Source organism: Tumebacillus permanentifrigoris, assembly GCF_003148565.1.
GTDB lineage: Bacteria > Bacillota > Bacilli > Tumebacillales > Tumebacillaceae > Tumebacillus > Tumebacillus permanentifrigoris.
This window is the reverse complement of the sequence record NZ_QGGL01000018.1, coordinates 1-96,211: the sequence shown is the minus strand read 5'-3', so window position 1 is coordinate 96,211 and position 96,211 is coordinate 1. Positions and strand designations below refer to the sequence as shown.

Below are 96,211 nucleotides of genomic sequence, written 5' to 3'. Positions count from 1 at the left end.
TGTGGAACTTCATCAGCAACACATTCGTGAAGGCGGAGTCGCACATTACTGTAATGCCTAGAGGGTGGGAGTTTGGGGAGCATGTCACAGAGTCCCTGTACTTGAAGGCCTTGAATGGGGTGTGTAGCAAGATCCGCTTGTACGTCGATCCACAGAGCAACCGTGTCGTGGCGATTTCAGGTTTACGATAAGAACATCTAAGGGAATTATATATGGGCTGAGAAGGCGGTGAACCCACAAACTTTGGGAACCGTCTCGTTTTCTTGGGACAATAGGAGGAGACAGCGGGGAAGGGGGCTCTAGGAAGCCGTAGGAGACGCTTGTGCAGGTGGGTAAGGGCTAGCTACCCCCTAGACGGTGTCGCGCAGAGGGCTGTATTTCGTGGCCATAATAGGCGCTATGAGGCGTTTTTGCAGGCGGGCAGGGGGTAGAGGTCCCCCTTTTTTGCGAACGCTGACAGAGTGGAGAGCTTGGCGACCCGGAAGGTGAGTTCGCCGACGACGCCCAATAACGCGAAAAGACCCTTGTATGCCTTGATAAAAACGGCGCAAGGGTCTTTCTACGTATTCGTATCGTTTTCATTCAGGAGAGCTTCAACGTCGTGCATCATCTGTGTTCCGCTGACGTTCAGCCTTTTGGCGAGGGAAAGCATCGTAATCAAGGACGGCTGGTTCAATCATGGAAATGTACGTCTTGTTAAGCGCCCTTTGTGAGGAAATGTGCGTAACGGTGAAACCGAGGCCGCTAGGAGGGCTTTAGGAGGCGTTTGAAGGTGGTGGAGGTATGAAAGCCTCCCTGAGTATTCGTCGCTCTCATGACGCTGAACGGGTAAAATCCGTTCTTCGACAAAAAGCCTTGAATGATCCGTATCCTTCGGATTAACTCAAGGTGTGTATCTTTGTGAGTCTTGTCTTCTCTCGATCACCCATACTTCTTCACCTTTTATCGAATATCTTGTTACATCACCTTTAAATGATCTACGCCAAAACGGTGTAGAAGCTGATGTGAACAGAGAACATTCGACCCCTGCAAAGTGGGTCGTCGAGGTAGTTGGTCTTTCTAGTGTACTAACCATTTCTGATGCACTTGCGTATCGCAAGGAGTATGGCAGTTTTGAGGCTGGTCTTCAGATTTGGTTAAACGAGCAATTTACTGGTTGGTTCGCGGAAACTGTAGAGTATTATTCTTAGGCACCCTTCGGGGTGCTTTCATTTTACCCAGAGGTGAGGTGATGACAGATGGACTGCGGGGCGGTCCGTTGGAAGTATTACGAGCATGTGGCGTACAAGTAGGAACATTGGCGATAAAACTGGCACAGCATTCTGACGTGACCGCCGGAAGTAGACTTCCGCTGGCTGAACGCAGTATCAAGGGTTCGAGGCATCTACCACCGGAAGTCTAGCGCTATTGGCAGAAAATTTGCTGAGTACGCTGAACTTCCGGTGGCTGATGCGTAATAACGGCTACTACCAGATGTATATTTCGAATGGTTGGCCAAGATCGGTAGCTGACCGAACGATACTGTATAGATATACTATGTAACGCTGCGGGTCGGGCGAAATTGCGTGCCGCGACCTCAACAGCATGTTTTTCTCGACGAATTTTGCTCTCTCACTCGTATTTCTCACTTTCTGCAAGAGGGAATAGAAGATAGTATATATGGTGTTACATCTGGTGGCATACTACAATACTCATGAGCTATGCTGCTTACGGCGGGGAGGACGTTTATACAGACGTTCCATGAGTTTGTATGATTGGACGTACATTTCGCCGACAGTTGAGCCTTCATTTGGGATCGTTGTGGACTGTGGATGGTTTTCAACGAGGCGTGGCATGAAGTATTCCGTCGCCATGTGCTCGGTGTATCTGTACTCGCTGGTTTTTCTCAACACGTCATTCTCAATCAACTCTGCGAGGTGACGCCCAACCGCACGACGTTGCAAACCCGTCATGCTCGCGATGGAGTTCATATCAGCGGCGAAGTAACCGTCTTTTTGGTACATCCGACCGATCATTAGAACGGCCCAGAGGACACGGCGAAGGTTTTTCTTTTGGAATCCTGCGTATCGCATCTTCACTAGTCATCTCAGGAGGGCGGCCACGATTGTCGTACAAGCCGACATACGCTGTATTATCGTAGACGAGAGTTACGTGACGCTTTACCTCTGAGAGTAGATAGTCAAGGCCATCTTCATTTGTCATGCCCCGATCTCGTTGGCTCTCCATCCAGTCGGAGACCTCGTTTATCGCAGATTCGAGAGGGAAGCCCAGGCCCTTGAAATGCAACGCCAACAGGAACTGCGAGTCATGGCGTGTCCCTATTTCTTGCAGACCGTCACGAAGCAGTTTCTCAGCCTTCTCACGCAACCCGGAGCTCTGACCTGTTGGTATAGGCATGTCGGCAAACTCCCGTTTAGCACGTTCTAGGCGCGTGTTGGTGGACTCCAGTGGTTGCGGTTCGGCCCGGTTCAATTTCTCCTCTTCCAGAGTGAGATTAATAGCCGCTCTCATCTGCTCCGTTGGCATCGGTTGAATGTTAAGGAAGTAATCTTCACTGTCCTCGACCATCTCCAACATGTAGGGATCAACGTAGGTTGCGAACGCTCCTGTCGCTTGGTGCAAAGCGAGCGGTAGCTTTACGCCGCGTCCTTTGGTGGACTCAGGTCGAAGTTCTACACCTGACCGATAATGGTTCAGCTTGTCGATGATGACTCGTCCGAATGCGGCAACGCTGTTGATCGGAAGCAAGTTATCAAAGAACAACTGTACATGGTAGCCTTTGTTCCCGCTGAACATGACATGAATATTCTCTTGTAGGATACCGGCTTTTAGGAGAGCGGTCATGATGCCCTTGACTCGCACCTCTTGGCCGACTGGATCGCCCTTTGCGTCAACGTCAAAGAACAGGAACGGAGTTCCACCTCGTGCGTAGAATATCCCCAAGGTTCGCTTGGCTTCGAAGTGGTCACGGAGTGCGTTGTCTGTTATGCTGGCATCCCTTTGATGCCACTTGACGTTCTGATTCTGGTCAACATACTGCTCGATGTACGGGCTTCGCTGCCGAATCATAAGCTCGTTCATTTTCTTTATAAGGAGATCAGTCTTTTTCATCGTTCATCCCCTTCCTGATTGAGATCTATACCGTCATAAGGCTAGCTGACGCGTAGCTACTCAGCATTCAGTATACTTGCTGAGCGATTCCTTGTGTTATGTAAACTAGTGGATGTCAAAAACTTCTTTCGGAAAATCTGTATTACAGTGAGATCCACAGGTCGTTAGACGGGGTTGACCGCGTTCGCGGTGGTTTACTATTTCTTAGCACTCCACTGGTAACGTTGCAGGTCTGTGGAGCGAGCAAGTTCATAACTCAGAAGGTCAACTATCTGAAGTACACTTCGCTGGTACATGTAGAGGCCCGAAGTTCTAGAGAACTCGCAAAAAATTTTATGAGACTTTGCGAACTGCGACAGGGTGTTATTCAAGCGAGGGAGTCCGGCCTACTCGTCGAAGTACCGAAAATCCTGCAAACACGCGTCTATCATCGGGCGGGGTGCGTGGAGAACACAGGGGGTCATTCTTGCAGGGGAGTGGCAGGGGTCGTCTTAGGAAAAAAACTCAGTTGCTCGCCAAGGGGTTTTACTGATAAATGCTGCTATTGATTCTTAAGGATAGTCTCCCAGATCTGAGCGTCACTCTGCGGAGCATCGACTAAATAAATCTATGCAACCCACACGTCTTCGTCCGGTTCATCAATGTGAATAACCTGAACTGCTTCATAGTTGTACCCCTAATGCTTGGAGTGAATGAGTTCGCACATGAACGGTATGCTTGCATATTTTGCGAGGTGGTAAGGGTAAGGTGCCTCTTTTTTGTCTGTAGAACACGGCTACAGGAAGAAATTTGTTCATATCAATCTTCCTTTCCATTGCATCTAAATTTATCATATACCACTTTGTTCATTAAGCTGGCGTCAACTCAACGGATCATGGTCAAAGTATTTACACCGCTGAACGAAAAGTTCTGGAAGGAAATTGATGTAAAATCGCGTACTTGTTACTCATACTAGTGTTCTTCATGAAAGTAGAGGTACTACAAATGCGAATCGGTCCGAGCTGGGGACAGGCAAAACGCTATGCAATGCGGCAAGCACGAAGGGAATGGTCACGAGAAATCAACAGGGGTAAGAAAAGCGGTGGTTCGGGCGATCCGAAATTGGGGTGTGGGTGCCTAATGTTAATTATCGTCCTTGCGGTTCTCTCCTTAATCATGTCTTAGAGCGATCTCCTAAGTTGTGGAGGTTAAGTAGTGTTTTAATGAGACCATATTCGTCAATGATAATTCATCGTAGAACTGATTTTCTACGACGAATATACCGGAAATACGTTGACAATACATCGCAGAACACGTTAGAATCACCTCATAAGTTCGTCGCAGAACACATTCGAACATGGGGTGCAGAGCATGAATCACTATCTACAGCAATTTGCAGCATGGTTGAAAGACGAGGACAAGGCGGACAAGACGATTAGTACATACGTCACCGGGCTCAACAAGTTCGTCACTTGGTACGAGCAGAGTGTAGGGGCTGCGTTTGAGCCGGAGGGCGTCACGACGATCATGATTCAGGACTATCGTTCCTACATGTTGAATACCCTCGACCAAAAGCCAGCTACGATCAACAAGGCGTTGGCGACGCTCAAGACGTTCTTTAGCTGGGCCGTCGACAAGAATCACATTCCTACCGATCCAGCCAGCAAGGTACGCATGAAACGTGTTCAACAGGTCACGGGCCCAAAATGGATGACCGACCAAGAAATCAACCGACTCACATACGCGCTGGACACGGAGAAGAACGAGTTCAAGGCGGCTAGAGATCGGGCGATCTTCTACACGATGTTTCGGGCAGGGCTGCGGGTCGAGGAGGTCAGCGACTTGAAGCTGACGCACGTAGACTTCCGGCGCGAAACCGTGACCGTCATGAATGGCAAGGGTGGGAAGTTCCGTGTCATACCGATGCACCAGGATTTGAAGAAGGCGTTAAAGACGTGGTTGCCGTTTAGGAACGCCAGCGAAAAGCCGGTTCACCAAGCAAGTGAATACGTCCTTGTCACGGAACGATCCGGCAAGATGACAGCGCGGGCCATAGAACACATGCTGGATACGTACCTCGAACGCTGTGGCCTATTGGAGCGGTCAGCTGACGGTATGAAGTTGGATGGTCAACACTCGTGTCACTCGTTGCGTCATACATTCGGTAAACGGTTGGTGGATGCGGGTCGCCAGCTCAACGAGGTGAAGGAGCTAATGGGCCATGACAACGTTCAAACGACGATGAGGTATGTAGAGCCGTCTCATCACGATTTAAGAAGGGCGATTGAGTCTTTGAGGTAAAATGTCCGGGTAATGTCTTTTCTACGAGGTATTAAACGCCTTGAGGCATTGTCATTACTAGGTTTTTCTAAGTACGATCAATTGGAAAATCGGACATTACATGACATGAGACATGCCGATTACTTGGCATGTTTTTTCTTATTAGTATTGATTGCTATGAGTATATTGAGGCTTATATTAAAATCATATACACGCTTGTAATCATTAGGTATAATAGTTGTTGGAATTACTGATCAATTGGGACGGGTGGTAAGGACATGTTAATTGATTCATCGCTAACCATTGGGCAGCGTTTCAAGCAGATACGAGCTGAAAAAGGTTTCTCTCAATCAGACGTTGCGGAAGGAATTTGCTCAAAGACAGTTGTTAGTCATTTGGAGAACGATCGCCAATATCCCTCGGCAATAATGCTTGGCAAACTGGCCGACAAGCTCGGCGTCCCGCTACGCGAGATCATGGGGATGCAAGAACAACAGTTTGAGGCGGGTTTCCGCATTGATATGATAAGTGTATATATTGAAAAGTCAGATTATGAACACGCATTGAAACACATAGAAGATCTCAGTGGTAATGAAAATCTCCTGGAGCATCAGAAAACTGAACTATTTGTTTACCATGTTGACTGTCTTAACAAGACTGGAAGGTACCATGAAGCGGTAGACAAGGTGCTGCCGTTTTTAGAAGAACAGGAAGCCAACAAGTCTGTGAGCGAAGAAACGCTGTGCATCTTATATAATAAGCTGGGTCGCGCCTATTTCAACCTCAATGATTTCGAGCGTGCTTTTTCTACTTTTCAACAGGGGTATCGAATAAGCCTAAAGTTCAGAACTTTCGATATTGTCGCAGCAAGGGTGACAAAGAATTTAGGTCTAGTCTGTAATCAGTTGGGATATAAACAGGATGCTCGAAAATATCTGGAAAAAGCCTATCAGTTTTATGAGTCCTCGGCTGATCTTACAGGTATCGCCGATACATTGTTTGCTCTTGCGATTGCATCGGGGGATGGTTCGTATCTAGCGAAGGCTAAGGCCATCTACGAAAGCCAGAACTTGATCCATGAGGCAAACGTTGTGAAACAGCATTTTGCCTTCCATGTCGAATCAAAGCTGAATTATAAAGATGCAGTCGATAAGTTACAATCTTCTGCAAAGGAATTTGAACGTTTAGGGGATTATGGGATGGGGATGTATACTCTCTCCAGAGCAGTGGTATTGTGTGTAAAAAACGAAGACGCGACAAGTGCCCAAGAAATTCTCCTTAAAGCCGAAGCATATAGGGAACAAATGGGGAAAGAAGATCCCTTCATGTTGGGCTTGTATTACATTGCTAGATCGAAACTTAGTTTACTCATCAGAGAATTCGACGACTGCATCCACCATGCAAATATTGCTAGTGAGATGTGTGCTATAATGGGAATGAATGCAGATTCGGCAGATGCGCTACAAATGATTGCAAATGCTTACCGCTTGCAAGGGAACGTGGATAAGGCATATGAGGTCATGGTCAAAGTTGCGCACTTGCTACGTGAATCTCAAAGGAGGAACAGCGTATGAAAAAATTACTTGCTTTGACATTTGTGGTTGTGCTTCTATCGCCTATCCTTATTGGAGTCACAACCGAAAAAACTGTTCTCGCTTACGATGTTGGGCCAAAACCAGATGGGATAATCGCCGTAAAGTAATAAAAACCGCCTTTTGTAGGCGGTTTTTTTTAGGGGGTTCATCTCGAATCCGCCATTAAAATGTTTATCCGTAGTATGGATGTGGTGGTGTGTGGTTACATGACTACTATTTAGTTGCAAATGTATTTGTTTTAATAACTTCATAATACTTTTAAAATCATTGGTAGGAGATTACTCCGAATCGGTGATTTTTTTATTTTGTAGAAAAAGGGAGTGTCGAGCGATGTCATGTCAGACCGTTGTTCCACTTACACTTGGGCAACGCATCCAAGTTCTTCGTAAACAAAAAGGGTTCACCCAAGCGCAGTTGGCGCAAGGACTCTGCGATCCGCTCATGATCGAGCAAACAGAGACGGATATCGGCAGACCTTCGTTCACGGTGTTAAACGGAATTGCAGAACGTCTGGAAGTACCTTTTGATTCCTTCATGGTTGACTCGCAGCACAACAAAGAGTGTGTGAAGCTGTTCCATCAAGGGATGAAGCACCAGCAAGACAGAGACTATCTGTCAGCACTAGAGTGTTTCGAAGAGCTGGTGAAGCGACCCTTTATTGGTAGCATCCCCAAAAACGATCTGCTGGTGAATCTTGCGGTGTGCTATCTCTGTTCGGGTCAACCGATGGAGGCAACGGATTGGTTCTACACCGCCCTCGAATCGGCTTATGCAACACAGGACTTGGAAACGGTTGTCGCGGTCTACAAGTTTCTGGGTCACATTGAGTTCCAAGAGCAACGTTTTGAGCACGCTCGCCGGCACTTTGACCGAGCACTTGCGTTGTGTGGTCGTCTACCAGAGGTTGCGGAGTACGAAACTACCACCCTGCTTATTCTGATTGGACTGTGTCATTTCTATATGGAGAACTCCAAGGACGCCATGCAAATCTACCGCCATGCTGAAGACATTTGCCAGAGCGACCCAGAGCGGACAACCTTGTGTTTCCTTCAGCTCATGTTAAGCCGGGTCTATGCAAAAATGTCGAAGAGTTGGGAAGCACAACTCTATCTCGAAAAATCAGTTACCCTGTTGCACGAAATTGGCGTGATTGACGATGAGCGTGGAATACGAACTGCTTGGGCGAACTTCCTTGATACCTGCTCCGCTCCGATCGCAAATGCCTGCCTGCGATCCATAGCCGAGTTTTTGGATCAAAACGGGTATCAGGTCGAGGCCGGACTCTGCTATGTCGAGTTGGCGAATTCGTACCTGATAAGTGACCAAGTATTCCCGCCATTCCACAATTCTGAGCATCGGGGGCATGTGGAACTGGCGATGGACGCATGTCGTGAAGCAGAACTCCGGCTTGCTGAATCTGTGTTGTATCTGCCATTTGTGCAGGAGATCCGGGGAAGGGTACTCGTTACTTTCCCAGACCTTGACCAAGCAGCAATGGCCATCCGCAAGGCTGCGGATGGCTTCAAGCAACAGAAATTGTCCAAGCATTGGGAACGGATGATGAACGCCCTGTCCACGATCTACTGCGCACAAGAAGGAAATGGGGATACCCAAGAAAGTATCGGCCTGACGATCCGGGCCAAGCCGGAACTTGTGAATGTTCGGGTACTGGCAGGGTTCTCTCAGCGAGACCTTGCGAGAAAAACGGGTCTTAGCAGCCCGTTTTTGTCCCAGTTGGAAAAGGGAATTCGCAATGCCGGTCCACATAGCGCTAAAAAAATCTGCGACACCTTGGAAGTTGATTTTGAAGACGTATTCGAGCTGGTGAAACCTTGAATAAGGGAGAGAGAGGAATGGGAATTTTCGACCAACGCATTCAAGAGGTATGTGTTATAGGGAGAGAACTCGTCACGATAAGTTGGACGGAGCAGGATCTTGATGAAGAGAAAGTGTTTAAACTGTCCGGATTGCTCTTGACGAACGATACAGCCCTTGTCATATGCGACGGAAACGTCGAGTTCCATATTGTAGAGCAGAAGGCGGATGGCGAATTTCTTCCGATCCGATGCTGTGACCCGATTTTCCACATTGGGGAGGAAGACGCGAAATACCTACAGGTGTTGGATGACTTGTCGAAACTTTCAGTCGTGGAATTCGCCAAAAAGTACCCTCACCCCGAATATCTCGAACAGATCAATCACGAACAACAATAGTAGAAATGGGGCGGACGACGATCCGCTCTGTTTCCGCTCGGAAAGGACAGGTATGATATTGCAATGAGGGTCATTCGTGAATTGTGCGTTGGTACGGAAGTAAATCAATCAAAAAACATGATCATTGAAGGCGAAAACCTAAGAGTCATGGCGGAGTTGGAACAGCATCGTGGACGCGTCGATCTCATCGTCACTGACCCGCCGTATAATACTGGGCGGACATTTCGCTATCGTGATAGTTGGGGCGGGGAGTGGGTGAGCATGATGAAGCCCCGTCTGCTACGGATGCAGGAGCTGCTCAAGCCCGGCGGAGTCCTCGCGATCTGCATCGACGACAACGAACTATTTCGGTTGGGTCTGCTTCTGGACGAGGTGTTTGGCGAACAGAACCGTATCGCGATCATCAACTGGCAGAAGTCATACGGCCCCAGGAACGACAACAAGCACGTCTCCAGAGACACGGAATACGTGCTCGTCTACGCCAAGAACAAGGAGCAAGCCAGCACGAATCTTCTTCCCCGCAACGATGTCATGAACGCTAAGTACAAAAATCCGGACAACGACCCTGCCGGCCCTTGGAAGATCGGAGGAGACGCTACCGTCGCCACGCCTGCGGAGCGGGATCGGTACGCAATCCAATCGCCTTTTACCGGGGCGTTGCACTATCCGGGTGCTCGTGCATGGTCGCATCCTAAGAAAAAAATGAAGGAGTGGCTGGAGCAGTGGGGCAGCCACTATGAAGAACGCGAGCTTGGAGACGGGCGTGCGAAAGCCTTGGTGCTGAAAAACGCTCCAACACCGACACTAGCGGACTGTAAGTTGGATACCTGCCCAGTTGCGTATGATGACAGAGTTTTCGAACACCCCCTTCTCCAATCCGCAAGGCAAAAAGCGGAGGAACTTCGCGATCACGGTGTATGGCCGATGCTCTACTTCACTGCAAACGGAACTGGACGTCCTGCGTTAAAGCGCTACCTCCAATACGTCAAGCAAGGTAAGATCCCTACCACGTTTTGGGCCGAAGATGATTACGACGAACCGTTTGTCCTCGGCACTGAGTCGTGGAGCCACAAAGAATCCGGCCACACCCAAGCGGGTATAAGCGAATTGAACACGATCATTGGGAAGGGACACAACTTTCAAACGGTCAAACCTCTACAACTGATCAAGAAACTAATCCACATCTGGTGCCCGCCGGATGGAATCGTTTTAGACCCATTCGCAGGATCAGGCACAACAGCACACGCTGTTTTGGACTTGAATCATGAATCGGGTGCAGATCGGCAATTCATTTTGATCGAACAGGGGAACTCGGAGGCCTGGGACCAGTTCGCTCGTACTCTTACGCGGGAACGTGTTCGAAGAGTAGCAGAGCCTCTTAGTGGAGGCTTTGAATTTATAGCATTTGTGTAGACAATTACAAGCAATTTTTTGAGAGTTGCACTTTTTATGTTGCTTTCATAAAACCTGATTCTGAGTAGAAGGGATTTGTATGGGTCACATGAATGAACGTAGTGAGACAAGCAAAAAGATGACCCTTTTGGATCATTATTGTAGAGAAATAGAGAGTTTGTCTAGGTACCGTCGGTAGGAGATCCCGGCTTCCGACATACCCGCAGAGCAATGAGGGGTATGACAATGTATTAGTTGAAGCAGGATGTCAATGGAATTTCTATTCCTTCTAACGTCTTGTCAATTGATCAGTGCGAAATCTATTAAAACATGATAATCTATTTGGAGATAATAGTCTGTGAGGTGTTAGAAATGAGCCAAGAAAACTCGAAACTAAAACATTTGTCAACCGAACAAGTAGAAGATTTAATGGCAAGATACTACGATGGCGAGAAAATAAGCGAACTTTTGAAGGAATTTAGCATAAAATGCTCCCCTTCAGTTATACATGCTTACTTTCCGCAAATCGTTGAAGAATATCTTTGTCCTTATTGTTCTGTCAATTTATTGACGAAAAGAGTCTCGAGGAATAATAAAGGTTTTCAAAAAGCTGAACTCCCTAAGTGCCCTGTCTGTAAACACACTGAAGGTGCAAATTATTGTTCTTGTGTAAATTGTCGAGAGTTATCTGCGAGGTTAGAAGAAGAAAGACTGAAAAAAAAGAAAGAGAAAATTAAGGAAACCTATGATCTGTCCAAACGGAAGCCAATTGATGTGTCACAATTAACAAGAACCGATAGGTTGTATTTATCTGCTTTACTAAGATCTGGTTTTGATGAAAATTTCCAAGTCATAAATCCAGTACAAAATTATATTGATAAACTATCTCCTACAGAGAAGTTTTGTGAGGAAATAGTAAAAACTCTTACAAGTAAAGCGATACTTGTAGTTCATCCTATGTCTGAAGTTGCATCTTTTCCGGATAATGAAGAGTTTCCAAATAGTTGGTACACTTATCTTGTATATTACCATGTTAACGTTTCGGCAGAAGGGGTTACTAGGAGTAACTTGCTTCAGGAGCTGATGAACCCGCCATCAGAACTATATACTTCGAATCCATACTATTGTTTTGAAATATGGCGAAAAATTGCTATAGAGGAATGTTGTCAATATTTGCTACATCATTTAAGTAAACTTGATTTTCAATACAAAGTAGGAGAAAAAACTATAGCAATATTTCAAGAATTGCTCGAAACTTTCTCTGTATCACAGATATATAACATTGTTAATAGGCAAATCGCAAACGCTTCTAGGTATTATCAAGAGAAAAGAGTTTCAAAAATGGAAGCTGCAAATACCGTTATAGGTTCATGCCTCAGATTTGGTGAAAGAGCACGTGCAGAAAAGTGGGATATTTACAAATACGGTCGTGATTACTCCCTACCTCAAACAGTCATCAGTGAATTAGTTTACAATAGAATTTTACAACTCGGGGTAAAAGGATTTGATCTTCCTCCTGACCTTTCAGAGTTTATAGAGCCTGTTGCTTTTGAGGACCAAGTAGAAAAAGATAATTGGAACCCAAATAGTCAAGCAAAATTCACTTGTGAATATAATGGTTTTAAAAAGGGGGATATTGCTCTTTATGTTGGTCGTCATGACGATAACTATTCTGTAGTATGTGACCGATATGGAGATCAATATTTGGTCCCGCATTATGTGATACAAGTGAAAATTACAAACAATTATAGGTAACGCTACTTAGATAAGCTTGGGTCCACCCCTTGCCTAGACCGCATGACCGATGTATACTGTACGCTAAGAGTTCGTTGGAGCCCAACACATCCAACCAATACTTCGATAAACGCAATGTACTACAAAGCCTATAACAGCGGGCCTTCGAAGCCTTTCCTCACGGAGAGGTACCGAAGTGGTCATAACGGGGCGGTCTTGAAAACCGTTAGGGGGCAACCCCACGCAGGTTCGAATCCTGTCCTCTCCGCCAAACTTATATGTTCTATACAAAACGCCAAGGATAGGTCCTTGGCGTTTTGTTGTTTACGTAAGCATGAATGGTGCTCCGTGTGCTAAAATATATAGAAGAGAGGGGCTGATCGAAAATGGAACGGTATAATGCAGAAGGCATGAATAAGCTGTTGAAAATGAATACGGAGCGAGCCAGGATTATGGCAAAGACAAACGACACGTATATTGTGTATTCTTCCGAGGATGGTATCGTTCGTGAATATCCCAACGGTGAAAAGGTAGTCGTTAATGTCAAAAAATAAGCATAAGCCAAAACTCTTCGTCTTCGCAGGAGCTAATGGATCGGGAAAAAGCTCGACAAGGGAGTCGTTATCTTTAGGGATGGGTTTTGGTGTCATTATTGACACAGACGCCATTGCACGGACAATTAACCCAGAGGTACCAGAGTCGGCCAACGTAGAGGCGGGAAGGGAAGCTATTAAAGTTGCCCGTGATTGCATCAGCAGTGGCGTCAGTTTTTGCATCGAGAATCACATCCGATCTGCAAAGGCTGCCGGTTATGAGCTCCATATGTTTTTCCTTGGGGTTGACCGTGTAGAAGTAAATATTGAACGCGTTGAAGTTCGTGTCAAGAATGGCGGGCACGATATCCCTGAAGAGACGATTCGAAAACGGTATGTAACATCCATTGAGAATCTTATCAAGATCTTGAATTTGATCGATGAACTTGTGATCATTGACAACAGTGAAAGCAGTCGCTCAATCCTTGTGGCCAAACAGGGTAAAGTTGTCTCAGTAGATGAGGTTTTGCCGGATTGGGCACAAACGATTCGCACTTATCTAGTATAAACTTAGGAGAGGTACCGAAGTGGTCATAACGGGGCGGTCTTGAAAACCGTTAGGGGGCAACCCCACGCAGGTTCGAATCCTGTCCTCTCCGCCAAACCAATAACACCAACGCTTTGTAGCACTTTTCCACTGCCTGTGGATAGACCGAGCAGCCGACAAGACCGCATGGTAGTTCGTTGGAGTCACGGTCTAGGTGCGGTCGCATAGTTCGTTAGGGGAAACCAGTGGCTCAGGTCATTGGTTTTTTGTTTTTCTCCACGTTCTCCATAAACCATTTTGGAGGATTATCATCTTGGAAACGACACGACCGAAACGCAAAACAACACGCACCCACCGGGCATTGGAGCTTGAAACGCAAGAGATGCTGGATGCAGCGGAGACCATCTCCCTTGGACAAGCGATGAAAGATTTCATCACAGCCAAGACGGCAGAGCGTGCGGCCCCGAGAACGATTAAAGACTATGAGTCTCATTTCAGATACCTTCGCAACTGGCTGACGGATCATCACCCAGAGATCACGTTGCAGAAAATCACGGCGACAGTTCTCCGAGAATATGTGACGTGGATGACGAACGACAAAGAGAAGTTCGCCGATCACCACATCAAACGCTCGAAGCCTGGGGTAACGGGACTGTCCCCGATGACGGTAAATATTCGCATCCGAACCATGAGAGCGTTCTTTAACTGGTGTCAGAGTGAAGGGTAATCCCAACGTCGCCAGCTGCTGACATCAAGCTTCAAAAGGTGGACGAAGACAAAATTAGATCTTTCACCGCCGACCAACTGCGGAGATACCTTGCGGCCCCAGATCAGCAGGCTTTTAACGGTTTCCGGGATTACGTGATCATGATGACGTTATCTGATACGGCCCTCCGCATAAGCGAATTGCTTTCCTTGACAAAAGACGACGTGGACTTTGATCAACTTACCTTGACCGTCCCTTGGGAGAAGGCCAAAACAAGAAAGACCCGAACCGTCCCGATCTCGAAAAAAGTAGCCAAACTACGCGCGGAGCTTATCCGCGAAAATGAGGACTTTGGCCCGAACGCTAATTTCCTGTTTTACTCGACTTACGGTCGAAAGTTATCAGCGGATGCATTTGATGAGCGATTGAAGCTAAATGGGGAACAGGCTGGAATTGACGAGGACAAGCGTTCAGCCCACCCTTTCCGTCACACATTTGCTCTCCATTGGATTAAGTCAGGCGGCGATCCGTTCACGTTGCAACGTATTCTCGGACACACCGACATGTCGATGGTTAGACGGTACGTTCGTTTATGTGCTGGAGATATCAACGAAAAACATCAACAATTCTCCCCAATTCACACGCTAATTGGTTGAATTTTGTATAATGGCCTCCTTCGTTGATGGAAGGAGGGCTTTTGTTTTTATAAAATTGCCGGATTACGAATGCAGTAATTTTCATTCGTGTTGCAAACCAGTTGATAGGAAAACATTACTAGACCACAAAACAGATAATACTGATTGTTTATTCTAATGGCATTTTGATAGAATAATCTGGGTAGAATAATATTTTTCGATCACTCAAGGAGGGAAAACCAATGAATGAGGAGTTAAAGGATATCACGAAAATAATTGTAAATGAGTTCTCTGTTAGATTGATGCAAAATTATGACAATACGGCATTGTTGATAAATGCTTGTTATGTGTCAGCTAATTCGTATGCAGAGCTAAGGGGAGAAAAAAATATTAGTACTACGGGTGGCATCCCAGTTAAATATCGTTTGTCACAAAAAATTGAAGACGACTTGGAAACAATATTTTCTCGGATTGATATGGTCCATGCATACAAGACGACAGCAATCGATAAGGTCATTAAAGATTATTTCATAACCACAATTTCCATAGTAGACGCATTTTTGGAGGAATTGTATAAATTATTAATTAAATTTAAAGATAATCAGGCAGATGAAGACAAGATAGTCAGAAGAATAAATAGCATGTGGACAAATGATAATTTTAGAATATACGTGTTGAATTCAGGGTTGTTAAAACAGGACAGAGGAATGTTGGCAAAAAACTATCCTATTTCTATATGGTTTGATACCTATGACGAATTTAGGATTATCCGAAACTGTGTTGTCCATAGTGGTGGTCAATTAACCGAAAAGCAAAGATCTAAGTTAGCAGAAATAGTAGAGCGGGTACCTCATCGTGTTTCTGTTTGTAATCTGGCTATCGATTGGAATGAGGTAATATTACACCCGGATTTTATGTATTTTATAAGGATGTTTACATTTGATTTTTTACACTATTTAGGGAGTTGTGTTGTGGGGAATATTGAATAAATAGTTCGTATACTCTTAATGGCCTCGAAATAAGGGGTGTGGGGTTTGTAGCGTGATGCTCGCAACATAGGAAAATCTTCTTTTTGTAATGTGATACACCACTAATACAAGATAAAAAATCCCCCGCATCGTCAAGATGGCGGGGGATTTTTGTTCTTAGGTTTTGTACTTTCGTTGATTAACAAAAAACGAGAACAAAACGAAGTTGGAAGCGTACTGTCAATCGATTTTATTTTTCGTTGTTGACTTTATCCATACACAGATCAATTAACGCTACCATTCGATAGAACAGGTAATCGATCTGTTTCATGGTAGTGATTTTGATTTTGCCTGTTTCAAAATGGCGTATTTGAAAATTGTTACCTATATTGGTGAGTGCAATGAACTCAGTATCCAGCAGTGTATCGAATTGACTGGTTCCCGCAGCTATGTTTGTTACTAAAGTTGTTGCGGAAGCCTTCTTATTACTTGGGTTATAGAATGTCTTTATTCGCTCGAAAGCGTCCCATAACTTCTCAAGAGCAATTTGCCTGTCAAACTCCTTCGGTTTGCGAATATTTTCGATCGCAGCATTTACCAATTCGTTCAAATCTTTGTCGTTTGATTTAACATTAAGATTTTGAAGAACCTCGTCTAATTGTGTCGGTAAGTAACGTTTAACCATACCGTCTGTATCGAGATAAAAGACGATCCCATTTCGCGAAAAGATTTGGTTTACTTCGGTACGGAATTTTTCTCTTTCATAGTGAGTGTCTAAAAATTCAAGATGATAGTGATTGAAAAATCTGTGGTAATCACCCTGCTCAATGTCAACAATTCTTGAATAACAGAACTCTACAAAATCAAGCAGTGCGTACTTATCGACATCATCATCTTTTTCGTAACGATCAATCCAGATAGGCGTTTCCATATTTGGGATTTGAGCTTGAATAGCGGATTCAAGAAGATTGATGTTCGTCCCAAAAACCCTACCATTAGGATCATCGCAGTAGTTAGGATGTTCGGCAGAAAAATTTTTTTCGTATTTTTTATATAGACCAACTATCCCTTTATATACTGCTAGGGATAGTGTTTCGGATCTTAAATCCCGCCTCCCAAGCTCTCTGTCGCTAAAATATTCGTGAACCATGACTGTTCATCTCCTTAGACTATTGATTATTTTTCAAATTCCTCTTCCATTTTAATAGTATTTAGGAAAAATGCCAATATCTAATGTGAAATACAAATCTATGCAATTTTAGCATCGAGGTAAGGGTGTTTTGACATTGTACCAGTAGCAAATGGAGAGCTGGACGATGGGTTTGTCTATGAGGCCATTTTCCGCCAGAGAGTTACCAATGCGTAATTATGAGAAACTGATGGGTAAAATCGGACCATCCCATGTGTAAAATGAGGGCAGCCCTATGGGTACACGTCTACCCATAAACAAGAACCACTGAACAAGATCCAATTAACAAGAACATTAGAGGCCAACGGACATGACCAAGGGGCGACCGTTGGTCTTTTCTATGCCTATAACTTCCTACTCAAAATCCTTGTAAATCACCGTCACAGCCCCCTATTAGTATGAGTGAAGGGAAACCTCTTCAGGGGTGTTGTGGTCCCTCCCTTCCTACGGAACCCCCTTCGGATCGGTCGGGCCAGCTCCCCCTCCTGCGTCCCGATCCTTCCAACCAAGTCAGCCTTCGGGCTGGTTTTTTTATTTGGAATCATTGTCCATGAATTCTACAGAAAGGGATGATCACATGTTGCACGGTCGAACGATCCGCTTGGTTCGAGTTGCAAAGGGCATGAGCCAGGATGAACTGGCCGACCACATCGGCATCACCAAAGTCTACGTCTCCAAGATCGAAAAGGGAGAGCGTCGAGTTACAGAACGTTTTGAACGTCGATTCCGTGAACTGTTTGCTGACGATGCGGAACAAATCGACGCTCTAACATCTATTCTCCAAAATATGATGAAACGTGACGGTAGCAAATGAAGGAACTTACGCCTGAACAAATGATGGCAGCGGAACTTTACATGGCCCGGAAGTCAAACGGTATGTTCGTTGACGACGTGGCCGCTCGGATCGGGGTGAGCCGTCGAACGATCTACCGCTGGTTGCAGCTGCCTGAATTCAAACGGTACTGCCGTGAGAAGGCGGTCGAGGTGGCCGAGGAATCGCTGGGCCGGGTGCTCGACGTTTTAACTCAAAAGGCTCTTGAAGCGAAGAACGCCAAATTCCTTGAGCTGTATCTGAAAGTTTGCGGCGTATTGAATGGAGAAATGGTCAAGGTGGACGTGAACGCCGTGACCGATGACGATCCTCGTTCCAACGAAGCTATCGAGGACGAGATCGTAGAACTGAAATGCCAGCTGGGGCTGGCTGAGGAACATTAAGGAAAGAGGGGATACGATGAGCTTCAAGGATGTTCAAAATCGCTTCGAAAAAGAGGCTGAACGTCTCCGATCCCGCGAGCAGGGCTTGAAGGAAAAAATCTACGCAAAGAAAGTCGAACTGACCGACTTGCAGCGGAGGTACCAAGACGCCGTTCTCGACGGATCGGATATGGCAATGAAAAAGATGAAAGCTCAATTGGCCGAGGCCGATCTTCAAAGGATGGAAGAGCATCACTCGTTGATCGTGGCCGGGAAGAACAAACGCCTCCAATCATATCTGCCGGAAGCTAGATCGGCAGCAGAACTTGAGATCAAGGCGGGGAAGGATCGACTTGGGGAGTTGATCGGGGAACTCCGCAAATACAAGGCTGAGTACCTGGGCCACGTACTTCGACTTAACGCAGCGTTTCGATCCGTCGATCAGATCGCCGAAGCCTATGGTAACATGTCAGCGAAGGCTGGGAAGGAAGAGCGGAAGTTGGTGCATATGCCGACCTTGAACATGACCTCTACGTTTGCTGGTCTTGACGCACCGATCGGCGTATTGGAACGGGAAATTCTCGATGCGTTCCGGGCCGGTACGGTTCAGCCGTGGGTTCGTTTGTACCTTGAACACGGGATTCTTGTTGATTCAAACCAAGAGACAGAAGCCAAGTTCCGCGAACTGAAAGGGGGAAATTGATGATGGAAGGGAAGCAGCTGGCTCCCCGCGATCTATTCCGTAAGGGATACGAGCCAACGGATCAAAAGCCGGATGGGAGCACGACGACCGTCTTTGACGAAATTCTAAAGAAAGAGCGAACTGAACGGGCAGCACCCTTACATTCTTCTTCGTCGTGGCTACGCTAACAAAGCATAGAACGGGGCTGTTAGCCTTCAGAAAACGTCACAAGCACGGTCAGGACGTTGCCCCACGTCTGATGATTTCGTCCATGTGGGACGTTGTAGGGGGGCAAAACAATAGCAGTTTTGGGTGGAGAGGCTTCGGCTTCCTCACTTCTTTTTTTCTTCGTCGGGGTTGTCACAAACGAAAGGGGACGGGCAGATGTATAGGTGAGGAGGGGAAACATCATGGATCAAAAACTTAGCTACGACGAGAGAATCCGTATGTTTAATTTTATGGCGGTTCACAGCGAGATGTATGCCGAATTAGGGAAAGAACGAGTATTTCTACTAATGGCGATCCTTCAGTTTGGAATAAGTGAGGGCGAGTAAATGACAACCACCAAAGAATTGGCACAACTGTTAGGGATCACTGAACGGATGGTGAGAAAAAATGTTCGTTCACTCTTGGGCTTCCGCTGGAAAGGTAAAGCGATGATTTCGCTTCACAAATCTTTTGATGAGTTTGGGGATTACGAGGAATACGACTTTTTCACATTACATCTGCCGAACTTCGACTTCTAAAAGTAGTCGGCGAAAGCCCAGATGTCGTTCAACTTTTGCTCGACAAGCTGTCTCAACCAAATGGCAGCATCCCGTTCATCGGCACGGATCGGGAAGAAACCTGGGAATTGTTCACCGGCTTTTGATTGGAATTCTTCGTGTCACAGATCGGTCTAAATGTGCGTTATTTGAGAGCCGGTGTGACAGGGCCAGAGAACGGATCGGCAGGGAGAAGGGCCGTGCTGGATCGTGAGTTGTACGATAAACGACTCGGGGAAATCGAAGGACTGAACCTAGTTACTATTGGTTGGTCGGGCGAACATGAGGACTATAAAATCTCGGGTCTGCTCATCACAGATCGTGCAGCGGTGGCCGTGCTCGCGGGGAACGTGGAGGTCTGCTTTGTAGAGCAGCTGACGAACGGGGAGTACGAACTTGTTCAATGTGTCACCCAGCTGTTTCATGTGGGTGTTGATGTTGGGATGTACCCGCAGGTATTCAAGGACATCAAAAATCTTTCGTTGTTTGAGTTTGCACAAAAGTACCCGCGTTTCGATCTAATGGGAGACGAAGTTGGTATAGAGAAAGGAAGTGAAGCAGTATGCAAAAAATTGAGGCCATGACGTCCGGGGGGAAAGTCGAATTGGTCTTGGTAGGTAATTTGTTGAGTATCAACCTGAACGGCAAACTCTACAAAACGGTGTCGTTTGATGGCCCGGATACCGTCACCAACACGAACTACCCCAACAAAGAGGGGAAATAGTACCCCAAAGGGGATTCCGTCAGTCTCCTGCCGTGTTCGGGGGAAGCAGCGGGAGACATATATTAATGAGAGAATGAAACGGGTGAAATGAACTGCCTCGGGTCTAAGTGATCGAGGCTTTTTGTGTTGCATGACATTTATATATATTACAAAAATATGGTTGTCGATTTATGTAACTTTATTTTACTTGTTATATTATATATGATGTGATATTTTTTGAATGTGAAGTAAGAAAAACAAGGAGTGATTTCTATGAACAAGAAGTTATTTATCATCCCGACGGCAATGCTTCTAGTATCTCTCGGTTCCACGGGTGCTCATGCGAGTGAAGCATCTCTAGGGATTTTGAAAGCAAAGGACATGTACGTCACCGAAGCGAAGGGACTTGACACTTCCTACCTACCTCTGCCGGAGGATCAAGGAAAGCAAGTCAAGAATCTTAATGTTGTGGTGGACAACACCTTCAAAGATAAGGCTCACACGCTGAATGGTCGTGTCACAGAGTCAAGCGGAGATACCCACAGTACGTTAATCCCAGATCCTGATCCTACGAGTTCTCCATACTTAAACACGAACGTAACGTGGAGTGGAGGTCACCAACTTGAGTGGACTGTCTCAAATGGGAAATTCCTATTTTTCCAACGCCCTGACACTTACTACTACACCCAAAATGCTACAACCACTGGCTTTGACGCATACACAGGCAAGGTCATGTCCACCGCTGCAAATGCAACTGGCACTTATCTGACGATGCGATTAGCAACCGTTTCAAAAATGGCTCGTTGGTTTGACTGGGCTAATGGTTTGGGGAAACCATACAACTTCGGAGATTGGATCGTGGCAGGTGCAAGTTGGGAGATCCAACAAAACGTACCTTTGCTTGGGAAGATTTGTACGGCTTCTGTACCGTTTTCCGGCACTCAGAGCGTTATCGTCTATGAAAGTAACGATGATTCTTACGGTAGCTATCATGATCGCTTCCGCTTCGATATTGACCCGTCTGGCAAAGTAAGCATTACAACTTGGCAGGTTTCCTAAAAACAAAAAGACCTAATCAGTTGATAATTGATTAGGTCTTTTCTGATTTTCTTAATTCTTCACAAAAAACTCTAGCAACAGAATAATAAGAGTTGTCATTGCGGCATCCAGAATAAGCCCAATCTGTAGAATAGGCTGTCTGGAGAACCACCGCCTAGCGATGAAAACCAAAAGGATACAGACGAATATGGTTATTATTTGTCCAATACTCACTGGCTAGAACTCCTCCCCTGACATAATATGATGTTTAGCGGGATGATTTCACTACTTCCACATTTATGTATTAATTCCTGTCTTTATTTTATTCTCTATGTTTTCTTTTAAGAATTCCTTACCCCACCTTGCCTTCGTATTTCTACGAGACGTTTTGTTCCTCTCCAACGGTTTCCCGCTTGCTGAGACCGTTGCAACAGAGGTATACTTTGAGCACGGAGTTCGTTGGAGGCCAACATGCCTTAACGACACTATGAGGAAAGCAGAGTGCTACAAAGCCAATAACGACGGGGCCTGAACGGGTCCTGCAACGGAGAGGTACCGAAGTGGTCATAACGGGGCGGTCTTGAAAACCGTTAGGGGGCAACCCCACGCAGGTTCGAATCCTGTCCTCTCCGCCAAACTAGGATACGTAAGGCTTCAAAGGACTCATCCACAACTGTGGATAGACCGCAGGAAACGGCTCTTTTTTGTTGAGTTCGTTAGAGCACTCATCGGCTACTGCCGATGGGTGTTTTTTTTTATGTACACTCCTGCGGGCTAACCATGGAGTCTGTTTCTCTAGAACAGGCTATGTACGATTTCATCACGGCATTGCGAATTTTACCCATAGAAAAATCCCCTCCAAAGTAAACGGTAAGGGGCTTGCTTCTTACTGTCTACTAGAAGGGGATCCTATCAGAAATCAGCAGTCATCTTCTGACCGCATAGCAACCGTGGTTCTTTTTTTATCGTCCACCTGTATTGGTAGCCCAGACAGGCATCCAGTTGCCCCCACTGTGAACTGTGTCATAAAGAACACAATTCCCATCGCTTTGCATGATCAGTGTGTCACCAACGAGGCCGGTTGGCTTGATCATCGGCGGAGGATACGCGTTATTCAACCATGTATTGGTATCTGCCATCCAAAACGAACGTGTATTTCCCGCATCTGAGATATAAAGATGCCCGTTGTAGTCGAGTCTTAATACTTGAGCCCATACGGTATATTGTGCTGAGTACCAGTTATTTGGATCATAGGTATAAGGGGAATAAAAAGGGTTGGGGTTATACCAAGCGCCATTCGTGTGTGAAGACCAAAGACCATTACCGGAATTATAAAGAACCAGATTCCCATCCGACTGCATGTCGAAAGCAAATCTACCATCAGCGGATACCAACATTCCGTTATTAGAAAGAGTTTGGCCAGGGTGGAGCGTGTCCGCTGCAAAGGCTGAAGTGGCAGCTGGGATCTGAAGCATGGATGTCGCAAGCAACGTAAAACATGCCAGTTTAACAGACGTTTTCACAGAAAATTTCCCCTCTCGAAAAAACAATTTTTGTTTTCTAACTAAAACAGTAACATGTTATATTTTTCCTGTCAAATATTTTTTTGAATAATCGAATACTGCGAATATATTTAATGGAGAGGGTTTCGAAATGCACGTGTACCAAGCATGTGGGAATCGAATCTCGACGAATGGTCGGATACAATGAACGACATCTCGCGTTTGAAAGTGGAACAAAGCAAGTTTCAAGAAGCCTATCAGATCATCGAAGAAGTGCAGATTCGACGACCCGGACGAGTACGATCTTGTTCGTGCATCAAATCCCATGTTTTTGTGGGTCATGATGTTGAAACGGTTATGCAGGATGTGAAGACAATGACAATGGTAGAGTTTGCAAGGAAGTATCAGCACGGAGATTTCACGAGGAGTAACATGCGGGGAGTGAAAAAACACCCCGGAAACGGGGTGTTTTTCTTCGATTAATAATTCCCGACGTACGTGCCTTCGTACAATCCTCCAGAGACCTGGCGCACATTGATGAGGAAGCCGTAGAAGCCGTTGTCATCGATGTACGTGCTCGGCGGATAGTGATCGAAGTAGACCACCATAACCGATCCATCACCAGTATCGGGAATTAGGATGGGGTCCGTTGTTGCGTGTGCGGGTGTTACGTAAGCGGATGAGCCGAAAACAGTCAGGGCAGCCATCAGAGTCAAAGCAAATTTTTTCATCGTAATTCAACTCCTTCTGGGTTGAAGGATTGACTTTATAACACATTGTACTTTTTATCAATAAATAATTTTTTGAAATATGGATTATGAATTTCTCTTTCAAAACAGCTACGTCGATCCACAGAGTAATCATGTAATTGCAATTTCGGGCGTACTTTAATGGTTTATTTGAGAAGGCGGTGTACCCACATGTGGTTTTACAAGCGGGCATTTTTGGATATTCTGACACGCCACTTTTTGGCGTGTTTTTCTATGTAGGTCGTCTGCCCGTGAATGAATATCTGTTTAGATTAAAAAGATGTACATGTTTTTATCGGAATGATATTATTTATTTAGAATACATAGATCATTCTGGGGTAGGTGTGAAGATTTGTTACTGGATGCAAATTTTACGATCGGGCAACGCTTTAAACATATACGTACGGAACAAGGCTTCTCCCAATCGGAACTTGCGGATGGAGTTTGTTCAAAATCAGTCGTCAGTCACTTGGAGAATGACCGTCAATATCCCTCAGCAGAAATGTTCGGTAAACTTGCGGATAAACTGGGTGTCCCTCTTCGTGAGATCATGGGGATGCAGGAGAAGCAGATGGAGGCTGGCTTTCAGATCGAAATGACTCGTGTGTACGTTGAAATGGCCGACTACAATCACGCACTAGAACTCATTGACGAACTGGATCGACGTGAGGATTTATTGGATCATCAACGGATCGAATTGTTGGTACAACGTACAGAATGTTTGATCCAAACTAAAAAATACGAGGTAGCGAATGGACTTTTAGTCCATATGTTGAACAAACAACTAGCACAACAAACAATAGATGACCAGACTTTTTGTGATTTATTTAATAAGTTGGGAACTGCCCATTTCTTTCTCCGAGATTTTGAGAAAGCTTTCTCAGCTTACGAACAAGCATATCGAATTAGTCAAAAACTTCATGAATATGGGCTTATTTCTGCCAAGGTTTCATACAATCTCGGCATCACCTGTAATCAACTTGGTTATAAGGATGATGCGACACGCTATCTTGAAAAGGCTTATCTGTTTTTCGATTCCATATCTGATATGAATCGCGTGGCACAAACTTTGTTTGAACTTGCGATTGCATCTGGGAATCCTTCACAATTGGTCCAAGCTCGTTCTCTGTTCGAAAGTCTTAATATGGTGCATCAAGCGAATAGAGTAAAGCAGCACTATGCGTTTCATATTCAGTCGAGACAGGATTACAAGAAAGCCGTTGACGAATTATACATGGTTGCAACCGAGTTTGAGCAGATTGGCGATGTCGGGATGAGCGTATACACATATTCCAGGGCCACGATGGTCTGTCTTGAATATGATGACCTAGAACAAGCAAGTGAGTGCCTGAACGAGGCCACGTTACGAGAACAGAAAATGGCTAACAAAGAGAACTACCCTCTTGCCTACTATTTCAGAGCAAGATCAAAGTATTTTCTTTGTAATGAGCAGTACGAGAATTGCATACTTGATTCACGAAAGTCTGCTGAAATATATGGTATAATGGGAATGGATTATGAAAGTGCCGATTCTCTACAGCTGGCAGCGGAGGCATTTCGGAGAAAAGGGGATTATCAGGAAGCTTTTGAAGTATCTCAAAAATCATACGATCGAATCAAAAAGCTTAGTAGGGGGAATCAGGTTTGAGAAGGTTGATCGTGGTCACGGTATTCTTGGCCAGTTTTTTCGTTGCAACTGCTCAAATTAACCATTTAGCAAATGACGTGGGATCAGACCCGATGACATCACCACATATATTACTTGCACATGATGTAGGTGGAGACCCCATGACTGTGAAATCAACGATAAAAGGATAAGTATTATAAACACCGCCTGCATTTGTGGGGCGGTTTTTTTGCGAAAAAAGGACGAAACGAACCCCGTTAAACGTGCATGTCTTTACAGGCGATTGCAGCTATTTTTAGCGGGAGGCAATTCTACTAAATTGATCGAACAAAAAATCATTTCTTGTAGGTGGCCATCGTTGGCCCATCTGCTATTCCAGCACCGGGGTTCATTTCGTTTCGCCCACGTAAGGCGAGAGTGAGGGGATTTTCCCTCTAAACCGAATCCTACTCTCGTTGAAAAAGTATATCAACGGTGTATTTTGAATTTTATGTGGTTACAAGGAGTATATACAGTAGCCGAAATACACATTTTTAATACTTGAAGTACCTCGTTATAATCACCAGTGTAAGGATTTTCCTTATGCTGGTGATTTTTTCATACATAGGTGTGAGGAGGCTTATCACAATGTCCCCTAATGAGGGCAACGAAAAAAACAGAGGCAAACAGGCGTTGATCACGTTAGGTCAACGCGTCAAGGAGCTACGACTAGAGAAAAACATGACGCAGGGTGAACTCGCGGAAGGGATCGTAACCCCTTCGATGATTTCGCAGATCGAGAACGGTGTCAGTCTCCCGAGTTACCGTACCGTCGCCCATATCGCGACACGGTTAGGGACGACGGTGGACGATCTTTATCAAGGCTTGACGTTCAGTAAAATGCAGATGTCCGGCTACAAACACGCGCTTTCGCAAATGGCTGTCGGACATTACAATCCCGCGCTGATCGTACTGGAATCCTTTCACAACGAGGAACTGCTTCACTACGAAATCCCGCCGGATGAACTCAAACTAAACCTCGCCGTCTGTTACAGAGAGACGCAACGTTTCGACGATGCAGTCGGCTTGTTAGAGGGCTTGGTGCAGGACCTGTCGAGCGACAATGGGAGGCGTGAGAACATTCACCTACTCGTAAATGCGAATCTGAATCTCAGCGAAACGTATGAAGATATGGGCCGTTACTTTGAGGCGTTGTGTTCCGCCATGAGTGCTAGAGATGTGTACGCCAAACACCAAAGCCCCGATCCCTTCCTTCAGGGCAAGCTATTGGTGCATGTAGCTGACCTCAATTCGAGGCTGCACCGGTTCGAAGAGGCGCAGGCTTGCTATCAACAGGCATTGCGAGTGTATGACCAACTTAGCGATAATCTCGAACATGTCGGTGAGATCTACCAACGGTTGTCGGAAGTCTATCACCATCAAAACAACTTTGAGATGACGATTGAGTTCGCAAATAAGGCGATACTGGCCTTGCAATCTGCTGGATTGGTGGCAGACTATCGGGAAGCGAAAAGAGTCCTCGTTAAACAACAAGTAAATGCAGGGAATTGGCAGGATTCGATCAGAGTCCTGTTGGGTCTCGCCGCGATCTATACCCAAAGTGATGCCCAACGGGAAGCGACACTCTATTTGGACGTAGCGGAAATCTACCTGAGTTTTGATGAAACAGACGAGAGCCTCAATACTTGCTTGAAGGCGCTGTCTCTATTGACCAAGCGGAGGCAAGAGAGCGAGTTGCTAGGGCGGGCCAATTTTGTATTGGCGGGGGTACACCATCAAAAAGGGGAATACGACAGGGCGATTCATGCGTTGGAAACGGCGGTGACTCTTTTTAAGAGACATCATCAACTACATGATCTCGACCTTGCAACAAGACAGCTCTGTGTGTTGTTGAAGCACGTAGGAAAGCCAGAAACAGCGTGGGAATATTTCGACGAGACCCATCACTTCATCGTGGAGCAGTTACGACAACGAGGCGTTGTATTGTGACAGTCATTTTTTCGACGGATCAAAAGTGGTATGAAATCTACGTGAATGGTTAACGTAGGTAATGGATAGGGAAAAAGCTCGACAAGGGAGTCGTTATCTTTAGGGATGGGCTTTGGTGTCATTATTGACACAGACGCCATTGCACGGACAATGAACCCGAAGTGATCATAACGGGGCGGTCTTGAAAACCGTTGGGCGGCAACGACACGCAGGTTCGAATCCTGTCCTCTCCGCCAAAGCAGGTGAAGAGACCGAGATCGCGGACAGACCGGCAGGGAGTCCGTTCGAGTTGCGGTCTGGTGCGGTTTCGAAGTTCGTTGGAGTAAACCAGTGGCTCTTGGGCCACTGTTTTTTTTGTTTTTGGGCTTTTCGATGACAGATGAAAAACCCCTAAAAGTAGATTCGACGGGAAAGAGCTTTTCCCAAGGATCTGCTTTTAGAGGTTCTGTTCAAAGACGTTACCTCAAGCTATGCTTAACGACCGCCGGTATTGGTAGCCCAGACAGGCATCCAGTTACTGTTGCTGTGGGTGTCATAGAGGACCACATTTCCATCATCTTGCATGATCAGTTTGTCTCCATACGTCGGGAAAATCATCGGAATTCTGTAATTGTTCGCAATCCAAGATTGCGTATCGGCTTGCCAGAAAACACTTTGCCCCGGGAGATCGGTTACTTTAAGAGCCCCGTTGGTGTAGAGCATTACTTTTTCAGGATGTCTGATAGTTTCACGACCAAGGAAACTATCATAATAGTAAGCCTTCATACCATTCGTGCTGGAGGACCAGAGAGAGGTGCCGGCATTATAAAGCACCAGATTCTCATCAGTCTGCATGAGGAAAGCAAATCTGCCATCGTTCGAGTAGAGCCCTTGGCCTTTCGCAAGCGATTGGCCAGCTGTGAGCGTGTTCGACGCAAAGGCAGCAGAGGAAACGGAGAGTGAAAGCACGGATACTGCAAGTAACGTGAAAATAGTCTTTTTCATTGAAACATCTCCTTTTCAAAAGTAATTTCAGTTATTTCTATGTGAATATATCAAAATCTTTTATATAAATCAATAGACAATTCAAAATCGGAATATTCTTTGAAAATGTTTGCAAAGATCTTTTTTACGATTATATTTAGAAGACTATCTATCATCACGATGCAAGATGTCAGCTATTGCAAAGGGGTGTTCCGATCATGTTGATGGATTCATGAGGCGAGCTGATCGATCGGGCAGCTCGGCATAGATGAGATCATCGGAAGGGGATCAACATGGTACAAAAAATCACAGTGATCGGTTCCGGCGTCATGGGGCATGGAATCGCCCAGTTGTACGCCGTCGCCGGGTACACCGTAACGGTTCACGACATCCGGCCGGAACTTCTCGAGCAGGCTTCGATCTTGATGGAAAACAACCTTGACTTACTGGTCCAAGAGGGGGTTCTAACCCAACAAGCTACGCGAGAGGCACGTCGTCGCATCCAGTTCACAACGGATTTGGAAGCAGCGGTGCACGACGCGGATTTCATCACGGAGGTCATTCCCGAGGTGCTTGAATTGAAATGGGAGCTCTATGCGAAGCTGGAACTTCTGGCGAAACCAGACGCAATCATCGCGTCCAACACCTCGACCTTCCCAATCGCACAGCTTATTGAAAAAGCAACAACGTCCCACCGCATGATCATCACCCATTTTTTCAATCCGGCGCAGCTCGTTCCGCTCGTGGAGGTTGTGAAGCATGACGTGACGTCAGACGAAGTCGTCGCGACCACGCTGGACCTCATGCGAGCGATTGGCAAGGAACCCGTGTTGTTGAAAAAGGACGTACCCGGTTTCATCGCGAATCGTCTGCAGGCTGCCCTTGTCAGAGAAGCTTTCCATCTATTGAAGGAAGGTGTCGCAAGCGCAAGGGATATTGATACGGCGGTCACAGCGGGTCCAGGGTTTCGCTGGGCGTTTGTCGGGCCGATCGAAACGGTGGACTATGGCGGCTTGGATACGTGGAAGCGCGTGCTGGACAATTTAGCTCCCGTGTTGGACAAGCAAGAATCAGCTCCGGCGCTCCTCAATGAACTTGTCCAAGCCGGCAAGTTAGGCACAAAATCCGGTGAGGGCGTCTATTCTTACGCGGACACTGCGGAGACCTCAGACGTAGCCGCCAAGATCAAAGAGCGGGACACGCGATACATCCGACTCGCAAAAATCAAGAAACCGTAGCAACGGGTTTCTGCTAAGGCGGAACCACACACAGCTCACAGCTCGCGGGCTATCTACCTGCGCCATCACGGTTCACCATCCAGTCAGTCAATGGAGTACACCATTGGCTTTTTCACCGGTGGTGTATAGGAGGTACGGAAATGGGTCATCCTGTACATGTAGCAACTAGCCACGAAGCCGTTCTCGCCGGGAGATCAAAGTTTCAACGACGAGGAATAAACGCCCACGGGTTGGTGTATACTACAAGTAGCGTCAGGTTAATCATTCAGCTTCTACGTGTTCGAAAATCTGGAGATACAAAATTTCACCAGATCGCTTGCTATTCGATTCCAGACATGGTAAGCTAAGAGCAGTAAGAGACATGAACGCCTCAACATTCAAGTGTTGCAAAGGGTGCTCATTTCTAGCGAATGAACCTTTCGCAATGTGTGAATTTTATTTATTCAAGTGAATAAAAAGAGCATGTTAATAATCTACTTTCTGGGGGTATTTTTCAATGCAAAACGGTACAGTTAAATGGTTCAACGCAGACAAAGGTTTCGGTTTCATCGAGGTTGAAGGCGGCAGCGACGTCTTCGTTCACTTCTCCGCTATCACCGGCGACGGCTTCAAAACCTTGGATGAAGGCCAACGCGTTCAATTCAACGTTGTTGAAGGCAACCGTGGTCCGCAAGCTGAGAACGTTGTAAAACTGTAGTTCTCACACAACAAAAAACTGCCCTTAACACATGTGTTAGGGGCAGTTTTTCATTTTGTGATCTCAACTACTAAAGGGGGTACACTACATTATGTACTATCGCGCGAAGCAGGTCGAAGTCCAAGAAGACATCACAACCATCTGGTCGTGTACCAATGAAGGCTGCAAAGGCTGGATGCGGGACAATTTTGCATTTGAACAGGCGCCCACGTGCCGGTTGTGCAAGCACGAGATGGCGAGCAGCACGAAGATGTTGCCGATGCTGGCCAATTCGAATGGCGATCTGAAAGCGATCAAGAAGGGCGTGCAGATCGAGCAATCGCTGATCTAACGCAACGCAACCTCTTTTCCCAAGGAGAGGTACCGAAGTGGTCACAACGGGGCGGTCTTGAAAACCGTTAGGGGGCAACCCCACGCAGGTTCGAATCCTGTCCTCTCCGCCAAACTAGATAGGCAACGTCATCGACACACATGTCGATGACGTTTTTTGTGGGGGAATCAGCACCAAGGGATTGCGATTTTTGATCAGGTTGTTGTAAGGAATTGGTTATTTGCACGGAATTGGGGCAAATTAAAAAAAAGATGCCCCAAAAAGAATGATTTTCGACTTCGATGGAGAAGATGGAAGGGTGATCCATAATTCGCCTTTGGGAGGTTCTACTACATGCAAATCAATCACAGGATTTTCGATCTGGAAATCCGAGACCATAAGCTCAATGAAACTGGAGAATCCTACATTGACTTCACGATCGGTGGCAGCTCCGGGTTTGAAGGGTACAACAAAAATTACCGCCTGCTGTTCTCCACGGAGGGCACTTCCCACCGTCTGAATAAAGTCTTGCACTCCAGTTCCTTGCCTTGCTTCATGTGCGCTGGCGGCTACTCGTGCCCGCCGATGACGAAGCGCAAAACGGAGGTCTTCGCTGAATTGTATCCGCAATTGGACACGCTGCGCGACCTCGTGGCCTCGGGCAACATCGTCGAGTAGTACACTTGTTAAAAAGACGTACATGAAGTTTCGTGTACGTCTTTTCACATGTCAGAAAGTCGCCCGTCGTGAGGTGTCAGGGAGGAAACGTACAGATGGAAATCGTAGCAAAGGTTCGGGAGCTCTGCTTGGCACTGCCAGAAGTGACAGAAGGTTTGGATTCATTTGGACATATCTCGTTTCGCGTGCGTGACAAGCCCTTTGTGATGATGGGGGAGAAGGACGCCAGCAGTACACTCGCCATCAAGACGCTTCCGCTGACACAGGAACTCCTGTTGCAACGAGAAGGATTCACGAAAACGCCGTACATCGGGCAACACGGCTGGGTCTCGCTGCGCACCACGGGTGACCTGGACTGGAACGAGATCCAAGACTTGCTCCTCGAAGGCTATCTGCGCACCGCGCCGAAGCGTTTGGCGAAGCTGGTTTTGAAATAATCTTGCAAGACAAACAAAATTCAATCGAAGAGGGTGGACAACCTGCAAGAATTTGTGTATCTGTTCAAACCGAAGCGTGACAACTTTTTTGAAAGCATGACGCCAGAGGAAATGGCTGCGATGGGGCAACATGTCGAATACTCGAACCGCCTGTTCTCCGAAGGCAAGATCGTGCTGGGCGGCGCCTGCACCAACGGGGCCTTTGGCATCATCGTATTCCGCGCAGAGTCGCCGGAAGCAGCACAGGAGATTTTTGACAATGACCCGGCGGTCGTGGCTGGCGTGGTCGATGCGGAGTTGCATCCGTACCGCGTCGCTTTGTTGCAGGGCCGATAAGCAGGGAACAGGCAGTCACACGCGTGACTGCCTTTTTGCTTGAAGCGTCCTCGCTCGCTATACTCCTGCCAGCCGCGACGAGGTAAAAAAAGACCGTGAAGCCCTGTGGCTCACGGTCTTTTTGTTATTTTTTGCACCAGCTCAGCAGCGCCCACTTGCGCTCGGAGCGTTTCTTGTACTTCGGTAGGCTGCGGTACAGGTCTACGGCTTCACGGAATGCACGCTTGGCCTCCGCTTGCCGACCGAGTTGTTGATCGAGCAAACCCAATCGGTAGTACGCCTCGCAGGAGGAGGAGTTGACCTCTTGGAACGCTTCCAGTTCCCGGAGCGCTTGGTCGCGGTCGATGCTGGACAGCGCTTCTGCCAAGCGCAGATAGGGCTCCCCGTAGTGGACGCGCGGATTGATCGCCAACGCCTCGCGAATCCGGGCAACGCCAGCCTCTAGGTGTCCACGTTTCAACTGCGCGTAGCCGGATTCATACAGCACATCCGCCGAATCGGGCATCACCCGATGGACTTCCTCGAGCAAGGAGTTCGCTTCCTCGTATTGCTTTTTCTCCACGAGCAAGCGCGCCAATTCCAGCTTGGCCTGCGTGTTGTGCGGGTTCATCCGCAAGTCGTTGCGCAACTGGGAACGCTTGCGTGAACGGCGGAAGGGTGTCAACAGATTCGGCATGATCCCGATAAAGCGCCGATCTGCCAGATAGAGGATGACCAACACGACCAAAATGGCCACGATCGGATTCCCTGTCAGCGAGAACAAGATGTAAAAGAGAAAGAATTTGCTCATGGGGCCTCCCTAAAGATGGATGATTCTCTCATTGTAGTGTATAAGTACAGACAATTCAATCGAAATAAGTACGCAAGCGAGGATGTTTTGGTAAGCGGCTTCTGGGTCACTGTAGAAGGAGAAGCTCCGCAGGTTAAAATAAGCGTATCGACGGTACAAATGTCTCGGCTTCTATGCTATTCTAGGTGGAAGTGATATGTTAGGAACCCTAACATGAATTCGGAAGGGGGTTGAAACGCAGATGATTGAGGAATCCCATTGGATTTTTCTCGCACGGTTAGTGCTCAGCGTGGTTCTCGGCGGCATCATGGGCTGGGAACGCGAACGGAAAAACAAATCGGCCGGTCTGAAGACGCATATCCTCGTCGCAGTTGCTGGCTGTCTGTTGATGTGGTTATCCATGCATGGATTCAGTGAATTTGCCAACGACCCGCGAGTCAGCGTTGACCCAGCACGTCTCGCCGCACAAGTCGGTGGAGGGATCGGGGGCTTTCTGGCTGCGGGGATTTTTCTGCGCAGTGACCGCTTTGCGATCAGCGGGTACTCCACCGCCGGGATGTTGTTGCTGGCTTTGATCATCGGGTTCGCCTGCGGTGGCGGGCAGTACTTTGTCGCCGTCGTGACGGTCATGGTGGTCGTGGCTTGTATGGTCTGGCTGGACCCGATCCAGAGCCGGCTCCACAAGCAGAAACCCAAGCGTTTGACGTACTTGTCGATGGATCGTCCGGCGCTGCTTGCCGAGATCGCTGCGATTCTCGGCAAGCACAGCATCAACATCACCGACGTCTGCATCGAGGAAGAGGAAGGCTCGGTGCAAACGGTCATGGAGATCACCTCACCGCTGACGATCGATTGGGACAAAGTCGTGCGCGAGATCGCCGATGTCGAGAGCGTATTGTCGGTTGGGTTGGAGTGAATGGAAAAAACACCCGTTCTAAGAACGGGTGTTTTTTGTATAGAACAGGCGCGAGATCAGCAACCCTAGCGCCCCGATGGCTATCATCAGGAACGCACGAACCATCATGGAAACGATCGGCAAGTCGACGAGCACGAGTTTTCCAAGCGTCAGGAACAGCATGATCACACCGCCAAGCCGCACATAGCGGCTTTTTTTCAAGAAACCGAATACGATGACGCCCAAGGCGTAGAACATCCACAGGAAGGAGATCGCCATGTGCTGTCCATCGCGATCGAGCCCACGGCTGAGGACATCGGTCACTTGCGTCATGAAGACCAGCAACAAGCCTGCGAGCAGAACGCTGAGGGCGCGATACAGCGTGTAGGAGGCAGTGTTCGGGGCCGACTCGGCGACATCACGGCGCTCCAACCACCCGTACACGGCGAGTCCGACCAGCAACACAATCCAATCGAGCGTAGGCGTCGCGAAGATCTCGCGGATCGGCTCATAGATCGCCATACAGCCACCGATGAACAGGATGAAAACGCCCACCGCTTTTTGCCAGGTGTTGCGGACGGAGTACGCGACCCATAGCGAGCACACTGCCTCAACCATCAGCGCGACCGCAGCATCTCCCGCCTCGGAGAACTGGTTCAGCAGATAGAACATCGTGGAGAGCGCCGCGATGGAGAAGAACAGCGGTGCTCGAACTTGGCGATCCTGACGATAGAGGAGGAAGAGCGCGAAGTAGAGGATCGCAAAACCCAGCAGACCATTGGTGTACAGCGTCTTGGAATCATCGTGTAGCAGCCCAAACCACCACGCCATCGTGAGGGCGGCGGTGCTAAACACGAGGCCGACTTGCAAGAGCTGGGAAAGCGGGCGTCCCGTGAGCAGCAGACTGAGCAGGATCAGGTGGTGTACGCCGATGCCAGCCGCCATGAGCAGTTGGTCTTCGTGGGTGCCCATGAAGAAAATGAACATCGTCACGTGGAAGAGCACGCTCGTGGTGAGATAATGTACGTGGTACGAGCGATAGGTGCTCAACCAGAGGAACGCAGCGGCGAGCAAGACTTCATAGGAAACGAAAAAGGTCGTGTTGGGGTGCGTGTCTTTCACGAGGAAGGGTACGAGATATCCCCCCAGCGAGGCGAGGATTGCCAGCGCCTGTGAACGGTGCCGTTCTGCGAGCAACACACCGCCGGCGATCCAGAGCACTTGCAAGGCAAATGCTGGCGTGGTGGAGATCAAGTCGTAGAGCATGTGCGCGGAGAAGGTCGTGATGACCAGTGCGGAGATGCTGCCGCCGAGCAAGACTTGCCCGAGCGCAGTCCGTCCGGCGCGCAGTTGTCTCTCGCCCAACAGGAGCAGGAGCGCCCCGAGCGCCACCCCGATCAGGCATCGCAACTCTGGGATCAGCAGTCCCGCGTTGGCCGCTGCGATGAAGCCGTATAACAGGCCGATCAGCAAGACGATGATAAAGATCCGTGGCAACCAGACCCGAACCAATAGATGCTCCCAATCGGTCTCTACCGCTTCTGTCTGATGCACAACAGCGACCTTTGGGGACTCTTCGGTCGTTGCATCTGTTGTATCCGTTGCATCTGTTGGTGTGCTCCATTCCATTCTGGTGGACAGGGTCACGATGGGCCATGCTGGGGGGAACTCTCGATCTGAAACTTCCTCTTTGGAATCTTCCTCTTTAATGGAAGGGTGTTGCGGAATCGAGGCTTGCAGGCTTTTCAGTTGCTGGGTCAACTCGTCAAGGGTCTCTGCCTGCTGCTTCACTTGGGCTTCTAATTTTTCAACCCGGTTTTGTAGACTTTCTTCCATCCTGTCACCTCTTCTTGGTTGTGGCGATAGGAAAATAATAACAGGTTAAAGGTCAATTGTCATAATCTATTTTGTTAGCAACTCCCCTATCAATAAATCCCTTTTTGTGTTAAATTTACTGTACTTATTTTGGTCGCGCTGTTATTATATTGTTGGAAATCTATGAATTCATGGGCGGTGGCATGATGCAACTGGAAAAAGAGCTCACGATCGGGCAACGCTTCAAAAAATATCGCAAGGCCCAAGGTTACTCGCAGCAACAACTGTCAGAAGGGATTTGTTCGTACTCGACGGTTAGCCAGATTGAGTGTGACCGCGCCTTGCCATCCGTGAGCACGTTGGAAAAACTGGCGGAGCGCTTGTGCGTGCCGCTGCGTGAGATCTTAGGCGAGCAGGAGCGGGCGTTTGATGTCAACTTCCAGCTCGATGTCGTGCGGGTGTATGTTGCCAAAGGGGACTATGCCGATGCGTTGGAGCTGATCGGCGAACTGCAAGGGCAAGACTTACTGGAGCACCAACGCCATGTGTTGTTGCTCAGCCAGGCCGAAGCGATGAGCAGAGGGGGTCAACCCAAGGAAGCCGAACGGTTGATCCAAGACTTTGTGTTGGCCCAAGAGAAGCAACAGACGGTCAGCGATGAAATGCTGTGTGACGCGTACAACAAACTCGGCAACGCGTTCAACTACCAGCGGGATTTCGAGAAAGCCTTCTCCGCTTTCGAACATGGGTATCATGTCAGTCTTCGTTTTGACATTGTAAACCGTTCGGCGGCAGTGGTGACCATGAACTTGGGGATCCTTTGCATACAATTAGGCTTCCATGACGATGCGAAAAAGTACCTCGAACAGGCGCGCGAATACTTCGCTGAGAAAACAGATTTGCAAAATTTGGCCCGATCGCTGTTTTCGATGGCCGTTGCAACAAAAAATAAAGAATATATTGTGCAAGCGCTAAGCCTCTACGACTCGTTAAACGACCTGCGAAATGCGTACTTAGCGAAACAGCATTATGTCTACTACTTTGCTTCGCAAGACGATTACAAAGCGGCTGTTGAGGAGCTTCAAAACTTGGCATTTAAGTTCGAGAATGACCTCGACGATCCTGAAATGTCCGTATATTTGTACGGACGCGCCTTTATGGTCAGCCGCAATAGCGGTGATCAGGAATTGGCGGAATTTAATCTAAATTACGCAGAAGAGAAATCCCTTAAAGTTAATTATGAAAACTCGCACCGCATCGCTTATCTTCATAGGTGTAAAGCCCTTAACGAAATGTCCAAGAATAATTTTCAAAATTCTATTTCACAGTCGTTAAAATCTAGCGAATTATATGCTAATATGAAGATGTACTCGGAAAGTGCCGAATCACTACAGATCGCTGCAGAGGCTTACTCGCAATTGGGGAAGTTCCAAGAAGCGTACGAGGTGCTTACGCGAGTGAATAAACTTCTTAGAAGAGACGGAAGGGAGTCAGACGAATGAAGAAATTTTTCGCACTTGTTTTGGTTACAGTCTTGTTGGCAGGAGGGGCTTACTCGGCAACGTTGGTAGCTCATGATGAAGTTCCAGGCACAGGTTCTTTTCAATTGATTAAATTGGCGCATGATGAAACTCCGGATACAACGTTCTTCTTCTCCAATACGCAAGCCTAGTGTCCTGATTGCTACTCATAACAGACCGCCTTCGGGCGGTTTTTTTCTTTGTTTCTGGAATGGTAGTAGCGAGTAGTCGTTGTAGTATCAAAACTACAGATTTTTTATAGTTGTAGAATCCAGTACAATCTCTCGTATAAACGATAATGAGAGAGGGGCAGCGTGTATGACTTTTGGCGCCAAGATTCGTGAGTTGCGAGTCGGCAAAGGACTGACACATGAGCAACTGGCCAACGGTTTGTGCTCGCCAGATATGATGGTACAGATTGAGTCGAGGGAGGGACGTCCGTCGACTTTTGTGTTGAGTTCAATTGCTGACCGTTTGGATGTGTCGCTTGACAATCTATCTGGAGAATCGGATCGTCGTGCTGAATCGCTCGCCTTGTATCGCGAGGCTTTGGAGTTGAAGCGCACGATGGACTTCACCGGTGCGCGGGAACGGTTGGAGGAATTGTTGAAGCATCCCTTTTTCGGGGTCCCGGCAGTAGAGCTCATGTGCAACTTGGCGGAGTGCAACCTGCGTGAGGGAGAGCTGTTGGAGGCTTTTCATTGGTATCACTTCGCTCTCGAGGAAGCATGTATGGAACGGAACCACGAAGCGATGATCACGATCTACAAAGACCTCGGGCATATCGAGTTCGCCCAAGAGCGCTATGACTTTGCGTTGCGACAGTTTGACCGTGCGTTGGCGATCTCAGAGCGATTGCCCAACCAAGACGTGGCGCTGACGACGCATCTGTATATCTTGCAAGGCATTTGCCACAACCGGATGCAAAACGGCAAAGTGGCGATGCAATGCTTTCGACTTGCCGTCAAATGTTGTGAAGCGTCTGTGGACCGCCGTTCGGTGGCGTGGTTGATGCTTTTGATCAGCAAGTTTTTCCGCGAGATGTCCTGTGAGTGGGAAGCCAACGCGTACACGGAGCGAGCGGCCGGGATCTTCCGCGAGGTGAACGTGCTCGATCTGTCCGAGCGATTGCCTGAACAGTACGGAATCTTGCTGGGCGTTGGCGGCGTCGTCTCGGAAGTTTGCCATGCGTTGCAAACCTACCTCTGCTTCCTCGATGAAGCCGGCTATGACATGGAGGCTGGCATCGGGTATGTCGAGTTGGCGACCTTGTTAGTAGGCGAGAATCTCGACATGGCCTCTGAAGCCTGTCAGCAGGCGAGCCAGAGGTTGCCAGAAGCTCCTGAGTACCAAACCTGCGTGCTGGAATTGCAAGGGCGCATCGCCTGTGAGCGATTGGAATATCGTGAGGCGGCCGATCTGTATCAACAGGCCGCAGATGGGTACAAGCAGATGAAACAAGCCCAACAGTGGGCGAATGTGATGCGCGTGTTGTCTTGGATTCACCGCGAACTTGAAGGAGCTAGTGTGTCGTAACAAGCGGACGGGCGCGAGGCCTGTCTGCTTTTTTAATTACCAGCAATATGGCTCCTCAGAGCTATTTAGTGTTGCAAAGGAATCGTGTAAACTAGAGGGGTAGTAGTCACTACACGTTAGGAGCGATCGATCATGTGGGAGAAACAGCTCGAATGGTTACAGGCTGTCACCGTATGGGATTGGGTCTGGCACATTGTGGCCGCGATATTATGCGTATATTTCAGCGTACCTCAATTGTGCTGGCCGATGATTTCCAAAGTGATAAAGTGGTACAAGAAAAAGCGCGGCATCACGGTGACCACGAAGGAATCGTAAGTGTCGACAACCAATCAAAACCACGGTGGATACATCGTGGTTTTTTTGTACGCAAAAAAACCCCTCGTACACACGCGTGTGCGAGGGGTTTTTGGCTACCAGTAATACGGGCGCGAGGCGGCGGCGCCAGCTACGAAGCCTAGAGTGAGGCCGGCGAGTGCAACGAACGGGACGAACAAGGCTCCGAAGAAAATCGGCGCGATGTTGACGTCTCCATGTCCGCGGTCGGCCGTGTCGAGTGAGAGGGAAAGATCCACGGCAGAGACCATCCCGTGGTGTCCATGCGGGATCACATACACACCCTCAGGCGTCACGTGACGGACCGTACAGTGGACACGGCGGCCATCTTGGTGGTGCAAGGTCACCTTCTTGTTCACCATCTTGCAACAACGTTTGTACAGGTGATGATGGGCCATAGGGGTTCCTCCTTTTCTGTGGATACCAAATTGTATGTGGACGACTGTCTGCATGTCACGGCGAATCACACGGGTGATGCTTTAATTTACGAAGTTAAAGTGTATGAATAATTCGACAAAAATAGACACAAGTCAACATTTTATTTCATTGACTGCAAGTAAAATAAATACTATTATCATGTTAAGGGTAGGGGGCAACTTGAAGTTAAGCTATCTAGAAAAAGGAGCGATTTGTTATGAAAGAGCTGCTGGAACAAGCCATTGAGACTGGCCGCAATCGACTTCTGTCCGAAAATCCGTACTTCAAGCTACTTCCTGAGCGGAAGAACCCCGCCGATTTCGAAGCCATGTGCATTGACCTGTACCATCTCTCGGGTCAGTTCCTCGATGCGATCACGATGCGCTACGAGCGCTTCCACGATGCACCGGAGTCGATTTTTAAATCACACATGGAAGAGGAACGCGGGCACGCGGAGATGTTGCGCAAATGGATGATGATCATGGGGATGGCAGATCCGGCGGAACGTTTCCCGAGTGTTGCGACAGAGAATTATATTTCGCTGATCTATCGTGCGGCGACCACGTTGTCGAAAAATCAATCGCTGTTGGTGATCAACGGCGCGGGTGAAGGAACAGCGATGGACTACTATGGGAAGACCTACAGCCACTTCCAAGAGCTGGGGTTCCCGACGTTGAACTATTGGTACTTGCACGCGGAAGTGGATCAAGATCACGGCGATATCATGCCATACATCTCAGAGATGAGTGAAGAGGAGGCGCGTGAAGCGCTGCACTTCGTAGGGGTCGCGATGGATGCGATCTACCACATGAAGGCGGGCTGGCTGAACTAGTCGTCTCCAAGCATGGGCTCGGCTGTCTTCGACAGTCGAGCTCTATTTTATGACAAAATTAGCTTTTATTTTCGTTTTGCATCTTTACGTATGCTTTTTATATGATAAAATAGAATCAATTAGTCAAAGAGTTATCCATTAACTTTTCGCAGGAGGGTATCTAATGTCGAAGAACTTTAAGATCGAGACCACCGGGGATGTCATCGCATGGGCCATTCTGGGGCGACTCGAGTACGAAGAGGTTGTTGAGTCTGTCAAGTCGATTCAGGACGCAGTAAGCCGTGCGAAGCGTGCAAACGGCAGTTTGAAGATCATCGTGGACAACTACGCGATGTCCCAAGAGGGCGCAACTGCATTCACACCGCAAGTGACGGAGAAGTGGGGCGAGTTGCAACAATGGTTCGTGGCCAACCTGACAGAGGGTGACAAGATCGCCGTCATCCAAGGCCGTGTCACGATGATGATGCAGATGACCCGCCTTGGTCAAAAGATGGGCCTCGACAAAATCGAAAAGCACTTCTGCGAAAAGACCTATTCCGATACCAAGCGCAAAGCGTATGATCATCTCGGCATCGCGACCAACCGCCTGATTGAGGAAGCGGAGAAACTCGTGCGCGTCTAAGTTGGACAAGCCATTACGTCAAGCAAGCCCCCCGACTCCTAGTGGAGCCGGGGGGCTTTTTTCTGGCTTATTGGAGGATGATTGTCGAGTACGGTGACAGGGTGAGGGTGCCGCTTTTCAACTGGGTGTCGGGATTGGTGGAGAAGTAGGTTTTTTGGTACGCGGAGAGGTCTTGGCCGAGCGCAACGACTTGCGGTTTGGGGCTCAGGTTCTGGAGGACGAGGAGCGATTGGTCACCAAGCGTTCGTTTGAAGGCGATCAGTCCTTGGACCTGCAGGGACGGCACGTCGACGAGGTCGCCACGCACGAGGACTTCACTGCTGCGGCGAGCGTGGATCAGCTTTTTGTAATGCTGGTACAGCGAATTGTTGTCCGCTTGTTCCTCTTCCACCGAACGGGCGGACGCGTCTGCGTTCCAGCGGCTGACTTCCCAGTGCGTTTGCTCGGCGGCGTTCGCGTCTTTTTTCCACAGCATCGGCTCGCGAATCCCTTCGTCCGGCTTGCGACCGCGCAGGCCGATCTCCTCGCCATAGTACACGAACGGGTCCCCAGGCAACGTGAGCAACAGCGACGCGGCCACTTTGGCATGGTCGAGGTTGTCGTCCAATTGGCTCACCGTGCGATCCATGTCGTGGTTGGTGAGGAAAGTGGAGTCGATGTATTCCTTGCCTGCGGTCTCTTCATAGAGTTTGTGTACGTCGATCAAATTTGAGACAATCCCCGGATCATACTCGCCCTTGGCTGTGTCGAGCAACTGTTTGGAGAGGTTGAAGTTGAACGTTGAGTTCAGCCCTTTCAGATACGGTGCGACGATGTACGGCGAATCCCAGACTTCGCCGACGAGGAAGACGTCTTTTTTTACATCCTCCATCGCTTTGCGGAACTCTTGCCACCATTGGATGTTTTTCGCGGGATCTGCGTCGGCGTAGACATGTTTGGCAGCGTCGAGGCGGAACCCGTCGATGCCGATCTCGTGTAGCCAGAATTGGCCCGCTTTGATGATTTCCTGACGCACCTTCGGGTTGTCGAAATTCAGGTCGGGCATGCCTTGCCAAAAATAGGCGTAGTACTGGTTGGGCGCACTTCCGTACCAGAGCTGTTGCCCGGATTCGCCGAGTTCGTTGGTGTTGGTGGTCGGCGTCGCCCACTGGTAGTATTCGCGATAGGGGCTGGTCGACGAGGACTCCGCCTGCTGGAACCAAGGGTGCTGGGTCGAGGTGTGGTTGACGACAAAATCGAGCAGCACGGCGATGTTGCGCTTGTGCGCTTCCTTCACCAACTCGATCAGGTCATCGCGAGTGCCATAGTCTGGGTTCACGTCCATATAGTCAGTCACATCGTACCCGTGGTAGCTCGGGGAGGCATTGATCGGCATCAGCCAAAGCCCTTCGATCCCGAGGTCTTGCAGGTAATCGAGTTTGGAGGTAACGCCTTTGAGGTCGCCAATCCCATCGCCGTTCGAATCGGCAAAGGCGCGGACGAACACCTCGTAGTACACGCCGTGTGGCGGTTTGTGCACCAATTTGCTGTCTGGTTTCAGGGAATCGCTTGTACAACCGGTGAGGAGCACGCCGCAGGTGAGTGCGGCGGAGGCGAGCAGAGGGATGAACGGTTTCATGAAAGCTCCGACTCCTTTTTTCTCTCTATTATCTCACAACTCGTTCGCAAATTGGGAATTGCTAGAATGAGAAAGTTCGTCTACTCTATATGAAGTACATTGATGAAAGTATTAGGTGATGACGGAATGTTAAAAAAGCTTTCTGCAGTCGAAATCGTGGCACTGCTGTTCATCGGCGCGGTATTGATCGGGCAACTGCTGGTCTCGCCGGTGCTAGGCCTCGCCAACAACGGTGACTTTGAACGCATCATGGTCTGGGGTGGGATCAAGCTGCCAGACGTTGTGACGGGGGATGCCAAGTACTTCGGGTTCTTCAACCGGGTGTATGAGATTGTCAGAACCCGCCCTGGTTCGTATATCTCCTCCACCAGTCTGTTTTTGAAAGTGGCCGTGTGGATCAATCAGGTCTTCCACAGCACGACCTCGTTCGACATCCGCTTCCTCGGCGGGCTGCACATCCTCGCGCTGTTGGCGGGCGTGTGGCTGATCGTGTCTGGGATGCGCAAGCGCAACGTGTGGCTGGCGTGGCTGACCGCAGCGCTGTTGGCACTCGTGACCACCGACAAAGGGTTTACGCTGTACTTCAACTCGATGTTCTCCGAGGCGACGACGTTCGTGATGGTGCTCGCGTTGATCGGATGTGCCCTGCACCTTACATCGGAGTCCGAGCAACCGCAGAGGTGGGCGCTGGTCGGCGCGACAGTGGCGGGTGTGCTGTTCGTCACTGCGAAGGTGCAAAACGCCGTGCTCGGCTTCCTGATCGTGCTCTGGTTGCTGCGCTTCCTCCGGCTCTACGCAGATCGGGTGTGGAAAAAAGCCGTGCTGATCGCAGCGGCTGTCGTGTTGGTGTTCACCGCGGGGCTGTCTGGCTACAACGCGTTCGACCGCATCAACATCTACCAGACGGTGTTTTACGGCGTGTTGAAGGATTCCCCCGACCCGGCGGCCGATTTGCGCGAGCTGGGCATTCGCGAGGATTATGCGAAATTGGCCAACACCGACTATTTTGTCCCGCATCCGATCGACCTCAACTCCGCCGAGTTCAAGCGCGACTACTATGACAAGATCTCGCGCGGCAAAGTTGTGCTATTTTACGCCAAGCATCTGGACCGCTTCTGGGACAAGCTCAAAGTTTGTGCCAAGAGCAGTTTCAACTTGCATTATTACTTAGGTAATTATGAGAACACTGGAGAGCATAAAGCGTTGGAGCAGAGCCAGACCTGGACGCAGTGGACGGAGTTTGTATCGCGTGTATTGCCCAAGTCACTGTGGTTCCTGATCGCTTTCTGTGTGGCATTTGCTGGGGGTTCCATCTGGGAATGGCGACGGGCTGCGTCCTTGCGCGGCAAATTGTTGGTGGAATTCTTCCTCGTCATCGAAGTGATGGCGATGGCGCAATATGTACTGCCGATCCTCGGGGACGGGGAAGCGGACTTGGGCAAGCATCTGTTCTTGTTCAATCTGTTGGGCAGTGTGATGTTGGTGACATCTATGATCTGGTTGGTGAGGAGGTTCCTGTATGGTAGAAAGTAAGTTGCCGGTACTGAGTATCGTGGTGCCGTGTTACAACGAAGAAGACGTATTGCCCGAGACGACGAAGCGCTTGATCGAGGTGCTGGAGGACATGATTCAGGATGAGCTGATCGATTTCTCCAGCGTGATCTTGTATGTCGATGATGGGAGCCGGGATCGGACGTGGGAATTGATCGAGAAATTCAACCGCGAATCCCGCTACATCACCGGGCTGAAACTAGCGCGCAACGCCGGGCATCAAAATGCCTTGCTCTCCGGGCTGATGAAAGCGAAAAAGAATTGCGACATCGCTGTCTCGATCGATGCGGATCTGCAAGACGATCTGGCGGCGATTCGGGCGATGGTGGAAACGTATCATGAAGGCTATGAAGTGGTCTACGGCGTGCGCAAAAGCCGGACGACCGATACGTTCTTCAAACGCTTCACGGCCGAGGGCTTCTACAAGCTGATGCAGGGCTTGGGGGCGAACATCGTGTTCAACCATGCCGACTTCCGACTGATGAGCAAGCGCGCACTGCAGAACTTGGCGCGGTTTGACGAGTCCAATCTGTTCCTGCGCGGGATCGTGCCGATGATCGGGTTCCGCTCGACAGAGGTGTACTACGACCGGGCGGAACGGTTCGCGGGCGAGTCGAAGTACCCGTTGAAAAAAATGCTCGCCTTCGCGTTCGACGGCATCACCTCGCTCAGCGTGACACCGATTCGGTTCGTGACGGTGATCGGGTTTGTGATGTTCGTGCTCTCGATCTTCGCCGGGTTCTGGGCGCTGTTCGCCAAGATCGCGGGTGTGACGGTGTCGGGTTGGGCGTCGATCATGGTCTCGCTGTGGTTGATCGGTGGGGTGCAGATCATGTGCCTCGGCTTGATCGGCGAGTACATCGGCAAGATTTATAAGGAGACCAAGCGTCGTCCTAAGTACATTCTCGATATCGACCTCGATCCGCTCGGCGACGCAACCTACGTCTCTGGACAGACGCATGAGCACGAGGAAGAGCGCGTCACGATCTAAGCCAGCATCGGCTTGGACGCGGGCTCATCGCTGTACAGGTACTAGAGATTCAGCTTTGGGCAGTTTCGTTTGGAGGCATTCAGATGGGTTCCTTTGCACAGAAGGTTTGGCATCATAGCTTGATCCGGTTTTTGTTGGTCGGGGTGCTCAATACGATCGTCGGCTTGTCGGCAACCTATCTGTTGCTGAATCTGGCGGGGTTGTCGTATTGGGCGGCGACGTTTGCCGGGAATTGTATCGGGGCGGTGGTCAGCTACTTCCTGAACAAAACCTTCACGTTCCGCGATAACCAAGGCATCGGCAAGAGCTGGTGGCGGTTTGTGGTGGTGATGCTGGCTAGCTACGTGCTCGCCTATTCGATCGGTTTGCAGGCGGCGCACTGGGTGCTCCTGCGCTTCACCGACGACCCGCGCTGGCTGGAGAACGCCGCGGTGCTGGTTGGGGCCGGGCTGTACACGATCGCAAACTACGTTGGGCACAAGTTTTTCACGTTTCGCTAAAAAAGCGCTCGACTCCGATGTGGAGTCGAGCGCTTTTTGTCCAGCTAGGTTAAAAGTCCTTGTTTGCCACAACGACGAGGACGATTCCGAAACAAGCGGCGTTGAGCAGGAACGTGATGCCCGCCGCGTACCAGATCCCGACCGACATCGCTTTGCCATAGGGTTTGTTCAACAAGACCAGCAGGGAGAGCGGTCCAAGGTAAACGAGTTGCACGATCCCGATGATCATGAAGGGAACAGCACCAAAATCAGTGAGGAAAAACAACCCGAGCATGATCAGGGCATGAGCCAAGCCCGCAACACCGACGCCGAGCCAGATGCCCTTTTTGTAGGAGGCGTCGCGGTTTGTGTCACCCACTTACAGCACCTCCAGTTCGTTCTCATACAGCGGCGTGTATTTCTTGCGCAGTTCTTCCAGTTGCGCTTCCTTGTCCCCCCGGTAAAAAATGTTGTAGGTGTCAAAGGGGATGATCCGCCCGTCCGGATGGACGATGTGTACACAGGACTTTTTCACCGAACGCACGTCGAAGTTGTGCGGGTCGAGGAACTGCATGATCAGCACGCGGAACACGTTGTCGTAGCTCAACTGGTCAGGCACGGCGACCATCGGCAGGCAGCAGAGCAGGTTTTTGAGCGACAGGGTTTGCGATTCTGGGGAATGGTTGGTCGAGAACAGCTCGAACACGCGAGATTTCAGCGTCTCATCCTGTTCGAACACGATGGTGTTGCGCCCGCCTTGGAGCAGGACATCCGGCTCGATCAGGCCGGTCAGTGGCAGTACGTTGCCGCCGATTTTCAGCGCGTAGCCCATCGCGAGACAGTCCGGGTGGCACGGCACCGGGATCATGTCCTGCGGGGTGAAAACGCCCGATTGATCGATGATCATCTGGCGCACTTCGCTGAGCGTCAGACGGTCGCGCGACGGGTCGAATTCCTCCAGACGACCAGCCGCTTGGATCGGTTGGAACGTCACGCCGCGCACGCAGCGCTGTTGCAGCCCATATTGGATGATCGAGCCGACTTCGTGGTCGTTGAGCCCTTTTTTCAAGGTCACGACCAGCGTAGTGGAGATGTTGAATTCGTTGAGGTGCTCGATCGCCTTGCGTCTGATCTCCGTCAGGTCGGCCCCGCGCAATTCGCGCAACGCGTCCTGCTCGAAGGAATCGAACTGCAAGTACAGTTCAAACCCAGGCATGTAGTCGGCCAAGCGCTTCGCAAACTCGCGATCCTGTGCGATGCGGACCCCGTTGGTGTTGACCATCAGATGCTTGATCGGCTTGGTTTTCGCCAGATCGAGAATTTCAAAAAACTGCGGGTGGATCGTCGGTTCACCGCCGCTGATCTGCACGATGTCCGGCTCGCCTTCGTTGCGCACGATCGCGTCGAACATCCGGTCGATCTCTTCAAGAGTGCGGATTTTTTCCTGTTGCGGGGAGGATTCGGCATAACAGATCGGGCATTGCAGGTTGCACTTGTCGATGACTTCGACCAAAGTTAGGCAACTGTGCTGCTCATGATCCGGGCAGAGCCCGCAGTCGTAGGGGCAGCCGTACTTGATCGGGGTGTTCCACACTTGGGGCATCTCCGACGGTTTCAGGTACTCGCGGCAAAGTTTGTAGTAGTCCGCATCGGTGGAAATCAGCACTTTCTCCGGGCCGTGTGTGAAGCAATGCTTGTGCAAGTAGACGTGGTTGTCTTGGATGACCACTTTCGCTTCGACTTTTTGCAGACAGGTGGAACAGATCGAGTTGGTCAGTTCGTAGAAGATGTAGGGCCGGTTTTTAGGCATGTGTTGTCTCCCTTTCGAGGCCATTGGCGGATGAGGTTGATGTAGTGAATCAAACCGGCGATCGCGGCCAGTTGGACGTTGTTGAAGATCCAGTACGGATGCAGGGTCGGCTTGATCGAGTCGATGCCGAGCCGGAACAGCAGATAGCTGAGCATGAACAGTTGGAAGATTCCGCCGTTGGGCAGGAAGCGGCGTTTTTTCAACACCAACAAGACCGCGCCGAGCACCCAGAGGAACGCGATCTCATAGAGTTGCGTCGGGTGGCGGAGGATGCCATCGCCAAAGTCGATGCCGGTGATCCACGTGGTCGGAGTGCCATAGGTATGGTCGTCGAGCCCGGTCAGGAAACACCCGATGCGTCCGAGCGAGAGGCCGACGATCAGTGGGATCGTGAAATCGTCACCTGTGCGTTGGTTCCAACCGACGAGCTTTTTGGCGAGTTCGACGCCGAGCAAGCCCCCAAGCAAGCCGCCGACGATCGTCTTGCCTTCCATTAAGTAGAAGGGATCGGTGAGATGGTTCCATGTGGCGATCGGGTCTTCCAACCAGTACAGCGCCTTCGAGCCCAACGCCCCGCCGAGGATCATGCCGAGCAGGATGTACATCGACTTCTCCATCGGGATGCGTTCCTTGTTGCGCGTGTAGAGATAGACGCGGAAACCGATGAAGTACGCCAAGCTCTCGAACAAAAAGTGCGGGTGGATCGACAAGGGGCCGAGGTGTATGTAAATGGGAAATGTCATAAGTCACCTCCTTGCGAAGATTCTGGATTGTCAGAGTTAGTATATCAGGTCTGCGCAAAAAAACCTCCGCTGTTTTCTCCATGAGAGGTTCATGATACAATATCAGGAAATATGTGCCAAGTAGAAAACGGGACGAAGCATGAGGGAAGGGGTTGCAGCGGAGATGAAACTCGTCGGAGAGCGAATCTACTTGAGACCGATGGATGCCGGTGATGCAAGGGTGGTGTTGGCTTATCAAGAACGCAACCAAGCGTTTTTTGCCCAATTCGAACCGACCATGCCGGATCGCAGTCTGAACATCGCGCAGATCATGGCGCAATTGGAGCGTGGACGACACGCGCAGGAGCGGGGGGAAGCGTATCCGTTTGGCGTGTTCTTGCTAGAGACGGACGAGTTGGTGGGTCGGATTGCCTTGAACTTCGTCACACGGGGGCCGCGCCAGAGTGCGATGATCGGGTACACGCTAGATCAAGCGCACAATGGACAGGGATATGGCAGCGAGGCGGCGCGGTTGTGTGTGAAGTTTGGATTTGAGCACCTCGACCTGCACCGCATCGAAGCCGGGATCATGCCGATCAACATCGGGTCCAAGCGCGTGGTGGAGAAGTGCGGATTCACGTTTGAAGGGATCATGCGCAAAAGCCTGCTGGTCGAAGGCCGGTGGGAAGACCTTGAAAGCTGGGCGATCCTCGATGAGGATTGGGCCGCCCGCACCGGACGGTAAGCAGCGCCCGCAAGCGAAAAAAACCACCGTTGGCGTGTGCCACGGTGGTTTTTTCCAATCGATCCTAGTATTCGCCGAGGATGTGTGCGGCATAACGCTTCGCACTGTCTTCGATCTGTTCATCGGTGACGGCCATCAGCCCGCTGAAGGAGAAGATCGGGAGGTAACGCGCGCCGATCAGGTTCGCGGTTGCTTGGAGCGGACGGAGCAGTTCGGACAGCGTGTACTGGTTGTAACCGCCAGCTTGGTACGCTTCCGCCGGGCCGCCGGTGGAGATCGCGACGACGAAGTCCTTGCCGTTCAACTTGTTGCCTTCCGAACCATACGCGAAGCCGTATTGGAGCACATCATCCTGCCACTTTTTCAAAAGCGACGGGGTGCTGTACCAGTACAGCGGGAATTGCAAAACGATGCGGTCATGGTCGAGCAACAATTGTTGCTCACGAGCGACGTCGATCGCGCCGTCCGGGTAGACTTGGTAGAGATTGTGGACGGTTACATTTTCGTGGGCTTCCAGTTCTTGTGCCCAACGTTGGTTGACGCGGGAACCTTCAAAGTTCGGATGTGCGACGAGTACGAGTACTTTCACAGAAATTCACGACCTTTCACAATGTATGCTTCTAGGTTGCAGTATAACTGTGAATGTCGCTCTAAGAAAGTATCCACTATAAAGTTGGTAAGTACCCAAAAGGGTACTATTGGTGTCGCGATCTGTACACGAAGTAGCGGACGAAGTGTCCAACGGTGTACGTGCCGGTCGCCAGCACGAGGATGAAGCCGATAAATCCGATCAACAACGTCAGCACGCCATTGAAGAATTGCGCGATAAACATCGTGATCGCCAAGGCGATCGCGATCGTCAGCGTCTTGATCAATTGCCGACCCGCCCAGTACAATTCCTCCGCGGCGCGGTTCGGGAAGTTAGGTAACGTTTTTTCTTTCGCCATGACTGCACTCCTCATCATTGCTTGTTCTGTTGCTTATTCTACCATAGGAACAGGTTCGACAGGAGATGACAAATTGGTGAAGTTGGCACGCAGGTATAGGAGAGTTGCGCGGGGAAGAGTATGATGAGAGTAGTAGAATGGTTCAGGCATCTGAGGAGGAATGTACAGCATGAAACGTATGCTTTTGCTGGCTCCTGCGTTGGCGTTGGCTTTGATGGGGTGCAGCAGCACCAAGACGGAGCCCCTGCCGGCCAAGCCATCCGTGCCCGTGATCGTGTTCAAGACCAATCCGGAGCCGATGCTCGTAAACCAAGCGGGCGATCTGACCGCCACTGTGATGGTGAACAGCGATCCGGTTAAAAAGGCCACTGTCGAGTTCGAGATCTGGGAAGAGGGGAACAACACCCCGCATGAAACGATCCCAGCACAAGGTGATGACAAAGGCCATTACACAGTTCATAAGTCGTTTGCGAAGGCAACCACCTACCAGGTGACCATCCATACGACCACCGAGGAGATTCACACGATGCCAACGATGAACTTTACAGTCGTCGAGGCTGCGCACTAGAGGAGGACAACCAGAATGAAACAAGCACGACGCAAACGAATTCGCTTACTCGGCCCGCTGATCCTGTTCCTCCTCGCGATCGCAAGTGGGTCGTGGTGGTACTGGCATTCGGAGAACCAAAAACTCCCGGTGATGCTGCCCGCACCGAACTTCACGTTGCAGAACATCGACGGTGGGAACACGACATTCCATGACGAGCAGGGCAAGGTGCGGTTGGTGGAGTTTTTCTTTGCCAACTGTCCAGATATCTGCCCGTTGACCACCGCGAACATGGCGCACATCCAGGATCAATTGAAGCAGAAAAACGAGTTTGGCAAGGACGTCGAGTTCGTCTCGATCTCGTTTGACCCGGAGCGAGATACCAACGAGGTCTTGAAGCAATACGCGGATCGGCTGCACATGGATCGCAGTGGGTGGAAAGTCTTGCGCGGCACGCCAGAGCAGACGGCACAAGTGGCCGATCAGTTTGGCGTCTATCTGGAAAAGCAAGCGGATGGGACGTTTGTCCACTCGACGCGTTCCCTGTACTTGGTCGATCGCAACAACCAGATTCGCAAGGTCTACCAGATGGGCAATGAGATGCCGACAGATGAGGTCTACAACGACATTCTGAAATTGGTGCGCGAATAGCTAGAGAGGGTGGGAGCTTATGCCGCAGATCGGGAGAGGACGGCAGCTCGGGAAGTTGGCGCTGCTGCTGGTCGGGTGTTCCGTCGTGCTCAGCGGGTGTTGGGTGGCAGACTTGTGCAAGCCAGACCCGCAGTTCAGCCAAACGGACGTACACAGCATCTACAAACAAAACTGTGCCGGTTGTCACGGCGAGCAGTTGCAGGGCGTGTCTGGTCCAGCCTTGACTCAAGCCGGTGCCAAGTACAACGCGGTCGAGCTTGAGAAGATCATTCTCGAAGGCAGCCAAGGGATGCCAGGATTCAAAGACAAGCTGTCAGATCCGCAAGTCGTGCGGCTGGTCAGCTTGTTGGCCAATGAGAAGTGAGGACGGTATAGCCAGCTAGTGGTTGCGCGCACTCTAACCGGGAAGGGGTGTGCGAGATGGACAAAATCTACGTAAACGGCATGGTGTTTTACGGCTACCACGGGGTATATCCAGAGGAGCAGAAACTGGGGCAGCGCTTTTATGCAGATGTCGTGCTGCACGCCTCCTTGCAAGCGGCGGGGCGGACGGATGATCTGAAGTTGACGACCAACTACGGCACGGTCTATCAGGAGATTGCCAAGATCATGACCGGTGAGCCCGTGAAGTTGATCGAGACATTGGCGGAGCGCATCGCGATGAAAATCTTCGCAGACTTTCCGCTGGTCGAAGCGGTGCAAGTGCGGATCACGAAACCGAGCGCTCCGATTCCCGGTGAGTTGCAGTCGGCGGCCGTGGAGATCTTCCGCGAGCGGGATGGCAAGTGATGAAGAATAGCTGGAAAAAAGGACGCGTCCCTAGAGGGATGCGTCCTTTTTGGCATGTCATTCGCATCCATCGAGGGGGATGCGTCCTTTTTGAATGTCGTTCGCACCCTTGGGTTACCGGGCTTTGCAGTTGCTTATGTACAGAGGAGGAACCGCATCACGCGGTTCCTCCAGTTGGTGTCTTACTGGGCTTTGAGGACGAAGTAGATGTTTTGGATCGACGAGTTGCCCGCTTGGATCGCGGAGGTGATGCGTTGTTGCATGTCCGGTGCGAGCGTTTGGGTGGAGGAAGTGCCCACGCTCGGCAGGTTGTTGCGGTTTTGGGTGTTGTTGGTGGTATTGTTGTTCGTCCCAAAAGTGCCCATGCCACGGTTGCCAGTGCCGAGGGTGCCGTTGCCTGTGGTACTGTCGATGCTGGTTACACGACCTGAGTTGGAGGTGTTGTAGGAACCATTGTTGGTGCCGGACGTGGTGCCACCGTAGGTGTTGGTGGAACCAGCGCCAGTCCCAAAGGTGGAACCATAGAACGTGTTCCCCGTCGAGTTTGCGCCAGTACCGTAAGTACCTACGCCGGAAGTCGTGGAGCCTGTACCGGAAGTGCCCACGCCGGAAGTCGTGGAACCTGTGCCGTAAGTGCCCACGCCAGAAGTGGAGCCTTTACCAGAGGTAGCACCCATACCCGTACCTTGCGTACCTGCAGTCCCGCCAGTACCTGTGCCAGTGTTGCCTTTCCCCGTTGTGGAGCCTGCGTTGAGCAGGACGTAGGCCGTATTGCCCGTCACGAGGACGGAGGTGGTCCCCACACCCGGAATTGCGTTCACGCGGCTTTCCAAGGTGCGGTCACTGCGCAGGTTCGCGCCGTGGGTCAGACCAGGCAGACCCAATTGGTTCGCTGACGAAGTACCGATTCTGTCGCCTGTGTTATTGAGCGTATTCGCTCCACGGTTGCCGATTTGACCCATCTTGTTCATCGTGTTGCGACCCGCGTTCCCCGCGTTGTGCAGCGCATTGGTGCCGGCATTCCCAGCATTGTGTAGCGCGTTGGTGCCCGCGTTCCCCGCGTTATGCACGGCGTTGGTACCTGCTCTACCCGCGTTCCCTGCTGCATTGTTGCCGGTGTTGTTGCCACAGCCTGCGAGCAACGTCGTCGTCGCCAACATAATACATGCCATGCGAAGTGCGTTTTTCATAGTAGGAGTCCCCCTAAGAATCGTATAGAAAAAACAACACGTGCTTACTCTTTCCGCCACTAAGTTTCGATATGCCAGCATCGCATTGCCAGATTGTCACACCTGAGAGATTCGACGGACTCCTCTCCCAACTCGTGACAGAACGCGGCATGCGCAAGGAAACGCGAGTAGTAAGAAAAAAGGCTCTGATGCACCCTAAGGGTAGCAGAGCCTTTTTTCATGAAATGAGGTGGACGGGATGAAGCGGGCGTGGAAGATCTTACAAGACGGAATTCTGATCCTCACACCCTTTGTGTTGACGATCTATGTGGGTCTATTTATCTTGGAATTCATAAACAAAGTCGGCAAGGACCTCCTCGGCTTGACACGCTGGGGGGACATGCGTGGAGCAGGTTTGCTGGTCATGTTGGGCCTGATCGTGGTGGTCGGGTTGCTTTGGCAGAGTCAAAAGGTGCGTCATGCACTGGGCATCTTGGAGCAAAAGATGATGAGCATTCGATCGCTCAACAGCTTTTACCGCATCGTCAAGGAACTGACCCGCACGGCGATTGGCAGAAAACAGCCGTTCTCACGCGTCGTGCTCGTCAATCGACCCAACGGGGAGAAGCAACTCGGACTTCTGACCACCGAGGACCTCACAGCACTCGAACTGCCAGAATCGCTTGTCACCGTCTTCTTGCCGCTGGGCATGCAACTGGGCGGGCATCTCGTGCTCATACCCAAGGAGCTTCTGGAGCCGGTTGACATGACGGTAGAAGCCGCTTTGCGTTTCTGTTTTACAGGCGGGGTATCCATAAAAGAGTAGACCAGATGCCCAAACTCAGGGTCCCGTGCGGTGTTGAGGGAGCAAAAAACACCTCAACCCGTAACGGTGAGGTGTTTGCATGAGGCCAACCTACTCGAGGGCTCCAGAGTTTTGCAGGAGCTCGATGAGGCCGTGGTTTTGGTGGTGGCGGGCGATCTGCAAAGCGGTGATGCCAGCGGTTGATTTGAGGTTCGGGTTCGCCCCGCGACCGAGCAGCATCGTGGACAGTTCGAGGTCGCCATCGTCCACAGCCATCATCAGAGCGGAGTACCCAGGGGTGTCTTGGGCGTTGATGTTGGCTCCGTTGTCGAGCAAGAGGGTGATCACATCGCTGTGCCCAGACAGCGCGGCGGCGGTCAACGGAGTGCCACCGCGGATCGGGTTGCGATAGTTCGGATTGGCGCCGAGGGAGATCATCTTGTCAACGAGGTCGACGTGACCCCGGAGCGAGGAGAGGAACAATTGGTAGTCGAGCGAGTAGATTTCCACCGTTTTCGTCACCTCGGTCCACGTGACAGCAGCCCGCATCGATTCGCTGACGAAGCGCAGAGGGACCATCGTGCGACCGTTGATGATTTCGGGCGCCTGATCGAGCCCGACGCGGACTTCGTTCACGGCCGCTTCCGGGTAGCCGACTTTCAAGACGACGGAGATCAACCCCTTGGTCGTATAGCGCATCACCGAGACAGTCTGGGTTTCATCGCTCCACGTGACCGTGGCTCCGAGTGTTTCTAACAAACTCCGGACGGGGACCATCGTGCGTCCATTCAGGACGACTGGCGGTTGGTCAAAGGTTTGCAACTGATCGTCAACTTTCACGGTGATCGCAGGTGTGGCGTCGACAGCCGCATGGGCATGAGCAGGATAGACAGATGGAACAAGCAACAGGGCGGCGAGGACGATTGCACCTAGACGTTTCAACAGATTACCTCCCGGGTCGGAAACAGATTCTATAGATCAAGTATAATTTGATTTCCATAGATCGTCAAAAACTTGTGCAACAACGCGACAGCATGAATCACCCAGACCACCACACCAACTCCAGAAGTGATGGCTTTTTTCACAAATTACCATTCGTCTGGATCGATTTGAAAAAAAGACGTTGAGGGCTCGCCCTCAGCGTCTTTTTTTCTCCTCATCCATCAGTTTGCGAACTTGATCCTTGGGGTCCCAGCAATCAAACTTGTACGTCGGCTGCGTCTCGTACTGGAGACGGGAGCAACGGGTGACGGTGCCTGTTGGAGACTTTAGGATCGTGTAGTGACGGCAGGTGGCGCAACAGTGAAAGCGGCTCATGTTAGTTGGAGAAATTCAAGGCTTTCAGCAGTTGGTAGAGCATGTCGGCTGCCATCGCGCGATCCGATGCAACGGTCGGTGAGAAGGAGTTGATCGTCATGCCGATCAGGATGTTTTGGTTGACGCACAAGGCCACTGCGTCTGTCGCGTAGCTTGCCACTTCCGCACGACGCTCCAACTTGCTCATCGCGGTTCCCTTTGCCCCTTCGGTCAGTGCTGGGAGGGTTGGGTTGGCGTATTTTAGTGCGCGAGCCACCATCATCGACATGTCTTGCGCTGTGATTTTGTCCTCTGGTGCGAAACGACCATCTCCCATCCCACTGATCAAGTTCGAGCGGTAGGCGGTCTCGACGTAGTTCATGTACCAACTGTCTTTGGCCACATCAGTGAAGGTCGGTGCCGCGCCGAGTTGGGATTTGTCCTTGAGGCCCAGCGTCTTGACGAGCATCGTCGCGAACTGTGCGCGGGTGACCGTCTCATTCGGGTGGAAGGTGCCGTCCTCGAAGCCGCTGATCACCATCTTGGAAGCCAGCGTTTCAATCGATCGCTTGGCGTAGTGAGTCGTGGAGACATCAGGGAAATGCAGTTCCTTTTTCACGATTCCGAATGTGCCAGTGCCTTGGTAGTGGAAGGTCACGCCATAGGACTGGTCGCTGTTGGCTTTGAACGATGTGGGAATGGGGGTAGTGGTGAATTTGTCGGTCAGGCGCACACCCGCCAGCGTGGTGAGGTCGACGAACGAGTCCTTGCTGAACGGTGTGGTCAAGCTGAGATAGCCATGTGTTTCGGTCAGCGTGCTGAGCGTTTTGGATTGCTTGTCGAGCAGGCGCACGTCGAGCAGGAGCGGGATCATCTCTTGATCGGACGGTTTGACTTTGGCGGTCTGTCCGAGTTCGACTTGCACGGTGGAGTCTGCGAGGAAGACCCCGGAATTTTTCGCCAGTTCCTTCATTTCTGCGACCGACAGGGTGACAGAACCGAGGCCCGATTCCACGCGCAGGGTGGAATCGTTGGAGCGAGAGGAAACTTTTTCCAAAACGGAACCTGGCACGTTGAGCAGCATCCGGCCTTGATTGACCTCTACTTTGGCGAGCAGGTTGTAAGCCGTAGATTTGCGGGTGAGATCGAACAGCAGATCATCGGTTTTCATCGTGACGGTGGTCGTCGGGATGTCGGCCGTCAGATCGCTGGTCAGGGTCAGTTTGTCCGGTTTGATGAACAGAATGCTACCATCGAGGTAGTAGGTCTGTGTATCGGAACGCGGGGAGTCCTCCGAAGAGTTCAGGCCAGTGCCAAGCGCTTGCAGGCGGATGTAGTAGTTGCCGTCCACTTTGATCAGAGCGCTCAGGTCGTAGCTGACCGTGTCTTTGGACGCTTGAGCGAACCCGACGATGGTGTCGTTATCCGCGTTGTAGATGGAGATGCGGTAGCCGTTGTTGTTCGGCACGTTCGCCCACGTGGCGATGCGTTCATCAGACAGCGCAGGCGTGTGCGGGGTTGCCAAGCGTGAAAACGAGAGCGACATCGCCGTCGAGGCCGGAGACTCGCCAGAATCGGTCATCTGCGAGTTGCCTTTGGCGATGACTTTGTAGTAGTACACGCCTGTGCCAGGCACGATCCCGGTCAAATCGAGTTGGTTGACATCCTTGGGCAAGAGCTGGGAGGTGACCAACGTGTTGCTAGGCGAATGGTAGAGGTTGACGAGATAGCCGTTGTTCAACACGTTGTCCCATTTCGCGAACCCTTTCGCATCTAATGACGGCGTGGAGGGCGGAGAGAGCGAGATCGAGGACGAGACCGTCAGGCGGTTGGACGCCGTCGATTGCGGGGAGTCCAGCGTGTTGAGGTTGTCGCCACGGGTGGTAACTTTGACAAAATAGGTGCCGTTCAACGTGATCAATCCGTCCAATTTGAGCGAAGAGCTGTTGGTCGGAGCGTTGAACGCGCCAATGATTGCATTGGTAGCGGCATCGTAGACGTAGACGAGATAGCCGTTGTTGTTAACCACCGGGAGCCAGAGCACGCTGCGGTCCGGGTTGAGTTGGACGTTCAACGGCGCTGTCAGTTGTTGGACAGCAGCAGAGGCCGGAGCCGGAATGGCGAGGGGAACGACAGTGCTGCCAAGCAGCACAGCAGCAGTAAGCAGAGCCGTACATTTCCGATTGTTCATATGGGTTGCGATTCCTCCAAATCCTTTTCTGCCCACATTCGACACCAAGCAGGTGAAATCCTCCGAGTTCCACGCGAAGAGCGTTTTTTTGGTATAATGAGGGCACTGAGCAATGATCTGGAAAGAGGAGGTATGTACCCATGCAACAAGCCATCACGTTGACGTACAACGGCATGACGATGCGCGGGATGGAACACATCCCGGAACGTGCTGCTGGTGAGCAAGTGCCCGCGGTGATTCTCTACCACGGATTTACGGGACACAAGCTGGAGCCGCACCGCTTCTTTCTAAAAATTTGTCGTGCGCTGGAAGCGATCGGCTGTGCCTGCTACCGATTTGACTTCCTCGGCAGCGGCGAGAGCGATGGCGATTTCGAGGACATGACGGTCAGTGGAGAGATTGCACAGGCCCATGCGATTCTCGACCATGTGCGCCAAGACCCGCGCATCGATCCATCGCGCATCACGTTGCTTGGCATGAGCATGGGCGGTCTCGTCGCGTCGCTCGTCGCTGGGGATCGCCCGGACGACCTCCACGACCTCGTGCTGCTCTGTCCTGCGGGCAGCATGTACGACCTGATGGGGCCGATGATCGATCTGCACCTCTCCAACCCAGAGCTGCAAGTGCTCGATTATGGCGGCAACTTGATCGGTCGGCCGTTTGGCGAGGATGTTCGGTCGATGAACGTCTATGACCGCGCCCAAAAATACAACAAGCAAGTGCTGCTCGTACATGGCACCGCAGACGTGACCGTTCCGTTCGAGGTTTCCAAGCGCTATATTGAGACTTGTTATGGCGAACGTGCCACCTTGCATCCGGTGGAAGGGGCCGACCACACGTTCAATAAGTTTGAATGGGAGCGCGAAGCGATCGACACGATCGTCAGCCGTTTGAAGCAAGCCTGAAAAAGGGCTTGCTTTATTTCTGCCCAGTTGTTATATTAGATCTCGTTGCTCGTGCCCTTAGCTCAGCTGGATAGAGCGTTTGACTACGAATCAAAAGGCCGGGAGTTCGAATCTCTCAGGGCACGCCACGGCGCGTTGGAGAAGCGGCTTAACTCATCGCCCTTTCAAGGCGACATTCACGGGTTCGAATCCCGTACGCGTCACCACACGAGCAGGATTTGAAAAAGAAGCTACTTCTCATGAGAAGTAGCTTCTTTTTTTATACTTCTCTTGCATATGAATGAATTGTCGAGAGCTGTCGGTTCTTGACTCATAAACGAATCGTGGATATATTGAAGAGAGTAAAAATTAGGAATATTTTCTAACAGGGGGTACGGGGAGAAGATGATCGTCGTATTGGACAACTATGACGGGTTTACGTTTCATCTGGTGCAATTTTTGAAGGATTTGGGCGGGATGGTGTTTCTCTCGCGCAATGACCAGTTGACGATTGCGGAGATTGAACAACTGAACCCGACACATCTAGTGCTGACACCAGGGATGGGAACTCCTGCGGAAGCGGGCATCGGCGTGGAAGTCGTTCGACACTTTGCGGGCCGCGTGCCGATCCTCGGACTGGGACTTGGCTGCGAGATCATTGGACATGCATTTGGGGCACAGTTGGTGCAACCGCAACAGATGGAAATGAGCGGCGAGTACCAGATCTCTCACCGTGGTGATCGGGTCTTCTCGGGGATCGTGACACCGTTTGCGGCCCAGCGTCGGCATGTGGCACAGTTTGACCGCGCCTCGCTACCCGAGCAACTCACCGTCATCGCGGAGTCGCAAACGGGCGAAGTGATCGGTGTGCGCCACCGCCAACATGACGTGATCGGCTTGCAAATTCACCCGGAGGCTGTCACAGCTGAGGGTTCTGTGAAAAAAATGATCTACAACTTTGTAACCAAAACCGCACCTGTCTACGTCTAAGTCGTGGGCGGATAAAACCGGGACCGACCGGGAACGCTGTCCGCAAGAGGTGATCCAACCGATGCGGCTTACCAGTGGACTCTTGGCCGGTCTCTTCTCATTGGCAATCCTAACGTCCTATCCGTCATTGAGCAATAGTTACATCGTGATCGATAAATCGGACAATTCCTTGACCTATTATGCGCACAACATCAAAGTCAAGACCTTCTCGGTCGCCACCGGACGCACCGATCAGGACACTCCGAACGGAGTCTACCCGGTCGTGATGCTGGTGAAAAATCCGTGGTATCTCAAAAAAAACATCCCTGGCGGAACGCCTGAGAATCCACTTGGCGTGCGCTGGATTGGCTTGGAGGTGCCAGGTACAGATGGGTCGATCTACGGCATCCACGGCACCAACGAGCCTGACTCGATCGGCAAGCATGCATCGAGCGGTTGTGTGCGCATGCACAATGCGGACGTCACATGGCTGTACGAGCATGTACACGTCGGCACCATTGTGGAAATCGTGGAGTAAAACGTGCTCCGGCTTGGTGCGGAGCACGTTTTTTGTAGCCAAGTTCTCCAAATCGTAACACGTTGGACTCACAAATTATGATATAATTGCCTACAGTTTTTCTCTATGAAAATCACGATGTAGCCTATTGAAAAGAGTTGATAGAATGGAAAGCCGCAAGGATCGTCACAACCGTGTCAAACGTCCGCCGGCGGGTCCTCCGGGATCGGGAGGGCAGAAGCCGCGGTTCTGGAAAACCAAGAAATTTAAATGGGTGATGATCGGCCTGCTGGCCGTTCTGCTGGTCGTGATCGGGATCTATGCATACGCGATTGGAAATTTCGTGAACAACATTCAAAAGCCCAAAGACTTCTCACAAGCGCCTGTTCAAGCGGAAGTGTGGTCGGGCACAGAGCCAGTCAACATCGTGTTGCTGGGCGTCGACAACCGCAACAACGACCCACACCCGCGCGCAGATTCGATCCTCGTGATCAACGTAGACCCCAAGACCAAGAAAGCCAAGGTCATGTCGGTCATGCGCGACACGTGGTACAACATCCCAGGCTATGACTTTGAGAAGATCAACGCCGCCAATGCGCTAGGTGGCCCTGATCTGCAGTTGAAGACCTTGCGTGACTTCCTGCAGATTCCGATCCATTATTATGTGAAGACCGACTTCCAAGGTTTCATTAAAATTGTCGATGCCTTAGGCGGTGTCGACATCGATGTTGAGAAAGACCTGAACTACGCGGATGATGGCGTATACGACATCCATTTAAAAAAAGGCTTCCAGCATGTTGATGGCACACATGCGCTGCAGTATGTGCGTTTCCGCTATGACGAACTCGGCGACTACAACCGCACGATGCGCCAACGGAAATTCCTGCAGGCGGTTGCCGATCAGATGACCTCGGCTACGGGGATCATCAAACTGCCGAAAGTCTTGTCTGAAGTGGAACCTTATATCGAAACCAACATGACGTCGTCCGATATGCTCAAGCTGGGCCAACTGATGCTGAGCGTGGATCGCAACGATATTCAGCAGATGCAAGTCCCACCACGTGAGACGTCGAAGGACGGCTATGCAGGCGGCGGTCAGATGGTCATCTTGCCAGACGTCTATGAAACGCAAAAGAAAGTCTACGAATTCCTCAGCCTCGACACGACGAAGCTGACCAAAAATACCAAGACCCAACCTCAGGAATACTACGACCCGAATCCGGTCGTCCCCGCCAACCCGCGCGTGGAGCCGGACAAGCCGGAACCGAAACCTCCCGTCGATCCGACGAAGCAGGGGACGGGTGGCACGACACCGGGCACAGGTGGAACCACGCCGGGGACGGGTACAGATCCGGGTGGCACGACGACTCCCGGTACTGGTGGTACCAAACCAGGCGGTACCGGTGGCACCGGAGGTACAACGGGTGGTGGCACAGGCGGTACCGGCGGCACGACTGGCGGTGGCACAGGCGGAACGACCGGTGGAGGAACTGGCGGAACGACCGGTGGCGGCACGGGCGGAACGACCGGTGGTGGCACAGGCGGAACGACCGGTGGTGGCACAGGCGGAACGACCGGTGGTGGCACAGGCGGCACGACCGGTGGCGGCACAGGAGGCACGACTGGCGGTGGTGGTTCTGGTGGAGGCACCACGCCGGGCACGGGCACGACGCCAACCCCTGGCACGGGCGGTGGCGTACCGACCCCTGCTCCGGTCACGACACCTTAGCAAAGACTTCGCTCGCGATTGCGGGCGAAGTCTTTTTTGTCATATCGGGCAAGCCTGACGTCATAAACCCTATCCATAAGGTCGAAGGGGGATGGGTGACATGGACGATCTGCTGATGTTTTTAGGAATTATGTCCGCACTATCCGCTTCTGCGGAGACGATGACGACCCAGATGCGCCGCCGATTCAACCTCTTCAAACTCGAACATAAAAAGGAAATTGAAGAGTTGGAAGAGGCTCTGCATACGAAAAAGCTCGGCAAGATGCACGCGAACATCCACCTGCTGTGTGGGCTGAACGGAGCGTTGCTCGCCGCGCTTGGCAACATCCACCCGCTGTCGATGTTGCGCTTGGAGCCGCTGTGGTCCAATCTGCAGCCATGGCTTGCCAGCAGCATCGATTTTGCCGTCGCAGGCGTGCTCGTGGCGTATGGAGGACCGTGGTTCCATGAAGTGCTCGGAATCTTGCGTGAATACAAAAAAAGTTTGCGAGGGGCGACGACCTAGTCCCCTCGCTTCTTTTTTTTTCGGGGAACTAGGTGTATCATGGGGTGAAGTAATCACTAGAAATGAATGCTAGGAGGAATCGCTTTTGTCTAGTTGGCGGTTTCGCGCAGCCGTCTTGGCTGCGAAATCAATCAAGCGCATACTGACATTGACTGGGCGCAAAGGCACGACGCTGCCAGGGAATATCGCGTTGCGGATCTGCCCGGATCTGCTCGCCAACTATGGAAACCTGCTCGGCGAACGCATCGTCTTCGTCACAGGAACCAATGGCAAGACCACGACGAGCAACCTGCTCGTCAACTTCCTGCGCTCCGATGGGCGCGAAGTGATCTCGAACTCGCTTGGAGCCAACTTGATCGCGGGGATCGCCACCACCCTGATCGAAGGTGTGGTGCCACGTCATGCGCATCAACAGGCGGCCGTCTTGGAAGTCGATGAAGCGACGATCGGCAACGTCATCGTCCCGCTGCGACCGAAGGCCGTGCTGGTCACGAACTTTTTCCGCGACCAGATGGACCGGTACGGCGAACTCGACACCGTCGTCGAGATGGTGGGAAGCGCGTTGCAAAAAACGCCGTCCTCGACCACCGTCATCCTCAATGCGGACGATCCGCTCGTCACCTCGATCGCCCCGGATGACAAAAACATCGTCTACTTTGGCATCGAATCCAGCCAGTTCGATTCGGAGGACCACGCCGAAGTGCGCGACGGCAAATTCTGTCGCAAGTGTGGGGGCAACCTGCACTACACGCTCTACCACTATGGCCAGCTCGGGTTCTATCGTTGCCCGTCCTGCGACTTCGCTCGCCCAGAACCAACGCTCGCGGCGGAGCATGTGCGCCTGCACGAGGAGGGCATCGCCTTCGAAGTTGGCAAAGTGACCGGCTTCATCAACTCGCCGGCTGTCTACAACGTCTACAACGCACTCGCTGCCATCACCGCCTCGACCGTTTTTGGCGTGCAGGATGAAGTGCTGGTGAGTGAGATGAGCTATATGAAGACCCAGCTCGGACGCATGGAGCGCCTGTACTCTGGCGCGGGGCGTGAACTGATGTTGACCTTGGTCAAGAACCCGACCGGCTTCAACGAAGTGCTCAAAGTTGTCGAGCATGAGCGCAATCCAGTCGAATTGGTGATCATCCTCAACGACCGCTATGCGGACGGCACTGACGTCTCGTGGATTTGGGACACCAACATCGAGCGTCTGCAACAGGTCGCAGACCTGCGTCGCATCTACTGCTGCGGCACGCGGGCAGAGGACTTTGCGATCCGTTTGAAGTACGCTGACCTCGATCAGATCACGGAGTTGGTCGAAGGCGATGTTGCTTGTGTGGACACCGCGCTGCGCCAACTGCCGCCGGGTCACATGCTCTACATCCTCTCGACGTACACCTCGCTCTACGCGGTGCGCGATCATCTGTTGGAACAAGGGGGTAGCGAAGTTGCAGCTCAAAATCGGGCATCTGTATCCGGATCTGCTTGACCTCTACAGCGATCGGGGCAACGTGATCATCCTGCAAAAACGCGCCCAGTGGCGCGGTCTCGATGTGACGGTCGACCAGATTAGCGTCGGGCACGAACCTCGCCTCGCGGACTACGACATCCTCGTCATGGGCGGCGGCATGGACCGTGAGCAAGGCATCGTGGCCAAAGACCTGCAAAAGCGCAGCGCCAACATCCGGGAAGCGGCTGACGGCGGGACGGTGATCCTCGCGATCTGCGGTGGCTACCAATTGCTCGGACACTCCTTTGAAACCAGCACGGGGCAACGCATCCCAGGGCTTGGTATCCTCGACATCCATACGGTCGGCGCGAAAATGCGGATGGTCGGCAACGTTGTGGGTGAGATGGAGATCGATGGGATCAAGCACAACCTGATCGGCTACGAGAACCACTCTGGCAAGACGTTCCTCGGCCCTGACGTCCAGCCGATGATGCGCGTCGTCAAAGGCTATGGCAACAGTGGGGAGGACAAGTTCGAAGGCGTTCGCCAAGGGTCCGTTTTTGGCACCTATCTGCACGGGCCGCTTTTGGCGAAAAACCCGTTCCTCGCCGATCACTTGGTCGAGTTGGCGTTGCGCCGTCGCGATCTGTCGGTGCAACTGGAGCAGCTCAACGACGATCTGGAGTGCAGCACCAATGAAAAGTTGTACAAGCGACTTGTCGAAGCGAAATCGTGAAAAAACACAAGCAAGAACCAGACTGTTCACGTCTGGTTCTTTTTTTGCGGGAATTTGTCCGAAAATAGGGTTGCAAAGATCGCGGGGGGATGATAATATAGGTTCTGTCGTCAGCGACACGCACTACTCTTCAAGAAAACACATCGTGGCGGTGTAGCTCAGCTGGCTAGAGCATTCGGTTCATACCCGGAGGGTCGGGGGTTCGAATCCCTCCGCCGCTACCACAATTTCATATCTATGGAGAGGTACCAAAGTGGCCAAATGGGGCGGACTGTAAATCCGTTGCGTAAGCTTCGAAGGTTCGAATCCTTCTCTCTCCACCATGCCGCTTTAGCTCAGTTGGTAGAGCGATTCACTCGTAATGAATAGGTCATCGGTTCGATTCCGGTAAGCGGCACCAGTTTTATCTTTTGTATCTTCATGGAGTGGTGGCCGAGCTGGCCGAAGGCGCTCCCCTGCTAAGGGAGTATACTGGTAACAGTATCGAGGGTTCGAATCCCTCCCCCTCCGCCATATGAAAAAGGCAAGTCTCATCTGAGACTTGCCTTTTTGCATTCTCATACCTGAACGGTTTGTTCGGCTGCGTTCTTGCCCGCCACAAATCCCGTGGAAAAAGCGACGGTGATGTTGAAACCACCGGTATACCCATGCAGATCGAGCACCTCGCCTGCGAAGTACAGACCGGGCATCAACTTCGATTCCATCGTGGCCGGGGTGATCTCCTTCAGGTGGACGCCGCCGCCGGTGATGAACGCTTCCTCGATCGAGAGCGTGCCCGTCGCGCGGATTGGGAACGCCTTCAGCAGATCGGCGAGCTGGGTGATGTTTTTCTTGGGCAGGTTGGCGTAGGTGACGTCCTCCCGCAGTTCGGAGCGTTCGAGGAAGAGTGGGAGCAACCGTTCCGGGATATAGCCTTTGATCACGTTTTTAAAGGCCTTTTTCGGTTCGTTCGCAGCGAGTTTCCAGATCTCGTCCTGCACGTCGTCCCGCGTCTTGTCCGGGAAGAAATCGAGTTGCATCAGCACATCCTTCGCTCCAGTTTTTTTCTGCTCCTTCACGACGAACTGCGAGCAGCGGAGCACGGCGGGACCGGAGAGACCGAAGTGCGTGAAGATCATGTCGCCTTCGTGCTCGATGACTTTCTTGCCCTTGGCGTTCCAGACGGAGAGTACGATGTTGCGCAGTGACAACCCTTGCAAGGAACGGTCGCGGATGAACGGTTCGTTCGAGGTGATCGGCACCTCGGTCGGGTACAGGTCGGTGATCGTGTGTCCGGCTGCTTGCGCCCATGCATAGCCATCGCCTGTGGAGCCGGTCTTGGGCACCGATTTGCCGCCGACGGCGATGACCACCGCGCCGGCATCGATCACTTGTCCTGACTTCAACTTCACACCCGCGACACGCCCGTTCACATAGCGCACATGGTCGACAGGGGACTGCGTGCGCAGTTCGATGTCATGTGCCGCGATCTTGCGCAGGAGGGCGTCGAGGACCGATTTGGCCTTGTCGGTGACGGGGAACATGCGGCCGCGGTCTTCCTCCTTGAGTTTGATGCCGAGATCTTCAAAAAAGTCGATGATGTCGCGGTTGTTGAACACGGAGAACGGGCCGTGCATGAAGCGGCCGTTGCCGGGGATGTGCTTGATCAATTCGTCGATCTCCTTGGCGTTGGTCACGTTGCAGCGACCACCGCCGGAGATCAACAGCTTGCGGCCCAGTTTGTCGCCCTTTTCCAGCAGCAACACGTTCGCCCCGAGCATCCCTGCTGAGATCGCCGCCATCAGTCCCGACGTGCCACCGCCAATTACAACTACGTCATAATGCATAACGAGTACCTCCATACCGAGTGCTTTTCATTCAAAAAGCCACGAGTTCGCATGCGAACCCGTGGCTTAGCGTTTTACGAGAGCGAAACAATTACTCCTGCGCGTCTGCGAGCTTTTCGTAAGCGGCAACGACTTTTTGCCATTCTTCATCGTCTTCGATGTCGACGAGGTATTCGCCGTTTTCATCTTCGCCGATCTTCATGATCACGCCGTCTTCGTCTTCGCCGTCAGCAGGTACCATGATTGCGTAACGCTCGTTGGAAACATTCATCTCTTCAACGATGATGAACTCGCGTTCCTTGCCTTCTGCATCGGTAAGAGTTACGACTTCCTCTTCGTGATCGTGGTCGCAGTTCTCGTCGTGGATATGTACATTGTTGTTGTCAGACATGGGAAATATCCCTCGCTTCCTAGTTCTGGTTGAAATCTCCGTCAATCATAGCATGGCACGTTTGGGCGCGTCAAATGCAGGAAGTTCTCGGAAACTCAACAAAAAACGGCGGGAATTACTCCGCCGCTTTTTCCGTAATCGTCGACGCGATCAAATCGGTGACAGACTTCAACAGCTCGTCAACCTGTTTCATCGCGACTTTGTAGGCTTGCACTTCCGGATACTGATCCAAGTCCTTCGCCAGCGCCTCGATGTCCTGACGCAACCCATCGAGGTGCGCACCCGTGCCGTGCTCAGCGAGTTTGTCGTACTGCCATTGCATCTCGCGGAACTTCACCGTCTTGGCGGCGATCTCCGTGTTCTCCTGCATGGCGCGCTCGGCAGCTTTATAGTGGAGGACTTCAGGCGATTCCAGAATCAGGTGTCCCAATTCAAACGCCTGTGCCCAGATCTCATTGCGGTCGAGTGTGGTCATCTGTGACCCTCCTCATCAAAAGTTTCCAGTCCAGTATAACACAAAATCCACACCGTCGAGGTGTGGATTCCATTGTTCACAGATTAGTGCTTGTATTGGTGCTTCGCGTTGTAGTGCTTGAACTTCTCATCGCGCTTGTTGTCGTAGAGCTCGGTGATGAACCCGATCGCGATGCCTGCCACGAGCGACAACCCGAACAGGAGGTACGACTTCGTGATCACGCTGGCGACGACAAGTGCGAAGACGATCGTGTAGAAAAAGTAACGGTTTTGGATCGACATCGAACTTCCCCCTTCCGTCTATACCTCCTCATTATAACGCGAATTTTCTAGATCGGGTAGTAGGGATACTCTCCCGGTTCCGTATCGGTGTTGTTCAAAAAGCCCCACGACTCGACCACGCCCGCCGGCCAGTGCCGATCGTCCGCATGGGCCAAGGGACTCGCGCTCTCCGCTGGCGTCGATGGGATGTAGAGTCCTTCTAGCACGTACTTCGCCGTCTCCAGACAGCGGCGCGCGTTGCCGAGCGAGTCGGGGAGGCTGGGGTCATCGAGGTAAAACATCGCGGAGTTGATGAGGCTGCGCGTCGCCTGTTCGACTTCACCTGCTTTTTGCTGGTAGCGTTGCAAATGTTGTTGCGGGTGCATGGGGATTCCTCCTCTTCATGATTCTTCCCTAGTTTCTACAGGGAAGTTCAAAAGATATTCACTTGACTTGGAGGGCTCATGATATTTATGCTTAGTGGGAACTAGTATGTGTAGGAAGGGGGCGTGGATTCTCATGATCGGAATGCTCGCTACGATCGCCGGTATGTTTGGCCTCCTGTTCATGTGTGCTTCTATCACCAAGGAGAACACGGAAAAGGCTGTTGCCAAGCAACACGAGTCCTGGGAAAACTAATCCCATACAAACAGACCACAGCAGGGCGATCCGTCCTGCTGTTTCTGTATAGCAGGAGGGTGACTTCATTGTCCCAGCAGAAGTTTCGGTTTGGCAAAGGCAAGGAGTATGCGTTTTTCAACGAGCACGTACACCTGCTGTTGATCGACTTCGAACGCGATAACAAAAAGGAACTGTTTCTGATCGCGGAGCAAGAAGCGGACGGTACGTACATATTGGACTACCCGGGGGAATTGTTCACGGAGCAGTTGCACGAGCTGACGGGCTCGATTTTCTTTGTTCAAGTGCAGGAGGAGGAGCGCGAGGGCAAGTACGTACTCGGCGCGTATTTCACCTGTGAGCGCAAGACCTACGCGCTGTACTACGACCGCGAGCACCCGGAGAGCGGGGAGATGGTGTTTTTCCGCGCCAACTCGACGGGCACCGGGACCTACGATTTGGAGAACATCACCGACCAAGAGGAGTACCAGACGGTCGTCGAGTTCATCATGGAGCGCTACGGTCAATTCTTGCAGGCGTAACAAAAAAGCATGTCATGCTCCCGACTGGGGGCGCTGACATGCTTTTTTGTGTACACGCGGGTTTACAGGTTGGTGTACAGGAAGTTGCGCAGTTCGATCGTCTGGTCTTCATCCTCGAGACCGAACGTGCGGCCGAGCAGGTAGAGCTTGTCATCTTCGAGATCGTCGTTCCCGAGGATGCCTACTCTGTTCGTCTGCAGGCAGACTACAAGCGACTTGCCGTAGAAGTGCTGGGTTTTGGTGATCGCCAGGTCCCAACGGTGGTCGCCGACAAACCCGACGAAGCGGGTTTGAGTATCTTCGGTTTGATCGTACATGTTAATCAACATCGGTTATCATCCTCCACCTTCATGATACACCATGATACAATGAGAGGAAAGGCACGGCATAGGGAGAGGAGGGGGAAGGGCGCATGGCGACGTATTCCTTGCAGTTGTTTCCGTTGCAGACTGTATTATATCCACATTGCATATTACCGTTGCACATCTTCGAGCCGCGATACCGCACGATGATCAAGATGTGCCTTGAACATCACGTTCCGTTTGGCATCGTGCAAGTTGCCAATGGGCAACTGGAACTCGAAGGGGAGCACCCGCGCAACTACGAGGTCGGGACAATTGCGAAGATTACCAACGTGATCGAATTCGACGACGGTCGGATGTTCATCAACACATACGGCGGCAATCGGTTTCGGGTTTTGGAGAGCGCCTATGATGAGGATGTCCTGACTGCGCGGGTGGAGACCTACTCCGATGAGGCCGCCTCCCCAACTGGGTTGCTCGAGGTGCGCGACGAAGTGATGCGCGAGTTTTTGAAATACTGGCAACTGTTGGAGTGTGTGATGAACCGTGACCTCGGCAAGTTGGAGCTGCCAGACGACGCGATGGTGCTGTCGTTCCTGATCCCGTCGGTGTTGCATGTGCAGCCAGAACTCAAGCAGGCGCTGTTGCAAAAACGCACCACCCGCGAGCGTTTGGAGCTGATCTACGAACTGCTTGGCGAAGAGATTGAGAAGCTGCGAGATCTGATGCGTGACGGACGAGAGAAGTAACTTGTGCTATAATAGTGCAGGATCAACCGGGACACGATACTTAGCAGGAGGGTTTCTCAATGGCAGATAACAACGCGCAACGCATGGAGAAATTGATCGAGACGTTGGATGAATACATCGCCCAAGCCAAAGCGGGCATGAACAAGAACCACAAGCAGATCGAGGACATGCGTACCGACCTGACTGCACGCGGTTTTGGCGAAGCGCTGGAGGAGATCGAAGGCGTGATTGAGATTACCGGCCATCATGGACAAGCGCTGGGACGCCTGACGATGGCGGGCATGGTGCGCGGTGAATTGCTGAAGATCTTGGAACTGAGCAAATAACGTCAAAGTTCCGTCATACTTAGTAGAAGTTCTGTAATTTACAACACGTTGTGACTCTGTTAGGATAAACAGTGAACTTATACGTTACGTTGGAAAGGTGAGATCCGACAATGAAAAAGGCCTTGATCATTACCGATATACAGTCTGACTTCCTTGGCAACATGGATTACATATATCCGTTGTGCCAGAAGTATCTGGACAACTCCGCGAAGGACTATGACCTCGTCATCCTCACGCACTGGAAGCACGTGGAGAACGAAAACGAAAACACCCTGTTGCTCAAGTCCCCGAATGCCAAAGTAGTGGAGAAGCGCGGCTACTCCGCGTTCACCGACGAAGTCAAGCAACTGCTCGCAGACAACAAAATCGAGCTGGTACACCTCGGCGGGATCGACTCCGACATGGCGGTCATGGCAACCATGTACAACCTGCTCGACGCTGGCTACTTGGTTCAAGTCTTGGAGCCGCTGCTGGCTTCCTACGCGACCCGCAACTGGGAAACGACCACGATCATGAAATTCGTACTCGGCGACGAGAACGTCCTCAACCTCGGCAGCGGCCGCGTTTGGGTGTAGACCTTTTTGGCAAAAAAAAACCTGTTAGGCCCACGGGCCGGACAGGTTTTTTCTGTTAGGAGTAGGGATTCGGCAGTCGGAGACAATACTCACAAGACTTCTGTGAAGGGATGAGGTGAGATTCTTGTCAATGCCGTCTTGGGTCTATTGGGCAGGGTTGTACGACAGCAAGTTTGAAGCGTACTGTGCGGTGATGTGGGTGGAGGGTGACAAGCGGATCTACGGCAAGACACCGCCGCAGGAAGTGGAACTGTACCGCACGAACCGCGGGAAGTTCGGCGTGCGTTTTAAGTAGCGAGAAATCGGACATAGTGATAGACGTGTCAAAAGCCACTTGTTGCCTCGACAAGGGGCTTTTGTTTGGAGTAAAGTAAAAGGGTACCTACATAGGATAGAAGTATTCTCGGTGGTATGACAGCGCAGGAGGACGAGATTGGTCAAGAAAGGTCAGGGTAATTTCTTGAAAAAGTGTAGGAAGCGTCACAGTTGACCTTTTTTGACTTTGACTGACTTTGACCTTTTCGTGAGCGCTGAGTATACTGAAAGTACGAAATTTCAATACCGATTTGGAAAAGGGAGGTAGTCTTCATGAATCTAGTACCGATGGTCGTAGAACAAACATCTCGTGGTGAGCGTTCGTATGATATTTACTCCCGTCTGTTGAAGGATCGCATCATCTTCCTCGGCAGCGAGATCGATGATATGGTCGCGAACTCGATCGTGGCGCAGCTCCTGTTCCTCGCGGCAGAGGACCCGGAGAAGGACATCCATCTCTACATCAACTCGCCAGGTGGCTCGATCACAGCAGGGATGGCAATCTATGACACCATGCAATGGATCAAGCCGGACGTCTCCACGATCTGCATCGGCATGGCGGCCTCGATGGGCGCGTTCTTGCTGACGTCGGGTGCACCGGGCAAGCGCTATGCGCTTCCGAATGCAGAAGTGATGATTCACCAACCGCTCGGCGGCGCACGCGGCCAAGCGTCTGACATCGAGATCCAAGCACGCCGCATCATCAAGATGCGCGATAACCTCAACAAGATCCTCGCGGAACGCACCGGTCAACCGATCGAAGTCATCGAGCGCGACACCGACCGTGACAACTTCATGGAAGCGGAAGACGCGAAAAAGTACGGCTTGATCGACAAAGTCATCGAGAACGTTGCAGATGTGAAGTAACATATGACAAGGAGGCGGAGGGGGAGTGATCCCCTGACGCCTTTTTTCGTTGAGAGGAAGATTGCGCGTGAACGAATTGAGAGACTGGATTGTGGAGCAGATTCGGGTGCGGGGTCCGGTGACATTTGCCCGCTACATGGAATGGGCGTTGTACCACCCGGAGTGGGGGTATTACACCTCCGATCGTCGCAAAATCGGCAAGGAAGGCGACTTCTATACCGCGCCGAGCATCAACCCCGTGTTCGCGGAGGTGCTGGCGGATGAGATCGCAGGCAAGGGTGGAAGTGCCCGTGTGGTCATCGAGTTCGGTGGGGGCGAGGGACGTCTCGCGCGGGACATGCTGTCGAGGTGGGCAAGCGAGCACCGAGCGTTTTATGAACAGTTGACCTACTCCATCGTCGAGATTTCGCCGGCCCTGCGCCAGATACAGCGCGAACTGGTTGGAGAGCATGTGGAGAAAGTGCGCTGGGTGACAGAGCAGGAGCTACAGGCGGAGGCGAACTTGGGCACACCCCGGTTGACGAGTTCCACCGGAGCAGGAGACGCGAGACTCCGTGGCGTGCACGGAGTCATCGTCACCAATGAGCTGGTCGACGCGTATCCCGTGCATCGGGTCACGCGCACGACAGATGGCTTGCGGGAGATCTATGTCACAGCGGACTTGCAAGAGCAGTATGGCCCATTGAGCGATCCAGCGCTGGAGACCTACGTTCAAACGTATGCACCAGGTATGATCGTCGGGCAGACGATCGAGGTGAATTTGGCAGGTCTGGCCTGGTACGAGCGTTCCTTGCAACTGCTCTCATCCGGTCAGATCCTGACCATCGATTACGGCTATGAAGCGGACATGTTGCACCATCTCTCACGCCGCAGCGGTACGTTGCGCGGTTTCTATCGCCATACGCTGACCGACGATCCCTATCAACACATCGGGCAGCAAGACCTCACCGCAGATGTAAACTTTTCAGCTCTGCGCGATGTCGGGGAGTCGGGGGGCTGGCACACCGACTTTTTCGGCTCACAAGCGCAGTATCTGTTGCAATCCGGCATCCTGAACCGCCTGACCAACGCTTGGAGCGCTGACCCCTTCCGCGACCCGGACATGAAACGCAACCGTGCGATCAAGTCGTTGATCCTGCCTGGAGGTCTCGGTGAGCACTTCAAAGTGCTGGTGCAGAGTTCGCCCAATCTGTATAATAAAACGGAGTAAGGCACAAAAAGGAGTGACCCCCGCAGATGTTTCTCAGACGACTTTCCATCGTCCTCTTCATCCTCTGCGTCTTGTTCCTCGGACTTGGCATCTGGTTCTGGCAAAACGGACGCGTCGGATAATCTCGTATACAAAAAAGGCCACGACACCTAGGAGTGTCGTGGCCTTTTTTCTGTGTTATGCCTTGCTAAAGTAGATGATCCCGTTCGTGCCTTGGCCTACGTGTGTGCCGATGACACCGGAGAGTTCGAAGTCGAGGATGTTCGTAATCCCTAACTCCTGCAGCAACTGCTTCCAGACGGGCACGGTCGAGGGGTCGACGGTGTGTCCGATCGCCACCGGGTACGTTTCGTCAACCGGGAACTCGGTGAGGAAGCGCTTGACCGCGAGAATCGCATTTTTCTTGCCACGCACACGGTCGTAGGCTTGCACAACGCCTTCGAGATCGAGTTGCAAGATCGGCTTGATGTTCAACAGTGAGCCGAACAGGAACGAGAGGTTGTTGATCCGCCCGCCCTTGCGCAGGTTCTCCAGCGTGTCGACGGAGAAGACCAGCCGCTGGCGCTTGCGCATGCTGGTCAGTTCGGCCGTGATCTCATCTGCCGTGGCGCCCTGCGCCGCCAGTTTCGATGCGACGATCACGAGCATCCCCAGCGCATAGGTCGTCGACAGCGAGTCGAAGATCGTCACACGCTCCGGGGTGTCAAGCAGATCGCGTGCGATGCGCGCGGATTGCAACGTCCCGGAGAGGGTCGAAGCGATCGCGACATAGTACACGTCGTCACCTGCGTCCAGAATTTCTTGGAACATATCTCGAAATGTCGCCGGGCTCGGTTGCGAGGTGGTCGGCAGTTGTTTGGATTGCGCCATTTTGGTGTAAAAATCGGCATGGCTTAAATCAATTCCGTCTGCATATGTCTGACCGTCGATGACGACATTGAGGTGAATCACAGTCAACGCATGTTCTTCAATCAACGACTGGGGCAAGTCACAAGTGCTGTCCGTTACAATACGAATCATGGTCGGGTGCCGCCTTTCCAGAGAGAAAGTATTGGTTATTATACCACAAAAGCCTGATTAATGGGGACCTCGTCACAACTCAGTCAATTGTGACATACTTTTTCTGTATAGAGGGAAAATTAGTATGGACTATATCTCGATCCTTGTGTACAATAAGGCTGTAAAACTTGACTGGCTTAGGGGGAACTTTAGAATATGGCAATCAAAATTGCGATCAACGGTTTTGGGCGAATCGGGCGCATGGTATTCCGCGCCGCAGCTGTCAACCCGGAAATCGAAGTCGTAGCAATTAACGCAACCCACGATGTGAAAGCGCTCGCACATCTGTTGAAATATGATTCTGTCCAAGGCAAGTTTCAAGCGGACGTGCAAACGACCGAGACCTCGATTCTCGTCAACGGTCGCGAAACCAAGATCGTCGGCGACCGCAACCCGTTAAACCTGCCGTGGAAGGAACTCGGCGTTGACATCGTCATCGAAGCGACCGGCAAGTTCCGATCCAAGGAAACCGCAGGCCAACACATCCAAGCGGGTGCCAAAAAAGTTATCATCACCGCACCGGGCAAGGATGAGGATATCACGATCGTCATGGGTGTCAACCATCACCTCTACAACGAAGAAATCCATGATGTCATCTCGAACGCCTCTTGCACCACCAACTGCCTCGCGCCCGTTGCGAAAGTCCTGCATGAGAAGTTCGGCATCGTTTCCGGCATGGTGACAACCGTCCATTCCTATACCAACGACCAAAACAACCTCGACAACCCGCACAAAGACCTGCGCCGTGCGCGCGCTTGCTCGCTGTCGATCCTCCCGTCCACCACAGGTGCGGCGAAGGCGGTTGCGCTGGTGTTGCCGGAACTCAAAGGCAAGTTCAACGGTGTGGCCCTGCGCGTCCCGACCCCGAACGTCTCGATCGTCGACCTCGTGGCAACGCTGGAACGAAATGTCAGCGCAGATGAAGTCAATGCGGCGCTGAAGGAAGCAGCAGATGGCGAACTCAAAGGCATCCTCGCGTACAACGATGAGCCGCTCGTCTCGATCGACTATGTGGGTGACCCGAATTCCTCGATCATCGACGGTCTGTCCACGATGGTCGTGGCAGATCGCACCGTGAAGGTCTTTGCTTGGTATGACAACGAGTGGGGCTACTCCATGCGTTGCGTAGACCTCGCTGTGTTGGTCGGCAAGAAACTCAAGGAAAAAGTCACCGTATAACGTTTCCTTGTCGTTTAAAAAGGCTGGTGTCATGGAGATGACATCAGCCTTTTTCTATTTCTAAAAAAAGTGCCGGGCGCGGGTGCGCATCCGGCACTTTTTCGCTATAATAATGAGGTTCGTGCGATTGGGAGAGTATATTTGGGTATACGGGGGGATGAACGATGAAACCCGACATCTACTTGGACAACAGCGCCACCACGAAGCCCTACCCGGAAGCGGTGGACGCGATGGTCGAGATGTTGCAGACCCACTACGGCAACCCTTCTTCCTTACATAGAAAAGGACTGACCGCTGAAAAAGAGGTCGACAAAGCGCGCGACCGCATCGCCAAGGCGCTCGGTGTGAAAAAGTCCGAACTGCTTTTCACATCGGGTGGCACAGAGGCGAACAACCTCGCGCTGTTCGGCGCGGCGGAAAAGTACAAGTCGCGCGGGAAGCATATCATCACCACACAGATCGAGCACGCCTGTGTGTTTGAGGCTGCAGAGGAATTGCAAAAGCGTGGCTATGATGTGACGTTTCTGCCCGTCAAACAGGACGGCGTCGTCGAGCTCGAAGACGTCAAGCGAGCGTGGCGTGATGATACGATTCTCGTCAGCATCATGTACGTGAACAACGAGACGGGCGCGATCCAGCCGATTCAGAAGATCGGCGCTTTTTTGAAGGACAAGCGCAAGACGCTGTTTCACGTCGACGCGGTTCAAGCGTTTGGCAAGTTCCCGCTGAAGATCAAGGAAGCGGGCCTCGACCTGCTCTCGATCTCCTCGCACAAAATTCACGGCCCCAAGGGGGTCGGTGCCCTCTACATCCGCGATGGCGTGCATCTCACACCGCTATTCTATGGCGGCGGGCAGGAGCGCAACTTCCGCTCGGGCACAGAGAATGTACCGGGCATCGTGGGATTCGGAGTGGCGGTGGAACGGACCCTGCGCGAGATGAAGGAAGCCACGGAGCGTATGGCAGGCTTGCGCGATCTGTTGATTCGCGAGTTGGCGCAGATCGAGCGCGTACACATCAACACCCCGACTGCAACCGGTCTGGCAGCTCCACATATCGTGAACGCTTCCTTCCCCGGCGTGCGCGGCGAAGTGCTCGTGCATGCGTTGGAAACGGAAGGAATTTATGTATCGACGGGCTCTGCTTGCTCGTCCAAAGACAAGATCTACAGCCGCGTGCTACAGGTGACGGGTTTGTCTGAACCGGAGCTTGAAGGAGCGATTCGCTTCTCACTGTCAGCGGCAACTACAGAAGCGGAGATACGGTCGGCTGTGCAGACGCTCGCGTCCACCGTCGCCGATCTCAGATTGCTGTCTCGGAGGTAATGACATTATGTATAGTACGCTGATTGCCCGCTTGGCTGGGGAGATCGCAATCAAAGGCAAGAACCGCTCGCATTTTGAGAAGATGTTGATCGAAAACATGCGCGGAGTGACCAAAGAGCTTGGCGTCAAAGTCGTCCGCGAAGGCGGCCGCATCGAAGTGAAATTGAACGGAGCCGATCTCGACGAGACGGTGACGCGCTTGAAAAAGGTATTTGGCATCTCTTCGCTGTCTCCTGTGGCGGAGGTCGAACTCGACATGGAGCAGATCAAGGAGATGGCGCTGACTGTGGTGCGCGATGCGTTGGAATCTCGCACGACGCCGATCACGTTCAAAGTGGAAGCGCGTCGGGCGAACAAACTGTTCCCGCTCGGTTCGCCAGAGATCACCCAAGAAGTCGGCCGTCATGTGCTGGGCAACATCCCTGGCGCGTTGAAAGTCGATGTACACAACCCAGCGCTCAAATTGATCGTCGAAGTGCGCGAGACGAAAGCCTACCTCACCTGTGACGTCATCCCCGGTCCGGGTGGATTGCCGGTTGGAACCTCAGGTCGCGTGTTGTTGTTGCTCTCCGGTGGCATCGATTCGCCGGTCGCAGGCTACCTCGCGATGCGCCGTGGTGCGATGGTCGAAGCGATTCATTTCCACAGCTTCCCGTTCACCAGTGAACGCGCGCAGGAGAAGGTCAACGACCTCGCGAAGATCCTCGCCCAGCACGGGGGACGCATCCGCCTACACAATGTGCACTTCACGGAGATCCAGCGCCAGATCCGCATGCACTGCCCAGAGGAGTACAGCATCACGATCATGCGCCGCTTCATGATGCGCATCGCCGACCGTCTGGCCTACAAGCGCAAATGCTTGGCACTGGTCACGGGGGAGTCGCTTGGACAGGTGGCATCTCAGACGTTGGAGAGCATGTACACGATCAACAACGTGACGAACATGCCGATCCTGCGTCCGCTGGTCTCGATGGACAAGGTCGACATCATGCGCATCGCCAACGACATCGGCACCTACGAGACGTCGATCCTGCCGTATGAAGACTGCTGCACGGTCTTCCTGCCGAAAAATCCCAAGACCAAACCAAAATTGTACGAAGCGATCAAGGCCGAGGAGAAACTCGACATCGACGCACTGGTCGAAGAGGCGATTGAGAAGACCGAATCCCTGATTTTCTCAAGAGACTCCTAACCTAGATCACCACATAGTGACGAGCGCGCCAGGACACACTAGACCGACAAACCTTGACTACTGAGGAGTGTGATCTGGCCATGCTGACGAAAGTGTACCGCGTTGTCCGTCTCGTGACCGTCGCGGCCGGCCTCTACACAGGCGTCAAAGAGTTGCGCTCGGGCTATTCGAGCCGCAAGCATCTTTGGCAGATTCTGCGCCGTCTCGTCCGCCAACTTGGGTAATGCCCTAGACCACCTCGCGACGAGCCAGGTGGTCTTTTTGCACAGCCATGCAGAAAGGGAGGGACGACCGCATGAAGACGGTGCGGCAGGATGCGTGGACTCTAGAGGACGACCACGTGCTGGTCGAAGTCATTTTGCGACACATCCGCACATCGAGCACGCAGTTGGCGGCGTTCGAAGAAGCGGGTACGAAATTGGGCCGTACACGTGCGGCCTGTGGGTTTCGCTGGAACGCGGTGCTGCGCAAGGACTACATCGCCCAACTGGAGATCGCCAAAGCGGAGCGCCGAGCCAAGCGTGAGGAACAACCACAGCGAGAGTTCAGCGTGGAGTTCGGAGCGCTTGGTGACACACAGGAAGACCCTACCGACCTGACGTGGGGTCGGGTGTTGACGTTTCTGAAGTCGCGTCGGGATGAGGAGGCAACGCTGCGCAAACAGGCGAAGCACGTCGAGCGACTCCAGCGCGAGAATCGCAACCTCCAAGCGGAGAATCTGCGCCTCGAAAGCGAGCTCTCGGTGATCCGGGGCGATTACTTGGCGTTGGTGCAGATCATGGAACGGGCGCGCAAACAAATGTTGCAGCCAGAACCGTCGCGAGAGGAGCGCCCGACGCAGACGTTCAAGATGGATGAGAACGGCAACTTGGAACGCCTTTGAATGAAAAAAGCCGCCATCCCGTGAACACACGGGATGGCGGCTTTTGGCGCAGCGCAGTGTCTGCCTTAGTGCTGGTAACCTTCCTCGTCCTCGACGAACTTGATCGAGTCGAGTTGCGAGCGGAATTCCTTGCGGAAGGCTTCCATGTACTCCGCGCGCAGGGCAACTTGTTCGGAGGCTTCCTCGGGGGTCATCGTGCCGTCTTTTTTCTTGCGAGCGAGGACGTTGATGCGGTCGATTTTATCTGAACTCAACATATGAGAATCATCTCCTTACGGGGTAGGTAGTTTACAATTCTATACAAAAAACGACCGGGTGTCAAAGATTCTTGCACCCGGTCGTCCACTTACTATCTCTGCTGCTCTGGCAACCACACATACGGGTTCTCCCCGCGGTCGCGGACCGGGTCGTACTTGACGGGTTGGAAACCGAGTTTCAGGAAAAACTCTTGTGCCCCGAGGCGCACGTTGGTCTTGACGGGCAGGCCGAGCGATTGGGCGTACTCGACGAGTGCGGTACCGTAGCCCTTGCCTTTGTAACCGGGCAGGACTTCAAGCTTCATCAGCTCGTGGTAGTCGGTCTCGGTTTCGGTGTACTGGTTGTACTTCGCATCGATTTTGTACAAGGAGATGCGGGCGACCAACTTCCCGTCCTCGTAGATGCCGAAAAACGGGGATACGCTGTTGTCCTCAACGAGGTTCGAGCGCAGGTCTTCTGACATCGAGAGCTCTTCAAGACCGTTTTCACGGAATTTCTTGAATTCTTCTAAGGTCTGATAGTTGATCTGCAGTGATTGCACGTGTGGCATGCGCGCTATCCCTCCCGTTTCATGTTTCTTTTAGTATACAGGAAAATCTTGATTGTTGGCAGAGTGACATCGAATTTTAACCGCGTTTCGCGCAGGCGATTTACCAATCGGATAGTTTCAGGGTGCAGAACGCATGGAAGACCTCTGGCAGCAAGGCGATATCCTCCAGCACAAAGGGGTCTGGACGCTCTCCAGCGGACGTGGTGACCTGCAAACAGGTCGTCGTCAGGTTGTCGATCGGTTGTACGTCGTCAGGAGCGTCGACCAGAAAAAGAGCGGAGATGTGCGCGGGGGCGAGCGCAGCCAAGTCACAGGCCAGTCGGCAATCAGTCCCGTGTGCGATCAGGATCGAATTCGACCACTGCAACTCGTCGAGGATGTGCATCACCGTCTCCGCATCCTCCTGTGGAAGGGTCGCCGTATGCGTGCGATCAATCGAAACCAGTCGGTACTCCTCCAGCCCAAACTCGGTCGGCAGTCGATTCCACAACGCGGCCGCCTCGTGGTGCTTTTGGAAGTGCAAGACACGTCTAGGCAATGGGAGAACCTCCTCTGCAGATGAATGCTACTACTATATCTATGTGCAACGAGAGCAACTAGAACTTGATAAAACACGAACAATGGATGAATAGACCTTTTCATCGTTCGGATTTATGCTATACTGATTTTGTGCTTTTCAAGAGCGGGGGTGTGACGATGAAGGCGATTCTATTGGATTTGGACGAGACCTTGTTCGATCACCAGCATGCGTGTGCGTCGGGTCTGGAGGCGGTGCGCGAGCGGTGTCCGGAGCTGCAGCAGAAATCGGTGAAGCAGTTGGAGCTTGAGTTTTACCACCTGCTCAACGCGATGCACCATGAAGTGCTGCAGGGCCGGATGACGCTCGAACAGGCGAGGGTGGAACGCTTTCGCTTGATCTTCCGTGGGTGTGGACGAGACGTGGACGGGCAGGACTTGCAGGCGGTCGCGGATTTTTACTCGCAGGTCTACCAAGCTTCTCGTCGTCCTGTGCCTGGCGCGGTGGAATTGCTGACCGCCTTGCGTGCGCAGGGAACCACAATTGCTGTGCTGACCAACCACATGACCCACGTGCAGGTGGACAAACTGGAAGCGTGTGGTCTGCTCCCGCTGATCGACCACCTGATCACATCGGAGGATGTCGGCGTGCAGAAGCCGGACCCGCAGATTTTTCACAAGGCTTTGGAGATCTGTGGGGTACAGCCGCAGGATGCACTGATGGTTGGCGACTCTTGGTCGGCTGACATCCTGGGCGCACAGGCGGTAGGGCTACCATCCGTGTGGTTGAACCGCCGTCGCACCCCAATTCCCGACGCACAGGTTGCGGTCGAGATCTTCGAGTTGCACGAACTCGCTTTGAGACTGAAACTCTCGCTGGAAAGAAGGTAACCACCATGACGATCAAAGCAATTTCTCCGCTCGACGGCCGCTACGCCGAACAGATGAACGGGTTGAATGAGTGTTTCTCCGAATGGGCGCTGCTCAAGTTTCGCGTCCATGTCGAAATCGAATGGCTGATCAAGATGTCGCAAATCACCGGGCTCGACGAAGTCCGCGTGTTCACCGAGGCAGAAGTTTCTCGCCTGCGTGAGATCACCGCGACATTCGATGAAGAGTCCTCTGCACGAATCAAAGAGATCGAGCGCACCACGAAGCATGACGTGAAAGCGGTCGAGTACTATATCAAGGAACAGCTGAAGGACTCCTCGCTGACAGACGTGCTGGAATTTGTCCACTTCGCCTGCACCTCGGAGGACATCAACAACCTCTCGCACGCCCTGATGTTGAAAACGGCCATCCACGAGGTGTGGCTCCCACTGGCCGAGAAGTTCGTGAACGCGGTGGGCGACCTCGCGCAGAACACGCAACACGTCTCGATGCTTGCTCGCACACACGGTCAGACAGCATCCCCGACCACCGTTGGCAAGGAGATCGCGGTGTTTGTCTACCGCTGGCAACGTCAACTGCGCCAGTTCAGCCAGTTGGAGTACCTCGGCAAGTTCAACGGAGCGGTCGGCAACTTCAACGCGCACACCTCTGCGTACCCGCATCTGGACTGGGAAGAGATCGCGCGCACATTTGTAGAAGGTCTGGGCTTGACCTATAACCCGTTGACGACACAGATCGAGTCGCACGATTACATGGCGGAGTGCTTCCATGCGATGATGCGCTTCAACAACATCCTGCTCGACTTCGATCGCGACATCTGGCAGTACATCTCGCTGGGGTACTTCAAGCAGCGCGTGGTGGCAGGCGAAGTCGGCTCCTCGACGATGCCGCACAAAGTCAACCCGATCAATTTCGAGAACTCGGAAGCCAACTTGGGCATCTCCAACGCCATGCTCGACCATCTCGCCAACAAACTGCCGATCTCTCGTTTGCAACGCGACCTGACCGACTCGTCCGCGATCCGCAACATGGGTGTGGGCGTCGCGCATTCCTTCCTCGCGCTGCAATCCGCGCAACGCGGTTTGAGCCAGTTGATGATCAATCCGCAAGCGTTGGAAGCAGACCTGAACCACGCATGGGAAGTGCTGGCTGAGCCGATTCAGACGGTGATGCGCAAGGCAGGTCACGACAACCCTTACGAGAAATTGAAGGAACTGACGCGTGGGGCGGCGATGACCGAAGCCACGATGCGCACCTTCGTGGAAAGTTTGGAGTTGGAAGCAGCGGACAAGCAACGCTTGCTGGAGATGACTCCGGCTTCCTACATCGGCATCGCACCGCAACTCTTGAAGCACATTCAGAAGTAGGAAAAAGGCCCTTCTCCTTACCGGAATTGGTAAGGGGAGGGGCCTTTTGGTACACGCTATTCATGTATCGAGACTTGGGTCCCGGTCTTGATATGGTCGTAGATCCACTTGGCGTCGGGAAGCGAGAGCCGGAAGCAGCCGTGGGAGGCTTTGTGGCCGAGCTTTTGCCATTCGGAGTCGATGATCTGTCGGTTTTGATCCATGACGACGCTGTGGAACAGGAATTCACCGTGGTTTTTGAAGGAGACCCAGTACTGGGCGCCCTCTTGGTAGGCGTTGGAGTAGAACCACTCGCCGCGTTCTGGCTCGATCTGGAAGTCGCCGCGCGGGGTGGAGTTGTCGGGGGTGGTATCCAGACCTGACGAGGTCAACATCGTCCGCACGACGTGACCGTCCTGCTTGACGTAGACGCGCTGCTCGGAGATGTCGCACTCGATCACGACCTTGCGAAAATCGATCGGCTCCAGCGACCGGGTTGCCTCTGGCTCGCGGGTCGACTGTGACTGGGGAAGCGTCTCCTCCAAGGTTGGGGTAGAAGGCTGGGCCTCCGCCTGCAAGGTCGTGTTGCGAACCTCGTTTGAACCGCACCCCACGAGCAACAGCACGGAGAGTAGGGTGGTGGGGAAAAGAGCTTTTTTCAAGACAAATCCTCCTCTCCGTCACGAAAGTCTATGTTTCTCGATTGACAATCATTCTCAATCAGCGTAAGATTCTGGGCGTAGAGTTGATTCGGTTTTCTGTGGAGGTATGTCTGTGAAATTGAAATGGTGGCTCCAGATCGTGCTGGTTCTGCTCGTGACGGCGATGGTGCCGATGCAAGCGTTGGCGTACTCGTATGGGAACCCCAACGAGGAAGCACTGGCTACAGCGTATAAAAATTTCGTCGCTAAGCTTGCCGTCGATCCGCCCGATTTTGCAGGGGCGAAGGCTGAGTTTGACCCGCTCAAGGCGGAAGTTGACCAACACATGGGCGCGGAACCGGCCCAAGCGATCTACGACGCTTTGGACAAAAAAGACAAGGACGCCGCGATGAAGAGCTATCAACAAACGCTGGTGCTCAACGTCGCGCGCCGGATGAAGTCGATCGAAGCTGACTTTACCAACTACAAGGACGGCAAACTGTTGCTGGCCAAAGCCTTGGCGACCTATGAAGCGCTCGCTCCGATCGTGAAGGAGAAGGACGCACAACTCGATACGGACATCCGCGCTGGGTTTGACAAAGCGTTGGAGTCGCTGGGAAATCCAGGGCTGTTTGGCGTCGGTGTGAAGGCAGCGGATCCGGCGTTGTTCAAAACCAGTGAAGACACCATCTTGAACGGCCTGATGAAAGTATTCGAGATGAAAGAGCTAAAAGTGGGGCACTTCGCCAAAGACTCCAACGAAAGCGCGGGGTCGGGCACAGCGGACACCAGCGACGCAGCTTGGAAAAACTGGTTGCCGCTCGTGCTGATCGCTGTGGTGTTCACCGCCATCGTCGTCTGGGCGATGCGCAGAAAGCGGGCGTAGATGAGCGTTTGGCTTCGCAGATGGGAGAAGTACGGTGTGGGCACGATCCTCTGGTTGGGGATCGCGCTCGCGACCGTACTTCGTTTGCGTTATGGGCAGATGGGTCCGGCGCAATGGGATGATGTCGATTTTGCGCTGGCGTTGCAACGGTACGACTTGGCGGCGATGCAACCGCACTTCCCCGGCTACCCGGTGTATGTGTTGGCAGGGTTGTGTGTGCAAGGGGTGATCGGAGAGCCCTATCGAGCGCTGGCGGTGCTGTCGGCATTGAGCAGCGGGGCAGGAGTTGGGTTGTTGTATCTGGCGGTGCGGCCGTGGTTCGGGCGCGGGCTGGCGCTGGCAGCCGCGCTTTTGTATAGCGGGTTGCCGCTGACTTGGGTGTTGGGGACGCAGGCGATGTCTGATGCGTTCGGAGCGTTGTTGGCGATCGCGTTGGCTGCAGCGTGTGTGCAGGTGCTCCAACCGCACAGCGCACGGAAAAAAGCGTTCTGGCTGCTCGCAGCCGGCACGCTCTACGGGTTGTTGTTGGGGGTGCGCAGTTCGTACCTAGCCTTGGGTGTGCTGCCGCTGTGGGTGGCGTATGAGTACATCCGGGTGCAGCGAAGTGCCTGGAGTGATGTGCTCGTGGCGGTGGTGGCGAGTGCTTGTGTCTGTTTGGGATGGGTTTATGCGATGGTGATCAACAGTGGGGGGTGGCTGCCGTTTTGGCAGATGGCCACCTCCTTCACCGAAGGACACTTTTCTGATTGGGGCGGGACGTACTCGGCAGACCAGCCTTTTTTCGCGAGACTGAACATCTGGCTCACCCGTCAAATCCTCGGTGCCGGGTTCGGGACTCCGTGGGGGACGTACCAAGAGTCGATATCGCGTTGGGTGATCGCTCTCCTCCTGCTGATCGCAGGGGCAGGTATCCTCTTTTCCGCTGGGCGTAAAATTCAGAAGTCCCGGCAAGAGCTAAAGCAAGAGTCACAGCAAGACGACTATCCGGGAATTCTACAAGGCGAAATGTCGGCGATAAGCAGAAACCCGCTCTTCAAAAACCTGATAAGAGACCGCAAGGTCTCGTATCTGCTCATCTGGCTCCTCCCCTACGCCATCTGGGCGTTTTTCGCACAGAATGTGGAGAAGCCGAGGCACATCTTGCCAATGCTAGCCCCGTTGTGTGTGGTGGTGGCGTGTGGATTACAGGTTTGGGGGAGGCGCGCAATCCTAGCGGGAACAACAGGCTTGGTGCTGTGCATGTCGAGCATCGGCATCTCCACCGTGGTCGAAGGCGCGCATGAGCCAGCTCCAACGGTGCAACTCGCGGAGTTTTTGCACACGCAAGGCACAAACTTCGTCGTGTTCACCTACGAAGAGGAGCGAATCATCCACTATCTCTACCCACAGATCCAAACTCTTCGCCTCCGCCACTACGAGGACTTCAAGACCGCTGTGCTCAACCACCCGAACACTCGCATCCTCTTGACCGATAGTGTCCTGCAAGGACTTGGGCACCCCGAGGTGGAGGCACTCTGCAAGCCCTTGAGGTCGTTTCATGGGAATCCGTGGCTGTATCCAACCTACCACGACATCATCCTGTACGAAGCTGACACAGAATTGATCAACTTATTAAACCATAGCCGTTGACCACCCGCTTGTCCTAGACGTATAATGAGAACGAGAAACATTATCATTTAGGTGAGGGGGAGCACGCGGTGGAACTTCAAGCTTTTCTAATCACATTCCGCGAAGCTCTAGAAGCTTTGTTAATCGTGGGGATCATCACGTCTTATCTCAAACGGGTGCAACGCCCGGAGTTCAATAGATACGTCTGGATCGGTGCCCTGCTCGCGGTGTTCGCATCGCTCGGACTCGCCATCGTCTTCCAAGTGGTGCTCGACGGTTTCGCGTCGATGGGCGCCGAGACGTATATGAAGGTTTCGATTATGTTCATCTCGGCGGCACTGCTCACCCAGATGGTATTCTGGATGGCGGAACAGTCCAAAGGCATGAAGGACAAAGCCACGTCCAAGTTCGACCAGTTCATCACGACTGGCAACGTCGTCGGGATGATCATCCATGCCTTCCTCGTCGTCCTGCGCGAAGGCGTCGAGACAGTGTTTTTCTTCGCCGCGATCACGGGCGGTGATATCGGCAAGGCGATGCAAGGCTGGGGGGCGATCGGCGGGATCGTCGTCGCTGGTGCAGTCGCTTACTTCTTCTTCAAAGGCACGATGAAAGTCTCGCTGAGCCGCTTCTTCCAAGTCTCCGGGTTCTTCATCATCCTGATTGCTGCCGGACTCCTCGTCCAAGGCATCGCGATCCTGCAAGACATGCACATCCTCGGCTCTGTTATGCCGCATCTGTACGACCTGACGAGGTTCTTGCCAGAACACCCGATTGATGCGGAGCACTTTATCCGCGACACCGGCACCACCCCGTGGTTCTCCGGACAAGTCGGCATCTTCTTCAAAGCCTTGTTTGGCTACTCGTCCTCGCCGTCAGTCGAGGAAGTCATGGTCTACTGGATGTACTTCGCCTCGCTCTGGCTGCTCCTGCGCAACCGTGCGGACAAAAAGCAGGCTGCTGCAGCGAAACCATCTCCATCGGACGCACATACGGCCAAGTAAAAAATCAATCCATACATGTGAGGTGGGAGTTCGCTGCATTGAACTCCCACCTGTGTTATGAGCAGGGGTGGAAAACACAATGCTGTCAAAAAAACTCCTGCGCCCCGCCATCCGGCTCATCGCCGCCGGGCTGCTGATCTGGTTCGTGGCGCACGCCGCCACTTTTTTGCGCGGTGAGGATGTGCTGAACGGGTTGCTCAGGCTGGCCCAATCTCCGTGGTGGCTGTTGTTTGCCTGCGCGGGATACAGTCTAGCCTTCTATGCCAAAGCGTTGGCGTGGCAGACACTGCTCCCCGCGAACGTTGCCAACACGCGGGACTTGTTCGGCTATTTGCAGATCGCCAACCTGATCAACCACCTCGCCCCGGTCAAAGCGGGCGAACTGTTTCGCTTCTGGGCGCTCTTGAAGCGCCATCAACAGCCGTGGCTGGCGACGACAACCGTTGTGGCAGGGACCCGCATCCTCGATGTGCTCGTCCTGCTCGGGAGTTCGCTGTTGCTGGCAGGTCCGCATCTGCCGCTGTTGATCGAGAACCCGCGCGTCCGCATGGCGGGGGCTTTTTTACTCCTCCTCGCAATGGGGGTCGGCATCATGTGGTTGCTCTTGCAACGTCGGAAAAAAAGCGGCGTCACCGCCAGCCGCTTGTTTTATTTCTTAGGAAATACTCCGCGTGTGCTGCTGGCTGCGTGGTGGACGTTGGTCAGTTGGTTTTTGGAGACCGTGGTTTTGTGGACGGTGTTGGCAACGCTTGAAGTGCCGTTTCATTGGAAGGATGCTTGGCTGGTCAACAACCTGACGATTGTCGGTCAAGTGTTTCACATCACACCAGGGGCGATCGGAACGTATGAGACGTCGATGTCCTCGCTGCTGGGCTTGTACGGGATCGACCCGACGCAAGCGTTGTTGGTCGCGGTGATCGCGCACGCATGGAAGTTCGTGTATTCCTTCATCGGCGGTGGGTTGACGATGTGGTGGCAAGGGTTTGGTGTGCGCGACTTGCGCGCCTCGATGGAGACAAAGGAGTCTAACGTATGAAGAAAGCATCCCTCTTTGAAATCATCATGGCCCGTTGTTGGAACGTGGTCAACGAAGGCAAAACGTTTACGCCGGTGTTCGTGCTGGCGATCTATCTGATGTGGCACATCGGCGACCTGTCGTGGTCGGCATTTGGACTGGCCTGTGCGATGGTCTTGCCGATGTTTGTGCTGTTCTATCTGTTTGACTTCCCGTTGCATTTGCGCCACTTCCTGTGGTTGCCGCTGCTCGCTGGCACGGTGATATTTGGGATCGCTGAGCCAGGGTTGTTGGTGTTTGCGCTCGGGATGTATGTGTTCTTCACGGTGTTTTTCTGGGGGACGTTGTACTATCACCTGCGCATCGGGACGACGTGGTGGAACTTCTTGCGCATCTGGAAACTGTTTTTGAAAAACACCGATTCGACCAGCGGCAATGTGTTCGAGCATGTGCCGAAGTTTTGGCTGATGCTGATCATGTTGTCCTATTGTTACCAGACCGGGTGGAACGACCTTGCGCTGGCGAACATCGGAATCTTCACGTTGGCGATGGCTGTCTTCGCGCTGGTGTTGCATCGCGTGCTGTTCAACTGGAAGCCAGTCGAATACCCGACGCGCACAGACAATGCGATCGTCGGACCAGCGCTGGCGAAAAAAGTCATCGTCGTCGTCATCGACGGCTGTCGCAAGGAGCGTTTGTATGATGCCCAGACGCCGTTTCTAGACAAGTTGATCGCAGGAGGCACGCTGTACGACCAGATGGAGACGATCTACCCGGCGCGCACCGTGTCGTGCTTCTCCTCGATGTTTACGGGGACTTATCCGCGCGAACATGGCATGAAGTCGAACATGGTCTGGGATCTGGGCGTGAAGGTGCAGTCGATTTTCGAGGTTCTGAAGCAGCAGGGGAAAAAAGGCGTGATGTTTGGATGCGCTCATCTCTATGATGCATTTGGGGAGTACTGTGAGACTTTCTCGGCGGTTGCCAACAACGATGTCGTCGACCACATGATCATGAAGCAGGCGAAGGCGATTTATGAGCGGGAGAATCCAGACCTGTTCGTCGTGCAGATGATCGCGGTGGATCAGACGGGCCATAGCCGTGGTGTGTTGTATGAGGAGTATTTGGAGAAAATCGCGGAGGCCGATGCGCTGATTGCAGACTTCTACGGCTGGCTGGAGGCGCGTGGCGACCTCGAGGATGCTGTGTTTGTCGTGATGGCCGATCACGGTCAAGGCGATGGCATCGGCGGACATGGGCATCTCGATGTCGGTGAACGGTTCGTACCGTTCTTCATGAATGGACAAGCGATCGAGGCGGGTCAAGTCATCACTGACCACCGGAGCATCGTCTCGCTGGCCCCGACGATCGCCTACCTGATGGGCGTCCCGTTTCCGGATCACGCCAGAGGGCCTGTGCTCACCGAAGCGATCCACAGTCATGAGGTGACCTCCGGATGAACAAAGTGATCGTGGTCATTCCTGCCCTCAATGAGGAGGCTTCGATCGGGACGGTGATCCGCAAAGTTCCGCGTGCCATCGCGCCTTCCGTCGTGGTCGAAGTGTTGGTCGTCGATGACGGCTCGACAGACCGCACCGTGGAAGTTGCGCGGCAGGCGGGGGTGGATCACATCGTCCACCACGAGCGCAACCGTGGACTAGGAGCTGCGGTGCGCAGCGGGTTGAAGGAAGCCTACCGACTCGGCGCCGATCTGGCGGTCATGATCGATGCGGATGACGAATATCCGGCCGAGTACATCCCACAGGCGATCCAGCCCGTCCTGCGCGACGAGAGCGACTATGTACTGGCTTCACGCTTCCGTCGCCCCGTGCGCGGCATGAAGCTGTACCGACGCCTCGGCAACTATACGTTCACCGTGCTCCAGTCGTTGCTCCTGCGCAAGTGGATCACGGATGGGCAGACGGGCTTTCGGGTGTTCTCGCGGGCGGTGTTGCGCGACTTTGAGATCATCCATGATTACAACTATGCGCAAGTCTTGACGCTGAACATCGTCCGTCAGGGCTACCGACTTTCCGAAATTGAGATCCCGTACAAAGTGCGAACGACTGGCCAGTCGTTCATCACATGGAGGTACGTTCTGCGCGTGCTTCCGGCGATCTGGCGCGAGATGCGCCGCACAGCAACAGAAAGGGCCGGTGCATGAGTGCACCGGCCCTTTTTTTATGCGAGGAAGTGTTGTGCGTCTTCTCCGAGCAGGGAGAGAACTTGGGTGGCTTCGTAGTCGTTCAAGTGCGGCAAGACTTGGTTCAGGAGGTTTGCCATCGCGAGCGCGCAATCGATGTTGATCGCCGCCAATTCCTCCATCGACTTTCCGGTCAAATCAAACTTGGGGAACCCTTCGTAGACGACGGGTTTGCCCTTGAGCGCTTCGATTCGCGCGGCGGCGTACCCAAGCGCCATGCCGATTTTCTGCGCGATGGAGAACGAACTTGCATACATGTTGTTGGTGGTCATGGTGTGATATCAGTCCTTTGCAAGCATTTCGTTTATATGTTCAAAGTCTAGGGCATTGAGTTATAAAAATCAATGTTTTTGAACTTTTTTAGAAAGTGCTGTGTACTTTCGTAGCTTTCGAAAGATGACGATTTCTCTGCTTTTTTGTCAAAGTGCTGGACGACCCGCATAAAAGTGGTAAGCTACACGTAATACGTATATGATGACCCTTCTAGGTTGTCCCAAGATGATAGGGGGATGGACATGAACGAGCGAATCTTGGCAGGTCGATACCGCGTGTTGGAAGCGGTCGGCGGCCGAAGTGATCTGTTTCACGCGATGGATGAATCGCTGTGTAGGAAAGTGGCGGTGATGCGCCTCGCGGAAAACGTGACGCCCGAAACTCGTTTGGCCTGGGAGCAAGAGATCGCCAAAGCGGCTGGTATGCATGACCCGCACTTGCTATCCATATATGATGTGGTGATCGAGGAGCCTGACCTCTACCTGATCACCGAAGATTTAGAAGGTACGATCCTCGCACGTTGGATGCGCGACAGAGCCCCGCTCAAGCCGGAACTCGCCGTCGACATGATGCATCAACTGGTCGGCGCTGTCGTCGCCGCAGAACGGGCAGGCGTATCGGACATGGCCATAACACCAACCCACGTGCTCGTCACCAAGGAAGGCTTTCTCAAAGTGATCGGCTACGGTCCGTTGCTCGGGCACAACGAGCGAGGACGCAGCCAAACAGAACTACTCCACGCCAGCGGCGTGTTGCTCTACGAGATGTTGACCGGGGACCCTTACTCCGACTTCCTTCCGACGCAACAAGTGCGTGAGGATGTGCGCAATGCCCTCAATCGCTACCGGGCGAGCGACCACCTCTGGCTACCGGAGCGCTTGCTGACGATCATCGAACGTATCCTCGCCAAGTCGGCGTTTGGACCTTTTGAATCGGTTCAGGAGCTCTACAAGGAAGTCAAAGGCATCCATCAAGCGATGAACGAACCGCTGCTCTCCCGCGTGGAGAGCAAAGCCAAGCAAGCAGCAGAGGCGGGCGTTGGGAGCACACAAGCGCTGGGTCGGATGAAGGACTCAGTCATGTCGGTCAAGGACCTCGCACAAGGCAGCTTGCAAAAAGTGGCCCAACTGCGCCAAGCCGAAGTCGCGAAAAAAATGGCGGAAGAGACGATGAAGCCGAAGCGCAGCCCGGTGACCTATCTCGCCGCCGTGCTGGCCCTGCTGGTCGTCACCGTCGGGATCTGGTGGACGTTTGGCAGTGAGTCCTCGACCGCCACGACCACACTGGGTCAATCGGAAGGCAGCAAGACGATCAAGATGCCGAACCTGCTGAACAAAACCGAGGAGCAAGCGGTGCAGATCCTCAGCGAGAACGGCTATCCGACCGACCGCATCCAATGGGTCTATCGTCCGGCAGATGACCAAGTGACCAAGGGCAAAGTCTACCGCCAGTCGGCCGACCCGAACACCCAATTCGTCACATCTGACATGCTGGTGTTGACGGTGAATTCCGATGCCAGCGCCCAGCCGGGATCGACAGGTGGGAAAGGTGGCAGTTCAACGCCGACAACCAAGCCGATGCCGAACACACCGGAAGGGATCGTGCCGAACCTGACGGGCCTGACCCGCGCGGATGCCGAACAAGCGCTGTTGCAGGCGGGCTATCGGTATTCGTTCCAAATCGAAGGCACCAGCACGCCGTCTGGAACCGTAGGTCAACAGACCCCCGCTGCTGGCACGAAGTTGGCCAAGGGCGAGCGGGTAACCTTCTCCGTCAGTCCGTAAGTCAGTACGCAAAAAAGGCAACCTGGGCGCGTGGCCCTAAGGTTGCCTTTTTGAATGGATACGCTATCCGAAAATTTTCTGACGCAGGATTTCCAGCACTTCGTCGTCCTCGGGGAAGCGGCCTAGTGCTTTTTTCGAGTAGATCAGTTCCCCATTGAAGGTGATCTCGTACACCCCGCCCTTGGAAGGGATCAAGGTGAAGGAGCCGATTTTGGTGCCAAAAAACTTCAGCAGTTCGTCCGTCAAACTGACGGCGCGCGGCAAGTAGTTTCACATGTTGCAGTATTCGAGGGTGAGCTGTGGTGCTTCCATGAGTAGATTCCTCCCTGTTTGAAAAAAATGTGCAGTTCTATCGTATCATATGCAGCAATTACGGGGCAAACGACAGCACAGTCGCACCTGCGGTACACGTGTGGTACAATGTTCCACGAATGCAATGGAGGAGGATGTCACGAATGGAAGACCTCGAAATGTTCGAGCCGGTCAGCGGCTTGGAAGACTTGATCGGTATCTTGGAGAGCTTGTTTGCCGAAACGCCCGTCTGGGTGCGGTTGGAGATGCAGGAGGAGCGCGGGGAGATTGTACACGATCACTTGTTGGCACAGTTTGCCTCGACGTTCGACCTGTGTGACATCGTTCAATCGGAAGCGGGCGAGGACGTGGCGATCGAGTTCCTGTTCCGGGAATCGGAGGAGGAAGCGGGCGGTGAACCGCAAGCGGTGACGCTGCCGATCGACCCGCAAGACATCGAGGTTGACTTGACGCCTGAGCAAGTGACGCTGACCACTGGATTGTTCACGCTGACCTTGCAACGACTGACCGCGCTGACGAGAGCTGGACGATGAAGCAACTGGTGGTGACCGCTGCCGTGATCGAGCGAGAGGGAATGATCCTGCTCGCCCAACGCAAACCGGACACGCACATGGGGTTGAAGTGGGAGTTTCCCGGTGGCAAGCTCGAGTGGGGCGAGGACCCGCGAGCGGGATTGGCGCGGGAGATCAGTGAAGAGCTGGGGATCGGGATTGAAGTAGGTGAGGTGTTGGAAGTTGTCTCGCACACCTACGAAGACCGCCATATCGTGCTGTTGGGGTATCGATGTCGTTTTGTGAGCGGCGAGATCCAGATGCTTGACGTGCAGGATGTGCGCTGGGTACGGCCAGCAGAGTTGAAGTCCTACGACGTAGCGCCGGCAGATTGGCCGATTGTGGACAGGTTGCTGGCGTTGAACGAATAGAGGAGAGAGAAGACCTGTCCGGCTAAGGACAGGTCTTTTTATCGCAAATTAACAAACCCGCTCCGGCTGGAAGTACTCACTGTGTGTGTACTTGCTCGCAAACTGATACAGGCTCATCTAATAGACTTTTTGGTCAAGGATAAACACCCATATTTGCTGTACATGTAATCACGGTGCAAGCGCGATAGCGATTGTACCGCACAAGCGAGTTTGGGAGCGAAAGCGGACCAGCCATTCTATCGCTGCAAATGCTCCAACACACCTTCTCACAGCTCGTTGATGATGCGCCAAGCACTGCCCACCACATGACCCCGCTTGTCTGCGGAGCTGTGACGAGCGTGTAAGAAGCTATGAAATATTGTGAACCAAATTACTTATTACATTCAGAATCGTAGTAACAAATTGTATACTTCTTTTGTGTAATTCGCTATAATTGAACCGGTATGTTGTTTGATCAGTGATTTACCTTTAAAGACAACTCGTTCATGGAGGGAAATACATGAGTACGTTAGAACATACAGCAAGCGTAGCCTTTGGCAAAATCCCGTTGGGTCGGAGAATCTCTGAGTTGATGCAAGATCGTGGAGATGCTTTTTCGATCCGTGCTTTCGCGGAACGATTAGGTGAAAACCGTGAAACATTCAGACAAACACTCTTGGGAAATCGCCCCATCTCTATTACATTGCTAGAAAATATTGCAAAAGGGTTGAAAGTTGACGAAGATAGGTTACGCCAACGGGATACCTTTAAAAAGGAAGAAGAATTGAATTCCCTTTTGAATGCACCCGAAAGAACCAAAGCTATGATGCTTCGTGCCGAAACACTTGCTAAAGAACTCGTTGATGTTGCGATTGGATGGACTGAACCTTGTATGTATTGGGCGCATCTTGGACGAGCGCAATTCCAACTTCAACTGTACGATCATGCCCACGAGTCATGGGTAACTTCTATGCGATATGCAGAAAAAATCAGTGACATATTTAAGGATAATACCCTGCTTTATCACATTTCTTCATTTTTGCTAATTTCTTTTACCGTTAGGAGAGAATATACCAACATCTTGCACACTCTTGAGGTAGTAGAAAATGCTTTTCGTGACGACCCTGAGAAGATGGGCTACGTCAGTTATACTCGAATGAAGTGGCATGAACACAGAAGGGAAATGCAAAAAGCGTTGGAATATTCCTATATTGCTCTTGATTATTTCAAGAAAACGGAAAATCATGATCAAATTGGTCGAGCGTTGATCAATGTTGGACATTTCGAGTATCAGTTCGAGAATTATCATGTAGCAAAAAACATACTCTCCACCGCTGTTGAGGAATTGGCTCCATTTGACTTCATAAGACTCTATGCCATCAAAGATTATGTGAAAACAATGATAAAGATTGGAGACAAGACAACCGCAAATGAGTTAATCGAACAATACTTACCCTTATATTCTGATTATCCAGATATGATGGGGAAATTGATGATTCTTAAATCTGATGCATTACATGATCCATCGTTCGCTGAAAAAATTATCAATGACTTACGGGTTGGAGTAGAAGTTCGTCAGTTAGCCTGTAAGTATTTGATGGAATATAGTGCTTCAAGTGGTGACTCAGAATCATTGATGAGATACTATAATAAGGTAAAGAGTCTATCATTGAAAAATTGTAAAGTGTTCGAAGAGGAGGGATTCTAAGTGAAAAAACGGATTGCTAGTTTGGTTATGGTTGCCACCACTGTAGTCGCTGTAGCTACGATGGTGACTATAGTGCATTCCAGTAAAATGGCGGAAACAGTTCCGCCTAGTCCCAACTTCATCAAGGTAACTTTGACGGTTCCACCTGATCCCAACTTCATCACGGTAGCTTCAACTGCTCCACCTGACGTGAATTTCATTGCAATACCTAAGTTGTGGTCATAGTTATTTCTTTAAGCCCCTAGTCAAAGGTAGACTAGGGGCTTTCGATTGTCACTTCCGTTGATGACATTAAGGTATGCAGTAGCCATTTTATACATTGACATGAAAATATGATGAACAACGTTCAACAAGCAAACATTGGAAAAACCATCCCAAAATCAATGGGATGGTTTATTGTGTTTATAGGAAATAACACAAATGCGGAGGTGGTTAATGTGGAAATCCAAAATTCCGTGGAGACTGCTTATGAACACATGGACAACAAGAAATACACCCTCGCAGTCATCCACCTAGAAACGGCAATCCAGTCGCCAGAGTTCAGCACGTCTGATATGAAGCATCTGATTTACCACAGCTTGGGGGTTTGCTACTTGGAGTTGAAGGCGTTCGACGATGCGATCAGCGCATTTCAAGCCAGTCTGAACTTTGCCCCTAAGCCAAGCGAAACAGCAGATTACGTCACCCTGTCCGACACTCACCACTTTATTTCAAGGGCATACGAGGAGAAGTCTGCATTCGGTAGGAATCTCCTTCCGTTCGTTGGAGGACAGTTGGTGTGTCATTAGACCTAGCCGAAACCGTTGGAGAACGATTGCAGCGACTACGATACTAAAAGGGCCTGAACGTAGATCAAGTCTCGTCAGGGCTTATTAGTCCTGAAATGCTCCTGCTGATAGAGAATAATATGGGCTATCCTTCCAAGACGGTGTTGGCAACACTGGCGAATCGTCTAGGCGTTACGGTTGACTACTTCCAAGAGACAGCAATCAAGATGCGGAAGCGTCGAGTTTGGGAGCAGATTGGCAACGTCATGACCATAGAAAGTCGCAAGGGAATTCTGTTTCAACATACGTACTTCCCACGTCAATGGTTATTTAGCGGTGACATTGTGCTTGCGGATACGATGAACGAAGCCGTAAGTAAGATTTCACAACATGCTAGGCTAATGGACTTCTTTGGCAAAAGTGACTACTGGTTGCCTGTTGACTGGAAAGCCATCGAGAAACGACATTTACCATCATTACGAATGAAGGGCACTCGTGACAAAATTTACAGACATAGGCTCGAAATCGACCTGTGGCGGTGGAACGATTTTGTATGCTACGCCCTGACCTATGAAGAATGGAATCAAACGGTGATGCGGGAACTAATCGCCAAAGTGCGGAGTCTTGCATGAAACAGTTGAAGACCTTCGCGATCCTGATAAATGGAAAAGAGCAGTTTCGTGTCGAAGCGATTGGACAGTTTACCGCAGTTATGTTGGGGGCTGTGGACGAACGATACAGAAGACTTGTGAGACGCTTTCCGAGAAGTTGCTTCCTCCCAACAGCGGTGGAGGTAGTAGCATGAGTCTAACAACGGAATGGGATCAACCTGAATTGCACCCCTTCAATGTTTTGATTGATGGAGTAGAAGTTTGTCAGGTACATGCAATCAATAAGGCACATGCAGAATATCTCTCCGAGTCAAAAACTGAGTTCCAAAATGCAATCAGCGGAAAAAAGAAATACTCGTTACAGGTTCGTTTGGCAAATGACTAGGAAGTGATGCCTCGGATCGAAGTTGGCGATGTGTTTTGTTGGGGGATCGACTAGAAAAAGAGATTGCTACACGGATGTTAGGCGGTTGTGGTGTGACATGGAGACGGATAAACAGAACTTTGCTTCATTGGACAGAAACAGTTTTACAACGCATTCTGGTGACTCTTTAGGGAAGGGTCGCTTTTTGATTGAAGGGACTTGAGTAGGTCGGCCCCGTGATTCCCTTGTAGATTAGAGGTGAAAAGCAATGTCCAAGAAAATCATGTGAGACTAAAGGACGATCCTGCACAGGATCGTCTTATTTGTTGTCAACGGGTTAAGCAAATTCTGAAGGTAAGTAGCAAAGAGACGACCCGTAAGGATCGTCTTTTTGCTTGGATCAGTAAGCGTTACCAGCACCAATGGTGTTATAGCCAGCGTTGATGATATTTCTTACACTAAGATCATTTCTATTTGGGATGTTCGAGAGGATAATGCTATACCATGTGCCCGACCTCGGATAGTTGCCCGTGAGTTGATAAACTGCCCACTCTTCGTCTTTAGAAAAAATGTGACGGGTAACGACAGCATAAGTAATGCTGGGAGGAAACTGTGTTGGGGTGTCGCTCGATTGCCAACCATTTAGAACGACAGTTCCGTCAGAATTGCTGAAAGTCGAGCTATAGTTGGAGCTGGTGTCGTAATAGCAAAGAGCTGTTGCGGCAAACGCTGATTGATTGTGTTACCGACGATGCTAAATGACCAAAAGCTGACGCTATTGCCTGTCCAAAGGTTGACGGATATAATGACCATCGTACATATCCTAGAAAAGGAA

General features: G+C 51.8%; 110 protein-coding genes and 10 tRNA genes. 89 read left to right on the top strand and 31 right to left on the bottom strand.

From position 1 onward, the window contains the following. The coding region (locus C7459_RS23735; RefSeq protein ID WP_211320423.1) for a hypothetical protein at positions 1-191 on the top strand (191 nt) is incomplete at its 5' end. Between the two features lie 1,780 nt (positions 192-1,971). Here the strand turns inward: C7459_RS23735 and C7459_RS18555 are convergent. Then, positions 1,972-3,111: a TOTE conflict system archaeo-eukaryotic primase domain-containing protein gene (locus C7459_RS18555; RefSeq protein ID WP_109690779.1), complete on the bottom strand. Its 1,140-nt coding sequence runs from the start codon at positions 3,109-3,111 to the stop codon at positions 1,972-1,974. A gap of 1,350 nt (positions 3,112-4,461) precedes the next feature. Between C7459_RS18555 and C7459_RS18550 the strand changes: the two genes are divergently transcribed. The 13 genes from C7459_RS18550 (at position 4,462) to C7459_RS18495 (ending at position 15,714) form a co-directional block, all read left to right on the top strand. After that, the gene (locus tag C7459_RS18550) at positions 4,462-5,391 is read left to right on the top strand and encodes a tyrosine-type recombinase/integrase (protein WP_109690778.1); all 930 of its coding nucleotides are present in this window, start codon (positions 4,462-4,464) and stop codon (positions 5,389-5,391) included. A 257-nt stretch (positions 5,392-5,648) separates the two neighbouring features. After that, entirely contained in the window at positions 5,649-6,944 is a 1,296-nt protein-coding gene (locus C7459_RS18545; RefSeq protein WP_109690777.1) for a tetratricopeptide repeat protein, read from the top strand. Continuing rightward, positions 6,941-7,072 (top strand): hypothetical protein, encoded by a 132-nt coding sequence (locus C7459_RS24050; protein ID WP_281272790.1) that lies wholly within the window; start codon positions 6,941-6,943, stop codon positions 7,070-7,072. The genes C7459_RS18545 and C7459_RS24050 overlap by 4 nt, the downstream gene beginning before the upstream one ends. A gap of 223 nt (positions 7,073-7,295) precedes the next feature. Beyond that, positions 7,296-8,801 carry a tetratricopeptide repeat protein gene (locus C7459_RS18540; RefSeq protein ID WP_109690776.1) on the top strand — a complete coding sequence of 502 codons (1,506 nt, stop codon included), beginning with the start codon at positions 7,296-7,298 and terminating at the stop codon, positions 8,799-8,801. Between the two features lie 17 nt (positions 8,802-8,818). Further along, a complete protein-coding gene (locus C7459_RS18535) occupies positions 8,819-9,178 on the top strand; it encodes a hypothetical protein (RefSeq protein ID WP_109690775.1) in 360 nt (119 codons plus the stop codon). A 156-nt stretch (positions 9,179-9,334) separates the two neighbouring features. Further along, entirely contained in the window at positions 9,335-10,591 is a 1,257-nt protein-coding gene (locus C7459_RS18530; RefSeq protein WP_245884627.1) for a site-specific DNA-methyltransferase, read from the top strand. A 351-nt stretch (positions 10,592-10,942) separates the two neighbouring features. Continuing rightward, on the top strand, positions 10,943-12,325 hold the full coding sequence (locus C7459_RS18525; protein ID WP_109690774.1) for a hypothetical protein: 1,383 nt from the start codon (positions 10,943-10,945) through the stop codon (positions 12,323-12,325). A 161-nt stretch (positions 12,326-12,486) separates the two neighbouring features. Beyond that, positions 12,487-12,575 (top strand) — tRNA-Ser (locus tag C7459_RS18520). Positions 12,576-12,844: 269 nt separating this feature from the next. After that, positions 12,845-13,405, top strand: coding sequence for an ATPase (locus tag C7459_RS18515; protein ID WP_146201045.1), 561 nt, complete (start codon positions 12,845-12,847; stop codon positions 13,403-13,405). A gap of 5 nt (positions 13,406-13,410) precedes the next feature. After that, positions 13,411-13,499 (top strand) — tRNA-Ser (locus tag C7459_RS18510). A gap of 198 nt (positions 13,500-13,697) precedes the next feature. Then, positions 13,698-14,111 (top strand): phage integrase SAM-like domain-containing protein, encoded by a 414-nt coding sequence (locus C7459_RS18505; protein ID WP_109690772.1) that lies wholly within the window; start codon positions 13,698-13,700, stop codon positions 14,109-14,111. A gap of 38 nt (positions 14,112-14,149) precedes the next feature. Continuing rightward, positions 14,150-14,746, top strand: coding sequence for a tyrosine-type recombinase/integrase (locus C7459_RS18500; RefSeq protein WP_170119551.1), 597 nt, complete (start codon positions 14,150-14,152; stop codon positions 14,744-14,746). 221 nt (positions 14,747-14,967) lie between these two features. Further along, positions 14,968-15,714, top strand: a complete 747-nt coding sequence (locus C7459_RS18495) for a hypothetical protein (RefSeq protein ID WP_109690770.1) — start codon at positions 14,968-14,970, stop codon at positions 15,712-15,714. 229 nt (positions 15,715-15,943) lie between these two features. On the opposite strand, the gene C7459_RS18490 is transcribed toward C7459_RS18495, so the two are convergent. Continuing rightward, a complete protein-coding gene (locus C7459_RS18490; protein WP_109690769.1) occupies positions 15,944-16,843 on the bottom strand; it encodes an AbiJ-NTD4 domain-containing protein in 900 nt (299 codons plus the stop codon). Positions 16,844-17,459: 616 nt separating this feature from the next. On the opposite strand from C7459_RS18490, the gene C7459_RS18485 reads away from it, so the two are divergent. From C7459_RS18485 to C7459_RS18455, 9 genes are all read left to right on the top strand, one after another. Beyond that, complete coding sequence (locus tag C7459_RS18485; protein WP_170119550.1) at positions 17,460-17,696, top strand: helix-turn-helix domain-containing protein; 237 nt, start codon at positions 17,460-17,462, stop codon at positions 17,694-17,696. Then, entirely contained in the window at positions 17,693-18,097 is a 405-nt protein-coding gene (locus C7459_RS18480; protein ID WP_109690767.1) for a phBC6A51 family helix-turn-helix protein, read from the top strand. Before C7459_RS18485 ends, C7459_RS18480 begins: the two co-directional genes overlap by 4 nt. Before the next feature lie 16 nt (positions 18,098-18,113). Continuing rightward, positions 18,114-18,779 carry a hypothetical protein gene (locus tag C7459_RS18475; RefSeq protein WP_109690766.1) on the top strand — a complete coding sequence of 222 codons (666 nt, stop codon included), beginning with the start codon at positions 18,114-18,116 and terminating at the stop codon, positions 18,777-18,779. Positions 18,780-19,168: 389 nt separating this feature from the next. Beyond that, positions 19,169-19,312 (top strand): hypothetical protein, encoded by a 144-nt coding sequence (locus C7459_RS23485; protein WP_170119549.1) that lies wholly within the window; start codon positions 19,169-19,171, stop codon positions 19,310-19,312. Next, positions 19,313-19,504, top strand: a complete 192-nt coding sequence (locus C7459_RS18470) for a hypothetical protein (protein WP_109690765.1) — start codon at positions 19,313-19,315, stop codon at positions 19,502-19,504. A gap of 218 nt (positions 19,505-19,722) precedes the next feature. Continuing rightward, positions 19,723-20,106 (top strand): hypothetical protein, encoded by a 384-nt coding sequence (locus C7459_RS18465; RefSeq protein ID WP_109690764.1) that lies wholly within the window; start codon positions 19,723-19,725, stop codon positions 20,104-20,106. Next, positions 20,085-20,246 carry a hypothetical protein gene (locus C7459_RS23480; protein WP_170119548.1) on the top strand — a complete coding sequence of 54 codons (162 nt, stop codon included), beginning with the start codon at positions 20,085-20,087 and terminating at the stop codon, positions 20,244-20,246. Before C7459_RS18465 ends, C7459_RS23480 begins: the two co-directional genes overlap by 22 nt. 252 nt (positions 20,247-20,498) lie before the next feature. Further along, positions 20,499-21,284 (top strand): hypothetical protein, encoded by a 786-nt coding sequence (locus C7459_RS18460; RefSeq protein ID WP_109690763.1) that lies wholly within the window; start codon positions 20,499-20,501, stop codon positions 21,282-21,284. A 525-nt stretch (positions 21,285-21,809) separates the two neighbouring features. Continuing rightward, a tRNA-Ser gene (locus tag C7459_RS18455) sits at positions 21,810-21,898 on the top strand. 327 nt (positions 21,899-22,225) lie between these two features. Here the strand turns inward: C7459_RS18455 and C7459_RS23730 are convergent. Then, positions 22,226-22,786: a hypothetical protein gene (locus tag C7459_RS23730; RefSeq protein WP_211320422.1), complete on the bottom strand. Its 561-nt coding sequence runs from the start codon at positions 22,784-22,786 to the stop codon at positions 22,226-22,228. Between the two features lie 458 nt (positions 22,787-23,244). Next, positions 23,245-23,496, bottom strand: coding sequence for a hypothetical protein (locus C7459_RS18440; protein WP_109690761.1), 252 nt, complete (start codon positions 23,494-23,496; stop codon positions 23,245-23,247). Positions 23,497-23,866: 370 nt separating this feature from the next. Between C7459_RS18440 and C7459_RS18435 the strand changes: the two genes are divergently transcribed. Next, complete coding sequence (locus C7459_RS18435) at positions 23,867-25,162, top strand: helix-turn-helix transcriptional regulator (RefSeq protein ID WP_109690760.1); 1,296 nt, start codon at positions 23,867-23,869, stop codon at positions 25,160-25,162. A 606-nt stretch (positions 25,163-25,768) separates the two neighbouring features. Next, positions 25,769-27,130: a helix-turn-helix domain-containing protein gene (locus C7459_RS18430; RefSeq protein WP_170119547.1), complete on the top strand. Its 1,362-nt coding sequence runs from the start codon at positions 25,769-25,771 to the stop codon at positions 27,128-27,130. A 474-nt stretch (positions 27,131-27,604) separates the two neighbouring features. Here the strand turns inward: C7459_RS18430 and C7459_RS23725 are convergent, their stop codons facing one another. Beyond that, positions 27,605-28,114 (bottom strand): hypothetical protein, encoded by a 510-nt coding sequence (locus C7459_RS23725; protein ID WP_211320421.1) that lies wholly within the window; start codon positions 28,112-28,114, stop codon positions 27,605-27,607. A gap of 272 nt (positions 28,115-28,386) precedes the next feature. Between C7459_RS23725 and C7459_RS18415 the strand changes: the two genes are divergently transcribed. From C7459_RS18415 to C7459_RS18385, 7 genes are all read left to right on the top strand, one after another. Further along, complete coding sequence (locus C7459_RS18415) at positions 28,387-29,331, top strand: 3-hydroxyacyl-CoA dehydrogenase family protein (RefSeq protein WP_109690758.1); 945 nt, start codon at positions 28,387-28,389, stop codon at positions 29,329-29,331. A gap of 496 nt (positions 29,332-29,827) precedes the next feature. After that, on the top strand, positions 29,828-30,028 hold the full coding sequence (locus tag C7459_RS18410; RefSeq protein ID WP_109690757.1) for a cold-shock protein: 201 nt from the start codon (positions 29,828-29,830) through the stop codon (positions 30,026-30,028). Between the two features lie 91 nt (positions 30,029-30,119). Continuing rightward, positions 30,120-30,359, top strand: coding sequence for a cold-shock protein (locus C7459_RS18405; protein ID WP_109690756.1), 240 nt, complete (start codon positions 30,120-30,122; stop codon positions 30,357-30,359). Positions 30,360-30,382: 23 nt separating this feature from the next. Further along, a tRNA-Ser gene (locus C7459_RS18400) sits at positions 30,383-30,471 on the top strand. A 221-nt stretch (positions 30,472-30,692) separates the two neighbouring features. Continuing rightward, positions 30,693-31,016 carry a hypothetical protein gene (locus tag C7459_RS18395; RefSeq protein WP_109690755.1) on the top strand — a complete coding sequence of 108 codons (324 nt, stop codon included), beginning with the start codon at positions 30,693-30,695 and terminating at the stop codon, positions 31,014-31,016. Between the two features lie 95 nt (positions 31,017-31,111). Continuing rightward, positions 31,112-31,453 carry an MmcQ/YjbR family DNA-binding protein gene (locus C7459_RS18390; protein WP_109690754.1) on the top strand — a complete coding sequence of 114 codons (342 nt, stop codon included), beginning with the start codon at positions 31,112-31,114 and terminating at the stop codon, positions 31,451-31,453. 33 nt (positions 31,454-31,486) lie between these two features. After that, positions 31,487-31,789: a YciI family protein gene (locus C7459_RS18385; RefSeq protein WP_109690753.1), complete on the top strand. Its 303-nt coding sequence runs from the start codon at positions 31,487-31,489 to the stop codon at positions 31,787-31,789. Positions 31,790-31,913: 124 nt separating this feature from the next. Here the strand turns inward: C7459_RS18385 and C7459_RS18380 are convergent, their stop codons facing one another. Next, positions 31,914-32,579 (bottom strand): tetratricopeptide repeat protein, encoded by a 666-nt coding sequence (locus C7459_RS18380; RefSeq protein ID WP_109690752.1) that lies wholly within the window; start codon positions 32,577-32,579, stop codon positions 31,914-31,916. 241 nt (positions 32,580-32,820) lie between these two features. Between C7459_RS18380 and C7459_RS18375 the strand changes: the two genes are divergently transcribed. Continuing rightward, positions 32,821-33,495: an MgtC/SapB family protein gene (locus tag C7459_RS18375; protein WP_109690751.1), complete on the top strand. Its 675-nt coding sequence runs from the start codon at positions 32,821-32,823 to the stop codon at positions 33,493-33,495. Between the two features lie 18 nt (positions 33,496-33,513). On the opposite strand, the gene C7459_RS18370 is transcribed toward C7459_RS18375, so the two are convergent. Then, positions 33,514-35,310 carry a DUF2339 domain-containing protein gene (locus C7459_RS18370; RefSeq protein ID WP_109690750.1) on the bottom strand — a complete coding sequence of 599 codons (1,797 nt, stop codon included), beginning with the start codon at positions 35,308-35,310 and terminating at the stop codon, positions 33,514-33,516. 185 nt (positions 35,311-35,495) lie between these two features. On the opposite strand from C7459_RS18370, the gene C7459_RS18365 reads away from it, so the two are divergent. The 4 genes from C7459_RS18365 (at position 35,496) to C7459_RS18355 (ending at position 38,660) form a co-directional block, all read left to right on the top strand. Beyond that, positions 35,496-36,791, top strand: coding sequence for a helix-turn-helix domain-containing protein (locus tag C7459_RS18365; RefSeq protein WP_170119546.1), 1,296 nt, complete (start codon positions 35,496-35,498; stop codon positions 36,789-36,791). After that, positions 36,788-36,961, top strand: coding sequence for a hypothetical protein (locus C7459_RS23475; RefSeq protein WP_170119545.1), 174 nt, complete (start codon positions 36,788-36,790; stop codon positions 36,959-36,961). Before C7459_RS18365 ends, C7459_RS23475 begins: the two co-directional genes overlap by 4 nt. A 166-nt stretch (positions 36,962-37,127) precedes the next feature. Then, positions 37,128-38,345 carry a helix-turn-helix transcriptional regulator gene (locus C7459_RS18360; protein WP_109690748.1) on the top strand — a complete coding sequence of 406 codons (1,218 nt, stop codon included), beginning with the start codon at positions 37,128-37,130 and terminating at the stop codon, positions 38,343-38,345. Between the two features lie 132 nt (positions 38,346-38,477). After that, positions 38,478-38,660, top strand: a complete 183-nt coding sequence (locus C7459_RS18355; protein ID WP_109690747.1) for a hypothetical protein — start codon at positions 38,478-38,480, stop codon at positions 38,658-38,660. 95 nt (positions 38,661-38,755) lie between these two features. Here C7459_RS18355 and C7459_RS18350 read toward each other — a convergent pair whose 3' ends face one another. Then, on the bottom strand, positions 38,756-39,076 hold the full coding sequence (locus C7459_RS18350) for a hypothetical protein (RefSeq protein ID WP_109690746.1): 321 nt from the start codon (positions 39,074-39,076) through the stop codon (positions 38,756-38,758). Positions 39,077-39,312: 236 nt separating this feature from the next. Here C7459_RS18350 and C7459_RS18345 point away from each other — a divergent pair, with 236 nt between their 5' ends. Continuing rightward, on the top strand, positions 39,313-39,927 hold the full coding sequence (locus C7459_RS18345) for an iron-containing redox enzyme family protein (protein ID WP_109690745.1): 615 nt from the start codon (positions 39,313-39,315) through the stop codon (positions 39,925-39,927). A gap of 163 nt (positions 39,928-40,090) precedes the next feature. Further along, positions 40,091-40,549, top strand: a complete 459-nt coding sequence (locus tag C7459_RS18340; RefSeq protein WP_109690744.1) for a hypothetical protein — start codon at positions 40,091-40,093, stop codon at positions 40,547-40,549. A 67-nt stretch (positions 40,550-40,616) separates the two neighbouring features. Here the strand turns inward: C7459_RS18340 and C7459_RS18335 are convergent, their stop codons facing one another. Continuing rightward, positions 40,617-42,167 (bottom strand): alpha-amylase family glycosyl hydrolase, encoded by a 1,551-nt coding sequence (locus C7459_RS18335; RefSeq protein WP_109690743.1) that lies wholly within the window; start codon positions 42,165-42,167, stop codon positions 40,617-40,619. Positions 42,168-42,293: 126 nt separating this feature from the next. Between C7459_RS18335 and wsfD the strand changes: the two genes are divergently transcribed. The 3 genes from wsfD to C7459_RS18320 all read left to right on the top strand — a co-directional run bounded on the left by wsfD (position 42,294) and on the right by C7459_RS18320 (position 45,209). Then, positions 42,294-43,700, top strand: a complete 1,407-nt coding sequence (wsfD, locus tag C7459_RS18330; protein ID WP_109690742.1) for a glycan biosynthesis hexose transferase WsfD — start codon at positions 42,294-42,296, stop codon at positions 43,698-43,700. Beyond that, a complete protein-coding gene (locus C7459_RS18325; protein WP_109690741.1) occupies positions 43,687-44,709 on the top strand; it encodes a glycosyltransferase family 2 protein in 1,023 nt (340 codons plus the stop codon). The genes wsfD and C7459_RS18325 overlap by 14 nt, the downstream gene beginning before the upstream one ends. 83 nt (positions 44,710-44,792) lie before the next feature. Further along, the gene (locus C7459_RS18320) at positions 44,793-45,209 is read left to right on the top strand and encodes a GtrA family protein (protein ID WP_109690740.1); all 417 of its coding nucleotides are present in this window, start codon (positions 44,793-44,795) and stop codon (positions 45,207-45,209) included. A 49-nt stretch (positions 45,210-45,258) separates the two neighbouring features. On the opposite strand, the gene C7459_RS18315 is transcribed toward C7459_RS18320, so the two are convergent. Genes C7459_RS18315 through C7459_RS18305 form a run of 3 tightly spaced genes read right to left on the bottom strand, consistent with a single transcriptional unit; the run spans position 45,259 to position 47,741 of the window. Next, positions 45,259-45,567: a hypothetical protein gene (locus C7459_RS18315; protein ID WP_109690739.1), complete on the bottom strand. Its 309-nt coding sequence runs from the start codon at positions 45,565-45,567 to the stop codon at positions 45,259-45,261. Continuing rightward, on the bottom strand, positions 45,568-46,998 hold the full coding sequence (locus C7459_RS18310) for a radical SAM protein (protein WP_109690738.1): 1,431 nt from the start codon (positions 46,996-46,998) through the stop codon (positions 45,568-45,570). Then, positions 46,962-47,741 carry a prolipoprotein diacylglyceryl transferase gene (locus tag C7459_RS18305; protein WP_109690737.1) on the bottom strand — a complete coding sequence of 260 codons (780 nt, stop codon included), beginning with the start codon at positions 47,739-47,741 and terminating at the stop codon, positions 46,962-46,964. Before C7459_RS18305 ends, C7459_RS18310 begins: the two co-directional genes overlap by 37 nt. Before the next feature lie 163 nt (positions 47,742-47,904). Between C7459_RS18305 and C7459_RS18300 the strand changes: the two genes are divergently transcribed. After that, positions 47,905-48,465 (top strand): GNAT family N-acetyltransferase, encoded by a 561-nt coding sequence (locus tag C7459_RS18300; RefSeq protein WP_170119544.1) that lies wholly within the window; start codon positions 47,905-47,907, stop codon positions 48,463-48,465. Positions 48,466-48,529: 64 nt separating this feature from the next. Here the strand turns inward: C7459_RS18300 and C7459_RS18295 are convergent, their stop codons facing one another. After that, positions 48,530-49,054: an NAD(P)H-dependent oxidoreductase gene (locus C7459_RS18295; protein ID WP_109690735.1), complete on the bottom strand. Its 525-nt coding sequence runs from the start codon at positions 49,052-49,054 to the stop codon at positions 48,530-48,532. A 106-nt stretch (positions 49,055-49,160) separates the two neighbouring features. Next, positions 49,161-49,412 (bottom strand): hypothetical protein, encoded by a 252-nt coding sequence (locus C7459_RS18290; RefSeq protein WP_109690734.1) that lies wholly within the window; start codon positions 49,410-49,412, stop codon positions 49,161-49,163. A 169-nt stretch (positions 49,413-49,581) separates the two neighbouring features. On the opposite strand from C7459_RS18290, the gene C7459_RS18285 reads away from it, so the two are divergent. From C7459_RS18285 to folB, 4 genes are read left to right on the top strand one after another with little or no spacing between them, the layout of a single operon-like run. Then, positions 49,582-49,980 carry a FixH family protein gene (locus C7459_RS18285; protein WP_170119543.1) on the top strand — a complete coding sequence of 133 codons (399 nt, stop codon included), beginning with the start codon at positions 49,582-49,584 and terminating at the stop codon, positions 49,978-49,980. A 15-nt stretch (positions 49,981-49,995) separates the two neighbouring features. After that, entirely contained in the window at positions 49,996-50,610 is a 615-nt protein-coding gene (locus C7459_RS18280) for an SCO family protein (RefSeq protein WP_109690732.1), read from the top strand. 19 nt (positions 50,611-50,629) lie between these two features. Beyond that, positions 50,630-50,974: a c-type cytochrome gene (locus tag C7459_RS18275; protein ID WP_109690731.1), complete on the top strand. Its 345-nt coding sequence runs from the start codon at positions 50,630-50,632 to the stop codon at positions 50,972-50,974. Positions 50,975-51,030: 56 nt separating this feature from the next. Then, positions 51,031-51,399, top strand: a complete 369-nt coding sequence (gene folB / locus C7459_RS18270; protein WP_109690730.1) for a dihydroneopterin aldolase — start codon at positions 51,031-51,033, stop codon at positions 51,397-51,399. Positions 51,400-51,581: 182 nt separating this feature from the next. Here folB and C7459_RS18265 read toward each other — a convergent pair whose 3' ends face one another. Further along, positions 51,582-52,589, bottom strand: a complete 1,008-nt coding sequence (locus C7459_RS18265) for a hypothetical protein (RefSeq protein ID WP_109690729.1) — start codon at positions 52,587-52,589, stop codon at positions 51,582-51,584. Between the two features lie 238 nt (positions 52,590-52,827). Between C7459_RS18265 and C7459_RS18260 the strand changes: the two genes are divergently transcribed. After that, on the top strand, positions 52,828-53,394 hold the full coding sequence (locus C7459_RS18260; protein WP_109690728.1) for a DUF502 domain-containing protein: 567 nt from the start codon (positions 52,828-52,830) through the stop codon (positions 53,392-53,394). Between the two features lie 90 nt (positions 53,395-53,484). Here the strand turns inward: C7459_RS18260 and C7459_RS18255 are convergent, their stop codons facing one another. Next, the gene (locus C7459_RS18255; protein WP_109690727.1) at positions 53,485-54,315 is read right to left on the bottom strand and encodes a stalk domain-containing protein; all 831 of its coding nucleotides are present in this window, start codon (positions 54,313-54,315) and stop codon (positions 53,485-53,487) included. A 376-nt stretch (positions 54,316-54,691) separates the two neighbouring features. Beyond that, positions 54,692-56,860, bottom strand: a complete 2,169-nt coding sequence (locus C7459_RS18245; RefSeq protein WP_109690725.1) for an S-layer homology domain-containing protein — start codon at positions 56,858-56,860, stop codon at positions 54,692-54,694. A 140-nt stretch (positions 56,861-57,000) separates the two neighbouring features. Between C7459_RS18245 and C7459_RS18240 the strand changes: the two genes are divergently transcribed. The 13 genes from C7459_RS18240 to C7459_RS18180 all read left to right on the top strand — a co-directional run bounded on the left by C7459_RS18240 (position 57,001) and on the right by C7459_RS18180 (position 64,157). Next, entirely contained in the window at positions 57,001-57,765 is a 765-nt protein-coding gene (locus tag C7459_RS18240; RefSeq protein WP_109690724.1) for an alpha/beta hydrolase family protein, read from the top strand. A gap of 51 nt (positions 57,766-57,816) precedes the next feature. Then, positions 57,817-57,893, top strand: a tRNA-Arg gene (locus C7459_RS18235). Between the two features lies 1 nt (position 57,894). Next, positions 57,895-57,971, top strand: a tRNA-Glu gene (locus tag C7459_RS18230). A gap of 178 nt (positions 57,972-58,149) precedes the next feature. Continuing rightward, positions 58,150-58,734 (top strand): anthranilate synthase component II, encoded by a 585-nt coding sequence (locus C7459_RS18225; protein ID WP_109690723.1) that lies wholly within the window; start codon positions 58,150-58,152, stop codon positions 58,732-58,734. A 61-nt stretch (positions 58,735-58,795) separates the two neighbouring features. Beyond that, entirely contained in the window at positions 58,796-59,251 is a 456-nt protein-coding gene (locus C7459_RS18220) for a L,D-transpeptidase (RefSeq protein WP_109690722.1), read from the top strand. Between the two features lie 145 nt (positions 59,252-59,396). Further along, positions 59,397-60,959, top strand: a complete 1,563-nt coding sequence (locus C7459_RS18215; protein ID WP_109690721.1) for an LCP family protein — start codon at positions 59,397-59,399, stop codon at positions 60,957-60,959. 100 nt (positions 60,960-61,059) lie between these two features. Then, positions 61,060-61,464 carry a hypothetical protein gene (locus C7459_RS18210; RefSeq protein WP_109690720.1) on the top strand — a complete coding sequence of 135 codons (405 nt, stop codon included), beginning with the start codon at positions 61,060-61,062 and terminating at the stop codon, positions 61,462-61,464. Between the two features lie 85 nt (positions 61,465-61,549). After that, a complete protein-coding gene (locus C7459_RS18205; RefSeq protein ID WP_109690719.1) occupies positions 61,550-62,947 on the top strand; it encodes a MurT ligase domain-containing protein in 1,398 nt (465 codons plus the stop codon). After that, positions 62,907-63,644, top strand: a complete 738-nt coding sequence (locus C7459_RS18200) for a type 1 glutamine amidotransferase (RefSeq protein ID WP_109690718.1) — start codon at positions 62,907-62,909, stop codon at positions 63,642-63,644. Before C7459_RS18205 ends, C7459_RS18200 begins: the two co-directional genes overlap by 41 nt. Before the next feature lie 147 nt (positions 63,645-63,791). Continuing rightward, a tRNA-Met gene (locus C7459_RS18195) sits at positions 63,792-63,868 on the top strand. Between the two features lie 15 nt (positions 63,869-63,883). Continuing rightward, a tRNA-Tyr gene (locus C7459_RS18190) sits at positions 63,884-63,967 on the top strand. A 1-nt stretch (position 63,968) separates the two neighbouring features. Then, positions 63,969-64,044, top strand: a tRNA-Thr gene (locus C7459_RS18185). Between the two features lie 22 nt (positions 64,045-64,066). Then, positions 64,067-64,157: transfer RNA gene (locus C7459_RS18180), tRNA-Ser, on the top strand. A gap of 44 nt (positions 64,158-64,201) precedes the next feature. Here C7459_RS18180 and C7459_RS18175 read toward each other — a convergent pair. From C7459_RS18175 to C7459_RS18155, 5 genes are all read right to left on the bottom strand, one after another. Then, complete coding sequence (locus C7459_RS18175; protein WP_109690717.1) at positions 64,202-65,470, bottom strand: BaiN/RdsA family NAD(P)/FAD-dependent oxidoreductase; 1,269 nt, start codon at positions 65,468-65,470, stop codon at positions 64,202-64,204. A gap of 91 nt (positions 65,471-65,561) precedes the next feature. Continuing rightward, positions 65,562-65,861, bottom strand: a complete 300-nt coding sequence (locus C7459_RS18170) for a DUF1292 domain-containing protein (RefSeq protein ID WP_109690716.1) — start codon at positions 65,859-65,861, stop codon at positions 65,562-65,564. Between the two features lie 115 nt (positions 65,862-65,976). Next, positions 65,977-66,336, bottom strand: coding sequence for a YlbF/YmcA family competence regulator (locus C7459_RS18165; protein ID WP_109690715.1), 360 nt, complete (start codon positions 66,334-66,336; stop codon positions 65,977-65,979). A gap of 83 nt (positions 66,337-66,419) precedes the next feature. After that, positions 66,420-66,617 (bottom strand): hypothetical protein, encoded by a 198-nt coding sequence (locus tag C7459_RS18160; RefSeq protein WP_109690714.1) that lies wholly within the window; start codon positions 66,615-66,617, stop codon positions 66,420-66,422. 47 nt (positions 66,618-66,664) lie between these two features. Beyond that, a complete protein-coding gene (locus C7459_RS18155) occupies positions 66,665-66,982 on the bottom strand; it encodes a hypothetical protein (protein WP_109690713.1) in 318 nt (105 codons plus the stop codon). 321 nt (positions 66,983-67,303) lie between these two features. On the opposite strand from C7459_RS18155, the gene C7459_RS18150 reads away from it, so the two are divergent. Continuing rightward, the gene (locus tag C7459_RS18150) at positions 67,304-67,756 is read left to right on the top strand and encodes a DUF1292 domain-containing protein (protein WP_170119542.1); all 453 of its coding nucleotides are present in this window, start codon (positions 67,304-67,306) and stop codon (positions 67,754-67,756) included. A 62-nt stretch (positions 67,757-67,818) separates the two neighbouring features. Here the strand turns inward: C7459_RS18150 and C7459_RS18145 are convergent, their stop codons facing one another. Next, positions 67,819-68,085: a DUF3055 domain-containing protein gene (locus C7459_RS18145; RefSeq protein ID WP_109690711.1), complete on the bottom strand. Its 267-nt coding sequence runs from the start codon at positions 68,083-68,085 to the stop codon at positions 67,819-67,821. 83 nt (positions 68,086-68,168) lie between these two features. On the opposite strand from C7459_RS18145, the gene C7459_RS18140 reads away from it, so the two are divergent. From C7459_RS18140 to C7459_RS18120, 6 genes are all read left to right on the top strand, one after another. Continuing rightward, entirely contained in the window at positions 68,169-68,807 is a 639-nt protein-coding gene (locus C7459_RS18140) for an LON peptidase substrate-binding domain-containing protein (RefSeq protein ID WP_109690710.1), read from the top strand. A gap of 59 nt (positions 68,808-68,866) precedes the next feature. Beyond that, positions 68,867-69,133 carry a hypothetical protein gene (locus tag C7459_RS18135; RefSeq protein WP_109690709.1) on the top strand — a complete coding sequence of 89 codons (267 nt, stop codon included), beginning with the start codon at positions 68,867-68,869 and terminating at the stop codon, positions 69,131-69,133. Between the two features lie 110 nt (positions 69,134-69,243). Next, entirely contained in the window at positions 69,244-69,708 is a 465-nt protein-coding gene (locus C7459_RS18130) for an isochorismatase family protein (protein ID WP_109690708.1), read from the top strand. A gap of 124 nt (positions 69,709-69,832) precedes the next feature. Next, complete coding sequence (locus C7459_RS23470) at positions 69,833-70,003, top strand: hypothetical protein (protein WP_170119538.1); 171 nt, start codon at positions 69,833-69,835, stop codon at positions 70,001-70,003. Between the two features lie 293 nt (positions 70,004-70,296). Beyond that, entirely contained in the window at positions 70,297-70,890 is a 594-nt protein-coding gene (gene clpP, locus C7459_RS18125) for an ATP-dependent Clp endopeptidase proteolytic subunit ClpP (protein ID WP_109690707.1), read from the top strand. 67 nt (positions 70,891-70,957) lie between these two features. After that, positions 70,958-72,100 (top strand): class I SAM-dependent methyltransferase, encoded by a 1,143-nt coding sequence (locus tag C7459_RS18120; RefSeq protein ID WP_109690706.1) that lies wholly within the window; start codon positions 70,958-70,960, stop codon positions 72,098-72,100. A gap of 177 nt (positions 72,101-72,277) precedes the next feature. Here the strand turns inward: C7459_RS18120 and C7459_RS18115 are convergent, their stop codons facing one another. Continuing rightward, on the bottom strand, positions 72,278-73,120 hold the full coding sequence (locus C7459_RS18115) for a DegV family protein (RefSeq protein WP_109690705.1): 843 nt from the start codon (positions 73,118-73,120) through the stop codon (positions 72,278-72,280). 195 nt (positions 73,121-73,315) lie between these two features. On the opposite strand from C7459_RS18115, the gene C7459_RS18110 reads away from it, so the two are divergent. The 5 genes from C7459_RS18110 to C7459_RS18095 all read left to right on the top strand — a co-directional run bounded on the left by C7459_RS18110 (position 73,316) and on the right by C7459_RS18095 (position 77,738). Next, the gene (locus tag C7459_RS18110; protein ID WP_109690704.1) at positions 73,316-74,338 is read left to right on the top strand and encodes a glyceraldehyde-3-phosphate dehydrogenase; all 1,023 of its coding nucleotides are present in this window, start codon (positions 73,316-73,318) and stop codon (positions 74,336-74,338) included. A 164-nt stretch (positions 74,339-74,502) separates the two neighbouring features. Further along, positions 74,503-75,663, top strand: a complete 1,161-nt coding sequence (locus tag C7459_RS18105) for a cysteine desulfurase family protein (RefSeq protein WP_109690703.1) — start codon at positions 74,503-74,505, stop codon at positions 75,661-75,663. Positions 75,664-75,667: 4 nt separating this feature from the next. Further along, complete coding sequence (gene thiI / locus C7459_RS18100; protein ID WP_109690781.1) at positions 75,668-76,855, top strand: tRNA uracil 4-sulfurtransferase ThiI; 1,188 nt, start codon at positions 75,668-75,670, stop codon at positions 76,853-76,855. A gap of 80 nt (positions 76,856-76,935) precedes the next feature. Further along, on the top strand, positions 76,936-77,079 hold the full coding sequence (locus C7459_RS23465) for a hypothetical protein (RefSeq protein ID WP_170119541.1): 144 nt from the start codon (positions 76,936-76,938) through the stop codon (positions 77,077-77,079). 71 nt (positions 77,080-77,150) lie between these two features. Further along, complete coding sequence (locus tag C7459_RS18095) at positions 77,151-77,738, top strand: RsfA family transcriptional regulator (RefSeq protein WP_109690702.1); 588 nt, start codon at positions 77,151-77,153, stop codon at positions 77,736-77,738. A 65-nt stretch (positions 77,739-77,803) separates the two neighbouring features. Here C7459_RS18095 and C7459_RS18090 read toward each other — a convergent pair whose 3' ends face one another. The 3 genes from C7459_RS18090 to C7459_RS18080 form a co-directional block, all read right to left on the bottom strand. Continuing rightward, positions 77,804-77,995, bottom strand: coding sequence for a DUF896 domain-containing protein (locus C7459_RS18090; RefSeq protein WP_109690701.1), 192 nt, complete (start codon positions 77,993-77,995; stop codon positions 77,804-77,806). A 92-nt stretch (positions 77,996-78,087) separates the two neighbouring features. Beyond that, positions 78,088-78,546 carry an N-acetyltransferase gene (locus C7459_RS18085; protein ID WP_109690700.1) on the bottom strand — a complete coding sequence of 153 codons (459 nt, stop codon included), beginning with the start codon at positions 78,544-78,546 and terminating at the stop codon, positions 78,088-78,090. A 100-nt stretch (positions 78,547-78,646) separates the two neighbouring features. Then, entirely contained in the window at positions 78,647-79,084 is a 438-nt protein-coding gene (locus C7459_RS18080) for an alpha/beta fold hydrolase (protein WP_146201042.1), read from the bottom strand. Between the two features lie 158 nt (positions 79,085-79,242). Here C7459_RS18080 and C7459_RS18075 point away from each other — a divergent pair, with 158 nt between their 5' ends. After that, on the top strand, positions 79,243-79,953 hold the full coding sequence (locus C7459_RS18075) for an HAD family hydrolase (RefSeq protein ID WP_170119540.1): 711 nt from the start codon (positions 79,243-79,245) through the stop codon (positions 79,951-79,953). A 5-nt stretch (positions 79,954-79,958) separates the two neighbouring features. Next, positions 79,959-81,320 (top strand): adenylosuccinate lyase, encoded by a 1,362-nt coding sequence (gene purB / locus C7459_RS18070; protein ID WP_109690697.1) that lies wholly within the window; start codon positions 79,959-79,961, stop codon positions 81,318-81,320. 56 nt (positions 81,321-81,376) lie between these two features. On the opposite strand, the gene C7459_RS18065 is transcribed toward purB, so the two are convergent. Beyond that, positions 81,377-81,961, bottom strand: a complete 585-nt coding sequence (locus C7459_RS18065; RefSeq protein ID WP_245884625.1) for a L,D-transpeptidase — start codon at positions 81,959-81,961, stop codon at positions 81,377-81,379. Between the two features lie 112 nt (positions 81,962-82,073). Here C7459_RS18065 and C7459_RS18060 point away from each other — a divergent pair, with 112 nt between their 5' ends. From C7459_RS18060 to C7459_RS18035, 6 genes are all read left to right on the top strand, one after another. After that, positions 82,074-82,826, top strand: a complete 753-nt coding sequence (locus C7459_RS18060) for a hypothetical protein (protein ID WP_245884624.1) — start codon at positions 82,074-82,076, stop codon at positions 82,824-82,826. Next, positions 82,827-84,455, top strand: coding sequence for a glycosyltransferase family 39 protein (locus C7459_RS18055; protein ID WP_109690695.1), 1,629 nt, complete (start codon positions 82,827-82,829; stop codon positions 84,453-84,455). It begins immediately after the preceding gene. Positions 84,456-84,523: 68 nt separating this feature from the next. Then, positions 84,524-85,438, top strand: a complete 915-nt coding sequence (locus tag C7459_RS18050; RefSeq protein WP_109690694.1) for an FTR1 family iron permease — start codon at positions 84,524-84,526, stop codon at positions 85,436-85,438. Between the two features lie 79 nt (positions 85,439-85,517). Then, positions 85,518-86,474 carry a lysylphosphatidylglycerol synthase transmembrane domain-containing protein gene (locus C7459_RS18045; protein WP_109690693.1) on the top strand — a complete coding sequence of 319 codons (957 nt, stop codon included), beginning with the start codon at positions 85,518-85,520 and terminating at the stop codon, positions 86,472-86,474. Continuing rightward, on the top strand, positions 86,471-87,913 hold the full coding sequence (locus tag C7459_RS18040) for an alkaline phosphatase family protein (protein WP_109690692.1): 1,443 nt from the start codon (positions 86,471-86,473) through the stop codon (positions 87,911-87,913). The genes C7459_RS18045 and C7459_RS18040 overlap by 4 nt, the downstream gene beginning before the upstream one ends. After that, the gene (locus tag C7459_RS18035; RefSeq protein ID WP_109690691.1) at positions 87,910-88,617 is read left to right on the top strand and encodes a glycosyltransferase family 2 protein; all 708 of its coding nucleotides are present in this window, start codon (positions 87,910-87,912) and stop codon (positions 88,615-88,617) included. The genes C7459_RS18040 and C7459_RS18035 overlap by 4 nt, the downstream gene beginning before the upstream one ends. A 17-nt stretch (positions 88,618-88,634) precedes the next feature. On the opposite strand, the gene C7459_RS18030 is transcribed toward C7459_RS18035, so the two are convergent. Continuing rightward, positions 88,635-88,928: a hypothetical protein gene (locus C7459_RS18030; protein WP_109690690.1), complete on the bottom strand. Its 294-nt coding sequence runs from the start codon at positions 88,926-88,928 to the stop codon at positions 88,635-88,637. 243 nt (positions 88,929-89,171) lie between these two features. Between C7459_RS18030 and C7459_RS18025 the strand changes: the two genes are divergently transcribed. After that, entirely contained in the window at positions 89,172-90,713 is a 1,542-nt protein-coding gene (locus tag C7459_RS18025; protein ID WP_170119539.1) for a PASTA domain-containing protein, read from the top strand. A 63-nt stretch (positions 90,714-90,776) separates the two neighbouring features. On the opposite strand, the gene C7459_RS18020 is transcribed toward C7459_RS18025, so the two are convergent. Continuing rightward, a complete protein-coding gene (locus C7459_RS18020) occupies positions 90,777-90,977 on the bottom strand; it encodes a SelT/SelW/SelH family protein (protein ID WP_109690688.1) in 201 nt (66 codons plus the stop codon). Between the two features lie 191 nt (positions 90,978-91,168). Here C7459_RS18020 and C7459_RS18015 point away from each other — a divergent pair, with 191 nt between their 5' ends. The 7 genes from C7459_RS18015 to C7459_RS17985 all read left to right on the top strand — a co-directional run bounded on the left by C7459_RS18015 (position 91,169) and on the right by C7459_RS17985 (position 95,397). Then, positions 91,169-91,558 (top strand): hypothetical protein, encoded by a 390-nt coding sequence (locus C7459_RS18015; protein ID WP_109690687.1) that lies wholly within the window; start codon positions 91,169-91,171, stop codon positions 91,556-91,558. Further along, on the top strand, positions 91,555-91,947 hold the full coding sequence (locus C7459_RS18010; protein WP_109690686.1) for a (deoxy)nucleoside triphosphate pyrophosphohydrolase: 393 nt from the start codon (positions 91,555-91,557) through the stop codon (positions 91,945-91,947). The genes C7459_RS18015 and C7459_RS18010 overlap by 4 nt, the downstream gene beginning before the upstream one ends. A 499-nt stretch (positions 91,948-92,446) precedes the next feature. Continuing rightward, positions 92,447-93,634 (top strand): helix-turn-helix domain-containing protein, encoded by a 1,188-nt coding sequence (locus tag C7459_RS18005; protein WP_109690685.1) that lies wholly within the window; start codon positions 92,447-92,449, stop codon positions 93,632-93,634. Beyond that, positions 93,635-93,859: a hypothetical protein gene (locus tag C7459_RS18000; RefSeq protein WP_109690684.1), complete on the top strand. Its 225-nt coding sequence runs from the start codon at positions 93,635-93,637 to the stop codon at positions 93,857-93,859. Positions 93,860-93,969: 110 nt separating this feature from the next. After that, the gene (locus tag C7459_RS17995) at positions 93,970-94,422 is read left to right on the top strand and encodes a tetratricopeptide repeat protein (RefSeq protein ID WP_146201040.1); all 453 of its coding nucleotides are present in this window, start codon (positions 93,970-93,972) and stop codon (positions 94,420-94,422) included. Positions 94,423-94,628: 206 nt separating this feature from the next. Beyond that, positions 94,629-95,033 carry a hypothetical protein gene (locus C7459_RS17990; RefSeq protein WP_146201039.1) on the top strand — a complete coding sequence of 135 codons (405 nt, stop codon included), beginning with the start codon at positions 94,629-94,631 and terminating at the stop codon, positions 95,031-95,033. Between the two features lie 169 nt (positions 95,034-95,202). Next, complete coding sequence (locus tag C7459_RS17985; protein ID WP_109690681.1) at positions 95,203-95,397, top strand: hypothetical protein; 195 nt, start codon at positions 95,203-95,205, stop codon at positions 95,395-95,397. Between the two features lie 621 nt (positions 95,398-96,018). Here C7459_RS17985 and C7459_RS23720 read toward each other — a convergent pair. Beyond that, positions 96,019-96,211, bottom strand: a 193-nt coding sequence (locus tag C7459_RS23720) for a hypothetical protein (protein ID WP_211320420.1), incomplete at its 5' end; no start/stop codon positions are given.

What these genes read in the sequence shown, in the direction of transcription:
- C7459_RS18555 (WP_109690779.1), bottom strand. Translation starts at nt 3,111, where the DNA reads ATGAAAAAGACTGATCTCCTTATAAAGAAAATGAACGAGCTTATGATT.
- C7459_RS18550 (WP_109690778.1), top strand. Translation starts at nt 4,462, where the DNA reads ATGAATCACTATCTACAGCAATTTGCAGCATGGTTGAAAGACGAGGAC.
- C7459_RS18545 (WP_109690777.1), top strand. Translation starts at nt 5,649, where the DNA reads ATGTTAATTGATTCATCGCTAACCATTGGGCAGCGTTTCAAGCAGATA.
- C7459_RS24050 (WP_281272790.1), top strand. Translation starts at nt 6,941, where the DNA reads ATGAAAAAATTACTTGCTTTGACATTTGTGGTTGTGCTTCTATCGCCT.
- C7459_RS18540 (WP_109690776.1), top strand. Translation starts at nt 7,296, where the DNA reads ATGTCATGTCAGACCGTTGTTCCACTTACACTTGGGCAACGCATCCAA.
- C7459_RS18535 (WP_109690775.1), top strand. Translation starts at nt 8,819, where the DNA reads ATGGGAATTTTCGACCAACGCATTCAAGAGGTATGTGTTATAGGGAGA.
- C7459_RS18525 (WP_109690774.1), top strand. Translation starts at nt 10,943, where the DNA reads ATGAGCCAAGAAAACTCGAAACTAAAACATTTGTCAACCGAACAAGTA.
- C7459_RS18515 (WP_146201045.1), top strand. Translation starts at nt 12,845, where the DNA reads ATGTCAAAAAATAAGCATAAGCCAAAACTCTTCGTCTTCGCAGGAGCT.
- C7459_RS18495 (WP_109690770.1), top strand. Translation starts at nt 14,968, where the DNA reads ATGAATGAGGAGTTAAAGGATATCACGAAAATAATTGTAAATGAGTTC.
- C7459_RS18490 (WP_109690769.1), bottom strand. Translation starts at nt 16,843, where the DNA reads ATGGTTCACGAATATTTTAGCGACAGAGAGCTTGGGAGGCGGGATTTA.
- C7459_RS18485 (WP_170119550.1), top strand. Translation starts at nt 17,460, where the DNA reads ATGTTGCACGGTCGAACGATCCGCTTGGTTCGAGTTGCAAAGGGCATG.
- C7459_RS18480 (WP_109690767.1), top strand. Translation starts at nt 17,693, where the DNA reads ATGAAGGAACTTACGCCTGAACAAATGATGGCAGCGGAACTTTACATG.
- C7459_RS18475 (WP_109690766.1), top strand. Translation starts at nt 18,114, where the DNA reads ATGAGCTTCAAGGATGTTCAAAATCGCTTCGAAAAAGAGGCTGAACGT.
- C7459_RS23485 (WP_170119549.1), top strand. Translation starts at nt 19,169, where the DNA reads ATGGATCAAAAACTTAGCTACGACGAGAGAATCCGTATGTTTAATTTT.
- C7459_RS18470 (WP_109690765.1), top strand. Translation starts at nt 19,313, where the DNA reads ATGACAACCACCAAAGAATTGGCACAACTGTTAGGGATCACTGAACGG.
- C7459_RS23480 (WP_170119548.1), top strand. Translation starts at nt 20,085, where the DNA reads ATGCAAAAAATTGAGGCCATGACGTCCGGGGGGAAAGTCGAATTGGTC.
- C7459_RS18460 (WP_109690763.1), top strand. Translation starts at nt 20,499, where the DNA reads ATGAACAAGAAGTTATTTATCATCCCGACGGCAATGCTTCTAGTATCT.
- C7459_RS18440 (WP_109690761.1), bottom strand. Translation starts at nt 23,496, where the DNA reads ATGAAAAAATTTGCTTTGACTCTGATGGCTGCCCTGACTGTTTTCGGC.
- C7459_RS18430 (WP_170119547.1), top strand. Translation starts at nt 25,769, where the DNA reads ATGTCCCCTAATGAGGGCAACGAAAAAAACAGAGGCAAACAGGCGTTG.
- C7459_RS23725 (WP_211320421.1), bottom strand. Translation starts at nt 28,114, where the DNA reads ATGAAAAAGACTATTTTCACGTTACTTGCAGTATCCGTGCTTTCACTC.
- C7459_RS18415 (WP_109690758.1), top strand. Translation starts at nt 28,387, where the DNA reads ATGGTACAAAAAATCACAGTGATCGGTTCCGGCGTCATGGGGCATGGA.
- C7459_RS18410 (WP_109690757.1), top strand. Translation starts at nt 29,828, where the DNA reads ATGCAAAACGGTACAGTTAAATGGTTCAACGCAGACAAAGGTTTCGGT.
- C7459_RS18405 (WP_109690756.1), top strand. Translation starts at nt 30,120, where the DNA reads ATGTACTATCGCGCGAAGCAGGTCGAAGTCCAAGAAGACATCACAACC.
- C7459_RS18395 (WP_109690755.1), top strand. Translation starts at nt 30,693, where the DNA reads ATGCAAATCAATCACAGGATTTTCGATCTGGAAATCCGAGACCATAAG.
- C7459_RS18390 (WP_109690754.1), top strand. Translation starts at nt 31,112, where the DNA reads ATGGAAATCGTAGCAAAGGTTCGGGAGCTCTGCTTGGCACTGCCAGAA.
- C7459_RS18380 (WP_109690752.1), bottom strand. Translation starts at nt 32,579, where the DNA reads ATGAGCAAATTCTTTCTCTTTTACATCTTGTTCTCGCTGACAGGGAAT.
- C7459_RS18375 (WP_109690751.1), top strand. Translation starts at nt 32,821, where the DNA reads ATGATTGAGGAATCCCATTGGATTTTTCTCGCACGGTTAGTGCTCAGC.
- C7459_RS18370 (WP_109690750.1), bottom strand. Translation starts at nt 35,310, where the DNA reads ATGGAAGAAAGTCTACAAAACCGGGTTGAAAAATTAGAAGCCCAAGTG.
- C7459_RS18365 (WP_170119546.1), top strand. Translation starts at nt 35,496, where the DNA reads ATGCAACTGGAAAAAGAGCTCACGATCGGGCAACGCTTCAAAAAATAT.
- C7459_RS23475 (WP_170119545.1), top strand. Translation starts at nt 36,788, where the DNA reads ATGAAGAAATTTTTCGCACTTGTTTTGGTTACAGTCTTGTTGGCAGGA.
- C7459_RS18360 (WP_109690748.1), top strand. Translation starts at nt 37,128, where the DNA reads ATGACTTTTGGCGCCAAGATTCGTGAGTTGCGAGTCGGCAAAGGACTG.
- C7459_RS18355 (WP_109690747.1), top strand. Translation starts at nt 38,478, where the DNA reads ATGTGGGAGAAACAGCTCGAATGGTTACAGGCTGTCACCGTATGGGAT.
- C7459_RS18350 (WP_109690746.1), bottom strand. Translation starts at nt 39,076, where the DNA reads ATGGCCCATCATCACCTGTACAAACGTTGTTGCAAGATGGTGAACAAG.
- C7459_RS18345 (WP_109690745.1), top strand. Translation starts at nt 39,313, where the DNA reads ATGAAAGAGCTGCTGGAACAAGCCATTGAGACTGGCCGCAATCGACTT.
- C7459_RS18340 (WP_109690744.1), top strand. Translation starts at nt 40,091, where the DNA reads ATGTCGAAGAACTTTAAGATCGAGACCACCGGGGATGTCATCGCATGG.
- C7459_RS18335 (WP_109690743.1), bottom strand. Translation starts at nt 42,167, where the DNA reads ATGAAACCGTTCATCCCTCTGCTCGCCTCCGCCGCACTCACCTGCGGC.
- wsfD (WP_109690742.1), top strand. Translation starts at nt 42,294, where the DNA reads ATGTTAAAAAAGCTTTCTGCAGTCGAAATCGTGGCACTGCTGTTCATC.
- C7459_RS18325 (WP_109690741.1), top strand. Translation starts at nt 43,687, where the DNA reads ATGGTAGAAAGTAAGTTGCCGGTACTGAGTATCGTGGTGCCGTGTTAC.
- C7459_RS18320 (WP_109690740.1), top strand. Translation starts at nt 44,793, where the DNA reads ATGGGTTCCTTTGCACAGAAGGTTTGGCATCATAGCTTGATCCGGTTT.
- C7459_RS18310 (WP_109690738.1), bottom strand. Translation starts at nt 46,998, where the DNA reads ATGCCTAAAAACCGGCCCTACATCTTCTACGAACTGACCAACTCGATC.
- C7459_RS18305 (WP_109690737.1), bottom strand. Translation starts at nt 47,741, where the DNA reads ATGACATTTCCCATTTACATACACCTCGGCCCCTTGTCGATCCACCCG.
- C7459_RS18300 (WP_170119544.1), top strand. Translation starts at nt 47,905, where the DNA reads ATGAAACTCGTCGGAGAGCGAATCTACTTGAGACCGATGGATGCCGGT.
- C7459_RS18290 (WP_109690734.1), bottom strand. Translation starts at nt 49,412, where the DNA reads ATGGCGAAAGAAAAAACGTTACCTAACTTCCCGAACCGCGCCGCGGAG.
- C7459_RS18285 (WP_170119543.1), top strand. Translation starts at nt 49,582, where the DNA reads ATGAAACGTATGCTTTTGCTGGCTCCTGCGTTGGCGTTGGCTTTGATG.
- C7459_RS18280 (WP_109690732.1), top strand. Translation starts at nt 49,996, where the DNA reads ATGAAACAAGCACGACGCAAACGAATTCGCTTACTCGGCCCGCTGATC.
- C7459_RS18275 (WP_109690731.1), top strand. Translation starts at nt 50,630, where the DNA reads ATGCCGCAGATCGGGAGAGGACGGCAGCTCGGGAAGTTGGCGCTGCTG.
- folB (WP_109690730.1), top strand. Translation starts at nt 51,031, where the DNA reads ATGGACAAAATCTACGTAAACGGCATGGTGTTTTACGGCTACCACGGG.
- C7459_RS18265 (WP_109690729.1), bottom strand. Translation starts at nt 52,589, where the DNA reads ATGAAAAACGCACTTCGCATGGCATGTATTATGTTGGCGACGACGACG.
- C7459_RS18260 (WP_109690728.1), top strand. Translation starts at nt 52,828, where the DNA reads ATGAAGCGGGCGTGGAAGATCTTACAAGACGGAATTCTGATCCTCACA.
- C7459_RS18245 (WP_109690725.1), bottom strand. Translation starts at nt 56,860, where the DNA reads ATGAACAATCGGAAATGTACGGCTCTGCTTACTGCTGCTGTGCTGCTT.
- C7459_RS18240 (WP_109690724.1), top strand. Translation starts at nt 57,001, where the DNA reads ATGCAACAAGCCATCACGTTGACGTACAACGGCATGACGATGCGCGGG.
- C7459_RS18225 (WP_109690723.1), top strand. Translation starts at nt 58,150, where the DNA reads ATGATCGTCGTATTGGACAACTATGACGGGTTTACGTTTCATCTGGTG.
- C7459_RS18220 (WP_109690722.1), top strand. Translation starts at nt 58,796, where the DNA reads ATGCGGCTTACCAGTGGACTCTTGGCCGGTCTCTTCTCATTGGCAATC.
- C7459_RS18215 (WP_109690721.1), top strand. Translation starts at nt 59,397, where the DNA reads ATGGAAAGCCGCAAGGATCGTCACAACCGTGTCAAACGTCCGCCGGCG.
- C7459_RS18210 (WP_109690720.1), top strand. Translation starts at nt 61,060, where the DNA reads ATGGACGATCTGCTGATGTTTTTAGGAATTATGTCCGCACTATCCGCT.
- C7459_RS18175 (WP_109690717.1), bottom strand. Translation starts at nt 65,470, where the DNA reads ATGCATTATGACGTAGTTGTAATTGGCGGTGGCACGTCGGGACTGATG.
- C7459_RS18170 (WP_109690716.1), bottom strand. Translation starts at nt 65,861, where the DNA reads ATGTCTGACAACAACAATGTACATATCCACGACGAGAACTGCGACCAC.
- C7459_RS18165 (WP_109690715.1), bottom strand. Translation starts at nt 66,336, where the DNA reads ATGACCACACTCGACCGCAATGAGATCTGGGCACAGGCGTTTGAATTG.
- C7459_RS18160 (WP_109690714.1), bottom strand. Translation starts at nt 66,617, where the DNA reads ATGTCGATCCAAAACCGTTACTTTTTCTACACGATCGTCTTCGCACTT.
- C7459_RS18155 (WP_109690713.1), bottom strand. Translation starts at nt 66,982, where the DNA reads ATGCACCCGCAACAACATTTGCAACGCTACCAGCAAAAAGCAGGTGAA.
- C7459_RS18145 (WP_109690711.1), bottom strand. Translation starts at nt 68,085, where the DNA reads ATGTTGATTAACATGTACGATCAAACCGAAGATACTCAAACCCGCTTC.
- C7459_RS18140 (WP_109690710.1), top strand. Translation starts at nt 68,169, where the DNA reads ATGGCGACGTATTCCTTGCAGTTGTTTCCGTTGCAGACTGTATTATAT.
- C7459_RS18135 (WP_109690709.1), top strand. Translation starts at nt 68,867, where the DNA reads ATGGCAGATAACAACGCGCAACGCATGGAGAAATTGATCGAGACGTTG.
- C7459_RS18130 (WP_109690708.1), top strand. Translation starts at nt 69,244, where the DNA reads ATGAAAAAGGCCTTGATCATTACCGATATACAGTCTGACTTCCTTGGC.
- clpP (WP_109690707.1), top strand. Translation starts at nt 70,297, where the DNA reads ATGAATCTAGTACCGATGGTCGTAGAACAAACATCTCGTGGTGAGCGT.
- C7459_RS18115 (WP_109690705.1), bottom strand. Translation starts at nt 73,120, where the DNA reads ATGATTCGTATTGTAACGGACAGCACTTGTGACTTGCCCCAGTCGTTG.
- C7459_RS18110 (WP_109690704.1), top strand. Translation starts at nt 73,316, where the DNA reads ATGGCAATCAAAATTGCGATCAACGGTTTTGGGCGAATCGGGCGCATG.
- C7459_RS18105 (WP_109690703.1), top strand. Translation starts at nt 74,503, where the DNA reads ATGAAACCCGACATCTACTTGGACAACAGCGCCACCACGAAGCCCTAC.
- C7459_RS23465 (WP_170119541.1), top strand. Translation starts at nt 76,936, where the DNA reads ATGCTGACGAAAGTGTACCGCGTTGTCCGTCTCGTGACCGTCGCGGCC.
- C7459_RS18095 (WP_109690702.1), top strand. Translation starts at nt 77,151, where the DNA reads ATGAAGACGGTGCGGCAGGATGCGTGGACTCTAGAGGACGACCACGTG.
- C7459_RS18090 (WP_109690701.1), bottom strand. Translation starts at nt 77,995, where the DNA reads ATGTTGAGTTCAGATAAAATCGACCGCATCAACGTCCTCGCTCGCAAG.
- C7459_RS18085 (WP_109690700.1), bottom strand. Translation starts at nt 78,546, where the DNA reads ATGCCACACGTGCAATCACTGCAGATCAACTATCAGACCTTAGAAGAA.
- C7459_RS18075 (WP_170119540.1), top strand. Translation starts at nt 79,243, where the DNA reads ATGAAGGCGATTCTATTGGATTTGGACGAGACCTTGTTCGATCACCAG.
- purB (WP_109690697.1), top strand. Translation starts at nt 79,959, where the DNA reads ATGACGATCAAAGCAATTTCTCCGCTCGACGGCCGCTACGCCGAACAG.
- C7459_RS18055 (WP_109690695.1), top strand. Translation starts at nt 82,827, where the DNA reads ATGAGCGTTTGGCTTCGCAGATGGGAGAAGTACGGTGTGGGCACGATC.
- C7459_RS18045 (WP_109690693.1), top strand. Translation starts at nt 85,518, where the DNA reads ATGCTGTCAAAAAAACTCCTGCGCCCCGCCATCCGGCTCATCGCCGCC.
- C7459_RS18040 (WP_109690692.1), top strand. Translation starts at nt 86,471, where the DNA reads ATGAAGAAAGCATCCCTCTTTGAAATCATCATGGCCCGTTGTTGGAAC.
- C7459_RS18035 (WP_109690691.1), top strand. Translation starts at nt 87,910, where the DNA reads ATGAACAAAGTGATCGTGGTCATTCCTGCCCTCAATGAGGAGGCTTCG.
- C7459_RS18030 (WP_109690690.1), bottom strand. Translation starts at nt 88,928, where the DNA reads ATGACCACCAACAACATGTATGCAAGTTCGTTCTCCATCGCGCAGAAA.
- C7459_RS18025 (WP_170119539.1), top strand. Translation starts at nt 89,172, where the DNA reads ATGAACGAGCGAATCTTGGCAGGTCGATACCGCGTGTTGGAAGCGGTC.
- C7459_RS18015 (WP_109690687.1), top strand. Translation starts at nt 91,169, where the DNA reads ATGGAAGACCTCGAAATGTTCGAGCCGGTCAGCGGCTTGGAAGACTTG.
- C7459_RS18010 (WP_109690686.1), top strand. Translation starts at nt 91,555, where the DNA reads ATGAAGCAACTGGTGGTGACCGCTGCCGTGATCGAGCGAGAGGGAATG.
- C7459_RS18005 (WP_109690685.1), top strand. Translation starts at nt 92,447, where the DNA reads ATGAGTACGTTAGAACATACAGCAAGCGTAGCCTTTGGCAAAATCCCG.
- C7459_RS17995 (WP_146201040.1), top strand. Translation starts at nt 93,970, where the DNA reads ATGAACAACGTTCAACAAGCAAACATTGGAAAAACCATCCCAAAATCA.
- C7459_RS17990 (WP_146201039.1), top strand. Translation starts at nt 94,629, where the DNA reads ATGCGGAAGCGTCGAGTTTGGGAGCAGATTGGCAACGTCATGACCATA.
- C7459_RS17985 (WP_109690681.1), top strand. Translation starts at nt 95,203, where the DNA reads ATGAGTCTAACAACGGAATGGGATCAACCTGAATTGCACCCCTTCAAT.